Genomic DNA, 113,767 nt, shown 5'->3' on the forward strand with positions numbered 1-113,767 from the left:
TCCCGGGTGAGGATCAGCTACAGCATCACCCCGCCAACACCCGACTTGACACCTGGCTCAACGACCTAACTTCACGGCATTGCTTTGCAAACCCCCCGAGTTGCACGTTCACGCAGGCCCGTTCGGGTGACATCCGGCGAGCTGGGCACGAACTGGCCACTCTGCGTGGATGTCGGGGTCGTGCCGTTCGGCAGGTAGGTCCTGTGCACGGCGAGCTCGCCGGACCGTGCGGCGGGTGTGGGCAGAAGCCATGCAAAGAAGGAGTTGCAAAGGTGCATTTGTAACTGTAGCTTTGTGCCATGCCGGAACCACGGAAGATCAAGGACCTGGAGGAGTTGAAAGCGCTGGCGCACCCACTGCGCCAGCGCATCCTCCAGCACCTCGGACAGCACGGCCCGGCAACGTCAACCGTGCTGGCCAAGGCGCTGGGGGAGAGCAGCGGCGCGACCAGTTACCACCTGCGCATGCTCGCCAGGCACGGCTTTGTCGAGGAGGTGCCGGAACGAGCTCAGGGGCGCGAACGGTGGTGGCGATCGCCGATCAAGGACCTGCGGTACCCGCTGCGCAGCGAACAGACTCCGGAAATGCGGGCGCTGGTGGACGAACTCAACCGGACGCGGCTGGCCGCTGATGTCGAGACGTTCACCCGGCTGCAACTGGACAGCGACAGCCTGGGCGACTGGTCGGACGCCCTGCCCATCTCCCGCGGCACCATTCGCGTGACCAGGGCGGAGTTGGCCGAGTTCGTCGAGGAGTACGTGCGCCTGCTGATGCGCTACGCACGAACACCGGACGAGGCTCCGGAGGGTGCCCGGGTGATGCGCACCAGGTTCTTCGCCTTTCCCGCGTCGGCCGATCCGCACCCGCGGTCCGATCCGGAGTCCGACCCCGAGTCCGATGTGGAGTTCGACGTGGAGTCCGATTCAGGGTCCGATGTGGGTTCCGAACTGGAGTCCGGCCAGGGATGAGGTCCGGAGTTCGGCCCCGACGCGGGTTCTTCTGATTGCGTTACGCCGCTAGTTCCGTATCGCGAGGCAGTGGCGTTGAGCAGAGCCGTGAGTCGGCGGCTACGCGGCTCACCAACCCCGACTGATGCCCTGACCAGCCACGATCAGGATCCACCGCACCTGGTCGCCGGCAGATCTGTTCGTTGTTGCCCGCCCGAGTCAAGCCCCCACCCTTCCCTGGGGGGCGACCCCGCGACCAGCCTACCCAGCCCCACCCGCGAAAACGAGTCGCGGGGGAAATCTGTGGACAACCCACGCGGCTGTGGATAACTGGCGCACTGATCGGGTGAATTTTCGCCACACCACTGCTGAATCTGCTAAAGGCGCTTCCGCCACGCCCAAGTCAGCGCCTGGGCCCCGAGCTGCCACTCGGAGGCCCAGGCAGGGGAAGCCGTACACCACGCCGATTCCGGCGTGTCCTCATGCGCACGCACCTCCACAGGAAGGAGAGCACCTCGTGCTCCCCGCAGGCAACCCGACACCCCCGACCAGCAGACGCAACCGCGCTCGCCGCGGCCTGGCCCTGGTCGCGTTCACCGCACTCGGCGTGCTCACCACGATCGGCGGGATCGTCCCCGCCGCGGCCACCCCCGCAAACGCCGTCACCACAACCACCACCGCGGCAACCGATACCGGTCCCGGCACCGCGGTCACCACCGAGGACGTAAGTTTCCGCAGTGGCGAGCTGACCCTGCACGGCACCGTGATCAGCCCGGCCGAACCAACCCCCGCCGCCGACAGGCCCGGCCTGGTCATGGTGCACGGGTCGGGACGCGGCTCCCGTGAGAGCTACCGGACCGAGGCGGAGGCGTTCGCCCGTGCCGGCATCGCCACGCTGATCTACGACAAGCGGCCCGGGTACTCCAAGCTGAACCGCGACTACTCGGCGCTGGCCGACGACGCGCTGGCCGCCGTTGCCGCGCTGCGCTCCCAGCACGGTGTCAACCCGGCGCGGGTTGGCCTGTGGGGGCTGAGCGAGGGAGGTTGGGTGGCACCGCTGGCCGCGTCCCGGTCCACCGATGTCGCCTTTGTCGTCACCGTCGGCGCCAACGGGGGCCCACCCGCTCAACAGCAGGCGTGGAACTACGACAACCGGCTGGCCGAGGCGGGGGTGCGCGGGTCACTGCCGAGCACCGTGCGCACCGGCGTGCGGGTGTCCGCCGGTGTCGGCCTGTTCCCCGAGGCGTACTACGACCCGGTGCCCGCGCTGGAGCGGGTGCGCCAACCCGTGCTCGGTCTGTGGGGCGCGCGGGACAAGCTGACGCCGGCCGCCGAGAGCATGCGGATCTTCCAGGACACCTTCGATCGGATCGGCAACACCCACTACACGCTGCGGGTGATCCCGGACGCCGAGCACACCATGCACCGCTCGCCCGACGGCTACACCAAGCTCGACGAGTTCGGCCCCGGATACCTGGACCTGGTCGGCTCCTGGGTCAACCAACTGGACGCCGGGCCACCGCATGCCAGCGTCGACCCCGCCCCGCACCAGGATCGGCTCACGGTTCCGATCACCGCGCTGCGCTGGTACGAGTCCGCGTGGCTGCAGGTGGCCGCGCTGGTCGGGTTGCTGATGGTGTTCCTCAGCTACCCGGTCACCGCACTGGTTCGCCGGCTTGCCGGCCGCCGCACGGTGCCGCTGGCCGCCCGACCGGCGCGTTGGCTGGCCGCGACCGGACTGGCCACCGTTCTCGGTTTCCTCGGCTACGTCGGCTACCTGGTCCTCGGTGGTGGCCAGGCGCTCGGCCCGGTGGTGCTGGGCCGGCCGATCCCGTGGCTGGTGCTGCAACTGTTGAGCGTGGGCGTGCTGGTCGCCACGGCGGCGACGGTGCTGGCCTGGCGGCGGCAGCACCACCACGTAGCCGGTCAGCGGCTCCGCCTCGGCCTGCTGACGGCTGGTGGGGTGGCGCTCCTGCCGTGGGCGCTGTACTGGGGCCTGCTGCTGCCCTAGCCGTGGCGCGAACGGGTGCTGCGCGCACCACGAGTCGCACCCCACCCACCCCCAGCGCGAGTCGACTTTGCAAACCCCGCGAGTTGCACGTTCACGCAGGCCCAAACGGGTGGCCAGGCCACCCAATCGGGTGATGTGTCGCCGGCGGTGACACCGAGTGCCCGGGTGACCCAACGTCACCCGGGCACACCGCCGCCGGCCATCACCTACCCAGCCGCCGCATGCGCGGCCAGCGCCGAGGCAAGCCCGCCCGGCACGGCTGCGGCCGCCGACCAGGGGGCGGCACCAGGGGCACCACGCCGGGCTGGCACCACGCCACGCGGGTCACCTGTCCGCGGTCAACCTGCCCGCCTTGCCCCAACTGTCGGTCGGCACCTCGTGGATCCACACCTGCACGGTGTCCGCGGAAACGCCGTAGCTGTTGACGAACGCGTCGGTGATTCGCCGCACCAGTTCGCGCTTTGCCGCGATGTCGCGGGGGCCCTGCTGAACCGTCACGATTGGCATGTCATCTCCCGTGTGCTGAGGGGTTTCGCTCCTCGCCAAGTCCACAGTGGAAACGCGCGTCGACCAAGGAGCAGTCACTGATCGCTGCGTTCAGCAATCGTGATCGCGACCGGTGCGACGGTGGCGCGGCGCACCTCTGCCACCGACGGCCAATACTGGTGCCGTGGAGCTTCGCCAGCTGAGGTACTTCGTGACCGTCGCCGAGGAACTGCACTTCGCCCGGGCCGCGCAGCGGCTGCACATCGTGCCGGCCGCGGTGAGCCAGCAGATCCGCCGGCTGGAGCGGGAACTCGGGGTCGACCTGTTCGACCGTTCCCCCAGGACAGTGCGACTCACCGAGGCGGGCCAGCTGTTCCTGCCCGAGGCGCGGGCCGTGCTGGCCGCGGCGGGCAGGGCCAGGGCCAAGATCGCCGCGCTGGTGAGCACGCGGTCCACGGTGTTGCGGCTCGGCACGAGCTACGGCCTCGGCGAACACTTGGATCGGGTGCTGGACAAGCTGACCAAGCTCGCGCCACGGGTCGGTGTGGAACTGGTGTCCGGGCCCACCCAGTCCAGACTGGACCAGGTGCGCGCACGCACGCTGGACGCGACCTTCGTTCGCGGTGTCACGGAAAGCGCCGAGCTGCGGCTGATCCCGTTGTGGCAGGACCGGATCACGGTCGCGCTGCCGGCCAGCCATCCACTGGCCGAGGCCGCCGAGGTCGAACTCGCCGACCTGGCGGGCATGTCGGTGCGACTGGTCGACCGGGCCCGCAACGCGCCGCTGCACGACCTGGTGGTGGGCGCCTGCCGGGCGGCCGGCTTCGACCCGGTGTTCGGACCGCCGTTCACCACGTTGCAGGACACCCTGGCCATGGTGGGAGCCAGCAAGGACACCTGGACCGTGCTGTACGAGTCGCAGGCCGGCCGCGTGCCAACACCCCGGGTGGCGTTCCGCGCGACCGCGACCCCGATCAGCATGACCACACTGCTCGCGGTCTCCGAGACCAACCCGCCGTGGTGCCTGGACGCGCTGCTGCGGGCGTGCGATCACGATTCGTGAACGCTGCGCGCGCGAACCGCTTCTTGTTCGGCGCGACGCTCCCGAGTGGACTGGAACCGTTCCGACACGCTCCACCAAGGGAGAACACATGCGTGCGATCACGATCCGCGAGCCCGGTGACCCCGAGGTCCTGGACTGGACCGAGGTGCCCGACCCGCGCCCGGCACCCGGCGAGGTGCTGATCAGGGTGGCGGCGAGCGCGGTGAACCGGGCGGACGTGCTGCAGCGCCAGGGGCTCTACCCGCCACCGCCGGGCGCGAGTGAGATCCTGGGGCTGGAGTGCTCCGGCACCATCGTCGAACTCGGCGCGGACGTCACCGGCTGGCAGGTCGGCGACGAGGTGTGCGCGCTGCTCGCCGGCGGCGGATACGCGGAACTGGTCGCGGTGCCCGCAGCGCAGCTTCTCCCCGTGCCGGACGGAGTCGGCCTGGTCGCCTCCGCCGCGCTGCCCGAAGTCGCCTGCACGGTGTGGGCGACGGTGGTGATGAACGCCGGTCTGCGCGCCGGCGAGGTGTTGCTGGTGCACGGCGGTGCCGGCGGCATCGGCACGCACGCGATCCAGGTGGGCAAGGCGCTCGGCGCGACGGTGGCGGTCACCGCGGGATCGGCGGAGCGGCTGGAGCAGTGCCGGCGGCTCGGCGCGGACATCCTCGTCAACTACCGCGAGCAGGACTTCGTCGCCGAACTCCGCGAGCGGACCGGCGGCGCGGACGTGGTGCTGGACAACATGGGAGCGTCCTATGTAGACCGGAATCTGGACGCACTGGCCACCGGTGGTCGCGTGGTGATCATCGGCTTCCAGGGTGGGCTCGTCGGTGAGCTGAACATCGGCAAGCTCATGGGCAAGCGGGCCAGCATCGCCTCGACCGCGCTGCGGCCCCAGCCCGTGTCGGACAAGGGGCGGATCGTGGCGGCCGTGCGGGAGAACCTGTGGCCGCTCGTCGAACGCGGCCTGGTTCGGCCGATCATCGGCCAGACGGTTCCCCTCCGCGACGCGGCCGAGGCACACCGGCTGGTGGAGCGCGGCGGCGCGTTCGGCAAGGTCGTGCTGACCGCGTAGGCACCTGGCGGGGGCGTGGCTGTCCCGAGTGGGACCGGGGCGGTAGCGGAGGCGCGCCCCTGCGTGCGCCGGGCCGGGTGCGACGGTTGCGGAACCGGTTTTTCACCCGTTCGGACCTGCCTGAGATGTCAACTCGCGGGGTTTGCAAAGTCGACTCGCGCGGGGCGGGGGAGTGTGCGGGTTACTCGTCGGGGAGGACGCCGGGGGTGGTGAGCGCGGCCAGGGCCATCCGGCTGAGCAGTTGGGCCATCTGCTCGCGGTCCAGGTGCGCGCTGTGCGGGGTCGAGTTGATCAGGCCGAACACGCCGTGCGCGGCCGCCCTGGCGGCCGGCTCCGCCACCTGCGGCATGGTCTTGCGGATCGTGTCCACCCACACCTCGACGTACCGGCGCTGCAACGCCCGGACCCGGCGCCGGTCGGGATCGGTGAGGTTGGCCAGGTCTCGCATGTGGACGGTGATCAGCGCGGGGGCGTCCAGCGCGAAGTCCACGTGCCAGCGGATCAGTTCCCGCAGTGCCACCTGCGGATCAGGCGCATTGTCCACTTTGGCCTGTCCGCCGGTTAACAGGTGCTCGCTGATGGCGACGAGCATCTCGCCGAGCATCGCGTCCTTGCTGCGGAAGTGCCGGTAGAGCGCCGGGCCGGAGATGCCAACGGCCGCGCCGATGTCGTCGATGCCCACGCCGTGGAAGCCGTGCCGGGCGAACAGTTCGGCTGCCGCGGTCAGGATCTGCTCCCGCCGCCCGCGCCCGTTGCGACCGGGGCCGCGGTCGAAGGTGCCAGCGGTGGACCCTGATGGTGGGTATGGCAACGCGTGCTGGGGCCTGTCAGGGGACGGCACGTAACGCATCCTAGACGCCGCCGTTAGTCGGCGCTAACATTTGCCTTGTCCAGACGGTTAACGAGCGCTAACGGTGCTCGCTGTGCGAACAGCGGCACCAGTGGGCGGCCTCGGGGAACAGCGACGACGACAACGACGACGGCGACAGGGACCACGCGGAGGGGACCCCATGGACGCTCCTGTGCTGCGCAGCGCGGCCGATCCGACCTCTGAACCGTTCCAGCGCTACACCAAGGAACACAGCGCCCTGGTCGACGAGCTGCGCGCCAAACTGGCCGAGGTGGCCAGGGGCGGCCCGGAGAACGCCCGCCGCCGCCACGTGGAACGCGGCAAACTGCTGCCCCGCGACCGGGTGAACACCCTGCTCGACCCGGGCTCGCCGTTCCTGGAGCTGTCCCCGCTGGCCGCCAACGGCATGTACGACGACCAGGCGCCGGCCGCCGGCATCATCACCGGGGTCGGCCGGATCAGCGGCCGCGAGTGCGTGGTGGTGGCCAACGACGCCACGGTCAAGGGCGGCACCTACTACCCGATGACCGTCAAGAAGCACCTGCGCGCGCAGGAGGTGGCGCTGCACAACCACCTGCCCTGCGTCTACCTGGTCGACTCCGGCGGCGCGTTCCTGCCCATGCAGGACGAGGTGTTCCCGGACCGCGAGCACTTCGGCCGGATCTTCTACAACCAGGCCACCATGTCCGCGCGCGGCATCCCGCAGATCGCCGCCGTGCTCGGCTCGTGCACGGCCGGCGGCGCCTACGTGCCGGCGATGAGCGACGAGACGGTCATCGTGCGTAACCAGGGCACCATCTTCCTGGGCGGGCCGCCCCTGGTGAAGGCCGCGACCGGCGAGGTGGTCAGCGCCGAGGAACTGGGCGGCGGCGACCTGCACGCCCGGACCTCCGGGGTGGTGGACCACCTCGCCGCCGACGACGCGCACGCGTTGCGCATCGTCCGTTCGATCGTCAGCACCCTCGGACCGCGCGTGCCCCGCCCGTGGCAGGTCGAGCCCACCGAGGAGCCGGCGGTCGACCCCGACCAGCTCTACGGCGTGGTGCCCACGGACAGCCGCACCCCCTACGACGTGCGCGAGATCATCGCCCGGATCACCGACGGCAGCCGGTTCGCGGAGTTCAAGAAGGACTACGGCGCCACCCTGGTCACCGGGTTCGCCCGCATCCACGGCCACCCGGTGGGCATCGTGGCCAACAACGGCGTGCTGTTCGGCGAGTCCGCGCTCAAGGGCGCGCACTTCATCGAACTGTGCGACCAGCGCGGCATTCCCCTGGTGTTCCTGCAGAACATCTCCGGCTTCATGGTGGGCAGGGAGTACGAGGCCGGCGGCATCGCCAAGCACGGCGCGAAGATGGTCACCGCCGTGGCGTGCGCGCGGGTGCCCAAGCTGACCGTGGTGGTGGGCGGCTCGTTCGGCGCGGGCAACTACTCGATGTGCGGCCGGGCCTACTCGCCCCGGTTCCTGTGGATGTGGCCCAACGCCCGGATCTCGGTGATGGGTGGCGAGCAGGCCGCCTCGGTGCTGGCCACGGTGCGCCGCGACCAGTTGGCGGCGCGCGGCGAACAGTGGTCCACAGTGGACGAGGAGGCGTTCCGCGAGCCCATCCGCCAGCAGTACGAGGAGCAGGGCAACCCGTACTACTCCACCGCCCGGCTGTGGGACGACGGCGTGATCGACCCGGCCGACACCAGGACCGTGCTCGGGCTGGCCCTGTCGGTCGCGGCCAACGCGCCGCTGGAACCGGTGCGCTACGGCGTCTTCCGGATGTAGCGGCGGACCGCGCAGCCGAAGCGAGGGGCGCGCCAGCAGTGACGTCCAGCAGCGGCTCCAGGTTGGGGCAGGCCAACGGCCACGAGTACCGCGAGAAGGGAAGGACCACCGACATGCCGGCGTCGACGAACCGCGACCACGCCCGTCCCGCCCTGTTCGACAGCGTCCTGGTGGCCAACCGGGGCGAGATCGCCGTGCGGATCACCCGCACCCTGCGGGCCATGGGCATCGGCGCGATCGCGGTGTACAGCGACGCCGACGCCGACGCCCGGCACGTGCGCGAGGCCGACCTGGCCGTGCGCCTCGGCCCGGCCCCGGCCAGGGAGAGCTACCTGCACATCGAACGGGTGGTGGAAGCGGCGCTGGCCACCGGCGCGCAGGCCGTCCACCCCGGCTACGGCTTCCTGGCCGAGAACGCCGCGTTCGCCACCGCCTGCCAGCAGGCCGGGCTGGTGTTCATCGGCCCGCCCGCCTCGGCCATCCAGACCATGGGCGACAAGATCGGCGCGAAACTGACCGTGCAGGCGGCCGGCGTGCCCGTGGTGCCCGGCCGCACCCAGCCCGGAATGTCCGATCAGGACATTCGCGAGGCTGCCGCCGAGATCGGTTTCCCCGTGCTGCTCAAGCCGTCGGCCGGGGGCGGCGGCAAGGGCATGCGCCTGGTGCGCGCGGCGGACGAACTGCCCGCCGCCATCGAGTCGGCGCGGCGCGAGGCGGCCGCCGCGTTCGGCGACGACACCCTGCTGGTGGAACGCTTCGTGCACCGGCCACGGCACATCGAGATCCAGGTGCTGGCCGACCAGCACGGCACCGCCGTGCACCTCGGCGAGCGCGAGTGCAGCCTGCAGCGCCGACACCAGAAGATCATCGAGGAGGCGCCGTCCCCCCTGCTGTCCGGCCGCGGCACCAGCGAGCTGACCAGGCAGCGGATGGGCCAGGCCGCCGTGGACGCGGCCAAGGCCGTGGGCTACGCGGGCGCCGGCACGGTCGAGTTCATCGTGTCCTCGGACGCGCCGGACGACTTCTACTTCATGGAGATGAACACCCGGCTGCAGGTCGAGCACCCGGTCACCGAGCTGATCACCGGCGTGGACCTGGTGGAGCAGCAGGTGCGCATCGCCGCCGGGGAGCGGCTCACCGTCGGCGGCAGCGAGCTGACCGCGCGCGGCCACGCCGTGGAGGCCCGCATCTACGCCGAGGACCCGGCCAGGGGCTTCCTGCCGACTGGCGGGCGGGTGCTGGCCCTGCGCGAGCCCGAGGACCTGGTGCGGGTCGACTCCGGGCTGACCGTGGGCACGGTGGTCAGCAGCGACTACGACCCCATGCTGGCCAAGTACGTGGCGGTCGGCCGCACCCGGGAAGAGGCGCTGCGCACGCTGCGCGCCGCCCTGGGCCGGGCCGTGGTGCTCGGTGTCACCACCAACATCCCGTTCCTGCGCGCGCTGCTGGCCGACCCCGACGTGGTGGCCGGCGACCTGGACACCGGCCTGGTGGAACGCAAACAGGACCAGCTGGTCGGCACCGACCTGCCCGAGGACGTGCTGGTCGCGGCCGGCGTGGAGAAGCTGCTGCTGGCCGAGCCAGCGGGTGGCGTGACCGACCCGTGGGAGCTGCCCGGCGGCTGGCGCCTCGGCGAGCCGGCCTGGTCGGTGCTGCGCGTCGAGGCGGCCGGCCACGACCCGGTGGAGATCCGGGTCCGCGGTCGCGCCGACCGCGCCGAGATCGCGGTGGGCGACGGCACTCCCACCGTCGCGGGTGGACACTGGGCCGACGGTGACCTGGTGGTCACCCAGGGCGGCCGGGTGCGGCGTTACGCCAGGGCCAGGGTGGGCAACGTGCTGTGGCTGGGCGTCGACGGCCGCGGCTGGGCCCTCACCGAGAGCGAACCGCTCGACGCCGCCGCGCACGAGCAGGCCGGGCTCGGCGGTCCGGTCACCAGTCCCATGCCGGGAACCGTGCTGGTGGTCCGGGCGAGCCAGGGCGACGAGGTCAGCGCTGGCCAGCCGCTCGTGGTGGTGGAGGCCATGAAGATGGAGCACACCGTGTCCGCGCCGGTGGACGGCGTGCTCAGCGAGATGTGCGTCCGGGTCGGCCAACAGGTCGCGCTGGACGAGGTACTGGCGGTCGTCGTCCCCCACGAGGAGCGGTGAGATGCGCGGTTTCCAGCTTGACGAGGAATACGAGGCCCTGCGCAAGACGGTGGAGGAGTTCGCTCACGCCGAGGTGGCCCCGGTGATCGGCGACTTCTACGAGCGCGAGGAGTTCCCGTACGACATCGTGGCCAAGATGGGTCGGATGGGCCTGTTCGGGCTGCCGGTGCCCGAGGAGTACGGCGGCATGGGCGGCGACTACTTCGCGCTGTGCCTGGCCCTGGAGGAACTGGCCAAGGTCGACTCGTCCGTGGCGATCACCCTGGAGGCGAGCGTGTCCCTGGCGGCCATGCCGCTCTACCGCTTCGGCACCGAGGAACAGCGGCGGCACTGGCTGCCCGCGCTGTGCCGGGGCGAGCTGTTGGGCGCGTTCGGCCTGACCGAACCCGGTGGCGGTTCGGACGCGGGCGCGCTGCGCACCACGGCCCGACTGGAGGACGGGCACTGGGTGATCAACGGCAGCAAGTCGTTCATCACCAACTCCGGCACCGACATCACCGGCTTCGTCACCGTGGCCGCGATCACCGGCGAACAGCCGGACGGCCGCAAGGAGATCTCCACCATCATCGTTCCCGCCGGCACACCGGGTTTCTCGGTGTCCAAGAAGTACTCCAAGGTCGGCTGGAACGCCTCGGACACCCACGAACTGTCGTTCGTGGACTGCCGGGTGCCCGAGGCGAACCTGCTCGGCGAGCGCGGCCGCGGCTACGCCCAGTTCCTGCAAACCCTGGACGAGGGCCGGATCGCCATCGCCGCCATCGGCGTCGGCCTGGCCCAGGGCTGCGTGGACGAGTGCGTGCGCTACGTCGGCGAACGCGAGGCGTTCGGCCACCGGATCGGCGAGTACCAGGCCATCCAGTTCAAGATCGCCGACATGGAGACCAGGGCGCACACCGCCCGGCTGGCCTACTACCACGCGGCGGCCGGCATGCTGCGCGGCGAGCCGTTCAAGAAGGAGGCGGCCATCGCCAAGCTGGTCTCCTCCGAGGCGGCCATGGACAACGCCAGGCAGGCCACCCAGATCTTCGGCGGCTACGGCTTCATGAACGAGTTCCCGGTGGGCCGCTTCTACCGCGACGCCAAGATCCTGGAGATCGGCGAGGGCACCAGCGAGGTCCAACGCATGCTGATCGCCCGCGAACTCGGCCTCTGACGCCTGCTCCGCCCGCTGACCACGCAGGGGCGGCCGATCCGGTCACCCCTGCCGGTCGAAGGTCCCGTTCCTGGCCCCTGTCAGGAAACCGACAAAGGCCGAGTACCCGATCACCAGGTGCCCGGCCCCCGGCGCCTTGCTGTCCCGGACACCCACCCTGGCCGCACCGAACGCCACCTCCACGCACGCGAGTTTGCCGTTGCTGTGGCTGCTCTTGTTCCAGCGGGCGTGGCTGAAGTCTGGCGCGGTCATGGCTGTGCTCCCTCTACTGCCAGGTGTCCCTGATCTCGGCGATCAGTTTGGCTGACTCCTGCGGGCTGAGCGCAAGGTCGGCCAGGCTCCTGAAGTTCAGGATATATTCGTCAACCTCCTCGGCTTCCTCGACGTAAGTGCCGTCCTTGAGCTGTTCGAGGTACACGGCTTCGGCTCCATCCTCACCAGGAGCGAAGACGACCAAGTGGTAGGCGATGCAAGACCGGGAAACGCGCCCAGCGACGCGGGGAGCACCTGGAGCGTGATGTTCGACAGTTCTGCCCGTGCCAGTAGGTAGTCCAGCTGTTCACGCATCACCTTCGGGCCGCCGATGGGCATCCGAAGCGCTGGCTCGTACGCAGTCAAAAGGAAAGGCGGCAAGCAGCAGGCGATAGCCCAGAGCGGGTTGAGTGAGGAGGAGTACCAGGAGGCCAAGCGGATCGCGGCGTCGAACAAGACGTGGTGGGATGTCATCAAGGAAAACGCTGGTGACATCATCGGTGATCTGATCGGCTACAACGATGTTCGTGACTGCTTCACGAAGCTCGACCTGTGGGCGTGTGCGGGTCTGATCCCGTGGGGTCGGTTGTTCAAGCTGGCGAAGAGTGCGTACAAGATTTTTGAGGCGGTGCGGGCGGCTGATCGGTGGATCGAGACGCTGAACGCCGTGCGTGGTCTGCAGTCCCAGAGAACTGCCCACGGGACTTCTATTAATCCATGACATAATGCATGTATGCCCTCTTGGATGAATTGAAAATCAATTGACGGTAGAGGTCTTAAAGGATCACGTGCGAATTCTGTCGGTGCTACATCGAAGGTGTTGTAGGGGTCTATGGATTCCGAGTTTCTTCCGTCGTGGCTGCCTGACTGGGATGGAATAGAAGTGATTGTCAGGGGTGCTGATCCCGACAGGCTAAAGAGGGTGGTCCGGGAGCTGGTGGGCTCCATACTGACCGAGAGTACGATAGTCCTTGATTCCTTGGAGCCGGACCTGGAAGCTGCCCTGGTTCCCCCGTTAAATACTCTTGCAAGAGTTTACGATGACCAGGCCTCTCTGGAGGAGTTGGTGGTCGCCTCACGTCTTGTTAGAAGGTCAGCGTTGCCGTATCTGGCAGATGCCCCGAACGAAATAAGGTTGCTTATCGAATCGCTTCCCGAGTAGGCTTTCCTGTGCTCTGGATAACTGAGAATTGACACGGTGGCTCTGCTGGATAGTGCTGGGGGACGGTCGCGTGTGCGGTGCGGCACAGTTTCGTGCCGGGCACGCTGAACGTGTGGGAGAGCGGTGATGCTCAGGTCACGTGGGTTGATTACTCGGTGGGTTCTGATCCGATCGAAAAACACCTGATGATGCGGTCCGAATGGGAAGTCGACGACGTGTCGGACGGGCTGGTGGAATGGCTTTTGGGTAAGAGGGAAACCAGTGAGTGGAGGGTTGGATCGAATGATGGTTGAGGATTTCCCGGCGAAGGAAGAGAGCATCATCCGGGAGGTGCTGCTCGAAGGCCTGGATGACTGGGTTCCGGTCGACAGGGTGATCGGGATGGCGCGCGAACTGGCGGAAGAGGATGGCGAGGAGTTCAGGGGGCTCGCCACCAGCGTCCTGGAGTTGGTGCTGCGGCGGGAACTCATGACGGTTGGCGAAATCGGGGAGTCCGGGTTTGAGTCGTGGCTGGCCCCCGCTGACGCGGTCGTTGCGAGCGTTGTGGCGCGGCTCGACGGGGTTGACTGGTTGCCGTTAGGGGGAGCGTGTTGGCTCGCCAACACGTCGGCTGGGGACAGGCTGGCCACTGAATGGCTTGCCGGCTGAGCGTGGTGTTGGTTCGCGCTGATCAAGCACGATGGCTCTGGTGACCAGGGTCAGTACTCGGGGAGAGACCAGAGGGTGTTCGCGATTGAGGTGGCCGCGGGGCGGTGACGGGCGATCCCGGGTAGGGCCTTGGCCGGATCACCGTGGGTGGGTTCAGCGAGTTTTTCCGGATGCGCCTGGGGTACTGGGACGCCGCTGCCTACCGTCGCAGTTGGTGTCGGGCCGTCACGGTGCTCGACAGTGACCCGGGCGCGACCTCGTGCCTGGTGACCTCGATGTACGACCCGGCCAGCGCCAACTTCGTCCTGTGTTGGCCGCTCTACCGGAGCGGCGATGCCGTGTACGACGGGACTCGGCCCTGAATCCTGGATCAGTTGTCGACGCCGTTCGATCCGGCCCAGCAGTGGGAAGCGGTGCGTCCACGTGCCACGGTCAGCGAGGACGGGGACCGGATCTCGGAGTGGGCCGCCACCATGGACGACGTGCGGACGCGGTTCTCCGGGCACTGCCCGGGCGGGGCCTGAGGGCTCACCCGATCTTGGGGCGGGCGCGGTCGATGATGGTGGCGGTGTCCACACCGGACGGCAGGGTGCCGAAGGCGTGGCCCCAGTCGCCGGACAGGCGGGACGCGCAGAACGCGTCGGCCACGGCGGGGTGGCCGTAGCGGACCAGCAGGGCGCCCTGCAACACCAGGGCCATGCGCTCGGCCAGCCGCCGCGCCCTGGTCTCGATATCGTCCAGATTGGACAGTTCCAGGCGCAGGTCGGCGGCGGCCTGGTCGAGGCGGCGGTCGGCGCCGGCGGACTCGGCCACCTCGTCGAAGAACGCCTGGAGGGTGTTGGGGTCGCGGCCCATGGCGCGCAGTGCGTCCAGTGCGGCCACGTTGCCCGAACCCTCCCAGATGGACAGCAGCGGCGCCTCGCGGTAGAGGCGGGGCATGCCGGAGTCCTCGATGTAGCCGTTGCCGCCCAGGCACTCCAGCGCCTCGGCCGCGTGGGTGGCGCCGCGCTTGCACACCCAGTACTTGGTCACCGCCAGCGCCAGCCGGCGGAACGCCGCCTCGGCCGAGTCGCCCCTGGCCATCCGGTCGCTGGCGCCGGCAAGGCGGATGCCCACCATGATCGCCGCCTCGGCCTCGACGGCCAGGTCCGCCAGGACGTTGCGCATCAGCGGCTGCTCGGCCAGGTAGGCGCCGAACGCCTTGCGGTGGGTGGCGTGGTGGGTGGCCTGGGTGACGCCGAGGCGCATGCCCGCGGCCGAGCCAAGCACGCAGTCCAGCCGGGTGCAGTTGACCATCTCGATGATGGTGGGCACACCTCGGCCCTCCTCGCCGACCAGCCAGCCCACCGCGCCGTCGTACTCGATCTCGGCGGAGGCGTTGGCGTGGTTGCCGAGCTTGTCCTTGAGCCGCTGCAGCAGCAGGGCGTTGCGGGTGCCGTCGGGCAGCACCCGGGGCACGGCGAAGCAGGACAGCCCGCCCGGGGCGTTGGCCAGGGTGAGGAACAGGTCGGACATGGGCGCCGAGGTGAACCACTTGTGCCCGGTGAGCAGGTAGCCGCCGTCGCCGGTGGGCTGGGCGGTGGTGGTGTTGGCGCGCACGTCCGAGCCGCCCTGCTTCTCGGTCATGGACATGCCGGCGATCAGCCCGCGCTTGCCCTGGGGTGGCCGCAGCCCGAAGTCGTACTCGGGGGCGGCCAGCAGCGGCTCGAAGGTCGCGGCCAGGTCGGGGGAGCGGCGTAGCGCCGGGACGGACGCGTAGGTCATCGACACCGGGCAGCCGTGGCCGGGCTCCAGCTGGCTCCACACGTAGAACTTCGCGGCCCTGGCCACGTGCGCGCCCGGCTGGGACTCCCGCCACGGCGCCGCGTGCAGGCCGTGACGCACGGCCGTGGTCATCAGCTCGTGCCAGGCCGGGTCGAACTCCACCTCGTCGATCCGGTGGCCGTAGCGGTCGTGGGTGTGCAGCACCGGCTTGTGCGCGTTGGCCCGCCTGGCCAGCTCGGCCGCGTGCTCGGTGCCGGCCAGCTGGCCGAGTTGCCGCACGTCGTCAACGGCCCACCCGGCGCCCTCCTGGGCCATGGCCGCCAGCAGCGCCGGGTCGTCGGCCACGTCGTGGCCGACCAGCGGGGGGACCTGGTTGAAGACCTCGTGGGTCGGGCGCAACGCAACCTCCATTGGCGCGTGGGTGGACATCGAGTCAACCGGAGATAAGCTCCAGATGCAAGACTGCGTGGTACCGCAAAACAGGGCCCGTCCGACTGCCCCACCCAAAAGGGGTGCACTGGACAGATCGGGCGACATGGTGGTCGCGTCGGGTGACCCGGGTGATCTCTGGGTCACTTCCGGGGTGCCGACCTGGCCGGTGAGGAATAGCGTCGGTGGACATGGGCGGTGAACCTCAGGTGAGCAGTGGCGAGAACGTGCGGCCGGGCCAGGCGGACCAGGCCCACGACCAGGCCGTGACCAGGCTGCGCGCCCAGTACGCGGCGCTGCCGCCCCGGGCCCCGGTGCGGCTGGCCAAGCCGACATCCAACCTGTTCCGGTTCCGCGCGCCCAGCGACGCGCCCGGGCTGGACGTGTCCCGGTTCAACCGGGTGCTGCGCGTGGACCCCAAGGCCCGCACCGCGGACGTGCAGGGCATGGTCACCTACGAGCAGCTGGTCGACGCCACCCTGCGGCACGGGTTGATGCCGCTGGTCGTGCCGCAGCTCAAGACCATCACCCTGGGCGGTGCCGTGGCCGGGCTGGGCATCGAGTCCAGCTCCTTCCGCAACGGGCTACCCCACGAGTCGGTCCGCGAGATGGAGATCCTCACCGGTGACGGCCGGGTGGTGCTGGCCGGGCCGGACACCGAGCACCACGAGCTGTTCCGCGGCTTCCCCAACTCCTACGGCACCCTGGGCTACGCGCTGCGGCTGCGCATCGACCTGCAACCGGTGCGCCCCTACGTGCGGCTGCGCCACGTGCCGTTCCACACCGCCCAGGACTGCGCCACGGCCATCGCCGAGATCAGCGAGTCGCGCCAGTACCAGGGCCAGCCCGTGGACTTCATCGACGGCACGGTGTTCGGCCGCAACAGCCTGTACCTGACGCTCGGGGACTTCGTGGACATCGCGCCCACGGTGAGCGACTACACCGGCAACCACATCTACTACCGGTCCATTCCGGACAAGAGCACCGACTACCTGCGGGTGCGCGACTATCTGTGGCGCTGGGACACCGACTGGTTCTGGTGCTCGCGCGCGCTGGGCGTGCAGCACCCGGTGGTGCGCCGGCTGTGGCCGAGGCAGTACCTGCGCTCGGACGTCTACCGCCGGCTGGTCGCGATGGACCGGCGCTACCGCCTCAGCGACCGGGTGCGCCGGCTGCGCGGCCTGCCCCCGGCCGAGCCGGTCATCCAGGATGTGGAGATCCCGGTCGAGCGGCTGCCCGAGTTCCTCGACTTCTTCCACCGCGACATCGGCATCAGCCCGATCTGGCTGTGCCCGCTGCGACTGCGCGACGACGGGGGGTGGCCGCTGTACCCGCTGGAGCCGGACACCACCTACGTCAACGTCGGGTTCTGGGCGAACGTGCCGCTGCGCCGGGGCGAGCCCGTGGGCAGCCGCAACCGGGCGATCGAACGCAAGGTGGCCGAGCTGGGCGGGCACAAGTCGCTGTACTCCGACTCCTACTACACCGCCGAGGACTTCTGGCGGCACTACAACGGCGAGGCGTACCGCTCGCTGAAGCAGCACTACGACCCACGGGGACGACTGCCGGACCTGTACGCCAAGTGCGTCCGAGCCCAGTAGCGGGGAGAGCCCACAGCAACGCGGTTTTCTGAAGGGAGAGCAGGGAATGCGGTTGGCAGAGGCGTTCGAGCGGGTGGTGGGGCCTGAGGTCCCGGTCGGCTTCCGCGCCTACGACGGGAGCACAGCCGGCCCGCCGGACGCCGAGGTCACCCTGCACCTGCGCACCCCGGTCGCGGTGTCCCACCTGGTGTCGGCGCCCAACTCGCTGGGCCTGGCACGCGCCTACGTCACCGGCCACCTGGAGGTGGAGGGCGACCTGCACACCGCGCTGTCCCGGCTGTTCGACGTCCGCATCGGACACATCACCGTGGCCGAGCGGCTGGAGATGCTGCGCTCCTTCCTCGGCGCCAAGCTGCTCTACCGGGCGGCGCCACCGCCGCAGGAGGCCCGCCAGCGCGGGCTGCGCCACTCCAGGCGGCGCGACCAGCAGGCCATCTCGCACCACTACGACGTGTCCAACCGGTTCTACGAACTGCTGCTCGGCCCGTCCATGGCCTACACCTGCGCGGTGTACCCCACGGCGGAGTCCACTTTGGAGCAGGCGCAGTTCACCAAGTTCGACCTGGTGGCGCGCAAGCTCGGGCTGCGCGAGGGCATGCGGCTGCTGGACGTGGGCTGCGGCTGGGGCGGCATGGTGATGCACGCCGCCCGCGAGTACGGGGTGCGCGCGCTGGGCGTGACCCTGTCCAGGGCCCAGGCCGAGTGGGCGCAGAAGGCCATCGCCGACGCCGGGCTGGGCGACCTGGCCGAGGTGCGCCACCTGGACTACCGGGACGCGCCGGCGGAGGAGTTCGACGCGATCAGCTCGATCGGCCTGACCGAGCACATCGGCGAGCACAACCTGCCCAGCTACTTCCGGTCGCTCTACGAGCGGCTGCGGCCGGGCGGGCGGCTGCTCAACCACTGCATCACCCGGCCGGACAACCGGATCCCGGCCAAGGCCGGGGCGTTCATCAGCCGGTACGTGTTCCCGGACGGCGAGCTGGTCGGCGTTGGCCGGCTGGTGTCGCTGATGCACGACACCGGGTTCGAGGTGCGGCACGAGGAGAACCTGCGCGAGCACTACGCCATGACGCTGGCCGGGTGGTGCGCCAACCTGGAGGAGAACTGGGAGCAGGCCGTGCGCGAGGTGGGCCTGGCCACCGCCCGGGTGTGGCGGCTGTACCTGGCCGCCTCCCGGGTCGGCTTCGAGCGCAACGTCGTGCAGCTGCACCAGGTGCTCGGGGTGAAGCTGGCCGGCCACGACTCGGGCATGCCGTTGCGCCCCGACTGGGAGCCGGCCCGCCAGCCCACCAGCTGACGTGGTACAGAGGAACTGATGAACAACACCGCCGCGCACCCCTGGAACTGCATCTCCTTCACCACCGACTACGGCCTGGAGGACGGGTTCGTGGCGGCCTGCGCCGGGGTGATCGCCACGATCGCCCCGGCGGCCAGGGTCATCGACATCACCCACGCCGTGCCCGCGCAGGACATCCGGCGCGGCGCGGTCGTGCTGGAGCAGACCGCGCCGTACCTGCCGCCGGCCGTGCACCTGGCCGTCGTCGACCCGGGCGTGGGCACCCAGCGCCGGGGTGTGCTGCTGGTGGCCGGTGACGCGACGGCGGTGCGGGGCCTGCTGGTCGGCCCGGACAACGGTCTGCTGCTGCCCGCGGCCGAGGCCCTCGGCGGGCTGCGTGCCGCCTACGAGCTGGCCGAGCCGCGCTACTGGCTGCCCGAGGTGTCCATGACCTTCCACGGTCGGGACGTGTTCGCCCCGGTCGCCGCGCACCTGGCCACCGGGGTGCCGCCGGAGTCGTTCGGCCCGTCCGTGCCACTGGCCGAGCTGGTGCGGCTGCCCGAGCCGGTCAACCGGGTGGAGCGGGGCGCGGCCGGGCCGGCACTGGTGACCGAGGTGATCGCGGTGGACCGGTTCGGCAACGTGCAGCTGGCCGCGCACCGGGCCGACCTGGCGCGGCTGGACCTCCCGCCGGGCCAGCCGGTGGGCCTGCACAGCGCCGACGCCAGTGCCCCCGGCGAGGCCCGCACGGTGCTGGTCGGCCGCACCTTCGCCGACGTGGCCCCGGGTGAACTGGTGCTCATCGTGGACTCCAGCGACCGCCTGGCCGTGGCCGTCAACGGCGGAGCCGCCGCCGTCCTGCTCGGCGTGCAACCGGGCAGCCTGGTCCGCCTGGACCGGTAGCCAGCGCGGACCGGTCAGGAATCGAGAAGCACAGGTCAGGGCGCCGCTCCTAACCTCATCGGCATGACGTTCACCGAGAGCTTCGGCCGCGGGTACCCGCTGGCGCGGTACGGACGCCGGGCGCTGGCCGAGGACGCCGGCGCCGCTCCCGACGGCACCGGCTCGCCCCGGATCGCGATCGGCGGCGACGCCGGGGGGCGCACGGACCCGGACGGGTTCGCGGGGGAGCCCGCACCGCGGTGAGCCGCGGTGGCGCGCACACATCCGCGTCACGAGCGCGCCACGACCACGTCACAACCCAGGCACGAACCGTCCACAGCGGACTGCCGGTCGACCACACAGGACGAATTTCGCGACCGTCCACACTGGTCAGCGCTGTTCCGGTGCCGGTCAACCGGGTTAGAGTCCGTCCAAGAGATCACCCAGCACGACAACGAGGAAGAAACCTGTCATGGGCAGCACCACGAGCAGCAAGCACGAGGGATTCACGGCCGAGGAGCGGGCCGCGATGAAGGAACACGCCCAGGAGCTGAAGAAGTCAGCGCGCCGCGCCTCGGCCGAGGAGAAGGCGGCGGAGGCGGTGCGGGACGTGCTCGCGAAGATCGCCGCCATGCAGGACTCGGACCGGGTCATGGCCGAGCGGGTCCACGAGATCATCACCACCAACGTCCCGACCCTCGCGCCGAGGCTCTGGTACGGGATGCCCGCCTACGCCCGGGACGGCAAGCTCATCTGCTTCTTCCAGCCCGCGGAGAAGTTCAAGGCGCGCTACGCCACGCTCGGGTTCAGCGACGAGGCGAAGCTGGACGAGGGCTCGATGTGGCCGGCCAGTTACGCGCTGACCGAGGTGACGGACGAGGTGGCGGCGCGCATCGTCGAGCTGGTGAAGCGGGCGCTGGGCTGAGGCCGCGTCCCGAGGCGCGGGCCGTCCCGGCGGCAGCGGGCTGCCCCGGCATCCGACCCGCGTGTTCGCGGACATCGAGGAAAGGGAGTTCCCATGTGCCAACCGGCGATGGCGCGCGCACTCACCGAGGCGCAGCGCCTGAAGGACCTCGCGCGGCTGCGCCGCGTCCGGGACCGGATCGACCGGGACTACGCCCAGCCGCTGGACGTCGAGGCGCTGGCCCGCAGCGTGCACATGTCGGCAGGGCACCTCAGCCGCCAGTTCCGGCTCGCCTACGGTGAATCGCCGTACAGCTACCTGATGACCCGGCGCATCGAGCGCGCCATGGCGCTGCTGCGCCGCGGCGACCTCAGCGTCACCGAGGTCTGCTTCGCGGTCGGCTGCTCGTCGCTGGGCACCTTCAGCACCCGCTTCACCGAACTGGTCGGCATGCCGCCGAGCGCCTACCGGCGGCAGGCGAGCGGGGAAGCGGCGGGAATCCCGTCGTGCGTGGCCAAACAGGTCACCAGGCCGGTGCGGACGCGGCCGGCGCGGGCCGGGCAACCGCAGCCGGCGTGACGGCCACCGGCCGCTGCGCACCCGAGGGCCGCGCCGCGCACCCGGCACGCCGCGCCGGCCCGCGCGGTCAGCGCGGGCCGGTGAAGTGGCGCTCGACGAGTTCGGGTGGACCGGGGTCGGCGAACAGCGGGCCGCTGGCGGTGGTCACGCCCAACTCGGCCAGCAGCGCGGCCTGCTCCTCGGTGCGCACGTCCTCGACGTGCACCTCGAAGCCCAGGGTGCGGCCGATGTCCACGAAGTGCCGGAACGAGCCCAGCACGCAGGCGTTCGCCCCGGAGTCGGTGACCAGGTCCACCGGCAGCGGTCCGGCCATGACCAGGGTGCTGACCGGCAGGCCGGCCAACAGCCGAGGGGTGACCACACCGGGACCGGTCATGGTGAACGACACCCGCACGCCGAGGTCGACCAGGGTGTGCAGGTCCTCAAGGCGCTCCTCGTCCATGGCGTGCAGGCCGCGGTCGCTGAACTCCAGGTGCAGCTGCTCGGCGGGAAGATCGTTGTCCCGCAACACCGCCAGCACCTTGCTGACCAGTTCGGGCTCGCGGCACAGCCGTCTGGTCAGCGCGACCCGTAGCGGGCGGGCGGCCCGGTCGTGGTCGCGGTGCCAGGCACTGGCCTGGGTGACGGCCTCGGTGAGCATCCAGTGGCCCAGCGGCACGATCAGGCCGGTCTCCTCGGCCAGGTCGGCGAAGTCGGCCGGGCCGAGCACGCCCTGCTCGGGGTGGTCCCAGCGCACCACGGTCCCGACCTCGACCACCGTCCGGTCGCGCAGCCGGACGACCGGCTGGTAGGCGAGCCGGAACTGGCCGGTCTCCAGCGCGCCGGGGATGGTGGTGGCCAGCACGAACCGGTCGCGGTCGCGCCGGTCCCGATCCCGGTCGTAGAGCGCCCACTGCGCCTTGCCGGCGGCCTTGGCCCAGCTGACCGTGGTGTCCGCCGCCCGCAACAGGTCGATCGGGTCGGCCCCGCGGCTGATCCGGTCGACGATGCCCACGCTGGTCGACACGGCGACGCCGTGCTCGCCCACGTAGATCGGCTCCGCGAACAGTTCGATCACCTGCTCGACCCTGGCCACCACGGACTGGGTGTCGACCGGGTCGTGGATCAGCACGGCGAACTCGTCCCCGCCGATCCGGGCGACCAGGTCGAGTTCGTCGCCGAACACCGTGCGCAGGTGGCTGGCGACCGCCATCAGCACCCGGTTGCCCACCTCGTGGCCGAAGCCGTCGTTGACGATGCGGAAGCCGTCGATGTCGAACTGGCACAGGGCCAGCCGGTCCGGTCCCTTGGCGCCCAACAGGGATTCGAGCTGGCTGAGGAACTTGGTGCGGTTGGGCAGGCCGGTCAGCACGTCGTGCAGGCTCTGGTGCAGCATCTGGTCCTGCAGCAGCCGGATCTCGTCGAGGTTCTCCACCATGGCGACGAAGTAGTCCGGCTGGCCGCTCTGGTCCCGCACCAGCGAGGTGGCGACCAGGGTGGTGACGGCCTCGCCGTCCTTGCGCACCAACCGCTTCTCGGCCCGGAAGTGGTCCCGGCCGCTGCTCAGCAGGTCGTTGCCGAGCTGGGCCAGCGCGGGCAGGTCGGCCGGGTGCGCCACGTCGCGCACGTGCAGTTGCGCCAACTCCTCGGCGGTGTAGCCGAGCAGGGTGCACATGGCCTCGTTGAAGTCGAAGATCCGCTGGTCCATGGACACCAGCACGATGCTGACCGCCGAGGAGGTGAACACCGCGCGGAACCGGGTCTCGCTGGCGCGCAACGCCCGCTCGGCCTCCCGGGTGGCCATCAGCGCCGCGCTCTTGCTGATCTCCTGCTCGTCCAGGGTGCGCTCGCGCAGCGCCTCGGTGAAGCTGGCGGCCAGGGCGGCGACCGACTGGATGACCCGTCTCGGTAACCGCCAGTCCGGGGCCAGGTTGAGGTGGTCGAGCAGGTGGTTGCCGATCAGCTCGATGGTGCGTTCCAACGTGGCCGCGGACGCCAGGTTGCGGGTGGTCATGTCGGCGCCGACGCGGTGCGCGGGCGCGGTGGAGAACGGCTCGGCGAGCAGGGCGTCGGCCAGTTGGTCGGTGTAGCCGAGCAGCACGTCCTCCAGGTCACCCGGGGGCAGCGCGACCACGGTGGTGGCGTTGACCGCGATGGCCCACTTGCGGGCGAAGGCGAGCCGTCCGGCGGACAGGCTCGCCGCGGGAACAACGCCGGACGGGAGGTCGTCCGGGCGCAGTTCCGCGGCGGCCGAGAGGTAGCTGGTGCGAACGTCGACGTCCTCGTTGCCGTGGGCGGGCGCGGCGTGGTCAGTCATGGCCGGAGCGCTCCACCGGTCGGTCCTGCGCCCGAACCCGGCCGACCGCCACGAACAGCGCGGAGTCCGCCGGGGCGATCGCCCGGTCGCCCGCCTCGGGATGCCACTCCGGCACGTGCACCAGGCCGGGCTCCACCAGGTCCAGGCCGTCCAGCAGCGCGGCCACCTCGGCGCGGGTGCGCGGGTGCACGGGACTGGTGCTGTTCTCGTACATGGCCAGCACCGGTTTGATCGCGCTCGGCGAGCCCTCGGTGGTCACGTGGGACAGGGCCAGGTAGCTGCCGGGCGCCAGGGCGTCGCGGTAGCGGGTGAGCAGCCGGCGCGGCTGCTGGTCCTCGGCCACGAAGTGCAGCAGCGCCACCATGAGCACGGCCACCGGCTCGGTGAGGTCCAGCAGACCGGTGGCGACGGCGTCCGCGATCAGGGTCTCGGGGTCGGTGGCGTCCGCCTGCACGATCGCGGCCCGGTCGTTGTTGGCCAGCATGAGTTCGCCGTGCGCCACGGCCACCGGCTCGTAGTCCGCGTACACCACGCGGTAGTCGGCGCCGGCCTGCTCGGCCACCTCGTGCACGGCGCCGACACTGGGAATGCCCGAACCGATGTCGAGGAACTGCCGGATCCCCGCGTCCAGGCAGTGCAGCACGGCCTTCTTCTGGAAGGTCCGGTTCAGCACGGCGAGTTCCCGCGCGGTGGGCAGTTTGTCGAGCACCTCCCTGGCGAAGGACCGGTCCACCGCGAAGTTGCACCCGCCGCCGAGGAGGTAGTCGTAGACCCGGGCGGCGCTCGGTCTGGACAGGTCCACCTCCTTGAGGGTCCTGCCGGTCGGACGGTTCATGGCGTACCTCGTTTCGGCTGGGGAAACCAACGCTGGGGAAACCAACACCGTGCGGGACGGGGCGCCGGGCTCAGCGGGCCGCGCGGAACGACGACGTGGAGTGGATGACGGGGGACGCGAGCGGCCCGGCGCCGGGCCGGTGGGTGCCGAGGGGCGCGCCAGCCGGCCACTGCGCTGTCCTGGTCACGGTGTGTGTCACGACGAACCTTCCTGGGCTCGGTCGGATTCCACAGGGGTTTGTCCCGGAAACCGCGACCTCCGCTGGTCCTCGGCTGCCGCGGCTGGACGGTGCCGGGGGACGGGCCGGTGCCAGCGCTGGTGTGGACAGCTCGCGCGGGGTTACCCACTGCACGCCCCGAGGGTGATAGTAGCGCTGTGGTTGCGGTGAGTGTACTGCCCATTCTGCATATTCGGGATAGCGGTGTTGCCGGAAACGGCCGACCGCGCTGGTCAACGACGAACGGGTGAACCCATTGGTGCAACCGACCCAGCAGGCTGTTTTGCCTTGTTAACGGAATGGCCGAACAGCTGTCAATCGGCCGGTGAACAGTTGGCCCGAATGGGCGCAGGGGCGGAAGGCCGAGCCGGCCGGGCAAGTACTCTGCGTAACAGTTTTTCGCCCGGCCAGCCGGCCCGCGCGCCGGCGGCGCGGCCCGGTCCGCTCGGGTGGACCGGGCCGTCCGGGCTCAGCGCGCCAGGTCCGCGCGCACCTGCCCGGCCGCCGCCACCAGGTTCCGCAGCGCTGGCTCGACCTGGTCGTAGGACCGGGTCTTCAGCCCGCAGTCCGGGTTGACCCACAGCCGCTCGCCGGGCACCGCGCGCACCGCGGCCCGCAGCAGCTCGGCGATCTCGGCGACGTCCGGCACCCGGGGCGAGTGGATGTCGTACACCCCGGGCCCGACCTGCCTGGCGAACCCGGCCGAGGCCAGGTCGGCCAGCACGGCCATGCCGGAGCGGGCCGCCTCGACGCTGGTCACGTCCGCGTCGATGCCGTCGATCGCGTCCAGCACGTCACCGAACTCGGAGTAGCACATGTGGGTGTGGATCTGCGTGCTGTCCGCGACACCCGAGGTGGCCAGGCGGAACGCCGTCACCGCCCAGTCCAGGTAGTCGCGCCGGTGCCGCTTTCGCGGTGGCAGCAGCTCGCGCAGCGCCGGCTCGTCCACCTGCACGACGCGGATGCCCGCCGCCTCCAGGTCCCGCACCTCGTCGCGGATGGCCAGCGCCACCTGCCGGGCGGTGGTCGCCAGCGGCTGGTCGTCCCGGACGAACGACCAGGCCAGGATGGTCACCGGTCCGGTCAGCATGCCCTTGACCGGCCGAGGTGTCAGCGACTGCGCGAACCCGGCCCAGGACACCGTCATCGGCGCCGGCCGGGACACGTCGCCGAACAGGATCGGCGGGCGCACGCACCGCGACCCGTAGGACTGCACCCAGCCCAGCTCGGTGGTGGCGAACCCGGCCAGCCGCTCGGCGAAGTACTGGACCATGTCGTTGCGCTCCGGCTCGCCGTGCACCAGCACGTCCAGGCCGATCTCCTCCTGCAGCCGCACCACCCGGGTGATCTCGGCCCGCATCCGCTCCCGGTACCCGGCCGGGTCGAGCTGGCCGGCCCGCAGCGCCGCCCTGGCCCGCCGCACCGCGTCGGTCTGCGGGAACGAGCCGATCGTGGTGGTGGGCAGCGCGGGCAGCCGCAGCGCGGCCCGCTGGGCGGCGGCCCGCCGGGGGTAGGGGCCGCGGCGCGCGTCCTCCGGCCGCAGCGCGGCCAGCCTGGCCCGCACCCGGTCATCGCGCAGTCCCGGCGCGCCGGCCCGGTCCTGGCGCGTGGCCCTGACCTCGGCCAGCTCGCCGGCGACCCGGTCCGGGCCGTGCCGCAGCGCCCGGCCGAGCAGCACCACCTCATCCACCTTCTGCCTGGCGAAGGCCAGCCACGACCGCAGCCGGGCGTCCATAGTGGACTCGACGGTCACGTCGTACGGCACGTGCAGCAGCGGGCACGAGGTGCTCACCGCGACCGCGCCGGCCGTGCCGAACAGCGTCGCGCAGGTGGCCAGCGCGGCGTCCAGGTCGGTGCGCCACACGTTGCGGCCGTCCACCACCCCGGCCACCAGCGTCTTGTCCCGCAGCGCCGGCGTGGCCACCAGCCGGTTCAGCCCGGCCCGGCCGGCCACCAGGTCAACGCCCAGCGCCTCGATCCCGGTGCGCGCCAGCGGGTCCAGCGCCTCGCCGAGTTCACCGTAGTAGCCGGCCACCAGCAGCGCCGGCCGCTCGGTGCGGCCGCTCAGCCACGCGTACGCGGTGCGCACCGCGGCGATCTCGGCCGGGGACCGGTCCGCGACCAGCGCCGGTTCGTCCAGCTGCACCCAGGACGCGCCGGCCGCGCGCAGCCGGGCCAGCAGCTCGCCGTAGCAGGCCAGCAGCGGCTCCAGCAGGTCCAGCGGGGTGAACCCGGGGCGGGCGGCGGGCGAGGGCTTGGCCAGCAGCAGGAAGCTCACCGGGCCCAGCAGCACCGGCCGGGTGCGCACCCCGAGCGCGGCGGCCTGCCGGTACTCGGCCACCGGCTTGTCCCCGACCAGCGCGAACCTGGTGTGCTCGGCGAGTTCCGGGACCAGGTGGTGGTAGTTGGTGTCGAACCACTTGGTCAGCTCCAGCGGCGGCACCCCGGCCACGCCCCTGGCCATCGCGAAGTAGGTGTCCAGTTCGGACAGACCGGCCGCGCGGAACCGCTCGGGCACGGCGTCGAACAGCACGGCCGTGTCCAACACCTGGTCGTAGTACGAGAACGTGTTGCCAGGCACCGAGTCCAGGCCCGCGTCGCGCAGCTCCAGCCAGGTCCGCTCGCGCAGCCGGCGCCCGGTGGCGTGCAGCTCGTCCTCGGTGCTCCGGCCGGCCCAGTAGCGCTCCAGCGCGCGCTTGAGTTCGCGGCGCGGACCGATGCGCGGATAGCCCAGCACGGTCGCGCCGATCGGTGGGTGACCGGCTGGGCTGGCGTCGAACGGGTTCTCGTTGTGTGACATCGTTTTCCTTTCCACTCGCCGGCGCTCCCGGGGAACGCCGCCGACCCTGGAAAGGACCAACGCGGATGGCGCGGCACACCGCGAACGCGGTGCCGCGAACCGTCGCGCAGGCCCTCCCGCGAGGCCTCGGACACCGCGCGCCCTCGGGTACCGGTCCGGCCGACTGACGCCTCGGCACGGCACCCGGCACAGCACCCGGCTGGCGCGCGCACCGGTGGCAGGTCTTCGGACTCGCGGGCACCCGTTGGTCGGGCAGACCAACGGACCTACTGGCCGTCGCTTCCCGGACTGGTGCCCAGTCCAGTGCTCAACCACCCGGAAGGGTGGTGACGGCGGTCGTTCCCGCTCACCGCTGCGGGGCAGTCCCGGAGTCGCACCGGGTTCCCTCTTGCCTCACCCGCCGTCCCGGCCTGCGCCGATCCGGTGGGTGAACCACCAGCGGGTGCAGGCTACCCGCCCGCCTCGGCAGTGCCCAGCCGCGCGGCACAGCGCCCACCAGGTGGACGCGATTCCCCGCTGCCACACGGGTTTTCCCGCCCGAGCGCAGCGAGCTGCCCACGCGCCCGGGCGGCCGCGCGGCCGGCGCCGCCCGGCGACGTCACCCCGCGCACCCGCATAGTCCCCGTTTCGGGGTTGGTCCATACCCCGAATGGCCCTTCACGTTGGTGCGGAAACTCAGGCACGCTAAGGGCATCCGGCGTACTCGCAAGTGCCCGCAGCCACACCGGATCTCCGATCACCACGCCACGTCCCCCGTGATCACGAGGTGCTGAACTGATGAGCAGGGGTCTCGACTACTCCACCGGCCCACCCTCGGCCGCCGCGGTGCGGGCGGCGGGCTACGAGTTCGTGGTCCGGTACGTGTCCAGGCCGGGCAACCCCAAGAACATCACGGCACCCGAGTTCGCGGACCTGACCGGCAACGGCGTGGCGGTGGCCCTGGTCTTCGAGACCACGGCCGAGCGGGCACTGTCGGGTTACGCCGGTGGTGCCGCGGATGCCCGGACCGCCGCCGACCAGGCGTCCGGCGTGGGCATGCCCGGCGACCGGCCGATCTACTTCGCGGTTGACTTCGACGCCCAGCCGAACCAGCTCGGTGTCATCGACGACTACCTGCGCGGGGCCGCCTCGGTGATCGGGTCAAGGCGGGTCGGCGTGTACGGCAGCCAGCTGGTGACCAGGCACTGCCTGGACGTGGGATCGACCCACTTCGCCTGGCAGAGCGCGGCCTGGCGGGGCGGGGACGGATCGGCCGGTCCGCCTGACCGACGCGTTCACCTGTTCCAACGGCGCGACACCGTGCAGGTGGACGGGGTCAGCTGTGTGGTCAACGACTCGAACGCCACCGACTTCGGGCAGTGGCCGAAGGGAGCGGGCAGCGTGAGCAAGGACAACGACGCGACGGTCACCGTCGCGGGCAGCGGACCGTCCGGAAAGGACAGACCGGGCGAGGGTGTCGAGGCGACGGCGGTGAGCGGGACAGCGCCACCGGCTCCGGTCGCGGCGGCAGAGCCGGTCCTGGTCGAACTGGCCTCGGCCAACCAGGCGCCGGCCAATCAGCCGCCGGCCACCCAGGCGCCGGCCGAGCCGGCCGCGCGGCACGGCGTGCTCACCGACTACGCGGTGAGCTTCCTGCGCACGGCGGTGCCCTCGCTGTGGGGCGCGGCCGTGGCCTACCTGGTGTCGCTGGGCGTGCTGCCCAGCGGCTGGTCCGAGCAGGTCGAGACGATCAGCACCACCGTGCTGGTGCCGGTGTGCATCTCGGCGGTGTACGCGGTGGCCAGGTGGCTGGAGAACCGGGCCTGGTTCCCCAACTGGGCCAGCCGCATCCTGTTGGGCTCCAAGCGCAAGCCGAACTACTCATCCTGACCAGGGCAGGCGTCAGCGCCTGAGCGGTGCGCCGATCTGGCACGGCACACCACGGTGACGGCGCGACAGCACAGACGTGGAGGCGGGATCGGCGGACCCGGCCTCAACCGCCACCATGGTTCCTGGGTCCATGGTGGACGGCGGTGACGCGCCACGGGAACCGGTGGCCCGTGGCGCGTCACCCGGGGGACCCCCACCCCACTCCGCGCGAGTCGACTTTGCAAACCCCGCGAGTTGCACGTTCACGCAGGGCCATCCGGGTGAACAGGGCCGCCACGGGCGGCACGGCCGCGCCCGGCGGACGCGCGTCACGCGCACCGCGCGCGACAGCCGGCGCCGGCCCGGTGCCGGAGCCGCGCCCGGTGCCGGAGCCGCGCTCGGTGTCGGGCAGGACCGGCAGGGTGGCTGGGCCAAACGGGCACAGTTCACCGCGCGCGAGCGCCCGGACCGCCTGGTGAGCACGCTCGGCGACGCGCCGGGGCGGGCACATGGCCCGGTCAGCGGATCGTGCGCCCACCCGGGAAGGGCCATGCTGGTCCCGGCGGTGATCACCGTTGCCCCGCCGTGTCTGCTCGCCCTGTTCCCGACCAGGGAAAGGACCTCCCCCTGTGGCCCTGCCCTCATCCACCCGCTCGGCGCCGAGCAAGCCGACCGCGGCGCGCCGGAACGAGACCGGGGTGGTGGTCGCCATCGCCGCCACGGTGCTGGCCTACGCGCTGACCCAGACCATGCCGGTGCCCACCGTGAACGTGCTGCGGCAGGCGTTCGACACCAGTGCGGCGGCCACCACCTGGGCGGTGGTCAGCGCGCCCCTGCTGGCGGGCGCGGTGCTCACCCCGGTGATCGGCCGGCTCGGCGACCAGTTCGGCAAGCGCCGGGCGCTGTTGACCGTGCTGGCGGTGTTCCTCGCCGGATCGGTGACGGCACTGGTCTCCTGGGACATCGGCGTGCTGATCGCGGCGCGCGCGGTGCAGGGGGTCAGCCTGGCCGTGATGGCACTGGGGTACGGCATCCTCCGCGAGTCGCTGCCGGCCGACCGGGTTCCGTTCGCCCTCGGCCTGACCGCCGGTGTGCTGGGCGGCGGGGCCGGCGGCGCGCTGGTGGTCGGCGGACTGATCGTGGACCACCTGCCGTGGCGGGCCATGTTCCTGGCCGGCTGCCTGCTGGTGGGCACCGCCCTGGTGCTGGTCGCCCGCTACGTGCCGGAGAGCCGGGTGCGCGCGTCCGGCCGGCCCGACCTGCTCGGCGCCGGTGTGCTCGGCCTGGGCCTGGCGGCCCTGCTGCTGGCGCTCACCCAGGCGCCGGCCTGGGGCTGGACCTCACCGGGCGTGATCGCCCTCGCCGCGGCCGGGACCGTCCTGTTCGGACTGTTCATTGTGGTCGAACGCCGGGTGGCGCAACCACTGGTGGACCCGGAGCTGTTCACCCACCGGCCGATCCTGATGGCCAACCTGGGTGCCCTGCTGCTGGGGATCAGCCAGTACGTGTTCTACCTGCTCGTGCCCACGCTCGCCCAGCTGCCGGCGGCCCCGGACGCCGCCACCGCCACCGGCTTCGCCCTGTCGGTGACCGGCGCCGGCCTGGTGATGCTGCCCGGGTCGGTGGCGACGCTGCCGGCCGGTTCGGTGGCCGGCTGGATGGGCGGCCGGCTCGGGCCGCGCGCCGTGCTGGGCCTCGGCCTGGCCGTGGCCGTGCTCGGCGCCGCGGCCATGGCCCTCGGCCACGACACCGCCTGGCAGGTCGCCGGGTTGTGGGTGGTGTTCAGCATCGGGTCCGGGCTGGCCATGGCCGCGCTGCCCGCCCTGGTCAGCAGTGCGGCACCGGCCGACCGGGTCGCCTCGGCCAACGGGATCAACGTGGTGGCCAGGACCGTGGGCGGCAGCGTCGGCAGCCAGTTGGGCATCGCCGTGCTGGCCTCGCAGACCCTGCCGGGGACCGGCACGGCGGCGGCGTCCGCGTTCGGCCTGAGTTTCTGGATCGCGGCGGGTGCGGCCGCGCTCGGCGTGCTCGCCGCGGGACTGGCCACCTCGCCCGCTGCGGGCTAGCGCTCGGCCGCCAACCGGCGGATGGCCAGCTCGGCGAGCAGGGCCGCGCCCTCGGGCAGCACCGACTCGTCGAAGTCGACGACGGGCGAGTGGTTGTTCGGCGCGGTGGCCGGGTCGAGTCCGGGCGGGCACGCGCCGAGGAAGACGAACGCGCCCGGCACCTCGTTGAGCACCAGCGAGAAGTCCTCGGACGCCTGCCACGGCTGGTCGAGCGGCTGGTAGTGCTGCTCGCCGAAGACCTCCCGCACCGTGCTGGCCGCGAACTCGGCCTCGACGTCGTCGTTGATGGTCATCGGGAACTCGCGGCGGTACTCCACGTCCACCTCGACGCCGTGCGCGGCGGCCACGCCACGGCACACCTCGACCGCGACCTCCTCGATGCGGGCCTGCGCCTGAGGGGAGAACGACCGCACGGTGGCCTCGAACCGGGCGGTGTCCGGGATGATGTTGCGCTGGGTGCCGGCGTGGAAGTTGCCGACGGTGAGCACCACCGGGTCGAACACGTTGATCGCGCGGGTCAGCGCGCTCTCCAGGGCGAGGACCATCTCGCAGGCCACCGGCACCGGGTCCTTGGCCAGGTGCGGCTGCGAGCCGTGCCCACCCCGGCCCCGCACCACCACGTGCAGGCCGTCCGCGGCCGACAGCATGGTGCCGGCGCGGGCCGAGAACACCCCGGAGGCCAGCCCGGCCGAGCGCACGTGCAGCGCGTACGCGGCGACCGGCTTGCTGCCCGAGGCCTCGAACAGGCCCTCGTCGATCATGTGCTGGGCGCCGTTCCAGCCCTCCTCACCCGGCTGGAACATGAACACCACGTCACCGGCCAGCTCGGCGCGCCTGGCCGCGAGCAGCCGGGCCGCGCCGACCAGCATGGCGGTGTGCAGGTCGTGCCCGCAGGCGTGCATGGTGTCGCCGGTGCGGGAGGCGAACGGCAGCCCGGTGTTCTCGCGCATGGGCAGGGCGTCCATGTCCCCGCGCAGCAGCACGGTCGGCCCGGGGCGGCCGCCGCGCAGCACCCCGGTCACCGAGGTCACCGCCGAGCCGGTGCGCACCTCCAGGCCGAGCCCGTCCACGGCCGCCAGCACCCGGTCCCGGGTGCGCGGCAGGTGCAGCCCGACCTCGGGATCGGCGTGCAGCGCGCGGCGCAGCGCAACCAGTTCGTCCCGCAGCGCAGCCGCGTCCTCGCGCACCGTCACGATCGACCCCTCTTCCCGGCGACAGCCCTCGTCCTGCCCGCTGTCCTATCACGCCGACGGGCCGAGGGACCAGGTCAGGCCTGGTCCGGCGCTGGTGCGGGGGGCAGGCCGTAACTGAGCACGTGGTCGCGGACGATCTCGCCGGTGCGCGGGTCCTGGCGGCGGAAGGCGGCCACGATCGGCTCGTGGTCCTCGGCGTTCTCGTGCAGTTCCGCCCGGTACACCCGCAGGGACAGGGTCGTCCACACCTCCACGCCCAGCGACTCCCACACGGCCAGCAGCAGGCGGTTGTCCGAGGCCGCCACGATCGCGCGGTGGAACGCCACGGCGTGCCTGATCTGGGCGGTCACATCGCCGGCCGCCGCGGCCTGGTGCAGCCGCCTGGTGTGTTCCTCCAGCACGCGCACGTCACCGGCGAACACGGGCACGGCCAGGTCGGCGGCGAGTCCTTCGAGCACGGCCCGCACCTGGTAGCTCTCCCGCAGGTCGCGGACGTCGAAGTCGCGGACCCGGGCGCCCTTGTTCGGGGCGGACTCCACCAGCCGCAGCGCCTCCAGCTCGCGCAGCGCCTCGCGCACCGGCGCCTGGCTGACATCGAGTTCGGCGGCCACCCGCCGTTCCACGATGCGTTCCCCCGGCTGCCAGCGCCCGGCGACCAGTCCGTCGAGCAGCACCCGGCGGATCTGCTCGCGCAGCGGGCCCCTGGACAGTGGCGGCAACGGCTCCGGCTCGGTCACCGCGTCATGGTAACCGGCGGCTCCGCATTTGAGTAATGATCGATCATTGCGTAAGTTGGTCGCACGTCAGGAGGAAGGCACCACCATGACCAGGACCACCAGCCGGCCCCGGCGTCGGCGAGAGCAGGACCCCACCCCGTCCGGCACCGAGGACCCCGAGGTGCTGCTCGGCCACTACCGGCGGATGCTGCTGGTGCGGCGGTTCGAGGAGCGGGCCGGCCAGGAGTACACGCGCGCGCGGATCGGCGGCTACTGCCACCTCAACCTCGGTGAGGAGGCCACGGTCGTCGGCCTGATGGCGGCGCTGGAGCCGACGGACTACGTGTTCACCAGCTACCGGGACCACGGCTACGCCCTGGCCAGGGGCGTCGACCCCGGCCGGGTGATGGCCGAGCTGTTCGGCCGCGCCACCGGCGTGTCCAAGGGCTGGGGCGGGTCGATGCACCTGTTCGACGTGGACACCCGGCTGCTCGGCGGCTACGGCATCGTGGGCGGGCAGATCCCGCTGGCCACCGGGGCGGCGCTGGCCGTCGCCTACCGGCAGGGCACCGAGGTGGTGCTGTGCCACATGGGCGACGGCGCCACCAACATCGGCGCGTTCCACGAGTCGCTGAACCTGGCCAGCCTGTGGCGGCTGCCCGTGGTGTACGTGGTGGTGAACAACGAACTCGGCATGGGCACGCCCGTGGAGCGGTCCTCGGCCGAACCCGAACTGCACCGCAGGGCCGCCGCCTACCGGATGACCGGTGAACGCGTCGACGGCAACGACGTGCTCGCCGTGCGCGACGCGGCCCGGCGCGCGGTCGAGCGCGCCCGCCGCGGCGAGCCGACCCTGCTGGAGACGATGAGCGGCCGGCTGCGCGGGCACTCCGTGGTGGACCCGGCGCGCTACCGCACGCCCGCCGAGCGGGACCGGCTGGCGCAGGCCGATCCGGTGGCGCGGCTGCGCGGCCAGCTGCTGGCGGCCGGGGTGCTGACCGAGCAGGCCGCCGAGGCGCTCGACGCCGAGGTCGGGCAGGTGGTCGAGGCGGCAACCGAGTTCGCCGAGCACAGCCCGCACCCCGAGGTCGACACGCTGTTCGACCACACCCACGCCACCCCCGTGCCCGGCGAGACCCGCCGTCTCCCGGCCGACCCGCTGTTCCCCGAAGACCAGTAGGACGAGGACGACCCGTGCCTGTCATCACCTATCGCCAAGCGCTGCGCGACACCCTGCGCGCCGAACTGGCCCGTGACCCGTCGGTGTTCCTCATGGGCGAGGAGATCGGCGTGTTCGAGGGCTCCTACAAGATCACCGCTGGACTGCTCGACGAGTTCGGCGAGCGCCGGGTCCGCGACACCCCCATCGCCGAGGAGGGGTTCGTGGGCGCCGCGGTGGGCGCGGCCATGCTGGGCCTGCGGCCGGTCGTCGAGATCATGACGATCAACTTCTCGCTGCTCGCGCTGGACCAGATCGTCAACCACGCCGCCAAGATCCACGGCATGTTCGGCGGCCAGTGCCGGGTGCCGATGGTCATCCGCACGCCGGGCGGCGGCGGCCAGCAACTGGCCGCGACCCACTCGCAGAACGTGGAGCTGTACTACGCGTTCGTGCCCGGCCTGAAGGTGGTCGCGCCGAGCACGCCCGCCGACGCCAGAGCCCTGCTGCTGGCCGCCATCCGGGACGACGATCCCGTGCTGTTCCTGGAGAACCTCGCCCTGTACAACGTGAAGGGCGAGGTCGACGAGTCCGCCGGGCCGGCGGAGATCGGCCGGGCCGCGGTGGTGCGGCCGGGCACCGACATCACCCTGATCGGATACTCCCGGATGGCCGCGGTGGCGGTCGAGGTCGCCGAGCGGCTGGCCGCCGAGGACGGCGTCGACGCCGAGGTGATCGACCTGCGCAGCCTGCGCCCGCTGGACCGGCGGACCATTGTCGAGTCGGTGCGCCGGACCAACTGCGCGGTCATCGCCGAGGACGACTGGCTGACCTACGGCATCGGCGCGGAGATCGCGGCCACCCTCCAGGAGGGCGCGTTCGACTGGCTGGACGCGCCGGTGCGCCGGGTCGCCGCGGCCGAGGTCCCGTTGCCCTACGCCAAGCCGTTGGAACTGGCCGCGCTGCCCTCGGCGGAGTCACTCGCCACCGCGGTCCGGCAGACTCTCGACGCGGTCGCCCGGCGTCGTTAGGAGGAACAGCGTGACCGAGATCGCCATGCCCAGACTGTCCGACACCATGGAAGAAGGTGTCATCGTCGCGTGGCACAAGCGGGTCGGCGACCACGTCGACCGGGGCGAGGTCCTGGTCGAGATCGAGACCGACAAGGCCGTCATGGAGTTCGAGTCCTACGAGTCGGGGGTGCTGCGGCAGGTCCTCGCCGAGGAGGGCGCGACCGTTGCCATCGGCGCGCCGATCGCGGTGCTCGGCAACGGCTCGCCGGACAGCGGCTCGCCCGACCCGGCCGGCGGGCCCGCGCGGCCAGCTGCGGCCACACCGGAAGCAGAGCCGGTCACTGTGGACAGTGCACAGCGGACCGCGACCGCCCCGGCACCGGTCCCGCCGGCCCAGGCCGCCGACCGGTTCCGGGCCTCGCCCCTGGCCCGCCGGGTGGCCAGGGACCTGGGGGTGGATCTGGCCACCGTGCCCGGCAGCGGTCCGGGCGGCCGGGTCACCAGGGCTGACGTGGTGGCCGCGGCGAGCCGAGCCACCCCGGCCGCCGAACCGACCGGCCCTGCCGAACCCACTGGGCTGGCCGAATCCACTGGGCTGGCCGAACCGGTTGCACCGGAGCGGACCGAGGCACCGGTCGCGCCGCGCGGGGAGCGCGCCGGGGTGGGAGTTCCGGCGCGCCCCGGGCGACAGTGGGACCACCGCCGGCCGGCCGGGGTGCCGGACGAGCCCGAACCGCCCCGGGAGATCCCGCTGACCAGGGTCCGGCGCGTCACCGCGCGCCGGCTGACCGAGAGCATGCGCGAGGCACCGCACTTCTACGTGACGCGCACGGTGGACGTGGGCGAGCTGCTCGCCTTCCGCGCCCAGCTCAACGCCAGGACGGCCGCGGCCGGGGGCACCGGCAAGGTGAGCGTCAACGACCTGGTGCTCAAGGCGTGCGCCACCGCGTTGCGGGCGCATCCCGAGGTGAACGTGTCCTTCGCCGGGGACAAAATCCTTGCCCACCAACGGATTCACCTCGGCATGGCGGTGGCGGCGGAGAACGGGTTGGTGGTCGCGGTGATCCGGGACGCCGACCGCAAGAGCATCACCGAGATCGCGGCGGAATCCCGGGAACTGGCCGGCCGCGCGCGCGAGGGCCGACTCCACGCGGCGGAGATGAGCGGCAGCACGTTCACGGTGAGCAACCTCGGTCCGTTCGGAGTGGACTCGTTCACCGCGGTGATCAACCCACCCGAGGCGGCGATCCTGGCCGTGGGCGCGGTGCGGGAGGTGCCGGTGGTGCGGGACGGCGCACTGGTGGTGGGGCAGACCATGACCGCCACCCTGTCGGTCGATCACCGCGCACTGGACGGCGCCGTGGCCGCCGCGTTCGTCCGGACGCTGGCGGTGCTGCTCGCCGATCCACTCCGGATTGTCGCCTGAGAACGGATGGTCAGCTGAGAACGGATGGTCAGCTGAGAACGGATTGTCGGCTGAGAATAAGGGAAAAGCCGATCGGGAAAGGAAGAAACGGGCGCTCGACCGTCGATAGTGGACAGTAGGGCCGCGCGGTCGGTCCGGGGTCCGCCGGGTTGTGGCCCGCCAGGGTGGCGGCGGGCCACAACCCACTCCGTGGTGCGCGGTCGGATCAGGCCCGGATCTGGCCAACCCGGGCGGCACTCAGGAATCGGTCGATCTCGGTGCAGCCGAAGAGCAGTGCTGGTCCGGCTGGGTTCTTCGAGTCACGCACGGCGGTTCGGCCGGGCAGGTGTGCCAGCTCAACGCAGTTGTTGTTCGGTGCGCTGTGGCTGCTCTTACGCCACCGAGCAATGCTCAGGTCGATCAACGCCTGGTACCCCTTCTTGTTCATTCGGCGTCGAGATCGGCGGCGATCCTCCTGATGAGATCCGCGGACTCGGGCGCGCCCAGTGCTGCGTCGCGCAGGTCCTCGAACGTCCGGGTGTACTGGTGGACTTCCGCCTGATCCTCGACCCACGATCCGCCCCCGAGGTGTTCTCGGTAGACCGTGGTCGGATCCTCTGGATCCGTGAACGACAAGATAGTGAACGCCCCGTGCATTGTGGCGTAGGCCCCTGCGCCGAATGGCAGAATCTGAATTACGATGTTCGAGCGTTTGCCCAGGTCAAGAAGCTTGTATAGCTGTTCGCGCATAACCTCGCGGCCACCGACCACTCGGCGTAACGCAGATTCATCCACGATCGTGTGTAGCTGAACCGGGTTGTCATTCGTGAGGCGCTGCTGTCTGACCTTTCGAGCTTCGACTGCCCGGTTCGCGCTGATTGACGTTGGGAAGTGTTTGGCCGCCGCGTGCAGCGCCCGCGTGTACCGCTCGGTCTGGAGCAGACCCGGCACGAGCAGGATGTCGACCGCCTGGATCAGTCGGGCGTCCGCCTCCAGTTCGACGAAGCTGCGGAACTTCTCGGTCAGCGCGTCGGCGTAGCGCGACCACAGACTCTTCTGCCTGGACTCCTCCCAGGCGCGCAGGATCTGGTGTCGCTGCTGGTCGGTGGCCTGGTAGTAGCCGAGAAGCGCCTCCAGCTCGGCGAGCTTCATGCCCACCTCGCCGTTCTCCATTCGGCTGATCTTGGGCTGTGAACACTTCAGTCGGGCGGCGGCCTCTTCCGAAGTCTTCCCTGCGGCGCTTCGTAGGTCCCGGACCATCTTGCCGACCCGCCGCAACCGGGTGCGCGTGCCTCTCCGCGGTGGCATCGCCATCCTCCTGGTGATCGGGACGGGCGCACTCTACTGGAGTCGCCGCCCCGGACATGTCACACGATAGTGGAATTGAACCAAATGAATATGCAGGTTTAATCTGAACGTGCGCGGTGGGGCAGGGTAGTTCCCCTCCTTGTCTCGCGGTTCTGTCCCACCGTGCGCCAAGCAGCGACGGACCGGAATTCAGCCTGTCCTCCCTTCCGAATCCGGTCCGTCGCTCCAGCTCACCGGCTGGGTGGGGGTGACCGGCCCGCTGAAAGGGCGCTGAATCACAAAGGGAGATGCCGACACTTGGCGTACTTGGCCGAGTGGGGGTGATGCCTTAAGTTTATAGATATTCCGGAAAGAAAGGGTTGGTGCAATGTCCGGAACATTTCGCTGGTGGCCCGTGGACGGGGGCAGACACGCTGTTCCCGGTGAACTTGGGCCCGGCAACGAGGGTGAGACGCTGTGCCGGCACCCGGTGGTCATGGTGGACCGCGAGCCGACCAAGCGGGAGTGGCTGTGGCCCACGTGCCTGGTCTGCTACGAGGCGGCCAGGGCGCGCCGGCACGTGGCACTGGAACCGTCGAACGTCGGGTTGACCCGAGGCAGCGGCTGACGTCATGTACCGACTCTGCCGACCTGGACGAGGCCCGGACGCAGCGGTTGGCTACCGCCGTTCGGGTGCGGTTTGCCGGTCGGCGCCGATCCGGTGCGGGGACTGGCCGTGCCTGATCCTTGTTGCTGCACCAAGCGATTGAACCACCGATGCCGATCTGGATCACGCTTCCGCCGAACGGGGTAGGAACCCGGTTCACCCCGTGTCGCACGCCGCGCCGCCAGCACGGTCCCGCCCGGTACCCGCACCCCGCCTGACCGCGCGCCCGCCCGATCACCCCCCCGCCCGACCGCGACCCCGCCCGACCGCACCGAGGTGGCCCGATGAGCACGGCCGAGGCAATGCCGAACCGACACCGGGTGGCCCGGGCGCTCCGGCTCAGCACGCAGCGCTTCCGCGCGGTGTTCTCCTGCTCGACCATTGGCATCGCCGTGACCGACCTGGACGGTCGCTGGGTGGCGGCCAACACCGCGCTCGACGAGATCCTCGGCCACGACCTCGCCCCCGACCGCGTGCTGGTCGATCTGCTCCACCCCGATGACGCCGACCTGCTCGCCGCCGCCTACCAGCGGGTGGCCAGCGGCCAGGTGAGCCGCTCGCGCGAGCGGTACCGGCTGGTGCGCGCCACCGGTGAACTGGTCTGGGTGGTGCTGACCGTGTCACTGCTGCCCAGCACCGGACACGGGCCGGCCTACCACGTGACCCTGGTCGAGCCCAGGGCGGAACTGGTGCCGCTGCCCGGTGGCCGGTCCGGGGCGCGCTGAGGGTGGTGCACTGAAGGGGGCGCGCTGAGGGTGGCGCGCTGAGGGTTACGCCCCGGTCGCGTCGCCGTCCGGTGCCTCGCCGGCGGTCGGCCGGTGGTCCAGCAGCGGCAACAGCATGGGCCGCTGCTCCGGCGGTAAGTGCCGCGCGTAGTGCTCGTGCAGGCCGCGCCGGGCCAGCCGGGCCGCGGTGTCACCGTCGCCGGCGCGGATCGCCTCGAACACCGCGGTGTGGTGGTGCAGTGCGGCGCGCGCCAGCGCGCGCTGGTCGTCGGCCCCGGCCGGGCTGTCGGCGAGCAGGGTGGCCACCACGTCCCGCACCACCGCCGCGCACACCCGCAGCAGCGCGTTGCCGCTCGCCCTGGTCACCGCGTCGCGGAAGGCCGCCTCGGCGCGGCTGAACCCGGTGGGGCCGCACTCCGGGGTGCCGCGCTCGGCACTCGCGCGCATCGCCGCCAGCGCGGCGGCCAGCTCGGTCAGGTGCTCGTCCGTGCGCAGCCGCGCGGCCAGCAGGTTCGCCGTGCTCTCCAGCACCATCCGGAACTGCACCAGCTCGCCGAGGCTGAGCGCGTCGGTCCGGGCCAGGCGGGTCATGCTCTGCAGCAGCGGTTCGGTGGACGGCGCGAGCACCTCGGGGCCGCGCGGGTCACCGGGGCGGGACCGCACCATGCCGTTGCTCTGCAGCACGCGCAGCGCCTCCCGCACCGACGAGCGGCCCACCCCGAACTGGATCATCAGGTCGCGTTCGCTGGGCAGGTGCTGGCCGGGCCGCAGCTGCCCGGTGAAGATGGCCTCCTCGACCTGTTCGACGATCCGTTCATAGGCCCGGACCGGACTGACCCGCTCGAACCGAACCTCGCGCTGGTCACCGCGAACCTCGTCCGGCAACTCACTACTCCGCTCTTGTTGGCGCCCCTCAGGTAGCGATTCACCCATCTGGCCGGATGCGAACGTACAACCCGTGCCGCCGGAAAGTACAACTCGTGCGTTCGCTCGGGCAAACGGACGTTCTGGGCGGTATGGGCGTGAACAGGGGGTTCGCCGGTACCGCTGCTTGACCACCGGTGGTGGGAGTGCCAGGCTCGGCCACCACGTCCGTCCGGCCTACTGGTCAGACCAGTTCGTCGGACGGAACACCTGCCGGTGGTGGCCAGCGGCACGGGCTGGCACCACCCAGGTCGAGGCGGTAGACAACGGTGGAGGCGACAGCGGAGCGGCGGAACAGCTGAGCGGCAGTGCGGGAGGGTGGGCGCGCGGTGACAGCGAGGGTGCGGCGCGGCGAGCGCCAGCGAACGCGAACCGGCTGGCCGGGCCTGGTGGGGGCCGGGACAACGGCGACCAGGGCAGCGGCGCCGAGGGCAGCGGCGACCAAGGCAGGGGCAGCCAGGGCAGGGGCAGCCGGGTCGGCGGGAACCGGGGCACGCGCGCGATCGGGCGGCCCGCCCCGGCGACGCCGTGTCGCACTGGCCGCGCTGCTGGCCGGCGCGCTGGCCGTGGCGGGCTCGGGGTGTTCGGCCGGGTCGACCGCGACCGCCAGCCGCGGCCCGGACGCGATCAGCATCGGCTTCACCGCTGAACCGGCCAACCTGGACTTCACCCACACCGACGGCGCGGCCATCCCGCAGGCCCTGCTCTACAACGTCTACCAGGGCCTGGTGCGACTGGACCAGCACGGCAAGATCCAGCCGCTGCTGGCCGAGTCGTGGACGCTGAGCCAGGACCGCACCGTGTACGACTTCCACCTGCGGGCCGGCGTGCGGTTCAGCAACGGCGCGCCGTTCACCGCCGAGGACGTCCGGTTCAGCGTCGAGCGGGTGCGCACCGACTGGACCATCTCGCTGAAGTCCGCGATGGACGTGGTGGACCACGTCGAGGTGGTCTCGCCGACCCGCGCCAGGGTGGTGCTGAGCCGGCCGAGCAACAACTGGCTGTTCGCCATGGCCGGCCGCCTCGGCGCGATGTTCAGCCCCACCGGCGTGGCCGACCTGGCCAACACCCCGGTGGGCACCGGCCCCTACCAGGTGGTTCAGCACACCCGGGGCGACTCCATCGTGCTGGCCGCCAACCCCGGCTACTGGGGGCCGCCCCCCACCTACACCACGGTGGTGCTCAAGTACTTCAAGGACGCCACCGCGCTGACCAACGCCCTGCTCAGCAACGGCATCGACGTGATCAGCGCGGTGACAACGCCCGAGCAGGTGCCCCGGCTGGAACACGACACCCGGTTCCAGGTCATCCAGGGCACCACCACCGGCGAGGTGGTGCTGGCGTTCAACAACGCCCGGCCGCCACTGCACGACGTGCGGGTGCGCCAGGCGCTGACCTACGCCATCGACCGCAGGGCGCTGCTGGACGTGGTGTGGGCGGGGCGGGGCACGCTGATCGGCAGCATGGTGCCGCCGACCGACCCCTGGTACGAGGACCTGTCCGGGGCCTACCCGCACGACCCGGACCGGGCCCGCGCGCTGTTGGCCGAGGCCGGCCAGACCGGGCTGACCCTGCGGCTGCGCGTGCCCAACCTGCCGTACGCGGTCTCGGCCGCGCAGGTGGTCAAGTCCGACCTGGGCCGGGTCGGGGTGGGCGTGGACATCGAGCCGCTGGACTTCCCGGCGGTGTGGCTCAAGCAGGTCTTCACCGACCACGACTACGACCTGTCGATCATCCAGCACGTGGAGAACCGGGACATCACCACCTTCGGCAACCCCCGGTACTACTGGGGCTACGACAACCCGGAGGTCGCCAGGCTGCTGGCCGAGGCGGACCAGGGCAGCGAGGCCGAGCAGGTCGAGGACATGCGCCGGGTGGCCCGCACGCTCAGCGACGACGCCGCGGCCGACTGGCTGTTCCTGCTGCCCAACGTGGTCGCCGCCAAGAAGCGGGTCACCGGGCTGGCGGTGAACCAGGTGGGCGACTCGTTCGACCTGACCGCGCTGGGCCGGGCCGCCGGGTAGCCGGAGGGGGATGAGACGTGCTATTCCAGCTGACCAGACGCCTGCTGATCCTGCTGGCCAGCCTGGCCGTGGCGTCGGTGCTGGTGTTCGGGTTCATGGCGGTGCTGCCCGGTGATCCGGCCCAGGTGGCGCTGGGCGTGAACGCCACGCCCGAACTGCTGGCCAGGACCCGCCACGAGTTCGGCCTGGACCGGCCGCTGGTCGTGCGCTACCTCGACTGGATCGGCGGCCTGCTCACCGGCGACTTCGGCCGCTCCTACGTCACCGGTGAGCGCATTGGACCGTCCCTTGTGGACCGTTACGGGGTGACGCTGTGGCTGGTGGGCGCGGGCATGCTGGTGGCCGTGCTGATCGCGGTGCCGGCCGGTGTGCTGGCCGCGGTCCGGCACCGCCGGATCAGCGGCGCGGTGATCTCCGGCCTCAGCCAGCTCGGCGTGGCCGTGCCCGGGTTCTTGGCCGGCATCGTGCTGGTGCAGGTGTTCGCGGTGAGCCTGGGCCTGGTGCCCTCCGGCGGGTGGACGCCACCGGTGGTGGACCCGGTGGAGTTCCTGCTCGGCCTGATCCTGCCCGCGCTGTCGCTGGGCCTGGTGCAGGGCGCGGTGCTGACCCGCTACGTCCGCTCGGCCGTGCTGGACGTGCTGCGCGAGGACTACATCCGCACCGCGCGAGCCAAGGGGCTCACCCCGTTCCGGGCGCTGCTGCGGCACGGGCTGCGCAACGCGGCCGTGCCCGTGGTGACCGTGCTTGGCCTGCAGCTGACCACCCTGCTGGTGGGCGCGGTGGTGGTGGAGCGGGTGTTCGTCATCCCCGGCCTGGGCAGCCTGCTGCTGGACGCGGTCGGCAACCGCGACCTGCTGGTGGTGCAGGACGTGGTGATGGTGCTGGTGCTCACCGTGCTGCTGGTCAACTTCCTGGTCGACGTGCTCTACGCGGTGCTCAACCCCAGACTGAGGCAGGTCGGATGAGCGGTGTCGAGGACATCCCGAGTGGACCGGTGCCCGGGGCGGGCACCCGGGCCGGGCGGCGCGGGGCCAACGCCAGCCTGCTGGTCGGCGGCGCGCTGGTGGCCGCGGTGGTGCTGCTCGCCCTGGTGTCGTTCCTGTGGACGCCGCACGACCCCACCCTGGTGGACGCGCCCAACCGGCTGCGCGGGCCCAGCGCGGCCCACTGGCTGGGCACCGACAGGTTCGGCCGGGACGTGGCCAGCCAGGTCATGGTGGGCGCGCGCACCACGCTGTTCGTCGGCGTGGTCGCGGTGGGGGTGGCCGCGCTGGTCGGCACGCCGCTGGGCGTGCTGGCGGCGATGTCCTCGCGCCGGCTGGGCGAGCTGGTGATGCGCGGCAACGACCTGGTGCTGGCGTTTCCCGCGCTGCTGCTGGCGATCATGTTCGGCGCGGTGTTCGGGGCGGACACGCTGACCGCCATGCTGGCCATCGGCATCGCCACGGCGCCGTCGTTCGCGCGGCTGGCGCGCGGCGGCGCGGTGGAGGTGCTGGGCACCGAGTACGTGCTGGCCGCGCGGGTGGCCGGGCGGCGCCGGCTGGCCATCGCGGTGCGGCACGTGCTGCCCAACATCGCCGGGCTGGTCATCGTGCAGACGTCGGTGTCCTTCGGCATCGCCGTGCTCGCCGAGGCGGCCCTGTCCTTCCTGGGCCTGGGCACCCGGCCGCCCACCCCGTCGTGGGGCCGGATGCTGCAGGAGTCCCAGGAACTGCTCACCGTGTCACCGCGGCTGGCCCTGGTGCCCGGGCTGGCCATCGCCCTGGCCGTGCTCGGGTTCAACCTGCTCGGCGACGGCCTGCGGGACCGGCTGGACCCGCGACTGGAGGCACGCGGATGAGCCGGTCCGAGCCGCGCTCCCCGGTGCTCACCGTCACCGGGCTGACCGTGTCCACTGTGGACACCGAACTGGTGCGCGACGTCAGCCTGCGGGTGGACCGGGGCGAGCGGGTCGGGCTGATCGGCGAGTCCGGCTCGGGCAAGTCGCTGACCGCGTCGGCCGTGCTGGGCCTGCTGCCCGAGGGGGTGCGCGCCACCGGGTCGGTGCGGCTGGCCGGTGTCGACCACGACCTGCTCGGCGCGTCCGAGCGGGCGCTGGCCGCGCTGCGCGGCCGCCGGATGACCCTGGTGTTCCAGGAGCCGATGACCGCGCTCAACCCGGCCATGCGGGTGGTGGACCAGGTCGCCGAGGTGATGCTGGTGCACCGCACCCGGCCGGACCGCCGGTCGGCCAGGGCGGCGGCCGTGGAGCTGCTGGACCGGGTGCGCCTGCCCGACCCGGCCGACACGGCCCGCGCCTACCCGCACCAGCTGTCCGGCGGCCAGCGCCAGCGGGTCGTGCTGGCCATCGCCCTGGCCAACGACCCGGACCTGCTGATCTGCGACGAGCCCACCACCGCGCTGGACGTGACCGTGCAGGCGCGGATGCTGGAGCTGATCCGCGCCGCCACCGCGCGCTCCACCGGACTGCTGTTCATCACCCACGACCTGGCCGTGGTCGCGTCCCTGTGCGATCGGGTGCTGGTGATGTACGGCGGGCGGCTGGTCGAGTCCGGGCCGGTGCACCAGGTGTTCACCGCGCCGCGCCACCCCTACACCCGGGGCCTGCTGGCCGCCTCCGACCTGACCGCCACCGACGAGCGCGGCCGGCTGCGCACCATCCCGGGCAGCGTGCCCGGCGCCGGCCAGTTCCCGGCCGGCTGCGTGTTCCGCACCCGGTGCGACCGGGCCGACCAGGCCTGCGGCCAGCTGCCCGACTGGCGCGGCACACCCGAGCACGGCCACGCCTGCTGGCACCCGACACATCCCGGGGGAGGCGCGCCATGACCGGCGACCAGCCGCTGATCGAGGTCACCGACGTGCACCGGACCTACCGCCGGCCCCGGGTGTCGCTGACCCGGCCCGGCCGGGCGGTGGCCGCGCTGCGCGGAGTGTCCTTCTCGGTCACCGCCGGCCAGCGCTTCGGCATCGTGGGCGAGTCCGGCTCGGGGAAGTCCACCCTGATCAGACTGCTGGCCGGGCTGGACCAGCCCACCGAGGGCACGGTGCGCTTCCGCGGCCAGCGGGTCAGCGGCCGGCCCGAACGCCAGCTGGGTTTCCTGCGCCGCGAACTCCAGGTGGTGTTCCAGGACCCGATGGGCTCGCTGGACCCGCGCATGCGGGTGCGCGACATCATCGCCGAACCCCTTGTCGCGCAAGGACATCCGGACACCGCCGGGCGGGTGGCCGAGCTGCTGGAGGCGGTGGGGCTGCCGCAAGAGGCCGCCGGCCGGTTCCCGCACCAGTTCTCCGGCGGCCAGCGGCAGCGCGTCTCCATCGCCCGCGCGCTGGCGCCCCGGCCCAGCGTGCTGGTGGCCGACGAACCGGTCAGCGCGCTGGACGTGTCGGTGCGCGCGCAGATCCTCAACCTGCTGGCCGACCTGGTCGAGCGGTACGCGCTGACCCTGGTGTTCGTCTCGCACGACCTGTCCGTGGTGCGGCACGTGTGCGACACCGTGGCCGTGCTGCGCGCGGGTGAACTGGTCGAACTCGGCCCGGTCGACCGGGTCTACCGGGCGCCGGAGCACCCCTACACCCGGGAGCTGCTGGCCGCCGTGCCCACCCTGCGCGGCGCGCTGGCCAGGTTCACCACCCGCACCGCCGAGGAGGAGCAGCCTTGACCGCACCGGCCTTCGACCCGCCCCACCCACCCGGCCTGCCGATCGGCGCGGACTGGGTGCCGGTCGAGCACACCGCGACCGTGCGGTTCCCGTTCGACGGCAGTGCCATCGCGGCCGCACCCGTGGGCACGCCGGCGCAGGCCGGGCAGGCGGTGACCGAGGCCGTGGCGGTGGCCAGGGCGGTGGCCGCGCTGCCGTCGCGGGTGCGGCGGGCCGTGCTGACCGGCGTGCACGACGCGCTGGCCGAGCACCGCGCCGAGTTCGAGCGGCTGCTGGTGCTGGAGACCGGCAAACCCCTGGTGGACTGCCAGGTCGAGGTGGCCCGCACCCTGGTGACCTGGTCGGCCGCGGCCGAGGAGGTGGCCAGGCTGCACGGCGAGACCGTGCCGCTGGACCTGCTGCCGTCCGGTGACGGCCTGGTCGGGTTCTGGACCCGCCGGCCGATCGGTGTGGTGGTGGGCATCGCCGGGTTCAACTACCCGCTGCTGCTGGCCTCGCACAAGATCGCCCCGGCCATCGCGGCCGGCTGCCCGGTGGTGTGCAAGCCGGCGCCGCAGACTCCGCTGGCCACGCTGTGGCTGGTGCACCTGGTGCGCGAGGCGGCGCGGGCGGCGGGCGCGCCGGTGGCGCTGGCCCAGCTGGTCACCGGGGACGCCGAGGTGGGCTCGGCCCTGGTCACCGACCGGCGGATCGGCGCGGTGTCGTTCACCGGGTCGGCCGCGGTCGGCCACCGCATCGCCAGGGCCGCCGCGCCCACCAAGACCCTGCTGGAACTCGGCTCCAACGCCGCGCTGGTGGTCGCCGAGGACGCCGACCTGGACGCCGCCGCCGACGCCGTGCTGCGCGGCGGGTTCTACGCCTCCGGGCAGGCGTGCATCTCGGTGCAGCGGGTGCTGGTGGTCGAGGCGGTGCGCGAGGAGTTCGTCAAGCGGGTGCTGGACCGGCTGGACGAGGTGGTCGTCGGCGATCCGCGCGATCCGGCCACCCGGGTGGCCGCGCTCATCGACGAGCGCGCCACCGCGCGGGTGCTGGACTGGGTGGACCAGGCGGTCGCGGCCGGCGCGCGGGTGCTCGCCGGGGGTGGCCAGGTGGGTGGCGCGGTGCGGCCCACCGTGCTGGCGGACGTGCCCGACGCGTCGCCGTGCTGGTCGGAGGAGGTGTTCGGCCCGGTGGTGTGCGTGCGCGGAGTGTCCACTGTGGAGGAGGCGGTCGAGCAGGTGAACGCCTCCCGGTACGGGCTGCACGCCAGCGTCTACACCCGCTCGCTGGCCACCGCCTTCCGCGCGGTGGACGAGTTGGACGTGGGCGGCGTGGTGGTCAACGAGGTACCCGGGTTCCGCTCGGACACCATGCCCTACGGCGGGGTGAAGGACTCCGGCACCGGCCGGGAGGGGCCGCGCTTCGCGGTCGAGGAGCTGACCGTGACCAGGATGGCCGTGATCCGGCCCTAGTGGAGGTGCCTCGATGTCCACTGTGGATTACTCGCGACTGTTCCGGTTGGACGGACGACGGGCGGTGGTGCTCGGCGCCGGCAGCGGGATCGGCCGGGAGTCGGCGCTGGCGCTGGCCGCGCACGGTGCCAGCGTGGTGTGCGGTGACGTGAACGCGGTGGCGGCCGAGGAAACCGCCGCCCTGATCGGCGGAACGGCCACCGCCTACCCGGTCGACGTGCTGGACGCCGACGCCGTGGCCGCGGCCGCGGCCGAGCTGGGCGCGGTGGACGTGCTGGTGCTCACCGCCGCCACCAACGTGCGCAAGCGGCTGCTGGACTACACGCGCGCGGAGTACGAGCGGGTGGTGGCGCTCAACCTCACCGCCAGCTTCGAGGTGGTGCGCGCGTTCGGCGCCGGCATGGTGGCCCGGGGCCGCGGCAGCATCATCGGGTTCTCGTCGATCCGGGGCAGCGTGGTGGAGCCGGGGCAGGGCGTGTACGCGGCCACCAAGGCCGGCCTGGTGCAGCTGCTGCGCACGGCCGCCGCCGAGTTCGGCCCGGCCGGCGTGCGGGTCAACGCGATCGCGCCCGGCGTGGTGGAGACCCCGCTGACCGCGCAGATCAAGGCCAACCCCGAGTGGTACCAGGCCTACGCCGGCAAGGGCGCGCTCGGCCGGTGGGCCCGACCCGACGAGTTGGCCGGCGCCGTGGTGTACCTGGCCTCGGACGCGTCCAGCTTCGTCACCGGTGCGGTGCTGGCCGTGGACGGCGGCTGGACCGCGGTGGACGGCCGCTTCGAGCCGCCGGCCGGCTGAGTCGTGGAGTGCGCAGAGAGGAGCCCGGCGTGACCGAACTGGCCGATCTGACCGCGGTGGAGCTGGTCGCCGAGTACCGCGCCGGCACCCTGTCCCCGGTCGAGGTGACCGAGGCGGTGCTGACCCGGATCGAGGCGGCCGAGCCGGTGCTGCGCGCCACCTACGCGCTGGACCCGGACGCGGCGCTGGCGGCGGCCCGCGCGGCCGAGCGGCGCTGGTCCCGGGGTGCGCCGGCCGGCCCGGTGGACGGCGTGCCGGTCACGGTGAAGGAGAACATCGCCACCCGGGGCACGCCGGTGCCGCTGGGCAGCGCCGCCACCGAGCTGGTGCCGGCCGCCGAGGACGCGCCCGCCGCGGCCCGGCTGCGCGAGTCCGGCGCGGTGCTGCTGGCCAAGACGACCATGCCGGACTACGGCATGCTCTCCTCGGGGCTGTCCAGCTTCCACCCGTTGAGCCGGAACCCGTGGGACACCGGCAGAACACCGGGCGGCTCCAGCTCGGGTGCGGCCGCGGCGGCCGCCGCCGGGTACGGGCCGCTGCACGTGGGCACCGACATCGGCGGCTCGATCCGGCTGCCCGCCGGCTGGTGCGGGCTGGTCGGCCTCAAACCGAGCTTCGGCCGGGTGCCGGTGGACCCGCCCTACCCGGGGCGGGTCGTCGGGCCGATCACCCGAACCGTGGCGGACACCGCCCTGCTCATGGCCGTGCTGTCCACACCGGACGATCGCGACCACCTGAGCCTGCCGCCGGCCGACATCGCCTGGCAGGAGCTGGACATCGACCTGACCGGCCTGCGCGTCGGCCACCTGCCCTCGGCCGGCGTCGGGCTGGACCCCGAACCCGAGGTGGCCGCCGCGGTGGCCGCGGCCGCGCGCGCGTTCGCCTCGGCCGGCGCGGTGGTCGAGCCGGTCGAGCCGTTCCTCACCCGGGAGATGCTGGACGGGCTGGACCGGTTCTGGCGCGTCCGGTTCTGGACGGACCTGGCGCGGATGCCCGACGGGCGGCGGGACCGCGTGCTGCCCTACATCCGCGAGTGGGCCGAGGGTGGCGCGGGGTTGAGCGGCACCGAGGTGTACCAGGGGTTCGCGCAGATGGACGCGATGAGCGTGGCCGCGTTGCGCGCCTGCCAGCCGTTCGACGTCGTGCTCTCACCCGTGTCGCCGGTGCCGGCGTTCCCGGCGGAGGCGGCCTCGCCCACCAACGATCCGGCCCGCCCGTTCGAGCACATCGGGTTCACCGTGGCGCTGAACATGTCCGGCCAGCCCGCGGTGTCGGTCAACTGCGGGTACACGGTGGACGGTCTGCCGATCGGCCTGCAGATCACCGGTCGGCGTTTCGACGACCTGGGCGTGCTGCGCGTGGCCAGCGCCTACGAGCAGCTCCGGCCGCCGCAGCGCCCCTGGCCCAGCCCGTGAACCCCGGGTCGCGGTGGCCTGATCACCCACATGGCCCTGCCTGAACTGTCAACTCGCAGGGTTTGCACAGTCAACTCGCGGGGGAGGGGTGGGGATCAGGCGCCGAAGAGGGTGGCGGCCTCGCGGCCCTTGGCCTGGTTCTCGGTGACCAGGGGGCGCAGGTCGCGCTCGTAGGCCGCGAACGCGGCGCGGTGGTCGCCAGGGTGCGCGGCCAGGTGGGTGGCGAGCAGGTGCGCGCCGATCAGGGCCTGTGAGGTGCCCATGCCGGAGGTGGGGGCGGCGCAGTAGCCGGCGTCGCCCACCAGCGCGACGCGGCCGGACGACCACTGGTCCATCTCGACCTGGCACGACGAGGCGCAGTAGAAGTCCTCGGCGGTGGTCATGGCGTCCAGCAGCCGGGGGATCTCCCAGCCCTGGCCGGCGAACCGGTCGCGGACGATCTCCTGCTGTGCGGCGCGGTCCAACCGGTCCAGCTCCGGTGAGTCGGTGGCGAACGACAGGCTGACCGTCATCCGCTCGACGTCGGCGGCGCTGAACAGGTAGACGGCCCGGCCGGGCGCGGTGCTCAACAGTCCACTGTGGTCCAGTCCGAGGTGGTTGGCCGCGGTGAAGCCGACGCCGGACATGCCCAGGTGCCGCTGGAAGCGCGCGTGCGGCCCGAACACCAGCCGCCGCACCAGCGAGTGCACCCCGTCCGCGCCGATGACCAGGTCGAACTCGCGTGGCCGCGCGTGGTCGAAGCTGACGAGCACACCCGTGTCGTGCTGGTCGATCGCGGCGATCGAGTCGCCGAACACGTACTCGACGTCGTCGCGGGTGATCCGGTGCAGGATGCGGGTCAGGTCGGACTTGGGCACCTCCAGTTCGCCGGCGAACGCCTCGGCGGGCAGCCGCGCGACCTGCTGGCCGTCCGCGTCCAGCACGGTGGTGCCGCGCATCCGCGTCTGGTGCGCGCGCACCTCGGCCAGGATGCCCATCCGCTCCAGCACGTCGAGCGCGTCGCCGCGGAAGTCCACCGCGTACCCGCTCTCGCGCACCACCGCGCTCCGCTCCACCACGGTCACCGCGCACCCCTGGCGGCGCAGCCAGTACGCCAACGCGGGTCCGGCGACGCTCGCACCCGAGATCAGCACCTTCGTGTTCGTCATGGCGCAGACCGTACGCAGCTCTTGTCCAAACGGTCAAGACGATCGCGCAAACCAATCGCGCAAGACGTTCGCCTCAACCAATTGGTCAATCCCTCGGTATGCTGCTCGGCATGGGAAACCGGGAGGACCTGCTGGCCGGCGCGACGCGGTGCCTGATCGAGCGGGGCTGGGCGCGCACCACGGTGCGCGACATCGCGGCGGCGGCCGGCGTCAGCCACGCGGCCATCGGCTACCACTTCGGCTCGCGCGAGGCGCTGCTGACCCAGGCGCTGGTGCTGGCCATGGAGGAACTGAGCGCGGAACTCGACCGGGTCGGCCGGTCCGCGGACCCCGAGCGGCGGTGGGCGGCGCTGATCAGCACGTTCACCTCGCACCGCGCGCTGTGGGTGGCCAACCTGGAGGCCCTGGTGCAGGCCGAGCGCTCACCCGAACTGCGCGAGCACCTCGTCGCCGGGCAACGCCAGGCCCGCGCGGGCAGCGGCGGATCCGTGCCGCTGGCCCTGCTCACCGGGCTGATGATGCAGTGGCTGCTCGACCCGGACCACGCGCCGTCCGCCGCCGACGTGGTGACCGAGTTGCGCGAACTGGCCGAGCGCACCGCGGCAGAACGGCCGATGTGAACGGTTAACCGGTTTGGTTGCCGAGGAAAAGGGGCATTGCAGGCCGCATGCACGAGGCACGGGTGGTCAACCTGCTGGGCGCAACGGCCCTCGCCGTCACCGATCTCCTGGTGGCCGGCGCCAAGACCGCGTCGGGAACCAGCAGCAGCGGCGCTGCCGCACTGGTGCTGCTGCACGAGGAGAACCGGCTCAACGTCACCGAACTGGGCCGGCGGGTGGGCCTGACCCAGTCCGCCGCGGCCCGCATGGTCGACGGACTCGAACAGCGCGGCCTGGTCACCCGCAGGCCCACCGGCAGCCGGTGGGTGTCGGTGCACCTGACCGCGGCCGGCCGCCGGGTCGCCAGGCAGCTGCTCGACTCGCGCAACACCGAGATCGCCGCGCTGGTGGCCCGGCTGTCCCTGGCCGACCAGCGCACCCTGGCCACCATCCTGGAGAAGCTGCTCACCGGCATCCACCACGGCGTGGGCAACTCCGACCGGATCTGCCGGCTGTGCGACCGGGGCAGCTGCCTGCGCGCCGGCGCGTCCTGCCCGGTCGGCCAGTCGCGGCGGCGCCAGGCCGCCCAGGTCGGCGCGCACCACGACGCGCGTGCGGGAGAAGCCGTTGGGTAACGTCCTGGCACTGGCCTCCGCGCTGTGCTTCGGCAGCACCCACTTCCTCAGCGCGCTGCTGTCCCGCCGGATGAACAGCACCGCGGTCGCCCTGCTCGGTCAGCTCGGGGGGACCGCGGCGATCCTCCCGGTCACCCTGGCCGTGCCGGCCGCCTCGGTCGACGTGACCGCGCTCGGCTGGGGCGCGCTGTCCGGGGTCGGCACCGGGATCGGGATCACCTTCCTCTACCGCGGGGTCAGCACCGGCAAGCTCAGCGTGGTGGTGCCGGTCAGCGACGTCGGCGCGGTGGCGCTGCCCGTCCTGGTCGGCGTCGTCCTGCTGGACGAACGGCCCCCGGTGCTGAGCTGGCTGGGCATCGCCGCCGCCGCACCCGCGCTCTGGCTGGTCTCCCGGGCGTCCGGTGAGCCGGGACACCGCGCCGAGCCGGGCCGCTCCGGCGGCACCGCCACCGGCAGCCTGGCCGGGCTGGTCGCCGGGGTGGGCTTCGCCGTGCAGTTCATCGCCCTGGCCAGGGCGGACGAGGCCGCCGGACTCTGGCCGCTGCTGGTCAGCCGGGTGGCGTCGGTGCTGGCCATCGCGCCGGCCGCGCTGGCCACGCGTGCCGCGCTCCGGCCGCGGCCCCGGCTCCTGCTCGGCACGCTGGCCACCGGAACCCTCGGCACGCTGGGGACCCTGCTCTACACGCTGGCCACGCGCGAGCAACTGCTCACCCTGGCCGTGGTGCTCACCGCGCTCTACCCGGCGATCCCGGTCGTCCTCGGGATCACCGCACTGCGCGAGCGGGTCAGCGCGCGCCAGCTCGTCGGACTCGGCCTGGCCGCCGTGGCGATCGCGCTGATCGCCCTGTCCGGCGCCTGAACCCCCGGGGCACGGGCGCCGGGCGTCGGGCGATGCCTGCGCGGCCGTGGGGCGCCAGCCGCCGCGGGGGTGCGGGAACGAGGTCGAGATCACGTCGGGCCGCCGTGCCGTGACCCGGCCCGGGCTTGCGTCGCGACATCGTGGATACGTAATGTCCATGATTGTCGCCCGGCGGTGCGCCGGGACGTGATCCGCTGAGGAGGAACCCGCGGTGCCGCACGACATCATCAACCCCGACACGCTGCACGACCCGGTCGGCTTCGGCTACAGCCACGTGGCCACCACGTCCGGTGAACTCGTCTTCATCGCCGGCCAGTACGCCTCCGACGACACCGGCCAGGTGGTGCCCGGTGACTTCCGGGCGCAGATGACCAGGGCGCTGGAGAACCTGGGCAAGGCGCTCGCCGCGGTGGGGTTGGACTACCAGCACGTGGTCCGCGTCGGCAGCTACGTGGTCGACCACGACGCCGACAAGCTCGCGGTCATCGGCGAACTCATCGGCGGGATCTGGGGTGCCAGGCCGCCGACGCAGACCCTGGTCGGGGTGGCCGCGCTCGCCCTGCCCGGAATGCTCTACGAGATCGACGCCGTGGCTGTGCGGCCCTGATCCTGATCCGGTGCCTTGTGCCGACCACCCCGGGACCCGGAGGTCCACAGTGGACCTTCGGTCCCGGCGGCGGGCGGTGTGGTCACCGGATGTCGAAGGCGTCCCGGTTGCTGGCCAGGAACTCGTCGAAGGTGCGGGGTTCGCGGCCGATCAGGTCGCGAACGCCCGTGGTGGTGATGGCCATGACGCCCGTGGTCGCCTCGGCCATCAGGGCGGTGACCTCGCGGGCCACCTCGGCGGGGAAGCCGTTGCGGGTGAGCGTGTCCGCCATCTCGGCCGGGGGCACGCCGACGTAGCGCACGGTGCGGCCCAGCGCGGCCGAGAGCTTGGCCGCGATCTCGGCCTGGGTGAGCGCCTCCGGCCCGGTCAGGTCGTAGCTCTGGCCGACGCCTCGGTCGCTGGTCAGCACCTCGGCCGCGCACGCGGCGATGTCCACGCAGTCGACGTAGGCGAGCCGGCCGTCGCCGTAGCAGTTCACGATGGTGCCGTCGACGATGGCGCCGCCCGCCGCGCCGGTGATGAAGTTCTGCATGAAGGCGTTGGGGCGCAACACGGTCCACGGCACGCCCGACGCCTTGAGGTGCTGCTCGATCCGCCAGTGCGCGTTCTCACCGAGCTTGCCCTCCGCCCGGGCGCGCCAGACGGACACCTTCACGATCCTGCGCACCCCGGCCGCGCTGGCCGCGTCGATGAGGGTGTTCTGCCACCGGATCATGGGCAGTTCGCCGTTCACCGGCAGGGCGAAGGGCGTGTTGAGCAGCAGCCGGTCCACGCCGTGCAGCGCCGGGGTGATCGAGTCGGGGTCGTCGAAGTCGCCGACCACGAAGTCGCAGCCGAGCGCCCTGCCCTTGGCCTCGTCGCGGACCAGTGCGCGGAACGGCACGCCGTCCCGCTTGAGCTGGGCGACCAGGTGCTGGCCGATGGCGCCGGTGGCGCCGGTAACCAGGATCATCGCTGTCCCTGTCTGTCTGTGTGTGGGGTGGGCGCGAGCGGCGGTGCGCTCGCGCTGGTGCGCTGCCGGCAGTTAAGGTGAGGGGCCCTCAACCAAGATAGGTGAGGGTGCCTCAACTTAGCAAGGGGGTGCGCATGGACTCGGCGACACCGCGGCGGCGCCGGCCGAGGGCGGACGCGCGGCGCAACTACGAGCGCCTGCTCGCCGAGGCCGACGCCGTGTTCCGGGAGCACGGCGTCGACGCCTCACTGGAGCGCATCGCCCGGCAGGCGGGCGTGGCCATCGGCACGCTCTACAAGCACTTCCCCACCCGGCTCGCGCTGATCGCCGCACTGCTGCGGGAGCGCCACGACGCCCTGTTCGCGCGCGGCGACGCGCTGCTGGCCGATGCCAGCCCGGGCGCGGCGCTGGCCACCTGGATCCGGCTGGTGGTCGCGCACGCCGCCACCTACCAGGGGCTGGCCGCGCTGTTCATCGTCGGCCCCGGCCTGAAGGCCGCCGAACTGGCCGAGGACTGCGCGCGGCTGGCCAGCGTCACCGAACAACTCGTCGGCACCGCCCGCGCGGCCGGCGCCTTGCGGCCGGAGGTGACCAGCGCGGACGTGTCCGCCCTGATGAACGCGGCGGCCTGGGTGCACGAGGAGATCTCGGCCGACCAGGCCAACCGGCTGCTGGACCTCGCCGTGGCCGGGATGACGCCCACCGGCACGGCGTTGGGGAGCTGACGCCGGCCGGACCGGACCGGCCGGAAAACCGGTTGCCCGCGCGGGTGGCCGGCCGATAGGCATCCGGGCGTGATGACTGCCGCCACGGTGTTGCGGGTGCTGGAGTTGCTGCGCGCGGCCGACGTGGCCGTCTGGATCGCCGGTGGGTGGGGCATCGACGCCCTGGTCGGCCGGCAGACCAGGACCCACGAGGACCTCGACCTGCTGCACAACGTCGAGCACGAGGACCGGGCGGTGCAGGTGTTGGCGGACAACGGTTTCCGGCTGACCCTGGACCTGCGGCCGGTGCGGTTCGTGCTGACCGGCCCCGGGGCGGCCCAGTTGGACCTGCACCCGCTGGCGTTCGCGCCGGACGGCTCGGCGGTGCAGGCGGCCGACGACGCCGGCGGCACGTTCGACTACCCCGCCGAGTGCTTCGTCACCGGCCGCATCGGCCGGACCGAGGTGCCCTGCGTGTCAACCGCCCAGCAGATCCACTTCCACCAGGGCTACCAGCCCCGGGCGCGGGACCTGCACGACATGGCGCAGCTGCGCGCCGCCTTCGGGGTCAGCACGCACTTCTAGGTGTACTGACCGCGGACACTGATCGATGATGCGCTTGCCTTTGAGTGCGCTCACACCTCTACCGTCCTGGTCATGGAACCGGACGACGCGTTGCGCGAGGCGCTTCGCCTGGCGGTGGATCCGCCAGGCGGGGTCTCGATCGAGGCGTTGCGTGAACTCGCTCGCGATGACGATTCGACCGAGTGGGACATCGCGACGACGGCCGCTCACCTCGGGGTGAATCCCCACACGCTGCGCTACTACGAGCGCATCGGCCTGGTCTGCGTGCCTCGCGATGGTGCGGGGCATCGTCGCTATGACGCGGCCGCGGTTCGCCGCCTCGTGTTCCTGACACGGATGCGGACCTCAGGTATGCCGATCAGCGACCTGCGCCACTACATCGACCTCGTCGACGCGGATCGGGACACGGTCTCTGAACGCATGGACATGATGCTGGAGCACCGCGACACCCTGCGCTCCCAGATCGCCCAGCTCCAACTCGCTCTTGCTGCCACCGAGTACAAGATCGCCACCTATCAGAAAGCCCCTCGACCATGACGAACACCTCCGCTCCCCAACACGACATCGACAGCCCCGAGCAGCTCGCTCGTCGCCGTCACGGACAGTCAGTGCTGTCGCGAATCGACGGACACGCCGGCGAGGCAGTGATCGACTCACTCGCCGACATCAACCCAGCACTCGGGCACCACGTCGCGGCGTTCGGATTCGGCGACATCTATGACCGTCCGGGCTTGGATCCCCGAAGCCGCCAACTCGTCACCCTCGGCTCCTTGATCGCGCTCGGCGGCTGCGAACCACAGCTCAAGGTCCACATCGGTGCAGCACTGAACGTAGGCATCAGCCGGGAAGAGATCACCGAGGTCATCCTGCACGCCGCCTGCTACTGCGGATTCCCACGCGCGGTGAACGCCACCTTCGTGGCGCGCGAGGTCTTCACCGAGCGCGACACCGCTCCCGCCAACTGAACCCAATCCCTCAACCGGGCCAGCAGCCGCACCGGCTGCTGGCCCTTCTCATGCCCGGGGTACAACGCTCATGACACACCCCGACGCCGCTCTGACGCCCAAGCACAGGCTTACCGTCGCTCACCTCGTTGTTGACGACGGCTGGCCCATCAGTGAGGTGGCCACGCGCTTCCACCGGACCGTGGCCGACGGCTGGGCCTACGCCCGTTGCCACCAGTCCGAAGCCGAGCGACGCGCCGCACTCGAAGCATGGCTACACCGCTACAACCAGCACCGGCCTCACACTGCCTGCGAGAACCGGCCACCGATCACGCGATTGACCAACCTCTCCGGCCAGTCCATCTCAGGCGTCCCCAGTTCCTCCACTGTGGACGGATATCGCGGCTGGTTCGGCACTGGCCCCGGGGCATCCCGGGCCCGAGATCTACCGCCCCTGCCGCTGTGACCAGTTGCCGATCACGGTGATCGGTCGCCCCGAACCCGTCCTGGTCACCCACATGGCCCTGCCTGAAGTGTCAACTCGCGGGGTTTGCAAAGTCGACTCGCGGTGGGGTGGGGTGGGGGGTGGGCGCGCAACGGGCCCGGAATCCACAGTGGACGGTCAGGTCGCACCGCGGCCGCCGGGCCCGTTGGTGTTCGGCTCTGGTCGGCTACTTCAGGTAGTCCTTGCCTCGGGTGACCGCGCCGTAGGCGTCCACGATGCCGCTGCCGTAGAAGCCGTTGAACTTCTCGGTGCCCTCACAGGTCGCGTCGAACTCGGCCGGACGACCCACGTTGGCGTAGGACACGGTCGGCGGCACCGGGCAGGCCCGCTTGGTGGCCGTGCCGCGCAGCACCTTCTCCACCTTGTCCGGAGCCATGGTCAGCGTGCCAGGGCGGTCCTTGTCCGCCGTGCCGTACTGGCTGACGATCAGCGCGGCCACCCCGGTGGCGTGCGGCGCGGCCATCGACGTGCCCTGCAGGAACTGGTAGTACCCGCACACGCCGCTGGTGCAGTCCTTCTGCACGCCCAGGGACTGGCCGGCCGGGGTGATGTTGCCGTCCGCGTCGATGGCGCCGTCCTCCAGCGCGATGTTGCGCGGGTAGGTCGACAGGATCAGGTTCTCGTTGGCCAGGTACCAGTCCGTGCCGACGCCGTCGCGGTAGTAGCCGCCCGGCGCGGACACCGTGGCCTGCTCCACCCCGTAGTTGGAGTAGTCGGCCTTGGTGCCCGACGGGCCGAGCGCGGCCACGCTGATCACGTGCTCGCCCTCGGTGGGCAGGTCGAGGCAGTCGGCGTTGTCGATCGGCCGGGCGTAGGTCGCGCCGGCCGGGTAGTCCGGGCTGCTGTAGTCGGTGCGCGGCTTGCCCAGGTCCTCGTGGTTGTTGCCGAGCGCGCCGACCAGGGTGACACCCTTGCGGTGCGCGTAGTTCAGCGCCCGCTGCACCGCGGCGATGGTGGTGCGCTGCTCCAGCTGCGCCTCGGGCGAGTCGGCCGGGTTGGCCGTGCAGTTGTACAGCCACGGGTCGACGTAGAACGACATGTTGATCACGTCGAGCCCGATGTCGGCGCCGTAGGTCAGCGCGTCCACCACCGGCTGGAGGAAGAAGTAGCCGCTGTCCTGGCCGCCCCGGATGTTCACCAGGGTCACGTTCGGCGCCACACCGGAGATGCCGAACCCGTTGGCCGCCGCCGCGATCGTGCCGGCCACGTGCGTGCCGTGGCCGCCGCCGTCGTGGTTGGCCGGGTCGACGCAGCCGCGGAACTCGCACGGGCCGTCCACCACGGCACCGGTCGAGTCGTAGGGGATGTCCACGGTGAAGTTGCGGGACAGCGCCGCGTCGAAGTTCGGCGCGATGTCCGGGTGGGTGCCGTCCACCCCGGTGTCCAGCACGCCCACGGTGACCCGGCGGTCACCGGCCTGCTTGTCCCTGGCCAGGGTGGAGCGCACCATGTTCAGGCCCCACAGCTGGTCGTCCAGCGGGTCCAGGCCGGCGGTGGCCTGCTGGCCGCGCGGGTCCGGCGCCGCCTTCCTGGCGCTGGCCCTGGGCCCGAACTGGTTCTCCTTCTCCACCAGGTCGCGCTGGCGGACCGCCTCCGGGGTGACCCCGGGCTGCTGCGGCGCGGTGCCGATGCTGCGCGCGTGCGTGGCGCCGACGATCGCTTCGGACGCGGCGACCCGCTGCACGAACCCACTGGCCGGCGCGGTCACGGTGAGCGCGCCGATCGCGGTGTTCTCCTTGGTCACGGTGCCGCCGGCGGCCCGGACGGCGGACAGCGCCGCGTCCCGGTTCGCGCCGTCCTCCAACAGCACGGTGTACTCACTGGTCTGGCCGGTCTGCGCGGCCGGGGCGGCGCCAGCACCCGGGGCCACGCCCAGGGTCACCAGCGACGCGGCCAGCGGCAGGGATAACGCCGCGGCCAACGTGCGTCGTGTTCGCATTCTTCGTCTGCCTCCTCGAAGGCCCCTCGCGGACGGTGCTCTCGAACCCGCAGGGAACACTCTGGTTCGAGAACGACCCTGATCATCACGGCCATTTGGCGGCTTTTGGGTTGCCCGCCGGTTTCGTTGGAATCTCGTGACCGTCGGGGTAACGGCGGCCGTCGCGACGACGATGAACACGGGCGCACGGCCCGCATGGCGCGAGAACCCGTGCTGCGGGGCGGTTTCTGGCCCCGGCCGGTCACCCGGCCCGCTGCCCGGCCGCGACCACGTCGTCCGGCCCCCGCGCGGGACCTGCCGAGGAAACCCGAGGCCACCGGCTCTCCGGTGCGATGGGCGGCAGTTGTATTCATTCTACCGAGAGCCGGTGATCGTTGCCGCCGTGCTCGTCCGACTGATCGCCCCTAGGATGGGCGGACTGACCAACCGACGGGCCGAGGAACTGGCGGAAGGGCAGGGTTTGCCGGTGTCCACTTTCGACGCGATCGTGATCGGGCTCGGCGGGATGGGGTCGGCCGCCGCGTACCAGCTGGCCAGGCGGGGACAGCGGGTGCTGGGCCTGGAGCGGTTCGGGCCGCTGCACGACCGGGGGTCCAGTCACGGAGGTTCCCGGATCATCCGGCAGGCGTACTTCGAGGACCCCGCCTACGTGCCGCTGCTGCTGCGGGCCTACGAGCTGTGGGACGAGGTGGAGCGCCGCGCCGACCGCCGCCTGGTCTACCGGACCGGCGGGCTGATGATCGGCGCGCCGGACAGCCGCACCGTCGCCGGCAGCCGCCGCAGCGCCCACCAGTGGGGCCTGGACCACGAACTGCTCGACGCGGCCGAGATCCGCCGCCGGTTTCCCACGCTGCGGCCGGCCGCCACCGAGGTCGCGCTCTACGAGCGGGCGGCGGGCCTGGTGGTGCCCGAGTCCGGGGTGGCCGCCCACCTGCGGCTGGCCAGTCGGGCCGGTGCGGAGCTGCACTACCAGGAGCGGGTGCGCGAGTGGACGGCCGACCCGGCCGGCTCGGGCGTGCGGGTGGTGACCGAGCAGGGGGTGTACCACGCCGGGCAGCTGGTGGTCTGCCCCGGTGCGTGGGCCCCGCGCCTGCTGGCCGATTTGGGGGTGCCGCTGCGCGTGGAGCGGCAGGTGCAGTTCTGGTTCGCCCCGGCCGGTCCGGCCGACGCGTTCGACGCCGAGCGCCACCCCGTCTACGTCTGGGAGACGCCCGACGGCCGGCAGGGCTACGGCGTGCCCCGCCACCCGGAGTCGCCGGACGCGTGCAAGGTGGCCTTCTTCCGCGGTGGCGCGGACTGCGATCCGGACACTGTGGACCGAACCGTGCGGCCCGAGGAGACCGCCGCCATCGCCGACTTCTTCGCCACCCGCGTCCCCGACCTGACCGGGTCCTTTGTGGACGCTCGAACCTGTTTGTACACCAGCACTCCGGACGAGCACTTCGTCATCGACCGCCACCCGGAGCACCCGCAGGTGGTGGTGGCGTGCGGGTTCTCCGGGCACGGCTTCAAGTTCGTGCCGGTGGTCGGCGAGATCCTGGCCGAACTGGTGGTGGACGGCGCCACCCGCCACCCGGTCGGCCTGTTCGCCAGCACCAGGTTCGGCTGATCAGGCCTCGCGCAGGAGCTTCGTGGCGACCTCCAGGGCCACGGCGTTGCGCTGCTCATCGGTGACGTCGAGGTCGAACAGGGCCGGCACGCTGCCGATGACCACCGCGAGCACCGCCAACCGCGCCTCGAACTGCCGCACCAGGGTGTCCTCGGGACCGCTGAGCACCGAGACCATGGTCAGCATGCGGTTGCGCAGCTGGTCGCCGATCGGGTGGGTGTCCAGGAACCGCTGGTTGGTCTGGGAGAACTTGATGAGCGGCCGCCAGCGGGTGCTGAGCAGGTCGGTGATCCGCCGCAGCACCGCCATGCGCGCGTCCTGCGTGCGGGGCTGGGCGCGGGCCCAGTCGAGGAGTTCGTCGATCGAGCGGATCAGGTCCTCGACCACGCCGACCAGGATGTCCTCCTTGGTCTTGTAGTGGTAGTACAGCGCGGGACGGGTGATGCCCAGCCGGTCGGCCACCTCCCGCAGTGAGGTGTTCTCGTAGCCCTGTTCGGCGAACAGTTCCAGTGCGATCTGCTGGATCCGGTCCCTGGTGTCGCTGCGCCGGCCACTCATCGTCGGTTCGTCACTCCTGTTCCGCCCAGCACTTGACCGCGGCCGGCCCGTTCACTTACTTTCGTGTAAGTAAGTCACGTCAGCCGGTCGCCTCTCCGAAGGAGCACAGTATGACCACGGCCAAACACACTTCGCCCAGCTCGCACGGGGTGCCCGAGGTCGGGAACCCGCCCGCCTTCCCGATGACCCGGCGCTGTCCGTTCAGCCCGCCCGAGGAGTACCGGGCGCTGCGCGAGCAGGGGCCGCTGGTCAGGGTGCGGCTGCCCAGCGGACAGCACAGCTGGGTGGTGACCCGGTACGCCGAGGCCAAGCAGGTGCTCACCGACCCGAGGATCAGCACCGACCCCACCCAGCCTGGTTTCCCCACGACCAATCCCGAGTCCTGCGAGGCCGGCCAGCGCCCCGAGGGGCAGTTCATCGACATGGACCCGCCCGAGCACACCGCCTACCGGCGCATGCTGATCTCCGAGTTCAGCGTGCGCCGGATCAACCAGCTGCGCCCGGCCATCCAGCGGGTGGTCGACCAGCGCGTCGACGCCATGCTGGCCGAGGGCGGCCCGCTCGACCTGGTCGAGTGGTTCGGCCTGCCGGTGCCGTCCATCGTGATCTGCGAGCTGCTCGGCGTGCCCTACGCCGACCACGAGTACTTCGAGTCGCGCACCCGCACGTTCGCCCGGCTGACCACCGATCCCGCCGAGGCGAACGCGGCCGTCCGGGAGCTGCGCGGCTACCTCGCCGAGCTGGTCGCCCGAGTGGAGCGCGAACCGAACGACGGGCTGGTCAGCCGGCTGTTCACCGAGCGGGTGGCCACCGGTGAGCTGACCCGCGAGGCCCTGGCCGGCATGGCGTTCCTGCTGCTGCTCGCCGGACACGAGACCACGGCCAACATGATCCCGCTGAGCGTGCTCAGCCTGCTGGAGAACCCGGCGGCGCTGGCCGAGATCCGGGCCGATCCGGGTCTGCTGCCCGGGGCGGTGGAAGAACTGCTGCGTTTCCACTCCGCTGTGGACTGGGTGGCGTTCGACCGGATGGCCGTCGAGGACGTGGAGATCGGCGGGCAGCTGGTGCGCGCGGGTGAGGGCATCTACGTGCTGGGCGCCTCGGCCAACCGCGACGAGCGGGCGTTCGACCGCCCCGACGAGTTCGACATCCACCGCGGCGCCCGGAACCACCTGGCGTTCGGCAACGGCGTGCACCAGTGCCTCGGCCAGAACCTGGCGCGCGCCGAACTGGAGATCGCGCTGCGCACCCTGTTCGAGCGCATGCCCACGCTGCGGCTGGCCCGGCCGGTGGCCGAACTGCCGCTCAAGTCCGACTCGGCCATCTTCGGCCTGGCCGAGCTACCCGTGACCTGGTGACCCGCTCGACAGCGCTGACCAGCGTTTGTGGCGAAGATTCACTCGATCGCGCTACGTTCGGGAAAAGAGCAACATTGCCGAGCGGAGGAGGCGTAATCCGTGCGCACGAGGAGAAGACCCAGCCCGGGCAGAGTCGCCGGCCTGACCCTGGTGTTCGCCGCGAGTGTGGCGGCGGTGGGCGTGACCGCTGTTCCCGCGGCCCTGGCCGCGCCCGCGGCGGCCGTCAGCGTCCCCGCGCCGGCCGGCGCCGAGGACGTCTGTCCGGAGAGCGTGCGGATCACCAGCGGGGCCGTGGACGCCGCCGTCGGCCACCGGGGCGTGGTGATCAGCCTGGAGAACTGTGGTGACCAGCCCTACGCGGTGAACGGCTACCCCGAACTGGCCGTGCTGGACGACCAGCGGGCGCCGATGAACGTCGCCGTCGAGCACGGTTCCGGCTACTACGCCATCGACCCCGGCCCCAGTCCGGTGACCCTGGCGCCGGGCGAGCGCGCGTACGCCATGGTGATGTGGTCCAACATCGTGACCGAGTGGGAGGTCCCCCCGCCCGGCTCCTACCTGGTGGCCGCGCCAGTGCCGGGAGGGCCCGCCACCACCCTGCCCATGCGGATCGACAACGGCACCACCGGCAAGGTGACCGTGACCGCCTGGTCGCTGGACATGCCGTAGTGATCGGGTAACCCCGGTTCTCGTGGATCAGACCGGGGGGACCAGGCCGACCAGGAAGCCGTCCTGGTCGCACGCGGGGCAGGGCCGGCCGTTGTCGATGGTGCGCGGCACGTCACCGATGACCGCCTGCACCGGGTTGGCGATGAAACCCGCACCGCCGCACAGGTGGCAGATGGTGTGCGCCTCCTCGGACACCTCGAACTCGGCGCCCTCGTCCTCGTCGTCCGACTCGCTCATCACGCCCAGCCTACCCGTCGGCACCCGGGTGCGACGCCGGTGCGAGCCGCGTCGCGGTGCGCTTGACGGGTGGTCGGCGCGCGGGTTGGCTGGCCGGACCGGGTAGGCGGGCGGGAGGGGAAGACGGGTGTCCGACGAGCTGATCGTGGAGCGGGACGGGGCCGTGCTCCGGGTGCTGTTCAACCGGCCGGACCAGCGCAACGCCATGACCTTCGCGATGTACGAGGGGCTCACCCGGGCGTGCGAGCTGGCCAACGCGGACGAGGGCATCCGGGTGATGGTGCTGCGCGGTGCCGGTGACGAGGCGTTCGTCGCCGGCACCGACATCGGCCAGTTCCGCGACTTCGCCGACGCCGCCGACGGCATCGCCTACGAGCGCCGGATCACCGCCGTGACGACCACCCTGGAGCGGGTGCGGGTGCCCACGGTGGCGGCGGTGTCCGGGTACTGCGTCGGCGGCGGCATGGTGCTGGCCGCCTGCTGCGACATCCGGATCGCCACCACCACCGCGCGGTTCGGCGTGCCCACCGCCCGCACCCTGGGCAACTGCCTGTCGATGAACACCTACTCGCTGCTGGTGCACCACCTCGGCCCGGCCCGCACCCTGGACCTGCTGCTGCGGGCGCGGCTGCTCACCGCCGAGGACGCGGCCGGCGCCGGGTTCGTGGCCGAGGTGTGCGCGCCCGACGAACTCACCGCCCGGGTCGACGCGCTGGTCGAGCAGCTGAGCCGGCACGCGCCGCTGACCATGTGGGCGGCCAAGGAGGCGGCGTACCGGCTGCGCACCGCCGCGCTGCCGGACGGCGAGGACATCGTGGCGACGGTGATGGGCAGCGCCGACTTCCGCGAGGGAGTGGCCAGCTTCCTGGCCAAGCGCCGTCCACAGTGGACGGGTCGGTAGGTCGGCGCCGCCGCGCGCCCAGCGCGGGCGCGCCAGGCGGGGACTAGACACCCTCGCGGACGCGCGGTGAGGGCGCGGGTGCGGGCCGGCGCTGGACCAGCCAGAGCCACAGGGTGCAGGCGAGGCCGATGACCGAGGCGCCGGTCAGCCACCAGAACGCGGTGTGGAAGGCGGTCTCGGTGCCCGAGGGCAGGTGCTGGGCCAGGACCACCGCGAACAGGGCGCCGCCCACCGCGCCGCCCACCCGGATGGCGATGTTCACCTGGGTGGCGGCGTCGGGGAGCTGGTCGGGGCGCACCGAGGCGTAGGCGGCGGTGGTGATCGGGGTCGCCGCCAGGGCCAGTGCCATGCCGCGCGCCAGGAGCAGCGCCTGCACCACGAGCGCGTCGGTGTCGGTGGGCAGCAGCGCGAACGGCACGGTGGTGGCGATGGTCAGCACGCCGCCCCAGAAGGCCACCACCCCGCCGCCGAAGCGGTCGGTGAGCTGGCCGCCCAGCGGCAGCACGACCGCCGTGCCCAGGCCGAGGGAGATCAGCGACAGGCCGGTGCTGATCACGTCCATGCCCTGGGACAGCTGGAAGTACAGCGGGAACAGCAGCATGGCGCCGAACTGCCCGGCGCCGTTGAACACGGTGGCACCACTGGCCGCCAGGTACACGCGGTTGCGGAACAGGCCGAGGTCCAGCAGCGGGTGCGGGTGGCGCCGGGAGCGCAGGCCGAACGCCAGCAGTCCCGCCACGCCGAGCACCAGGGGCAGCAGCACCGCCGGTGTGGCGATGCTCCCGTGCTCGCCCCAGCTGGTCAGCGCGGACACGGTCAGCGGCAGGCCGAGTCCGATGAGGACGAACCCGGGCCAGTCCAGCGGCGCGGCCGCGCCCAGTTCGCCCCGGGGCACCAGGCGCAGGCCCAGCAGCAGGCCGACGGCGCCGATGGGCAGGTTGACCAGGAACAGCCACTGCCACGGCAGGTTGTGCAGGATCAGCCCGCCGGCGGTGGGGCCGAGGGCCGGGCCGCTGCTCACCGCGATCCCCAGGATGCTCATCACCCGGCCGAGCCGCTGCGGCCCCACGGCCTGACCGAGGATGGTCTGGCCGGCGGGCACCAGCAGGCCGGCGGCCAGCCCCTGGAGCACGCGCAGGCCGATCAGCCAGGTCACGTCCGGCGCCAGCGCGCACAGTCCGGACGCGACGGTGAACGCGGCCAGCGAGCCCAGCCACAGCCGGCCCACGCCCACCCGCCGGCCCAGCCACCCGCAGAGCGGCAGGGACACGGCCAGGGCGATGAGGTAGCCGGTGGCCACCCACTGCGCCAGGTCCAGGGGCGCGCCCAGGTCGGTGCCGATGGTGTCCAGCCCGACGTTGACCAGGGACGCGTCCAGCATGCTGAGGAACGCGCCGATGACGATGACCAGGGCGAGTCGCCACACCCGCCAGGGGATGCGTTCCAGTGGAGCTGACGTCATGACCGTGCCCTTCCCGTGGTGTGCGGCGTGCTCGCCGGGTGGACCGCGGCGAACCGGGCGCTGCCGCGCGATGTCCTGTTCGGACGGTAGAACCTCCAGGAAGGTGGAGGTCAAGAACGTTCGTCGCACTAACGGTGTGATCCAGCTCAACCGCGCTTGACCTCCAGTGGACTGGAGCTTTGACACTGGTCGCGGCGACGCCGGCGGGCGTCGGGTGCGGGCTGAGGTGAGGGGATCGGGATGCGGGCGGTGTGGGTGACCAGGTTCGGCGGCCCCGAGGTACTGGTGCCGGGGGAGGCACCGGAGCCGGTGGCCGGGCCGGGGCAGGTCGTGGTCGGGGTGGCGGTCGCGGGGATCGACTTCGTGCAGACCCAGTTGCGTCGCGGGTTCACCCCGGGGCCGGCGCTGCCGGAGCCGCCCTACCTGCCGGGCGGCGGGGTGGCCGGCGAGGTGCTGGCGATCGGCGCGGGAGTGGCTTCCGGCTGGCTCGGCCGGCGAGTGGCCGCCGGCACCGTGCACGACGTGGGCGCGTACGCCGAGCGGGCGCTGGCGCCGGTGGAGTCGCTGGTGGCGGTGCCGGACGGGCTGGGCCTGCCGGAGGCGGCGGCACTGCGCTACGACGGCAGCACCGCGCTCGGCCTGTTCGACAAGGCCGCCATCCGCGCGGGCGAGTGGGTGCTGGTCGAGGCGGCCGCCGGCGGGGTGGGCAGCCTGCTGGTGCAGTTGGCGCACCAGGCCGGCGCGCGGGTGGTGGGCGCGGCGCGCGGGGTCGAGAAGCTGGCGCTGGCCCGGGAACTGGGCGCCGAGGTGGTGGTCGACTACGCCGAGCCGGACTGGACCGACCAGGTGCTCGCGGCGACCGGCGGGACCGGGCCGGACGTGGTGTTCGACGGTGTCGGCGGCCGGATCGGGCAGGCCGCGCTCGGGATCACCGCGCCGGGCGGCCGGTTCTCCCAGCACGGCGCGGCCAGCGGCACGCCGACCGCGATCGACGCGGAACTGGTGCGGCGGCGCGGGGTGCGGGTGCTGGGCTTCGAGCAGTTGGCCGAGGTGGGGGCGAACCAGAAGCGGCTGGCCGAACGGGTCTTCGCCGCCGCGGCGGCCGGGCGGATCAGGCCGGTGATCGGGCGGACCTTCCCGGTGGAGCGGGCCGCGGACGCGCACGCCGCGATCGAGGCCCGCGCCGTGCTCGGCAAGACCCTGCTGCTGGTGTGAGCCCCGGGGGTGCGTGCGCCCGCACCCCCGGGTTCGTCAGGCCGCCACGGCCCGGGTGCGGTCAGGCCGTCACAGGGTGGCCAGGTGGCGCTTGACGGCCGCGATCGTGGCGGTCACGTCCGGCGTGGCGGTGCTCGGGTCGGGCAGCCACAGCTTCACCTGGTAGGTGTACAGGCCGTCGTGGGTGGCGAAGACCACCGCGTCACCCACGTAGTAGCCCCAGGTGTAGTAGGCCACCTGGAAGACGTCCACACCGTCCACAGTGGTCAGCTTGGTGTAGTGCACCGGGTCGAGGCCGCCCTGGCCGATCCGGCTTTGGGCGTCGGCCAGCAGGCGCGCGGTGTCGCTGTAGTAGGCGGCCTCGGCCTCGTTGCGGTACTTGCCCACCGTCGAGCCGGCTGTGTAGGCCCCGTCGGCGGTCTCGGCCGAGGCCATCAGCTGCTGGTTGGTGTCGTAGGTGATCTCCTGGCTGCTCCACGGGGAGCCGACGTCGGGCAGTTCGGCGGAGGTGAGCAGGACGGAGTGCGGGATGGCGGTGCTCGCGCTGGCGGCCGGGGCGGCCGGGCTGGTGGCGGCGGGCGAGGCGGACGCCCCGGCCGCGCCGCCCAGCAGCAGACCGGTGATCACGGCCGCGCCGGTGGCCGCCAGGGCCAGGCGTCTGGGGGCGGACATGCGCATGGGAACTCCTTCCACTCGGGCAGGACCGTCTAGTCCTTTAAAGTTCAACTGGTTAGATATTTACCTTCTGGAAGCTGTACTTAGCAACTATTCACTGAGAGTGGGTCAGCTCGACACCGCCACCTGGCGGCACGGCCGATGGCCCGACCGGCGATCAGGCCGGCACCACCGGTGGCGAGGCCGGGCCGTGGTGCCGATACCGGTCCGCGCGGGACGGAGGCGAAACCACCCGTTCGAGCGGGCGCGCGGCTTCGAGCGGGCGCGCGGTCAGCCGACCCCGGTGCCCACCTGACCGATGACGCTGTCGCCGTACGCGGCCAGGGTGGCCTCGCGGTCGTCGTGCATCAGGTAGAGGGCGAACTGGTCAACGCCCAGCTCGGCCAGCTCGGCCAGCCGGTCCCGGTGCGCCGAGACCGGCCCGAGCAGGCAGAACCGGTCCACGATGGGGTCCGGCACGAAGTCGGCGGACGGGTTGCCGGCCCGGCCGTGGTGGGCGTAGTCGTAGCCCCGCCGGCCGGCGATGTAGTCGGTCAGCGCGCGCGGCACCGGCCCGTCCTGGCCGTAGCGGGCCACCAGGTCGGCCACGTGGTTGCCGACCATGCCGCCGAACCAGCGCAACTGGTCGCGCTGGTGGGCCAGGTCGGTGCCCACGTAGGCGGGCGCGGCCACGCACACCCGCACCGCCGCCGGGTCCCGTCCGGCGTCCCGGGCCGCCGCCCGCACCGAGGCGATGGTCCACCGGGCGATGTCCGGGTCGGCGGTCTGCAGGATGAACCCGTCGGCCCGCTCGCCGACCAGGCGCAGCGCCCGGGGCCCGTAGGCGGCCATCCACACCTCCAGCCGGCCGTCGCGCACCCACGGGAGGCGCACCGGCGTGCCGTGGTGCACCACCTCCCGGCCCTCGGCCAGCTCCCTGATCACGTGCATGGCCGAGGCCAGGGTGGCCAGGGACGCCGGCGGCCGGCCGATCACCCGGCGCGCCGAGTCGCCCCGGCCGATCCCGCACACCGTGCGGTTGCCGAACATGTCGTTGAGGGTGGCGAACAGCGACGCGGTCACCGACCAGTCGCGGGTGCTCGGGTTGGTCACCATCGGCCCGACCACCATCCGGCTGGTGGCCGCCAGCACCTGCGAGTAGATGACGAACGGCTCCTGCCACAGCACGCACGAGTCGAACGTCCACCCGTGCGAGAAACCCAGTTCCTCGGCCCGGCGCAGGGTCCGGACCACCGCCGAGGCGGGCGGATCGGTCTGCAGCACGACACCGAAGTCCATTGTGGCCTCCCAACCCGGTCGGTCCGTCCGAAGTGGAGTCAGTGCAGGTACTGGCACAGGTCGCGACGCAGGAACCGGCCGTGGCCCGCCGCACCCGTGAACGTGTCATCGGCCAGGACCACCCGGCCCCTGGAGAGCACCGTGTCCACCTTCCCGGTGATCTCCATGCCCTCGTAGGCGGAGTAGTCCACGTTCATGTGGTGGGTGGCGGCCGACAGCGTCTGCGTGGCGGTCGGGTCGTACACCACGATGTCCGCGTCCGAGCCCGGCGCGATGACACCCTTGCGCGGGTACAGGCCGAACATCCGGGCCGGCGTGGTCGAGGCCACCTCCACCCACCGCGCCAGGCTCAGCTCACCGGCGAGCACTCCCTGGTGCAGCAGGTCCATCCGGTGCTCCACGCCCGGCATGCCGTTGGGAATCCGGGAGAAGTCGCCCCGACCCAGTTCCTTCTGCTCGGCGAAGCAGAACGGGCAGTGGTCGGTGGACACCACGGACAGGTCGTTGGTGCGCAGGCCCCGCCACAGCGGCGCCTGGTGCTCCACCGGGCGCAGCGGCGGCGAGCACACGAACTTCGCGCCCTCGAAGCCGGGCCTGGCCAGGTCCTCGATGGACAGGAACAGGTACTGCGGGCAGGTCTCGGCGAACACGTTCTGGCCGGCGTCGCGGGCCTGGCTCACCGCGGCCAGCGCGGGCGCCGAGGACAGGTGCACGATGTAGAGCGGGGCGCCGGTCACCCCGGCCAGCTGGATCGCCCGACCGGTGGCCTCGGCCTCCAGCTCCGGCGGCCGGGTCAGGCCGTGCTCGACCGGTGCGGTGCGGCCCTCGGCCAGTGCCCTGGCCACCAGCTGGTCGATGGCGATGCCGTTCTCCGCGTGCATCATGATCAGCGCGCCGTTGCCGGTGGCCTGGCGCATCGCCCGCAGGATGTCGCCGTCGGTGGCGTACAGCACGCCGGGGTAGGCCATGAACAGCTTGAAGCTGCTCACCCCGGCCGCCACGCAGGCGTCCATCTCCTTGAGGCTGTTGTCGTTGACGTCGGACACGATCATGTGGAAGCCGTAGTCCACCGCGCACTGGCCGTCCGCCTTCGCGTGCCACTCGTCCAGTGTGGACAGCACGCTGGTGCCCTTGGCCTGCACGGCGAAGTCCACGATCGTGGTGGTGCCGCCCCACGCCGCGGCCACCGTGCCGGTGGCGAAGGTGTCCGAGGACGTGGTGCCGCCGAAGGGCATCTCCATGTGCGTGTGCGCGTCCACGCCACCGGGCAGCACGTACCGGCCGGTGGCGTCCACCACCCGGTCGGCCGCGGCCGCCCAGCCGTCGGTCAGGCCGGCGTCCGGCGCGGCCAGGGCGGCGATCCGCTCGCCCTCGACCAGCACGTCGGCCGGTGCCGCCCCGGTGGCGTTGACCACCAGCCCGCCGCGAACCACAGTGCGCATCGCCGCCCGCCTTTCCCACACGCGCGTCCCGACTCGGCCACATTCACTCGATCGTGGTGCCAGTTGTCCACAGGGCCCCGAGTTGTCCACAGCCCCGCTCGCCGCCCTGTCCCGCCCGGGGTGGGGTGGGTAGGCTGGACCTGGGGTCGCCCCCCTGGGAGGGCGGGGGTGTGGGCCAGAGCCGGCGCACCGTCACGGCTGACCGTCACGGCTGACCGTCACGGCTGGAGGAGCTGCCTGTAGCTGTCCGGCCGGCGGTCCCGGTAGAACGCCCACAGGTCGCGCACCTCGGCGAGCACGCCCATGTCCAGCTCGCGCACCACCACCTCGTCGGCGGTGTCCGAGGCGGCCTCGCCGACCAGCTGCCCGCGCGGGTCCACGAAGTAGGACTGGCCGTAGAACTCGTTGTCGCCCAAGGGTTCCACGCCCACCCGGTTGATCGTGCCGACGAAGTACTCGTTGGCCACGGCCGCGGCCGGCTGCTCCAGCCGCCACAGGTACTCCGACAGCCCCCGGCTGGTCGCCGACGGGTTGAACACGATGCGCGCGCCGCCCAACCCCAGCGCCCGCCACCCCTCGGGGAAGTGCCGCTCGTAGCAGATGTACACGCCGATCCGGCCCACCGCCGTGTCGAACACCGGGTAGCCCAGGTTGCCCGGCCGGAAGTAGAACTTCTCCCAGAACCCGCTCACCTGGGGCAGGTGGTTCTTGCGGTGCTTGCCCAGGTACCGGCCGTCCGCGTCGATCACCGCCGCGGTGTTGTAGTAGACGCCCGGCTGTTCCTCCTCGTACACCGGCACGATGAGCACCACACCGTGCCGCTCGGCCACCTCGCGCATCAGCGCCGTGGTGGGACCGTCCGGCACGGCCTCGGTGTAGGAGTAGTAGTCGGTGTCCTGCACCTGGCAGAAGTACGGGCCGTAGAACAGCTCCTGCAGGCACACCACCTGGGCGCCGCGCGAGGCGGCCACGCCGATGGCGTCCACCGCCGCCGCGATCATGGAGTCCTTGTCACCGGTCCAGCGCTGCTGGACGAGTCCGGCCTTGACGATGTCGGCCACGCTTTCTCCCTTCCCCCGAGGACGCGCCGCCACGGGACAGGACGAGGTAGACCAGCAGGGCGCCGAGCAGGCCGGCCACCCACGAGTAGTCGTAGAGCGGTTTCAGCGCGGGAATCAGGCCCTCCGGCGGGAACGGGCCGGCGCCGGGGGCGGAGTGGGCGCCGCCCACGGCGAGGACCGCACCCACGCAGGTGGCCACGACAGCCCGCCAGTTCCAGCCCCCGCGGAACCAGTATCGCCCCGTCTCCGCGTACAGGCTGGGCAGATCCAGCCGGGTGCGGTGGACCAGCCAGTAGCCGCCGATCAGCACCCCGGCCACGGCCGCCAGCACCCCGCCGTAGAAGCCCAGCCAGGCGAAGATGTAGACGCGTGGGTCGGCGATCAGCCGCCACGGCTGGATCAGCACGCCCAGCACCCCGGTGATCAGCCCGCCGACCCGGAAGCTGACCAGTTTCGGCACCGCGTTGGAGAAGTCGTAGGACGGGCTGACCACGTTGGCCGCCAGGTTGGCCGACACCGTGGCCAGCACCACCGCGACCAGCGCGGCGATCACCGCGACCGGGCTGCTGAACCGGCTGGCCAGCCGCACCGGGTCCCAGATGGCCTCGCCGTAGAGCACCACCGTGCCCGAGGTGGTCACGATCGACACGATCGCGATGAACGACATGGTGGTGGGCAGGCCGAGCACCTGGCCGAGCACCTGTTGGCGCTGGCTGCCGCCGAACCTGGTGAAGTCGGGCATGTTCAGCGACAGCGTCGCCCAGAACGCGATCATGCCCATCAGCGACGGCGCGAACACCCGCCAGAACTCCGCGCCCCAGCCCAGCGCGGACGGTTCGGCCAGGATCGGCCCGAACCCGCCGGCCCGCACCACCACCCACACCACCAGCACCAGGAACGCCGCGGTGACCAGGGGCGCGCTCCAGTTCTCGAACCGGCGCACCGCCTCCATGCCGCGCCAGATGATCAGCATCTGGACCAGCCAGAACACCGCGAAGCCCAGCCACAGCGTCCACGGCTGGCCCAGCACGCGGGGCGCGTTCACCCAGCCGGTGCCGGCCAGCTGGCCCACGATCACGTAGATCGCCTGGCCACCCACCCAGGTCTGGATGCCGAACCAGCCGCAGGCGATGAACGCGCGCAGCAGCGCGGCCAGGTTGGCGCCGCGCACCCCGTAGCAGGCGCGGGCGAACACCGGGAAGGGGATGCCGTACTTGGTGCCGGCGTGGCTGTTGAGCAGCATCGGCACCAGCACGATCAGGTTGCCCAGGGTGATGGTCAGCAACGCCTGCAGCCAGTTCATCCCGATCGCCACCAGCCCGGAGGCCAGCAGGTAGCTGGGGATGTTGTGGGCCATGCCCATCCACAGGGCGAAGTAGGTGTAGGTCGACCAGGTGCGGGCCCGCACCGGAACCGGGGCCAGCTCCGGGTTGACGTACCGGCTGCCCACGATCGCGGTGTAGTCGGTCAGCTCCACCCGGCCGTCGGCGTGGGTCAGCTGGCGCGGTGCGGTGCCGGGCCCCATCGCCTCACACCCCGGGCGCGGGCGGGCGATCGCGGTGTGGCAGCATCCCGGCGACCGGCTGCTGGCCCTGGCGCGTGGATTCCATCTCGGCATCCTGGGTCGCGCCCGGTGCCGCGGGGCAGCGTCACACTGTCCACGATTGCCGGATTTCCCGCACACTCCGCCACTTGCGCGAGCACGGGTGCCGGTCTCCGCGCCCGTGGGGTCGCCGCCGCCGGGCCGGCTTGCCCGCGCGTCCACTGCCACGACAGCCACCCGTGACCGGGGGAACCGGACCTGCCGTGGCTGTCCTGAGTGGACATCGGGTCTGTCCTGAGTGGACCCTGTCGCCGATCAGGTGGTGGTGATGTCCAACGCCAGCAGTGCCACGTACAGCGACAGCACCGACTCCGGGTCGTTCAGCGACACGCCGAGCACCCCCTCGATCCGGGCCAGCTGCTGGTAGTAGGCGGTGCGGGACAGGTGCGCCGCCTCGGCAGCCGAGGTCTTGTTCCCGCCGTGCTCGCAGTAGCCGCGCAGCAGCTCCACCAGCCGGGTGCCCTGCCGGGCGTCCCTGGCCAGCAGCGGCCCCAGCTCGCGCTGCACGAACGCGGCCAGCCGGTCGTCGTCGCGCAGCAGGTGCAGCAGGCCGGGCAGGCGCACGTCGGCCAGCCGGTGGAAGGGTGGGTCCGACTGGCCCGACTGGCCCGACTGGCTCGGCTGGCCCGGTCGGTCGGCGCGCCGACCGGTGCGGGCCCGGGCCGCCGCCCCGGCCACGTGGTCGGCCTCGACCAGGCTGCGCCGGGCGTCGGTGACCGCGTCCACCGTGCTGCCCACCCCGACCACCACCGGCACCGACCGGCCACTGCCACCCGACCCGCCGTACCGGACCTGCTCGGCGAGCCGGCGCAGCACCGGGTCCACCTCGCCGGTGGCCGGCAGCGCCAGCAGTGCCCGCACGCTGGTGTCGTCCACCACCCCGACCAGCGCGGGCAGGCTCAGCCGCCGGGCGGCCAGCGCGGTGGCCTCGGCCAGGTCGCGCAGCAGCTCCTGGGTGGCCAGGGCGGGCGCCGGATCCCGGCTGGCCGTGGTGCGCGGCCGCACGGCCACCCCGACCAGTCGGCGCCCGCGCAGTGGCACGCCCAGGGCGGCGGCCCTGGCCACCAGGTCGGCCGGCCCGGCCGGGGCGGCCAGCAGCTCGGTGAGCAGGGTGCGGTGGCTGTGCCGTTCCAGGCTCTCCCGGTCCCGGGTGACCAGCCGGTGCACGGCCAGCGCGGACGCGGCCCGCTCGGCGACCACCACCTGCCGGTGTGCCGGCGGGGTGGGGGAGACCAGCACCAGCCGGCCCCACTCCGCACCGCGCGCGCCCACCGAGGTGACCAGCCAGCCGGCGTCCTCGTGGTAGCCGGTCCGCTCGGGCAGGGCGACCGAGGCGGAGCGGTCCGCCCAGTCGGCCAGCAGCTCGGTGGCGTCGGTGCCGGCCGAGTCGTAGGCGAGCACGTCGTGCCCGAGGGTCTCCAGCACCACGGGCAGGCCGGCGGTGCGGGCCACCTCGCGCAGCACCTGGGCGGGCTCGGCGCAGGCCACGGTGAGCGCGGTGAACGTCTCGTGCACCTGCTCGGCCGCGCGCAGCTCGGCCAGCTGGGCGTTCACGATCAGCGCGGCCACCGCCTCGGTCACCGCCACGAACCGGGTCTCCCTGGGCAGCGCGATCAGCGGCAGCCCGGCCTGCTCGGCGGCGCTGACCAACGGCTCGGGCAGCCCACCCGGCCAGCGCCTGAGCAGCTCGATGACCAGGCCGCTGGCCCCCACCCTGGCCAGCTCGGCCACGTAGCGGGTGAGCCCGGCCGCGTCCTCGGGCAGGGCGATGCCGGTGGTGAGCACCAGTTCGTTGCCGCGCAGCAGGTGCGCGATGTCCGCGATCTCGGCCACGTGCACCCACCGGACCCGGTGGTCCAGTCCGGCCCGGCCGGCCACCACCACCGGCCGGCCCCGCCGCACGGCCGGAAGGACGAGCACGTCAGCGACGGTCGGGTACACCGGTCCTCCTCGGACGACGCGACACGGGGCTGGCCGGAGGGCCGGTACACAACGTAAGCATCCGGGACGAACCGAACACAAGGTGTACAGGTGGCTGACGCCGGTGCGCGCGCTGCCGCCGACTGCGGCTGGTCCGACCGTCTGCCGGGGTGGCGCGCAGGATTGGGCCGTCTGGCGGTAAGTGATCACGTCTCGGGGCCCGATCCTGCCTAGGGCCATTCGTGTGGCCGGACAGACGACACCGACGGAGGGGAACCCCCGAAAGTGCACACGAGCAGAGCGAAGCAGTCGGCGGCGGTAGTGGCTGCCCTGGCGGCGGTCGTGGTCACGACCGGCTGTGCCGCGGTTGGCGGCGGCACGGCCGCAGACGGTGGCGCCGCGGCCCCCGTGACCACCGAGGAGGGCTCGTCCGCCCCGGTCCTGGAGGCTTCGGTGACCGAGGCCGGGTCGGCCACCACCACCTCGACCGTCAACCCCACGGCCGTTCGCAACTCGCTGAGCCGCTGGCCGAGCGTGCAGGACGTGACCACGGACGGCACCGCGCTGGTGGTCAAGACCAGCCTCAGCATCACCGGCACGGCCGAGGCGCTGGCCATCTGTTCCATCGCCAACGCGGCCACGTTCTCGACCGAGGTCAAGTCCGTGTCCGTGCGGGCGAGCACCGGCGAGGTCATCGCCCAGCGGACGCAGAACGACACCGACTGCCGCAACTGACCGCCGCGCGCTCGGCCGAGCCGGGGCCGCCCGGCTGACCTGCCGCACCGCGTCGGCCGGGCCGCCTGGCACACGGCGTCCTGGCACACGGCGTCGGCCGGGCCGACGGACACACCGTCAGCGACGCGAGCGAACCCGACACAACGTGTCCATAGTGGTGGCTGTCCCCAACTCAGCACACTCGACAACCGAGGACAGCCCGTCACGGGCCGCCCGGCCGCGGCCCCGCGACCAGCCACGCCCCAGGAGGACACCATGGCACCCGGAGACCAGCCGGACCAGCACGACCAGCGCGCCACCGACCGCACCCTGCTGGACCGGCACCGGGCCGTGCTGCCCACCTGGCTGGCCCTGTACTACCAGGAGCCGATCGAGGTGGTCAGCGCCTCCGGCCGCCGGGTCACCGACGCCAACGGCACGGTGTACCTGGACTTCTTCGCCGGCATCCTGACCAACGCGATCGGCTACGACATCCCCGAGATCAGCGACGCGATCCGCCGCCAGGTGGACACCGGCGTGCTGCACACCTCCACGCTGTACCTGATCCGCTCCCAGGTGGAGCTGGCCGAGCGGATCGCGGAGCTGTCCGGCATCCCCGACGCCAAGGTGTTCTTCACCAACTCGGGCACCGAGGCCAACGAGACCGCGCTGATGCTGGCCACCCAGTACCGGCGCAGCAACCAGGTGCTGACCCTGCGCAACTCCTACCACGGGCGGGCCTTCGCCACCATCGGCGTCACCGGCAACCGCGGCTGGGCGGCCAGCTCGCTCAGCCCGGTCCGGGTCAGCCACGTGCACGGCGGCTACCGCTACCGCAGCCCGTTCCGCGACCTCTCCGACGCCGACTACATCGCCGCGTGCGTCGCCGACCTGCGCGACGTGCTGGCCACCAGCACGGCCGGGGACGTGGCCTGCCTGATCGCGGAGCCGATCCAGGGCGTCGGCGGGTTCATCGTGCCGCCGGACGGCCTGTTCGGCGCGATGAAGGAGGTGCTCGACGAGCACGGCATCCTGCTGGTCTCCGACGAGGTGCAGACCGGCTGGGGCCGCACCGGTGAGCACTTCTGGGGCATCCAGGCGCACGGCGTGACGCCCGACGCCATGACCTTCGCCAAGGGCCTGGGCAACGGCATGGCCATCGGCGGGGTGGTGGCCAGGGCCGAGGTGATGGACGCGATCACCGCCAACTCCATCTCCACCTTCGGTGGCAACCCGGTGGCCACCACCGCCGCCCGCGCCACCCTGGACTACCTGCTCGACCACGACCTGCAGGCCAACGCCGACCGGCTGGGCCGCCGGCTGCTGGACGGGCTGCGCGCGCTGGTCGACCGGCACCCGGTGGTGGGCGAGGTGCGCGGCAAGGGTCTGATGATCGGCATCGAGCTGGTCGAGCCCGGCACCACCACGCCCAGCCAGGCGGCCGCGGCCAGCCTGCTGGAGCACACCAGGACGCGTGGGCTGCTGGTGGGCAAGGGCGGGATGCGCAACAACGTGATCCGGCTGGCCCCGCCGATGACGCTGACCCAGGAGGAGGCCGACGAGGGCCTGGCCATCCTCACCGAGGCGATCGCCGCGACCGACAAGGAGCTGAGCGCATGAGCGGGCCGGCGCGCATCACCCACCGGATCGGCGGCAAACCGTGGGACGGGCCGGCCGAGCGCGCCGGTGACGTGTTCGACCCGGCCACCGGGGCGCTGACCGGGCGGGTCGACTTCGCCGCACCCGCCGAGGTGGACCTGGCCGTGGCCGCGGCGCGGCGGGCGTTCCCCGCCTGGCGGGACGCGTCGCTGGCCAGGCGGTCGGCCGTGCTGTTCGCGTTCCGCGAGCTGCTGGCCGCGCGCGCCGACGAACTGGCCGCGCTGGTCACCGCCGAGCACGGCAAGGTGCTCGCGGACGCGGCCGGCGAGGTGCGGCGCGGGCTGGACTGCGTGGAGTTCGCCTGCGGTGTGCCGCACCTGCTCAAGGGCGGCTTCAGCGAGAACGCCGCCACCCTGGTCGACGTGTACTCGCTGCGCCAGCCACTGGGCGTGGTCGCGGTGATCTCGCCGTTCAACTTCCCGGCCATGGTGCCGCTGTGGTTCGTGCCGCTCGCGATCGCCTGCGGCAACACCGTGGTGCTCAAGCCCAGCGAGAAGGACCCGTCCGCGGCCAACGCCCTGGCCGAGCTGTTCGCCGAGGCCGGTCTGCCCGACGGGGTGTTCAACGTGGTGCACGGCGACAAGGTCGCGGTTGACGCGATCCTGGACCACGCCGACGTGCGGGCGGTGTCCTTCGTGGGGTCCACGCCGATCGCGCGGTACGTGTACCAGCGGGCCACCGCGGCCGGCAAGCGCGTGCAGGCGCTGGGCGGCGCCAAGAACCACATGGTGGTGCTGCCCGACGCCGACCTGGAGCTGGCCGCGGACGCGGCCGTGTCCGCGGGCTTCGGCTCGGCCGGTGAGCGCTGCATGGCGGTCTCCGCGGTGGTCGCGGTCGACCCGGTCGGCGACGAGCTGGTGGCCAGGATCAAGGAGCGGATGGCCCGGCTGCGCGTTGGCGACGGCCGGCGGCCCGGCTGCGACATGGGGCCGCTGGTGACCGCCGCGCACCGGGACCGCGTGGCGTCCTATGTGGACGCTGGGGTGGCCGAGGGTGCCGAGCTGGTGGTGGACGGTCGGGGCCAGGTCGTGGACGGCGCGGCCGGCGGGTTCTGGTTGGGCCCCACCCTGTTCGACCGGGTCGGCCCGGAGATGTCGGTCTACACCGACGAGATCTTCGGCCCGGTGCTCAGCGTGCTGCGCGCGGCCAGCTACACCGAGGCGGTGGAACTGGTCAACGCCAACCCGTACGGCAACGGCACGGCCGTGTTCACCAACGACGGTGGCGCGGCCCGCCGGTTCCAGCACGAGATCGAGGTCGGCATGGTCGGGATCAACGTGCCGATCCCGGTGCCGGTGGCGCACTACTCGTTCGGCGGCTGGAAGGACTCGCTGTTCGGTGACACCCACGCCTACGGCCCGGACGGCGTGCACTTCTTCACCCGGGCCAAGGTGGTGACCAGCCGGTGGCCCGACCCGGCCCACCGGGGGGTGAACCTGGGCTTCCCGCACGCCACCTGATCGGCGGGTGGGCCCGGCGTGTTCGGTCGCGCAACGCGCCGGGCCATCACCCTTTCGAATACCATCGACCGGGTGAGCGTGACACAGGACTTCCCGGCCGTCCGCACCAAGGCGGTCGCCAACCTGTTCCAGTTGCTGGCCAGGTTCACCCCGTGGGTGGAGCCGGAACTGCTCGGCCTGCGCGCGGTGGTGCGGCCCGGGGACGTCTGCCTGGACGTGGGTGCCGCGCTCGGCTACTACACCGCGGTGCTGGCCGACCTGGTCGGACCGCAGGGCACCGTGCACAGCGTGGAACCACTGCTGTTCGCTCACCCCGCGCTCAGCGCCGTGCTCCGGCCGCGCAGCGGACCCAACATCGTCCGGCACAGCATGGCGTTCGGCCAGGAGCCGGGCAGGACCGTCATGCGGGTGCCGGTGCGCAACGGCGTGCTGGTGACCGGCAGGTCCTTTGTGGACGAGGGCGCGCGGGGGCTGGGCTCCAACGCCGAGTTCGAGGACCACGTCGAGGTCAACGTGCGGGTCGAGACCATCGACCAGTTCGCCGTCCACCGCGGTCTGCACCGGCTCGACTTCGTCAAGGGCGACGTGGAGGGCGCCGAGCTGTCCCTGCTGCACGGCGCGCGCAAGACGATCGAGCGGTTCCGGCCGTCGCTGCTGCTGGAGATCGAGGCGCGGCACACCGAGCGCTACGGCCACTCCGCGGCGGACGTGGCCGACTGGCTGCGCGAGCGCGGGTACCAGATGTCGACCTGGTCGGGCACTGCGTGGCGGCCGGTCGACCGGATCACCACCCGGGCGCGCAACTACCTGTTCACCCATCCCGACCGGCGGCCCTGACCGCCCCGGCCGGGCCCAGCCGTCGAGCGTCGGGCACCGGGACCTGGTGACGGGCTGGAGCTAGGCGACCTTCGCGGCCGGTGGCAGCCGCTCGTCCCCGGCCACCGGCCAGGCCAGCGGGTCATCGCCCAGCTCGGCCAGTTCGGCGACCTGCCACCCGCTCCACGGGGAGATCTGGCCCGGGTCGGCCGCGGCCTCGGCCACGAACCGCCGCCACGGGTACCAGTAGGCGCGGTCCACCTCGGTCGGGTTGGGGTGCGCGACCGTGCCGGTGGCCACCACCGCCCGGTACACCGGGCACACCTCGTGCTCGACCACGCCGTTGGCCATGGTGGCCCGGTAGGTGAAGTCGGGCAGGATCAGCTCGATCCGGTCGGTGGTCAGCCCCAGTTCGTGGCGCAGCCGCCGGGCCACGGCCGCCACCATGGGCTCGTCCGGCGCGGGGTGGCCGCAGCAGGAGTTGGTGCGCACGCCAGGCCAGGTGGTCTTGCTGGCCGCCCGGTGGGTGACCAGCAGCTGGCCGTCCTGGTCGAACACGTAACAGGAGAACGCCAGGTGCAGCGGGGTGGCGCCGGTGTGCACCTCGGCCTTGGGCGCGGTGCCGATGCGCTCGTGCCGGGGGCCGCACAGCACCACCTGCTCGCCGTTCGCTTCCACCAGCTCACCCGCCATGACCACACCCTCTGCGCTCGTCGCCTCGCCGCGAGCCTAACCACCACCACGGCCCGATCGGGCCACCACGGCCCGAACAACCCATCAGGGTGACCTCTTCCAACCCCTGATCGAGCCTCCCCACCCCCGCGAGTCGACTTTGCAAACCTCCCGAGTTGACATCTCACGCAGGCCCGAACGGGTGAATCAGGTACGTGCAAACCTCGGCTGATCACGCACAACCCCAGGTGGCGCCGGTGCCAAGGGCGCGGGACCGGGCAGCCGGGTGGGGTGGCTCCCGCGCGGTGTCGGGAGCCACCCGATCAGGTGGCCGGTGCTTCACTCCAATGGGTGATCACAGCAGGCGGAGTTGCTGGCTGCGGCCACCGCCGCGCGGGCGGGCCGGGTCACTGCCCCGGTCCAGCAGCTCCGGGCCGAGCGCGGCCAGGAACGGCGACGGCCGCACGTCCTGGCGCTGGCCGTTGCGGCTGCGCCGGGCCGGGTGGCTCAGGTACAGGTGGGTCTGCGCCCGGCTCACGCCCACGAAGAACAGCCGCCGCTCCTCGGCCTCGGCCTCGGCGGCCGCCTCGTCGGACGCACCGGGCCAGCGCAGCGGCAGGGTGCCGTCGGCGCAGCCGACCAGGAACACCACCGGGAACTCCAGGCCCTTGGCGGCGTGCAGGGTGAGCAGCGAGATCCGGTCGGCGCGCGGGTCCCAGGTGTCCACCTCGGCCCCGAGCCGCAGCTCGGACAGGAACCCGAGGAACGCCCGCAGCCGCTCGTGCTCGCCGGCCGCGCGGTGCGCGTCGGCCAGCGGGGCGAGCAGGTCGGCGGCCTCCCGCACGGCCGCGACCAGGCCGCGCCCGGCCTCGTCCGGCGTGTCGTCCACAGTGGTCAGTCCAGTGCCTCGGGCGACGGCCTCGCCGGCCTGCTGGGCGGCCCGGTCGACCAGCACGCGCAACGGCGTGTGCTCCACCTCGGACGCGGTCGGCGCCGGCAGGTGGCGCAGCACCTCCCGCACGCCCGGGTGCTCGGCCAGCCGGTCGTGCGACCGCTTCTGGAACGGCAGGCCCTCGCGGGCCAGCGCCGCGGCGATCGGCCTGGCCTGCGCGTCGGTCCGGTACAGCACGGCGATGTCGCTGAAGGACACGCCGTGTGCGAAGCCGTCGGAGTCGACCCGCCCGGAGTCACGCGAGTGGAACGAGGAGCCGCCCAACAGCGTGTCGATCTCGCGCACCACGAACTGCGCCTCGGCCTCTTCGTCCACACAGGACCGGACGTGGATGCGGTCGGCCGAGGGCTGCACGCGCATGGCGTGCAGTTCGCGGCCGGGCACCAGGCTGCTCGGGGCGATGGCGGCCAGCGCGCCAGCCACGATCACCTTGCTGGAGCGGTAGTTCCGGGTCAGGTGCACCAGCCGGGCCGTGGGGAAGTCCTCCTGGAAGCGCAGGAAGAAACCCACGTCGGCGCCGCGGAAGGCGTAGATGGCCTGGTCGGGATCGCCGATGGCGCAGAGGTTCCCGTCCGCCGGGGTGAGCAGGCGCAGCAGCAGGTACTGGAGTTCGTCGACGTCCTGGTACTCGTCAACGCAGATCCAGCGGAACCGGTCGCGGTAGTGCGCCACCAGGTCGGGGTCGGCGGAGAGCAGGGTGACCGGCAACGCGATCAGGTCGTCGAAGTCGACCAGGTCCCGCGCGCGCAGCGCCTGGTCGTAGCGGGCCACCAGGTCGGCGAGGTCGGGGTCGACCGGGCTGGGCGTGCTGGCCGACGACGCCGTGCGCCCCGCCAGCGTGCGCTTGGCCGAGGACACGTCGGCGAGCAGCCGGCGGGCCTGGCGCTCGGTGCCGTCCCCGATCAGCTCACCCAACACGGCCAGCCGCTGCGCGTCGTCGGCCACGCCGAACCGGGCGGAGCGGCCGACCCGGTCGTGCTGCTCGCGCAGGACGCCCAGGCCCAGCGCGTGGAAGGTGGCCACGGTGATGCGCCCCGCGTGCTCGCCAGCCAGCGCGGCCAGCCGCTCGCGCAGCTCCGCGCAGGCGCGGCGGGTGAAGGTGATGGCCAGGCAGTGCTCGGCGGGCACGTCGCGTTCCAGGACCAGGTGCGCCAGCCGGTGGGTCAGGGTGCGGGTCTTGCCGGTGCCGGGACCGGCGACGATGAGCACCTGCCCGGCGGTGAGTTCCGCGGCGGCGCGCTGGTCGGGATCGAGCCCGTCCAGCAGCGAGCCGGTGGGCCGCGCGGTGACCGGCCCGTCCCCGCCGCCGGTGGCGGGTTCCGCACCGTCCCCACTGTCCACAGTGGTCTTCTCCGGGGCGGGTGCGCGAGTGGGCCGCGGGGTGGACTCCCGGGCCGGGCGGGGCGCGGGCACCTCGGCCGGGATGTCGAACAGGCCGGGCGCCTGTGCGCTGGGCGCGCCGATCTCACCGGGCTCGAACAGCGAGATCACCCCGTACTCGCCGTCGTAGCCGGCCTCGCGGCGCACCTCGCCCCGGCGCAGCCGGGAGATCGCCTCGACCAGCAGCGGCGAGCCCGCCCGCTCGATCTCGTCGAGGGGTTTCTCCAGCAGCACGGCCATTTCCGGCCCGACCGCGTTGACCACCTCGTCCACGGCCTGGCGCACGGCCTTGCTCTTCGGTCCCACCCGCAGGATCTCGCCCATGATCTCGGGCAGCGGCACGATGCTGAGGAACTCACCGGCGCTGGCCGGCCGGTCTGTCGCGTTCGGACCGGACACCGCGGTCGGGTCGCGGTCGGCCAGCTCCTCGACGCGGTAGAGCACGCCCACGGTCAACGGCTTGCCGCACTCCGGGCAGCGGCCCTGGAGCTTCCTGGTCTCTTCCGGGCTCAGCCGCACCCCGCACTTGCGGTGCCCGTCGTGGTGGTACTTGCCCTCTTCCGGGAACATGTCCACGGTGCCGACATACCCGGTGCCGCTCGCCAGCGCGTCGCGCACGGCGAAGTAGTCCAGGTCGGTGTCCAGCACGGTGGCGTTGCGGCCCAGCATGGGCGGGGAGTGCGCGTCGGAGTTGCTGACCAGGTGGAACTTGTCCAACTTGGACACCCGCCAGTTCATGGCCGGGTCCGAGGACAGCCCGGTCTCCACGGCGAAGATGTGGTCGGCCAGGTCGGCGTAGCAGTCCTCGACGGCGTCGAAACCGGACTTGGAACCGAGCACGGCGAACCACGGCGTCCACACGTGCGCGGGGATCAGGTAGCCGCCCTCGCCCGAGGACAGGGTGATCTCCAGCAGGTCGCGCGAGTCCAGGCCGAGGATGGGCCGGCCGTCGGAGTGCAGGTTGCCGATCTTCTCCAGCCGGCGGGTGAACTCGGCGGCGGCGTCCAGGTCGGGCACGTAGCACAGGTGGTGCACCTTGCGGGTGCGGTCGCCGCGCTTGTAGATCGTGGATATCTCCACTTCGAGCAGGAAGCGGACCGGTGTGTGGCAGGACGGTGGCAGCGTGCGCAGCACCTCCCTGTCCAGGTCCTCACGCAGCTTGAACAGGCCGGGCTCGGCCGGCACGAGTTTGGTGCGCAGCTCCTCGGCCCACGCGGGGTGGGTGAAGTCGCCGGTGCCGAGCAGGGTGATCCCCTTGCGGCGCGCCCACCAGGACAGGTGTTCCAGGTCGCAGTCGCGGCTGCAGGCCCTGCTGTACTTGGAATGGATGTGGAGGTCCGCGTAGTACCGCACGGCGGCCGATCTTCCCACGCACCACCGACAGTTCCGCCCCTGGTCCGATCACCCGACACCGTCTTTCTTGACTGGTCAGTCTGGATTCGGCTAGTCTTCTTCACGTGGCAAGGACCAAGGAGTTCGACCCGGACGCGGCACTGGACGCGGCCATGGAGTTGTTCTGGGCGCGGGGCTACGAGTCCACCTCAACCGCTGACCTGGTCGAACACCTCGGCATCGCCAGGGCCAGCCTGTACGCCACCTTCGGCAGCAAGCACGAGCTGTACCTGCGGGCCTTCGACAGGTATCTCCAGGCCACCGACAGCAACGTGGTGGGGATGCTGTCCCGGCCGGGGCCGGCGCTGCCCGCGGTGCGCGAGCTGGTGGAGCGCTACGCCCACGAGGCGCTGCGCGACCCGGACCGACGCGGCTGTCTGGTGGTGAACGCGGCGGTGGAGCGGATGGCCACCGATCCGGACACGGCCAGGAAGGTCGAGGCGTCCTGGCGCACGCTGGAGGTGGCGCTCACCTCGGCACTGCTCCGGGCGAGGGCACAGGGTGAACTGCCCGAGGGTGCCGAGCCCGCCGCGCTGGCCCGGTTCCTGCTGGTGTTCCTGCAGGGCATCCGGGTGATGTCCCGGGGCGCCCCGGACGAGGTCCGGCTGCGCGACGCGGTCCGGCAGGCCCTGCGCGTCCTGGACTGATCGACTCCCGCCACGCGCTTCCCCGGTCCCGGTGGGTCCGGGGGCGTCCCCCTGTGCTGCCCTGATAACAGATCGATCGATCTCGAATGGTGGTGATGTGTCGTGCGAGCGCGCCCCGACCAGGCCGTGCCCAGCGTCGCCGGGCCGGCCCCGGCCGCATCGCCCGTGGCGTTCGCGCTGCTGGCCACCGTGCAGATCGTGCTGATCGCCGCCATCACCGTGGTCTCGGTCGCGCTGCCCGCCCTGCGCACCGACCTGGGGCTGACCGACAGCGACACCACCGCGGTCAGCCTGGCCTACGGGCTGTCCTTCGCCGGCCTGCTGCTGCTCGGCGGCCGGCTGGTCGACCTGATCGGCCACCGCACCGCCTTCCTGCTCGGGGTGCTCGGCTTCGCGGTCACCGGTCTGGCCACCGCGCTCGCGCCGGGGCTGGTCACCCTGCTGCTGGCCAGGTTCGCCCAGGGCGCGGCGGCGGCGCTGGCCGCACCCGCGGCCATGGCGCTGCTCACCGCCGTGTTCCCGGACCCGGTTCGGCGGCGCCGGGCCACGGCCGTGTGGGGCGGGCTGGCCAGCGTCGGCGCCACCACCGGCAACGTCGGCTCCGGTCTGCTGCTCACCTGGCTGTCCTGGCGCTGGGCGTTCGTCCTCCCGGCGCTGGCCATGCTCGTGGTCGCCGCGGCCACCCCCCGGTTCGTGCCGGCCGGCCGACCCGCCGCGCCCGCGCGGCTGGACGTGCCCGGCGCGCTGGCGGCCACCGCGGGCCTGACCCTGCTCAGCTACGGCCTGCTGCGCACCGCCGATGAGCCGCTCACCGCGCCGGGCACGGCCCTGCCGGTCCTGGCCGGTCTGGCCGCGCTGACCGGGTTCACGCTCGTCGAACTGCGGTCGATGACCCCGCTGGTGCCGCCCGCGTTCTTCCGGCCGGCGCGGCGCACCGTGGCACTGGTCGCGATCCTGGCCACCGCGGGCGCGATGGCCACCACGTTCCTCGTGCTCTCGCTGCACCTGCAACAGGTGCGCGCACTCAGTCCACTGTGGACGTCGATGGTCTTCCTGCCCTTCGGGGTGGCGCAGATCGGCACCGGGATGGTCACCGCCCGCCTGGTGCACCGGTGCGGCACCGCACCCGTGACGGCGGTCGGCCTGTTCGCCGCCACCGCGGGCACCCTGCTGCTCGGCCTGGCCCTCGGCGCGGGCGGTCCGGTGTGGACCGTGGTGCTCGGGCTGCTGCCGCTGGGCTTCGGGGTGGCCACCGCCTTCGCCGGCGCCGTGGTGGGCGTGGTCGACGGGGTGCCGGACCACCAGGCCGGGCTGGCCGCGGGAGTGGCCAACACCATGATGGAGGCCGGGCCCACCCTGGGCACGGCCGCGTTCCTGGCGCTCGGCGCCGCGGTGCACGCCCAGGCAGCGCCCGAACGGGGAGAACCAGCCGCGACCGTGGCCGGACACGCGGCCAGCTTCACCGCCATGGCCGGCACCCTCCTGGCCGCCGGCCTGCTCACCACCCTGCTCGCCCTCCGCACAGTCGTCCGGCGCCGTGCCACGACGCCGGCCCAACCGTAAGCCCAGCAGTCCCACCCCGCGTTCCAGCACGGGTGACACGAACAGGAGCAACAGCATGTCCGCTCGATTCACCGACCAGGTCGTCCTGATCACCGGTGCTGGTTCTGGCATCGGCCGCGCCACCGCGCTGGCCTTCGCCAGGGAGGGCGCCACCGTGGTGGTGGTCGGTCGGCGCAGGGACGCCCTGGCCGAGACCGTGGACCTGATCAGCCGGGCCGGCGGCACGGCCAGCCTGGTCACCGCCGACGTGACCAGTGCCGAGGACATGGCCGGCGCGGTCGCGGAAACCGTGGCGCGGCACGGCGGTTTGCACATCGCCGTGAACAACGCCGGCACGCTGGCCACCGGCCTGGTGTCCGAAATGGACGAACGGGACTGGAACCTGGTGCTGGCCACCAACCTGACCGGCACCTGGCTGTCCATGAAGTACGAGATCGAGCACATGCGCGCGCACGGCGGCGGCGTCATCGTCAACATCGCGTCGAACGTCGGCGCGCACCACCGGATCCCGGGCACCGGCGCCTACGCCGCGGCCAAGGCCGGGGTGGCCGCGCTGACCAGGACCGCCGCGCTGGAGTACAGCCGCGCGGGAATCCGGATCAACGCGGTCAGCCCCGGGGCGTCCGACACGGAGATGTCCCGGCGCCCCGGGGAATCCGACGCCGACCGCGCGGCACGGCTCGGCGAGACCCTCCCGCTCGGCCGGATCGGCGCGCTGGACGAGGTCGCCGGCACCGTGCTGTGGCTGGCCTCGCCGGACGCCGGGTTCGCCGTGGGCACCGACGTCGTGATCGACGGCGGCGCCTCGGCGTGAGCCCGGCCGGCCTTGGCGGTCAGCGGTGGACCGGGGTCAACCAGTCGCGGTAGCGGTCGTCCCGGCCGTGCACGGCCGCGGTGAAGGCGTCGCGGATCTTCTCGGTGATCGGCCCCGGTCCGCCGATCTCCCGGTCGTCCACCGAGCGCACCGGCACGATCTCGGCCGCGGTGCCGGACATGAAGACCTCGTCGGCGGTGTAGAGGTCGGAGCGCAACAGGTTCGTGGTGTGCACGGGCAGCCCCAGGTCGTCGGCCAGGCGGCGGACGGTGTCCTGGGTGATGCCCTCCAGCGCGCCGGCGCTGGACGGGGGAGTGAACAGCTGCCCGTCGCGCACCAGGAAGATGTTCTCGCCGGTGCACTCGCTGAGGTAGCCGGTGGCCGACAGCAGCACGGCCTCGTCGTAGCCGGCGCGCAGCGCCTCGGCCTTGGCCAGCACCGAGTTCAGGTACGGCCCGGTGGCCTTGGCCGCGGTGGGCACCACGTTGGGATCGTTGCGCCGCCACGAACTGGTCATCAGCCGCGCGCCCTGGCTGGCGTCGCCGAGGTAGGCGCCCCACTCCCAGGTCGCGATGCTCACCTGCACGGGCGTGGTACCGGGGTTGATGCCCATCGAGCCGTAGCCCAGGAACACCAGGTGCCGGATGTAGCAGGAGCTGTGGCCGTTGGCCGCCACCAGGTCCAGGGTGGCGGCGCGCAGCTGCTCGACCGAGTGGGGCAGCGGCAACCCGATGATGTGGGCGCTGCGGGCCAGCCGGGCCAGGTGGTCGTCGAGCCGGAACACGGCCGGGCCGGCGTCGGTGGCGTAGGCCCTGGTGCCCTCCAGCACGCCGGTGCCGTAGTGCAGGGCGTGGGTGAGCACGTGCACGCGCGCCTCGTGCCACGGGACCACGGCACCGTCCATCCAGATCGACTCGGCTTCGGGTAGTGCCATCGGTCCTCCGTTCCCACGATGTGGTGGCCAAAAATCGAACTCAGTTCTGGCCACTTCGACTCAAGTGGCACGGTAGCAAGCGCAGTGGCCGGTCCAATAGTCAGTTCCCGGCCAGTGGGAGGCAGAATGGCCCAATGCAAACCGGCGAGGTGGACCAGTTCGCGGTGCTGATCCGGGACCGGCTGCGAGCCTGGGGCGGGCGCGGCCCGTCCAGCCGCCGGCTGGCCGACGCACTGGACAGCCTGGCCAGAGCGGGCACGCTGGCGCCGGGCTCGCGCCTGCCCTCCGAACGCGACCTGGCCCGCGCGCTCGGGCTGAGCCGGGGAACCGTGGCGGTGGCCTTCAACCTGTTGTGCGAGCAGGGCCTGTTCGAGCGCAGGCACGGCAGCGGCACCTACCTGGCGGCCGGCGCCGAGGACGCCGGCTCACCGGTGGCACGCCTGCTGCGGCCGGGCACGGTCCTGGCCGATCTGTCCACTTCGGTCGTTCCCGACGCGGCCCACCTGCGGCTGCCCGCACTCGACCTGACCGAGCTGCTGCGCGGCGGCCACGGCTACGACGTGATGGGCGATGTCCGGCTGCGCGGGCAGCTGCGCGAACGCCTCGGCGTCGACCCGTTGATCACCAACGGCGCCCAGCAGGGCATCGACCTCATCGCGCGCGCCCTGGTCCGCCGCGGGGACGTGGTGCTGGTCGAGGATCCCACCTATCCCGGGGCGCTGGCCGCGTTCCACCGCGCCGGCGCGCAGCTCGTGCCGGTGACCACCGACGCCGACGGCCTGGACCCGGCCGCGTTCCGTCGCGCCGTCGAGCAGCACCGCCCGGTGCTGGCCTACCTGATGGGCGTGCACAACCCCACCGGCGACGTCATCTCGCCGGACCGGGCCGCCGCGCTCGGCGCGATCGCCAAGGCCGAGGACCTGGTCCTGGTCGAGGACCGCACCCTGGCCGAACTGGTCCACAGTGGAGACACCCCGCCGCCGCTGGCCGATGTCCATCCACATGGGACAGTCACGGTGGGCTCGCTGTCCAAGGTGCTGTGGGGTGGCCTGCGCGTCGGCTGGGTGAGCGCGGCCGAGCCGCTGCTGGCCAGGATCACCGAGGTGAAGCAGGACGCCGACCTGGCGACCAGCACGGTCAGCCAGCGCCTCGCCGCCGCCCTGCTCGACCAGGCCGTGATCGCCGACTGGCGCACCGAACTCGTCCGCCGCCGCGACCAGCTGACCGCGGCGCTGCACCGGCAGCTGCCGGAGTGGACCTGGCGCGCTCCCCGGGGTGGCCTGTCCGTGTGGGTGCGGCTGCCCGGCACCGACACCGACCGGTTCGCCGAGCTGGCCAGGGACCACGGCGTGGCCATCGCCCCCGGCTCCCTGTTCGCCCCCACCGGCCGCCACCGCGACCACGCCCGCCTCAGCTTCGCCCTGTCCCCGGAACTGCTCGACCAGGCCGTCACCAACCTCGCCCACGCCTGGCACGCCCACCACGCCGACCCCGTGCGCACCCACCCCCGCCACCCGACCACCCCGATCTGAGCGGCGTGGAGCGGGGAAGGACCGCGATCTGGGTAGCGCGCCGCGCTCACGGGGACACAATTCACTCTTTCGTGTCGCGTGCTACTCATTCAATCCATTGAGCCTCACTGCTTAATCCATTCGAGTGGTTATCGCTACGGCCCGTGCGGGCAGTGCGGTTGTTGTCAGGGTCCGTCCCTAAAGTCTGCGATGCCCGTCGGGGGAGGGGTGATAGCGACTAGTAGGGGGCTTCAATGTGGGCGCACAGCCCGAGTGAGAAGAACAGCACGTGGCACGCGCTTGTCGACCATCTCTGGTCGACCGCCGCGCTGGCCAGGCAATTCGCCGATCCGTTCGACGCGGGGGACCTCGCCGCGACGCTCGGTCTGTTCCACGACGCCGGTAAAGCGTCATGTGAATGGCAGGAAAAGCTGAAGCGGGTCGCGGGAACCGGCGGCAAGGTCGGCCTCGACCACAAGAAACTGGGTACACAACTTGTGTACGGGCGGGCCAGACTCGCCGCGCTGGCGGTGCTCGGCCACCACGGTGGCCTGAAAAACCGGGCCGAGTTGAAACGCTGTCTGTCCGAGGCGCCCAACCAGGACGCGCTGCGCCGGTTCTTCTCGGTGGTGCCCGAGGCGAGTGCACTGGCCGAGGGCCCGTCCCTGGTGCCGCCGTCCTGGTCAACCGACCCGCTGCTGGCGGAACTCGGTATCCGGATGGTCTTCTCCGCGCTGGTGGACGCCGACCACCTGGACACCGGCGCCCACCGGGCGGGCCTGCCCGGACCGCGTGTCGCCGCGCCGGCCGACATGGCCGACCTGCTGCGCCGGTTCGAGCACAACCGGGTCGCCATGCTGGCGGCACGGGCCAGCGCACCAACAGCCGCACCGGTCGACAAGATCCGCGCCGACCTGTACGACTCGGTGATCCGCCAGGCCGCGGGCAAACCGGGCGTGTTCCGGCTGCCCGCGCCGACCGGCAGCGGCAAGACCATCACCTCGGCCGGGTTCGCCCTGCGCCACGCCGCCGAGCACGGCAAGGCGCGGGTGATCGTCGCGGTCCCGTTCACCACCATCACCGAGCAGAACGCCGGCGTCTACCGGCGCCTGCTCGGCGCGGACGTGGTGCTGGAACACCACTCCAACACGGAACTCGACGCGCGCGGGCTGCGGCTGGCCGCGGAGAACTGGGACGCGCCGTTCGTCGTCACCACCACGGTCCAGCTGTTCGACTCGCTGTTCGGCAACATGCCGGCGCGATCGCGCAAACTGCACCGGCTGGCCAACTCCGTGCTCGTGCTGGACGAGGTGCAGGCGCTGCCCCTGCCGCTGCTGGTGCCCGTCCTCAGTGGACTCCGGCTGCTGGCCGAGCACTTCCACACCACCGTGCTGCTCGCCTCGGCCACCCAGCCCCCGTTCGAGCACCTGGACGTGTGGCGCTCGCTCAGGGTCACGGAGCTGGTGCGGGACCGGGTCGAGCTGTTCAGCCAGCTGCGGCGGGTGCGCTACGAGTGGTGGTTGGACCCCCGGCCCACGCTCGCCGAGGTCGCCGCCGAGATCGCGCGGCAGCCCCAGGCGCTGGCCGTGGTCAACACCGTGGTGCAGGCACGCACGCTGTTCCGGCTGGTCGCCGAACTGCGCCCGGACATCCCCGTGCACCACCTGTCCACCCGGATGTACCCGCTGCACCGCCAGCACGTGCTCACCGAGGTCCGAACCAGGCTCGCCGCGGGTGAACCGGTGCTGCTGGTGTCCACCCAGTTGATCGAGGCGGGCGTGGACGTCGACTTCCCGGTGGTGTTCCGCGCGCTCGCGCCGGCCCAGTCGCTGCAGCAGACCGCCGGCCGGGCCAACCGGGAGGGCAAGCGCCCGGAACCCGGCCGCGTGGTGGTGTTCCACGCCGCCGACACAGCCGTCCCGAGCTTCTACCGCGCCGAGGTCGACAAGACCACCGGCCACTTCGGACCCGGCCGCGACCCGGACGACCCCGACCTGCTCACCGACTACTACCGCAGCCTGTACACCGGCCTGAACCTGGACCAGGCGCAACGGGGCACGGTGATCCAACACAACCGGGCGAGCCAGGACTTCGAGTCGGTGGCCAGGGGCCCGCTGATCGACGCCGGTGCATCCGAGCGGCGCGATCCCCGGCTGGCGTTCCGCATGATCGACGAGGACCCGGTGCCGGTGGTGGTGACCGACCACGTCGACGGCGCGCGCGTCAGGCAACTGCTGGACCAGGTACGCGCAGCCCAGGGACCGCTGGGTGAGGTCTTTCGCGAGCTGCGCCGGTACACCGTGTCCATTCCCCGTGCGGTGGCGGCCGACCCGGCGGTGCGGGCCCTGTGCCGACCGGTCCTCGCCGGTCACCAGGACCTCTGGGAATGGATCGACGACTACGACGAACACGTGGGCATTGACGAAGGCAACCTCGGCAAGGAGACCGTGTGGTGAGTCTGGACCTACCGCGTTCCCCGCAGGGAGCGCCGCCGCTGGCCGTGCAGGTGTGGGGCCACGGCGCGCTGTTCACCCGACCCGAACTCAAGGTCGAGCGGGTGTCCTATCCGGTGATGACCCCGTCCGCCGCGGTCGGGGTGCTGGAGGCCATCTACTGGAAGCCGGAGTTCTCCTGGCAGGTGGTGGCCATCGAAGTGCTGAACGAGATCAGGCAGTTCACCCTGCGCCGCAACGAGACCACCGACCTCGCCCCGCTGGCCGACGCGGCGTCGGGACGTCGACGCATCGACACGGTGGCGAACCGCGTGCAGCGCAACGCCATCTGTCTGCGTGACGTCGCCTACCGCATCCACGCCCACGTCGTGCCCAGAAAGCACGCGTCGAAACCCGAGGCCGCCTACCGGGACCAGTTCCGCCGCCGGGTCACCAGGGGAAGCTGCTTCACCCAGCCGTACCTGGGCACCCGCGAGTTCACCGCCCACTTCGGCGACCCGGACGACCGTCCTCGGTGGAACCACTCCGAGGACCTGGGCATCATGCTGCACTCGGTGAACCACGAGACCTCGCCGCCGTCGTTCACCTGGTTCTTCGCCCAGCTCACAGACGGGGTTCTGTACGTGCGGCCGGAGGACGTCATCACCAGGGGAGTTGCCTGATGCTGGTCAAGCGGCTCGTCGACCACGCGGCCAGCGACCCCACCGCGAAGCCGTTCCACCGCAGCCGCCAGTTCCACTGGCAACTGCGGATCACGCCGGGACAGGTGCCGAGTCTGGAAACCCTGGTCCGCCCCGACGCCAAGGGACGGCCCAGGGGCGCGGACCACGTGGTGCCGGCCGCCGTGCGCACCGTGGGCGTGGCGCCCAACCTCGCCGCCGACGACGTGCAGTACGTGCTGGGCTGGGCGGACGAGACCAGCAAGCCGGAACGGGTGGCCCAGTGCCACGCCGCGTTCGTCGAGCTGGTCGAGCGGTGGGCGGCCAGCCCCGAGGGACAGCACGACCCGATCGCCAGGGAACTGGCCGGCTGCTACCGGTCCGGGCTGCTCAAGCACGTGCCCCAACCCGACGGGTGGACGTCCAAGCAGGGCGTGCTGATCACCGTCGACGAGGTGCCGGCCTACCAGGCGGAATCCGTGGTCCCGTTCTGGACCGCCGAAGTGACCAGGCGCAAGGGTGGTGGAGTCACCGGCCTGTGCCTGGTCTGCGGGAAGACCGGGCCGCTGCTGGACACCGTGCCCGGCAAGGTGCCGTCCCGGCTCGTCCCCGGCGCCACCAACGACGCGGCGCTGATCAGCGTCAACGAGCGGGTTTTCGGCTACGACCTGACCACCCAGCTCGGCTGCTCGCCGATCTGCGTGAGCTGTGGCGAGGCGGTGTCGGCGGGGCTGGTGCGGGTGCTGGACTCACCGCACACCGCCTCCTACGGCGGCCAGGACAGCAGGCTGGCGTGGTGGTTCACCGGGCCGGTCGACAGTGACCCGATGGAGCTGGTGTTCACCGCAGACCCGGACGACGTCAACGCCCTGCTCCGTTCGGTCCACAGTGGAAAGACGGTCGAGGTCGACACCACACCGTTCTGCAGCCTCACGGTTGGCGGCAACGTCGCCCGGGTGATGGTGCGGGGCTGGCTGGAGATGCCACTGGGCACGCTGAAGAAGAACATCGCGGCCTGGTTCGCCGACCACGAGGTCAGCACCCTGCACCCGGAGGAGAACCCCCGCCAGTCGCACGAGAAGCTGGTCCGGGTGACCGGCCGGTGGCTGCGCGCGGAACGGCGGTACGCGTTCATCGGCGCCAAGGGCGCGGACCGGCCCGACCGGATACAACGCGACCTGCTTCAGGCAGCCATCCGCGGCCGGCCACTACCCACGTCCGTGCTGCCGCACCTGCTGCACCGGGTGCGCACCGACGGTCGACTGGACACCGCACGGGCGGCGCTGATTCGGCTTGCGCTCGTGCGATCCCCTCTCACCACGGAGAAACCCATGCCGGAACTCGACCGCGACAACCGGGACGCGGCCTACCTCGCGGGGCGGATCTTCGCCACGCTCGAAGCCATCCAGTACGACGTCTCGGACGGCAAGCTCAACACCACCTACGGCGACCGCTACTTCGCCGGCGCCATCACCAACCCCCGTGCCGCGCTGGTCAACGGCCGCAAGGACGCCAACGCCTGGTTGCGCAAGCTGCGACGCACCAAGAAGGGCGCCTCGATCAACCACGAGAAGCAGCTCGACGAGCTGTTCGGCCTGCTCACCGCGGACAACCCGATCCCGAGTCGGACCAGCATCACCCAACAGTCGATGTTCCTGCTCGGGTACCACCACCAGCGGGCTGACCGCTTCGCCGCGATCCGCGCCAACAAGACCAAGTCCGACCCCAGTGAGGAGAACCCCGAGTGACGCGCCCGCACCTCGACCCGAGCGTCCGGCACGACATCGTCTACCTGTTCGACGTGGTCGACGGAAACCCCAACGGTGACCCGGACACCGGCAACCGGCCGAGGACCGACGACGAGACCAACCAGGGGCTGGTCACCGACGTGGCCCTCAAGCGCAAGATCCGCGACACCCTCGCGCTGGCCGCCGGCGACGACCCCCGGTACGGCATCTTCGTGCAGGCCGGCCACGCGTTGAACCCACGACTGGAAGCCTCCTACCAGGCGACAGGGTTGACCGTGGGCGGCAAGGGCACCATCACCAAGGAGCAGGCCGCGGCCGCCCGCGCCTGGCTCTGCGACCACTACGTGGACATCCGGCTGTTCGGCGCGGTGCTGTCCGTGGGCAAGACCCAGGCGCTCGGGCAGATCCGCGGGCCGATGCAGCTCACCATGGCCCGCAGCATCGACCCGGTGCTCCCGGTCGACCACGCCATCACCCGGGTCACCCAGACCAAGCAGGAGGACATCGACAAGGGCGAGACCACCGAGATGGGCGGCAAGTGGACCGTCCCCTACGGCCTCTACCGGGCCGAGCTGTACTACTCGGCCAGTCGTGGCCGCCAGACCGGTGTGGACGCCAGGGACTTCGAACTGCTCTACCGGAGCCTGGAGATGATGTTCGACCACGACCGGTCCGCCACCCGGGGCAGGCTCGCGCCGCGCGGTCTGTACGTGTTCAGCCACTCCGACGCCTTTGGTGCGGCACCGGCCCACCGGCTCACCGAGCGGGTGCGCGTCACCCGCAGGGAACCGGACCCCGAGCTGTCACCGCGGTCCTTCGCCGACTACGTGGTGTCGGTCGAGGACGACGGGCTGCCGGCGGGTGTCACCCTGACCAAGCTCATCAGCTGAGGAGAACCGTGGACCCCGCCGACGACGACCTCGACCGTCCACGCAGCATCCCGCTGTCCGCGCTCGAACACCACGCGTACTGCGCCCGCCAGGCAGCGCTGATCCACGTCGAGTCGTACTTCGAGTCCAACGTGGACACCGTGCGCGGCGACCTCGCCCACGCCGCCGTCGACCGGGGCGGCGCCGGCGAGGACCGGCGCGGGCAGCGGGTGTGGCACTCCCTGCCGGTGTGGAGCCACGCGCTGGGCCTGCACGGGATCTGTGACGTGGTGCGGTTCGACGCGGACGGCCCGACACCCGTGGAGCACAAGTCGGGGGCCTACCGCCCGGGTGGCCCGGCCGATCTGCAGGTGGCGGGCCAGGTGCTGTGTCTGCGGGAGATGTTCGACGCGCCCGTGCCGGTGGGTGTGGTGTTCTCCAACGGGGATCGCCGCAGGCACGAGGTCGTCGTGGACACGGCGTTGGAACAGCGGGTCGTCAACACCGCCAACGCCCTGCGCGAGCTGCTGGACTCGACTGACCTGCCCGCGCCAGTGCACGACGCCCGGTGCACCCGCTGCTCGCTCCGCCCCGGATGTCTCCCCGAAGTCCCCGCCCAGGTCCTGGGCGGGTTGTTCGCTCCCCGACCACTCGGCGACTGGAATGACTGAACTGCTTCGCACTCTCTACGCGACCACACCCGGCACCAGCCTCCACCTGGACGGCGACGCCATGCGCGTGGTGCACCCCGAGCGGCCTGGCCGACACCTGGTGCCGCTGGTCCGGATCGACCACATCGTGGCGTGGAACGGCGTGGCGCTCTCGGAAGACCTGCGGCACCGGTGCGCGGCGGACGGCCGCTCGGTCACCTGGCTCACCCGCAACGGCCGTTTCCTGTCCCGCTCCAGCGGACCGCAGAACGGCAACCCGTTCGTGCGGCTGGCGCAGTTCCGGGCCTACGAGAACCCGGATCGGCGGCTGGACCTCGCCCGCGCCTTCGTCGCCGGCAAACTGCACAACTACCGGCAGTTGGTCCTGCGCGCCGCCCGCGACTGCTCGGGTGCCCGACAGGCGCGGCTGCGCGAACTGGCCGACCGGCACGCCGACGCGCTCGGGGAGCTGGCACGAACAGCGGATCTGGCCCAGGTGATGGGGGTCGAGGGCCGCGCCGCCCGCAATTTCTTCCAAGGCCTGGACGTGATCGCGCCGGGCGCGGTCGCCGGCCGCACCCGACGGCCACCCACCGATCCGCTGAACTGCCTGCTGTCCTTCGGGTACGGCATGCTGCGGGTGGCCGTGCACGGCGCGTTGGAACACGTCGGCCTGGACCCGTTCCTGGGTTACCTGCACGGCATCCGCCCGGGCAAGCCGGCACTCGCCCTCGACCTGATGGAGGAACTGCGCCCCCTGCTGGTGGACCGGCTCGTGCTGACCCTGTTCAACCGCAAGCAGTTCACCGCCAAGCACACCGAGGAGCTTCCCGGCGGCGCGGTCCAACTCACCGAGGACGGCAGGAAGTTCTTCCTGGAGGAGTGGACAAAAGCCAGGGAACGCCCCTGGCCGCACGCCGGCCTCGGCCGCGACGTGCCAGCGGCCCTGCTGCCGCTGGTGCAGGCTCGGCTGCTGGCCCGGCATCTGCGCGGCGACAGCGACACCTACCTGCCCTGGACGGTCACCTGATGGATCTGCTGATCACCTACGACGTCAACACCACGACGCCCGAGGGACAGCGTCGGCTGCGCCAGGTGGCCAAGACCTGCGAGGGGATCGGCCACCGCGTGCAGAAGTCGGTCTTCGAGGTCGTCTGCGACCAGGTGCAACGCCTTCGCCTGGAAGCACGCCTGCTGGAGATCATCGACGCCGACAACGACTCCGTGCGCATCTACCAGATGAACCACGGCGCGTTCGAACTCGCCAGACACCTGGGCGCCGCCACCGACCCGGACCACCGAGGCCCTCTGATCGTCTAGCGCTTCGGAACCCCAAGCGTGGTACGACACGCCGGGAGGTCCCGAACCCACAGGCGGCGCGTCGTCCCAGTACTTGGGAACAGCCACTCGTGTCGAGGAAGGAGAACACCAGTTTCCCCTGACCAGTCAGGGCAGCGCCGGGCCGCCAGGCCCGGCGAGGATCGCAACCCCGACCACTCCGCCCGTGCCGTGCTCCCGCCCGGGCAGCGCCGGGCCGCCAGGCCCGGCGAGGATCGCAACCACCGGGCGCTGTGGCGGGCCGCGCACCGCGCGTTGGGGCAGCGCCGGGCCGCCAGGCCCGGCGAGGATCGCAACCCCGACCACTCCGCCCGTGCCGTGCTCCCGCCCGGGCAGCGCCGGGCCGCCAGGCCCGGCGAGGATCGCAACTCGGGCCCGACGACGACGAAGACGCGCCCTGGTCGGTGGCAGCGCCGGGCCGCCAGGCCCGGCGAGGATCGCAACCTGCTGGCGACCGTCCAAAGTGCTCCAGAGGACTGGCGGCGCCGGGCCGCCAGGCCCGGCGAGGATCGCAACCTCGACTACGCCCACTCGTCCGGCTTCTTGGAAAAGGCAGCGCCGGGCCGTCGGGCCCGGCGAGGATCGCAAGGTCGTTCACCACGGCAAGGGTGCCAACGGCAAGACGTGGCGCCGGGCCGTCAGGTCCGGTGAGGATGGCAACAACTGGGCCTATGTGCTGGCTGGTGGCTGCCGGCCCAGGGGCGCAACACCTGGGCCGGCAGTGCTGGCAGGGGCGCATGCCGTGGTCGGCGGCGAGGGGCCGAGCACGGTCGGACGTGCCCCGACGTGACCAGGGTGTCCAGCGCGGTCAGCCTTCGGAGCCGGGCGGGTCAGCCTCGGCCGGGGTGGGCTGGCCGTTGGTGAGGGCGGGCGGGCCGTCGGCGAGGTCGGGGGCGCCGAAGTGGTCGCGGACCAGGGCGGCCATGTCCTCGCGGCCGGCGGACTCCAGGAGTCGGGCGAGGTGGTGGCCGAAGAGGGGCTGGGTGGTGGGGTCCGCGCCGGGGAACACCTCCGCGGCGACCGCGGCCAGGTGGTCTTCCCAGGTCTGCTCGGTCTGGTCCAGTTGGTACACCGGGCGGCCGGTGGCGTCCACGCCGGCGGGAACCAGGTGCTGGAACATGGGCTCGACCTCGGTGCCGTTCGCCGCCGCCGACAATTGGGCGAACACGCCGATCAGGCGTGCGGTCTGCTCGACCTGGTCGGGGTGGCGGGACAGCCACCACACCATGGTGCTGGCCGTGCTCGTGAGCACGTCCTGGGTCAGGTAGGCCCGCTGGCTGCGCTCCCACGCCCGCTGGTCCTCCCGGTCCGCCCACTTCCGCCGCAGGTCAAGGTGGTGCTTGACGATCTGGAGTTCCGACGGTGACACGTACAGGCGGACGTTCTCGGCCATTGCCCGCACCTGGTTGGTCGGGTCGGACCAGACCACGCTGAGTTCTGCTTGCAGGCGGGAGCACACGAACTCGTGGTCGGTGAGCAGTGACTGGCTGGTGATGGCCTCGGCGCGCTGCTTGATCAGGTGTTCGGCGACCGCGGCCGGATTGGTGGGTCCGGTGCGGGCGTGGCCCACGCCCACGGCTGTGGCCGACTGCCAGAGCACGTCACAGGAGAACCGGAAGAAACATCCCTCGGTGCTGCTGCGCATCGGCGTGCCGGAGATCGCGAGCCGGTGGATGTCCAGCACGGGTGCGGGTGGCGGCGCGGTGGCCGCTACCGCGACTGTCTGGCCGAAGAACCAACGCCTGACCTGTGGTATCGCCGGCAGCGCCAGCATCGGGACGATCAGGACTGGCTGGGTCACCACCAACAGCACGAGCACGAGCAGGTAACCGGTGATGGCGAGCACCCGGGTGGCGTCGCCCTGCAGCTTCACGACTGGCTGGTTCACCTGACCCCCGCTCCCTGACCGAAGTCGGTGCGCTGACCGGCGGTGCTGGCGGCCCCGGCGAGCGCGTGGGGGATTCCCAGCGCGCGTTCCACCTTGGCCTGCACCTGGGCGGCGACCCGCTCGTAGGCGGTGGTCGCGTCCACGACTCGTCCACTGCGGACGAGTTCGGCCGCCACGGCGTACAGGCGGCTGAGGAACCGGGTCTGGTTGTCGCAGGACTCGACGAGGATGTCGAGCAGCTCGTCCGTCGCGTGTGGACTGTCGGCGGCGCGCAGCCAGTTGCCCAGGTGCTGGGCCGGGTTGAAGCCGTCGGGTTCACCCGCCCACGCGTGCCGCCAGGCCGTGACCAGCAGCGGCCGGGTGTGCCGCTGCCACTGCTGCGGCCGCTGCTCGCGTTCGGCGAGCGCCTGTTCCGGGCCCATCAGCCGGAGGAAGATCTCCACGTCGCGCGGCTGGACCTCAACCGTCTCGTCGGTGAGCGCGGCGGCGAGCCGGGTGAGTTCCCGGTGGCGGAGCCGGTCGTCCTCGGCCAGGTCGACCAGGGCCTGGGCGGCCAACTCCGCGATCCGCGCGTCCCGGTTGCCGGCGAGGTGGTGCAGCCGGGCCAGCGCCTGCTCCGGGTAGGCCGCGCTGAGCACGCCGGCGCAGACCGCGATCACCGGCTCGGCCAGTTCCGGGGAGAGGGTGGGCCGGCGCGACCAGGTGTAGACCAGTTCGCGGAAGCGCCGGCCGGCCGTGGGGTGGGTGACGCCCTTCTCCAGGGCCCGGACCGCCATGTCGGGCAGCCGGTTGTCCCTGGCCTTCGCCCAGTACTCCGCGACTCGCGCCAGGTCGTACACGCAGTCGTGGCGCAGGCACACCGCCGCGTACCGCTCGGCGATCCGCAGCCGGTCCTCCCTGGTCAGCCGGACGCGGGGCAGCCGGGGGACCTGTTCGACCCACCGCCGGGTGAGCACGCGCAGGCCGGGGTAGTCGCGCCAGAAGTGCTGGAGCACCGCGTCGCCGTACTCCAGCCTGGTGAACGAGACCCGGCCGGCCTCGGTCACCGTGGCGCCGACCTCGGCCAGCCGGTCGGCCAGGCCCCGCTGCGCGAGCGGGTGGCCCGGTTCGTCCGCGTCGGACGTGATGACCTGGCGCAGTGCCTCGTCGGCCACGTGCACGGCATCGGCGGACGCGCCCTCCAGCATGGCCGCGGCCACGATCAGGCTGCGCCAGCGTGCGTCCTGGTGCCTGCCGAACAGCTCGGCCAGTTCCGCGCCCCGGTTGGCGTGCACCTCCAGGGCGGTTCGCAGGCAGGCGGCGAGATCACGGTCACCCGTGTGCCGCGCCGTGGCCCAGGCCTCACCCACCAGTTGGGCCAGGCGCTCCACGTCGCCGACCCGCTCGGACCGGCACACCCGCCGCACCTCGGGGGCGTCGAGTTCGGCGTCGTTGACCGGAACGCCGGCCGCCCGCAGGTGCGCGAGCAGCACCTGGGTGCCGTCCGGCCGGCCGATGCGCACCCGGAGCCGGTGGAGGTCGTGGTCGAGCCACTGTTCGCCGCGCTCGGGCAGCACCACGACCAGCTTGCTCCTGGTCGCGGTGACCTGCGCGTGGAATGTCTCCAACTCCCGCTGTACCAGGCGGAACGTGTGCTCGTCCTGTGTGGACAGATCGAGCAGCAGTCGTTCGCCCGGCTGGATCTCGTGCGGGTCGAGCAGCAGCGTGCCGTCCGGGTCCTGCTCGGCGGTCAGCTCGCGCAGGCGCGTGCCGGTGAGGCCGGTGTCGACCAGCAGCATGGTGGCGCTGGTCCGGCGGCCGGCTCCGGCCGGGCCGGCGAGCAGCACCAGGCCGCGCGTGGTGAGCGCGGTGGACGCGGCGTCGTAGTTCTCGGGTCGGACGAACCGCGGGCGGAGCCAGTCGATGCGTTCCGCGGACACCAGCCGCAGGCTGGCGGTGCGCCGGGCCTCCTTGGCGTACTGCAGGAAGACCTGGTACTTGTCCCGGCCCACCTTGTCGCCACTGAACTCGTCGACGGCCCACGACTCGTCGATCTCGGTGTTGATCTGCTGTCCGCTGCCGGTCTGGACGTTACCCTGGCTGCCGGTGTTGACCGGGCCGTGGACCTCGCCGATCTCGCCGATGCCGTGGCTGGTGGGGGAGTCGGCGCTGTCGTCGTCGGGCTGGTCGGACCGGAGGACGGCCTGGGCACCCGCGAGCGGCTCGGTCACTTGTTCCGCCCCCGCTTCGCGCTCGCCCGACCCGGCCGGCCGATGCCGCCGCGCACGTCGGAGCCGGTCACGTTGTTTCCGGAGAAGTCGCCGTTGAACTGCTGCCCGCTGCCGGTCTGGACGTTGCCCTGGGTGCCGGTGTTGACCGGGCCGAGCACCTGGCCGATGTCACCGATGCCGCCCGTGCGGTGGTGGGTGACGTCCCGGGCCTGGCTGGCCAGTCCGGTGACGCCGCTGATCCCCGCGTGGGCCGGGGCCGGGGCGGTGTCGGTCGCCTCGGCGTGCGCGGGGGTCGCGGCTGCCGGTGCGGCGCTGTCCAGGGTGAAGCCCTCGGTGAGCAGGCCGCCGGACGGGCGGGGGACGTGCAGGTACGCGGTGCCCTGGTAGGTCTTCACCTGGACCGGGGCGGGCACGAACTGGCTCTCCGCCAAACCGGTGTAGCCGGCCGCGACGACGTCCTCGTAGGCGCGGGCGGAGAGGATCGCGGCGACCAGCGTGACGTCCGGGTTCGACCGGTCCAGCAGGTCGCGGACGGGCTGGGCGTCGAGCAGGCGGTGCGTCTCGATCCGGGCGTGCCCCTTGCCGTCGCCCACCCGGTTCTGCCCGGAGTCGGTCAGCGGGCCCACGCTGATGCTCACCCGCATGCGCAGCCGCTCGTCGTGCCCGGCGCGGGGCGCCAGCCGGTGGTGGTACTCCAGTTCGCTCTGCAACCCGGCCAGGAACGGGTCGACCAGCAGTGGGAGGTACTCGGCCGGCAGGCCGACGGCGTACCCGTCACCGGTGCTGTCCGGAAAGGTGATCTGCTGCCAGACAAAGCCGCAACCCACCCGCTGGAACGCGTTTTCCAGGATCAGCGGCACGGACTCGCTGAGGCGTTCGTGGTGCACGCCCTTGTTTCCGCTGAAGTCCTTGATGTCCACCACGAGCACCGCCCGGTAGGGCGGCAGCGTGGTGAACGCCGGGGTCGAAGGGGATGGCAGGTCGCCCACGACTGGGTTCCTCCTCGCAAGTACGCGCCGGAAGTCGGCTCGTCGGGATGTGTGGACGCCAGCGTGGCCGCGATCGCGCGGGGAGACTGTCCGCGATCGGACAGGGCGGAAGTGGTCTGGGTCACTCCCGGCGGTGGGTGGTGTCAGGGCACGAGCCCGGCGTGCCGGCGCAGCGCGCTGGGGTCGGCCACCACCAGCCGGGGCCCGGGCGCCAGCACCCCCTCGGCGCGCAGCAGTGAGATGGCCTCGCTGACGGTGCTGCGGGCCAGGCCCAGCGACAGGGCCAGCGTCTCCTGGGTGAACGGGATGCGCCAGGGGTTGGCCAGTTCCGGCCCGGCCAGCGCGACCAGTTCGGCCATCAGCCTTGCCATCCGGTGCAGCGGCTTGAACTGCACCAGTTGGACCCGGTAGGGCACGGTCTCGAAGAGCTTGTACTTGACGTAGTCGGTGAAGGCCGACTGGAGTTCGTTGACCACCAGGAATCTCCGGAACGCGTGCCCGAACAGGAAAACCGCGGTGCACCGGTCGATCGCCTGCACGGTCGCACTGCGGAACTCCGACTCCCTGGACGCCATCTCGCCGATCAGCTCACCGGGGCCGCGCAGTGCCAGCAGCAGTTGCGAGCCGTCGTCCTGCCGGCCGATCACCATGGTCCGGCCGCTGGTGAGCGCGAGCACGAACCCGCCGGCGGCGCCCTGGCGGACCAGCTCCTCGCCGGGGCGGTAAACCCGGGGCACTCCGCTGTCCAACAGCGCCTGCCACGCCGACTCCGGCACCAGCCGGCGAAAACCGCGACGAGCTGACTGCGCTCCCTGGCCGGACACACCCTCCTCATTACCGGATCCGGCCACCGCGGACGAGCCACCACCGCGCTGGTTCGCACGATGGGAGCAGTGGACACCGAATCAGCGGCCGCGGCGCACAGGGCAGCTGCGGCACCATCACCCAACGTCGCCTGGTGCACAGCAACAGGTCGCGGGCTGCCCGGGGTACCGGGCGGCAGTCGCGGGTCCACCTGCCACACCAACCGCATCCCGGATCTTCGACGCGGTGCGCACCCGCTCCAGCCGGTGGTTCATGGTGTCCACCAAGTCCGTGGCGGCCCGGATGTGCTTGGCCCTGCCTATTCTTACCGTGCGTAGCAAATCATCCACGAATGGCGTACCAGGGAGAGGAATCCCATGGTTTTCTCACGGCTGCTGCGGGCGTTCGGAGTCGGCGGCCCGTCAGTCGAGACAGTGCTGGCCGACGCGCACTGCCGGCCGGGTGGCGTGCTCACCGGTGAGGTGCGGCTGGCGGGCGGCGACGCCGACGCCGACATCACGCACATCGCGCTGAGCCTGGTCACCCGGGTGGAGCGGGACGAGCACGGCGGCGAGGGCAGCTCGGGGGTGGAGTTCTTCCGCGCGGTGGTGGCCGGGGCGTTCCGGCTGGCCGCCGGCGAGCACCGCAGCATCCCCTTCCAGTTGGCCGTGCCCTGGGAAACCCCGCTGACCTCGGTGTTCGGCCACCACCTGCACGGCATGAACCTGGGCCTGCGCACCGAGGTGTCCGTGGCCGGCGCGGTCGACCCTGGCGACCTCGACGCGGTCTCGGTCGAGCCGCTGCCCGCGCAGGAGCGCGTGCTGGAGGCGTTCGGCCAGCTCGGTTTCCGGTTCAAGGGCGCCGACCTGGAGCCCGGCCACCTGCACGGCGTGCACCAGGAGCTGCCGTTCTTCCAGGAGATCGAGTTCTTCGCGCCGGGTGAGTACTCCGGCCGGATCAACGAGGTGGAGCTGACCTTCGTGGCCAGCCCGCACGAACTGGTGGTGGTCCTGGAGGCGGACAAGCGCGGCGGCCTGTTCCAGTCCGGCGGCGACGCCATCGGCCGGTTCCACCTCGGCATGGACGAGGCCGGGCACACCGACTGGACCAGGCACGTGCGCGAGTGGCTGGACCGCGTGGTCGGCCTCCGGTTCAGCGGTCACCACGAGCACGGCTACCACGAGCACGGCCACCACGGCTACGACGACCACCACGGCGGCGGCCCTGGCATCGGTGGCGTGGTGGCCGGCGCGGCGCTCGGCCTCGCCGGCGGCTTCGTCGCCGCCGAGGTGATCGACGAGATCGGTGACGCGTTCGAGGGCGACGACGAGGACTACGAGTACGACGAGTGAGTCGCTGACCGCCTGACGCCGAGGGGTGAGCACGGGGACGACCGGTGCTCGCCCCTCCTGCTGAACCGGCCTGACCACGCGGTTCCGCGCTGCTGGCGGGGCGAGGGCAGCCGCTCGCGGGCGCCGGCTGGCCATGCCCGTGGGCTGAGGTGTTCAACCTGCTGTAGCAGCTCAGTCACACTTTGGGGTTCACATCGTCACTCGATCGAGTGACGATCACGGGGATGTTCCCTGCACTCGGGAGGACCCCGTGTTCCACACCCCTGCCCGTTCCCGCCGCCGCTGGGCAAGCCTGCTGGGCGGTGGCCTGGCCGCGGTCGCGCTGTCGCTGAGCCTGACCACGACAGCGCAGGCCACACCGCCGAACATCCCCAGCACCGCGACAGCCCAGTCCGAGCTGAACGCCCTGACCGTGGCCAGCGAGGGCTCGATGACCGGCTACTCGCGCGACCTGTTCCCGCACTGGATCACCATCTCGGGCAGCTGCAACACCCGGGAGACCGTGCTCAAGCGGGACGGCTCCGGCGTGACCACCGACTCGTCCTGCTACCCGACCTCGGGTTCCTGGTACAGCCCCTACGACGGGGAAACCTGGACCTCACCGTCCGATGTGGACATCGACCACATCGTGCCGCTGGCCGAGGCGTGGCGCTCCGGCGCGAGTTCCTGGACCACCAGCAAGCGCCAGTCCTTCGCCAACGACCTGACCCGCCCGCAGCTGATCGCGGTGACCGACAACGTCAACCAGTCCAAGGGCGACCAGGACCCGTCCACCTGGAAGCCGTCCCGCACCGCCTACCACTGCACCTACGCCAAGATGTGGATCCACACCAAGTACTACTGGGACCTGACCCTGCAGTCCGCCGAGAAGTCCGCCCTGCAGACCATGCTCAACACCTGCTGACCACCTGAGGCGGCAGCTGCCCCGGGCCCGGCTGGACCACACCCTGCCCAGCCGGGCCCGTCAGCCGGCCATGGCACGCAGGTAGTCCTGGGTCTCCGGATCCACCGAGTGGACGACCACCCCGCGCATGCCCCGGGTGAGCAGCACCTTGTAGGTGTTGCGGATCAGCGCGTCGAAGTGCACCGGGTCCGCCTTGCGGACGTACGGGTCCTTGGAGTGCTCCCGCCGGGCCACCCACTCGCCATCCCGGCGGACGAAGTCGTTGCCGAAGATCACCCCGGCCCAGTCGTACTCGAAGCCCTGTGCCGTGTAGACGCACCCGACCTGGCCGAAGCCGCGTTCGTCACTGGCCCAGTACAGCGATTCCGGCGCGTCCGGCACCCGTTTGCCCGGCTTGGCGTTCCACGGCCGCGTCCAGTCGCCGATGCGCACGTCGTCCACCAGGGTCTTGACGCCGTCGCGGGTTTCCGGGTCGCTCCACGGCCAGCAGTAGCCGGCCGCGATCCTGGCCGTGCTGCCCTCGTGTGCCCGCTGCTGGGCCAACAACCAGGCCTCCAGCTCAGCCGGGGACTCGGCGCTGCGCACCACGAACTCGTCGTCCTGCCTGGTCACCAGGGTGGACCAGGGCAGCGCCCGCTGTCGGCTGATGCCGAGCAGCCGGGCCACCCAGGCGTCGTAGAACTCGGAGCCGCCACACCGGAACTGCCCGCCCAGGTGCACCACCTCGACCCGGCAGCCGGCCGCCTCCGCCGCCGCCCTGATCTCGGCCAGCGACCCCATCTCGCCCGGTCGCACGATCTGGTTCTCGTCCAGCAGGAACACCGGGACGCGGGCGGCGTCGATCAGCTCCTCGACCTGGCGGCGTGCCCGGGCGCGAGCGGCACCGGAGGTGAACCGGTTGACGCTGGTCTCCCTGATCCGGTGTGCCTCGTCGCAGATGAGCACGTCGAGCCCGAGCGGCTCGGCGTCCATGAAGTTGTTGAAGTACTTGAACATCGCCTGCACGCGTCGGTCCCGCCGGCCGGCGTGCTTGCGCATGGTGCTGGTGAACGCGCTCGACCCGGTGGCGTGGTAGGCGGTGCGGCCCTGCCTGGCCAACTCGCCCAGCAGGCTCAGCGCGATGACGCTCTTGCCCGACCCCGGTCCGCCGAGCACGACGACCGCGGTCTGCACCCGGGACGCGCGCGCCCGTTCCACCGCCCGCATCACCAGGCGGTACGCCACCTGCTGCTCGTCCAGCAGCACGAACTGCTCGCGGTGCTGGATCTCCTTGGCCGCAGCGTTCAGCAGGGGCTTGGACGGCGCGTGGCGCAGGCTGAGGAAGCTGTCCGCCGCGCCGCGGGCGGCGTCCCGGGTGGCCGCGTCGGTGTTGAGCAGTGCCCGTAATCGGCTGATCAGCTCGGCCCTGTTGTCCATTGTGTACAACTGGCCGAACTCGTCCATCCGGTACTGCTGGATGCGCCAGACGCCGTCGCGGTTCGCGTTGTGCAGGTAGGCGAGGCCGTGCACGGATCCGGGGTTGTCGGCCAGTGCCGGCGTGGCGTCCACCAGGTACTCGCAGTACCGCCGCACCTGCTCGACCGGGTGCAGCACCGGCTCTGCGTAGTGAGGGACCTGAACCAGTTCTTCCTCACCGTCGTGCGGCTCGGCCTTGGACCACTGCTTGAGTTCGACCAGCACGTAACTGGGTTCACCGCGGCGCGGATCAACGCCGCACAGCACCACGTCCACGCGCTTCGGGCTGTGCGGGAGCTTGTGTTCGAGCAGCACCTCGACGTGCCCCAGTCCGGCCTCGCACACATCGGTGAGCAGGGCGGGCAGGCTGTGCTGCCACGACCGCACCTCACCCTGGCTGACCCGGGCCTCGTAGCTGATCCGCGCTTGCTCCGCGAGCACGGTGTGTAGCCTGCCAGCCTGGGCCTCGGAGAGCAGATGGGCGGCGCTCTGCCGGACAAGAGGCACTTCTTCCCCCACTTGGGCACGTGGAACACACGTGCGGGTGGGGGCAGCGACGAGGTGTCGGTTGACGTCACGCTCGGTGCCCGTCGGGCCGCAAGGGAAGAGAATAGCGGGCGATCACGGCGCGGTTGGCGGAATATCCGGATTCGGCTGAGCGCGGCGGGGCGGACCCGGCCGGTGGTGGCCGGCTCGGGTCCGCCGGTGTGTGCTGCTGGTGCGGATCAGCTGGTGGTGTCGATGTTGGTCAGGCCCTTGCCGGCGCCGGTGACCGTGTTGTCGTCGTACACCACGTTGGGCTCGTCGTCGCACTTGGACTGGTTGGTCACGTTGATCGCGTAACCGTCGGCGCCGCCCAGGTCGGAGTCGTTGGCGCGGAAGGTGTTGCCGCAGCCGTAGCCGTCCAGCGGGCTGTGCGTCTGGTAGCCGTCGAGCAGGGCGCCGTCACCGCTGAACGTGCCGGTGTTGCCCTCGATCAGGTAGTCGTTGCCCTTGGCGTCGATCCAGGAGTCCGCGGAGTTCTCGCCGGCGATGCCGTCCCCGTCGAAGGTGTTGCCCCTGACGACACCGTCCACGGTGCCTTCCTTGATGTCCACCGCCTCGGCGGCGACACCCGGGCCGATCCTGTTGTTCAGCACCTGGTTGCGGTCGCTGCGGTCGGGGCCGCCGTCCTCACCGTAGGAGTCCCAGTTGCTCTTTGCCGAACCCAGGTAGACGCCCTCGCCGTACTCCGGCTTGACCAGTCCGGTGTTGGTGATGCGGGAGTTCCGGATGATGTTGTCCGAACTGGCGCGCCGGAAGTGCACGCCCTCCTCGTCGATCTCGGACACGGTCACCTTGTCGATGACCACGTGGTTGGAGTTGTCGAGCACGATGCCCTTCTTGGCCTGGCGCACGGTGAACCCGGTGAGCTTCCAGTGCGCCGCGCCGTCGAGGTGCAGGCCGTAGCTGGTGTTGGTCAGCACGGCGTCCGCGCTTCCGGTCAGGGTGATCGGTGCCTTGGCCGTCCCCTTGGCGGTGGCCACGAACTTGCCCTCGTACTCGCCGGACGCCAGCTTGATGGTGTCGCCGGGCTCGGCGTCGGCCAGTGCCTCGACGAGTTCGTCGGCCGTGCTGACCGAGATGACGGCCGCGGTGCCGGGCGCTGCGGCCGCCACCCCGGTGGCGCCGGCGACCACGGCCAGCGCGATGCCGGTCGTGGCCAGGACGGTGGGACGTGACGCACGGATCACAGGTGCCCTCCTCACGAAGTTGGGAGGTACATGGTGACAGATTTTCAAGCCGGCCCACCGGGTTTGGGACCGACGTAACCGCGGCGGGACGAGTCGTCGATGCCCACCAGGTAGCGGATCCGCGGGCCCATGACGTTGTCGTCGCCGACGTGCGCACCGGTCGAGCCGATGGCCAGGCCGATCGCCTTGACCGGGTCGCCGGCGAACTCGTTGCCCTCGATGACGCAGTCCTGCACGTCCTCGAACATGAGGTTCTGCGCCGCCACCAGGGTTTCGCAGAAGTTGTTCCTGATGGTGAAGTCCGACGTGTGGCCGCGGCCGTCGCCCTCGCCGTCGTTGGGCCCCTCGGCCATCAGGCACATGTTGTCGATCCGCTCGCAGCGGTTGCCCTCGATCAGCACGTGCTGACTGGGCGGCGTGTCACTGGCGAAGGTCTGCATGCAGTCGGCGTGGCCGTGCCGGTTGCTGGTGCCGCTGATGGTGTTGTGCAGGATCTTGAGGTGGGTGCCGAAGAACCGCAGCCCGTCGCCGTCACCACCGCGCGGGTCGCTGACCCTGTTGTTGCGCACGGTGATGTTGTCGCCGGTCATGCTGATGCCGGGGGCGGCCGGCCGGTCCACGACGTAGCCGTCCACGATCACGTTGTCCGCCGCGATGGTGATGCCCCCGACGGCTGATCCGTTGCCGGCGTAGGTGATGGGCTGGTCCGGGGTGCCGCCCCTGGTGATGGTCAGGCGCCGGTCGGCGCGCAGGTCGGCGACGCACACCACGTCGCCCGGCTGGGCCGCCTCGGCCAGCTGCTGGGTGGCCGAGTGCCTGGTGCACGTCAGCCCACCGCCGGTCGTTCCCGCTGCCGTGGCCGCGGCTGGTGCGGCGCCGGACAGGGCCGTGCCCGCGGCGGCGACCAGCGCTGCCCCGATCACGACGTGCCGTTGGATTCCCATGGTGCTCCTTGGTGTTGGCGGTTTCTGGTGACTGGGTTGGGAACCGTAGGGGCGCGGCGGCAGGACCGGTCCCCGCAGCGGTGCCACGGGCGCGGGCAATGACCGTGAAACCCCCGTTTTTGTCGGTGGGGACTGCGAAGATGGGACGCGGATCGGCGGTGGGGGAGCCGGCGTACCCGGCTGTTGCCGCGGTTGCCGTCGATCGCTGGGGGCGATTCGGGAGGTGCTGGACCCGTGCGACGTACCGACAACAGCGTTCTCGTCAGCAGGGTGGTGACGCGGCTGCTGACTCCTGCCGTGGTGGTGCTCGGCGTGGCCGGGTGTGCCAGCACCGGTTCCGCGCTCGAACCCACCGGCGCCAGCGCGACAACGGTGACCAGTGCGGCCCCCGTGCTCAGCCACGACGAGTACCAGGCCCGGCTGACCGCGCTGGCGCAGGCGGTGCGGCCGGCGGTGGACCAGGTGCTCGGCGCGGGTTCCGAGCCCGACCTGGTCACCGCGCGGGCCACGCTCGCCGACCTGCTTGCCGACCAGTACGAGGAGCTGTCCGCGGTCCGGCCGCCCGCCGAGGCCGCGGACGCCCACCGCGACCTGCTGTGGGCACTGGACTTCGGCCAGGAACTGAAGCAGGAGGGCAGCGCGCTCGGGGCGGCGGAACCGAACTCCTGCGGGCTGCCGCCGCCGCTGGAGAGCCAGCTCTACGACGTCAAGCACGCGATCTACCTGGCGCTGAACTCCGGGTCGCTGGACAACGCGCGGCAGGGGCTGGCGGCGCTGGGCCTGACCCTCGACGGGGTGCTGCCCCCGGAACCGGCCGCGCCGGCCCTGCCCAGCCGCCGGGCGGACAACGGGCAGATCATCCAGCGGACCGGCAAGGGCGGGAACGGCGAGCTGGAGATCGACAACAACACCGGCGCCGACCACACCATCTCCGTGGTGACCGGGGGGAACCCGTCCGAACCCCAGGTCATGGTCTACGTGCGGGCCAACTCCACAGCCCGGGTGAACCGGATCGCCGGCACCTACCAGGTGTACCTGAAGTCCGGTACCGACTGGGACGCCGAGCGGCGCGGGTTCACCAGGGACTGCGCGTTCGAGAAGTTCGACGAGCCCTTTGACCAGTCATCGGACTGGGAGATCAGCCTGGCCGAGACAACATCCGGCAACGCCGAGAGCAGCGTGGTGCCACCGTTCTGAGGTGGCCGGCGCTGCCCGGAGCACGGGCTGGGCCGGCGCGCCGGGAGCCGGTGCCGTGTCGACGCGGTCGGCTCAGTCCTCGGCCCGGTCGGCCCAGTCCTCGGCCCGGTCGGTTCAGCCCCGGCGCGGTCGGTTCAGTCCTCGGCGTGGTCGAGCAGGCACAGGTCGGCCGGGGTGAGCGTGCTGCTCTGCAGCAGTTCCTGGATCAGGTTGTGGTTCAGCATGTTGCCGATCGGCTCACCGATCTCCTCCCGGGTGAGGCCGGCGACGCCCTGCGCGCTCAGCCTGGCGCGCACCTGCGCGACCAGCCGTTCGACCTTCTTGTCGTCCCAGCCGGTCTCGGGTTGCAGCCTGGCCAGCTGCTTGGCGGTGCCGGCCCAGGTCAACGGCTGGGCGTAGCGCTCGTGCCGCAGGTAGCGCTCGGCAAGGGCGGTCAGGGCGAGCCGTTCCGCGACGTCCAGCCGCCAGACCCTGCGCGGCCAGGTGGGCTCGCCCGGCCGCACGGCGGTCCGGGGTTCGGGGCCGGCGACGAACAGTTCGAGCAGGTGTTCCCGCCTGCCGGAACCGCGCACGAACAACTGCGTGTACCCCTCGGCGAGCGGAACGGGGTCGTCGTCCACGTACAGCAGCCGGGAATCGGGCAGCCGCAACGGCTTGCGGCCCCACGTGCTCACCCACCACTGCCGGCGGTAGTGGATCAGCTGACCGTGCTGGCGGCTGACCTCCCGGTCGTTCTCGCCGAGGCAGAGGTGCACTTCGGGCCGGTTGCGGCCGAACAGGATGGCCTGGCCCTCGCGGGGCCCGGTGGTGACGCCGCCGGCGACGCTGAGCGCGTAGATCGTGCCCGGCGCGGTCGACGCCGGCACACCGTGCGCGAGGCTGGGGTGGCCGGGCCACAGCCGTTGGCCGCCGGGCAGTGGCAGGTTCTCGCACATGTGACCTCCTCGCGGCAAGGCCGGTTTCGCTGGTCAGGCAGCCTGCCAGGGTGGGACGGGACCGGTCCCGGCGCGTGGCGGGCGTCAGCGCGGCGGCAGGTTGGCCGCTGCCGGCTCGGCCAGGCTGGTGGCGAGCTGGCAGAGCTGGTCGGCTGGCTGCGGCCCGGACACCACGACCAGCAGCAGTTCCGCCCTGTCCGAGATCTCCCCGACGTACTCCCGGTGCGGCACGCTGACCTGGCAGGTGTCCGGGCCGTAGCCGTCAGGTTCGACGAACGCGCGGTGCCCGGCCAGTTCGACCGGGCGGCCGTCGGCGGCGGTCAGCGGCGGGTGCCGGTCGAACCGGACGAGCAGGTCGGCCGCGCTGGTGGTGCTGTGCCAGCGGCAGGACCAGTTGGCGAACCCCGGGTCGGGGTCGGTGGCGTCAACACCGGGAAACCGGGACAACCCCTCGTTGTCCAGCAGCGCGCACGCGTCGGCGTTGATCAGCGACGCCGCGGGCATGCCGGGCCGCGGTGGGATCGACTGGCCCTGGGCGAGCTTGGCGACCGCGCTGTCGGTGGCGCTGTCCGCCATGGCGCACAGGTCGGCCGGGCCTTCGCCGAGCTGTCGCGCGAGGACCTGGACGTGGTTGCCGTCGGCGAGCAGCAGGGTCCGCTCGCACGACTCGCCGTTGAGCGGATCGCGCACGACACCGACCCGGCCCACGGTCTGCACCGGACCGGGCGCGGTCTCGTCGCTGTCCGGCGTGCGCAGTTCCACCCTGACGTCGACCTCGCTGTCGCCGGACTGGACGAGGACGTCGCACCGGTCGAAGTTGCCGTACTCGGGGTCCCGCTGCGCGGCACCGAACCGGCTGAGCGCCGCGGCGTCGGTCAGGGCACAGGGGTCGGCCGTGCGGGGGTCACCGACGACGGACAGGTGCTCCGATCGGTCGGTGCCGCTCGCCCAGCCGAACGGGTCGAACCGCCACAGCGCGATGGCCAGCAGGCCGACGGTCACGAGCGCGCCCGCGGTCAGGACCGGCCGGCGGGCCCGCCGCCAGGAGCGGGGTGTGGAGTGCCCGGTGGCGGGTGCGGCGGCGTTGCCGGTGGTGGGAGTGGTGCTGGTGGCGGCGCGGGTGCCGGTGGCCACGGCGTCGAGCAGTTCACGCGCCCGCGCCGCGGTGGGCCGCAGCTCGGGCGGGACGCGCAGCAGCTCGGTGAGCACCGGCGCGAGCGGCGTGTCCCCGGTCGGTTCGGCGACGCGGCCGGTGAGGGTGTTGCGCCAGACCAGCCCCTGGTCGTCAGCGGGACCGAACGGGGTCACGCCCTCCAGCACCCGGAACAGCGTGGCCCCCAGCGAGAAGACGTCAGCGGCCGGATCGGGTGCCGCCCCGTTGGCCACCTCGGGAGCCATGTACCCGGGAGTGCCGACCAGGAAGGCGCCGTTGGTCACCGCGGTCACGTCGCCGTGGATGCGGCGGGAGATGCCGAAGTCGGTCAGCTTGGCGCGGTCGTCAGCGGTGATCACCACGTTGGCGGGCTTGATGTCGCGGTGCACGATGTTCTTGGCGTGCACCGCGGCCAGCCCGCTGGCCAGCTGCGCGCCGTAGCGCGCGATCGCCTCGACGGACAGTTCGCGCTCGGCGGTCAGGTCCGACCCGGGCGCGTATTCCATGACCAACCACCACACGCCGGCCTCGAACACGGTGTCGAACACGGTGATCACGTTGGGGTGGTTGATCGTCGCCAGGTGCGTGGACTCGTGGCGCAGCACGTTGCCCTGTTCGGCGATGTCGTCCTGGTCCGCCGGGGTCAGGACGTGTTTGAGCGCGACGTCACGCCCCAACCGCTCGTCGAACGCGTGCCAGACCACGCCGCTGCCGCCGGAACCGACCTTCTCGATGAGCCGGTAGCGGTCCTTGACCAACTCGCCGGGACGCACGTCGTCCCCTCCTCGGATCCCCACCCGGCCGGGGACGTCGCCCCGGCGATCGTCGTGGGTCGACCCTAGAGCATTCGGCTCAGCCGGTGGGGCCCGTTGCCCGGGTGTGCGTGCGCCTGGCGCTGGCCGGGTGCTGCTCGCTGTGGCACTGCACGCAGGGAACCGGTGGTCGCGTGGTGAGGGCGCGGGTGATCCAGTCCGCGTCCGGCAGCTGTGCCCGGGGGTGTTCCAGGTGCCGGTGGTT

Annotated in this window: 101 protein-coding genes, 4 pseudogenes, 1 CRISPR repeat array and 1 riboswitch (1 of these 107 cut by a window edge); of the genes and pseudogenes, 66 read left to right on the plus strand and 39 right to left on the minus strand. The window is 71.9% G+C overall.

What is annotated here, in order from left to right:
- Positions 1 to 299 precede the first annotated feature (299 nt).
- Positions 300 to 968: an ArsR/SmtB family transcription factor gene (locus tag LX83_RS17970; protein ID WP_253772833.1), complete on the plus strand. Its 669-nt coding sequence runs from the start codon at positions 300 to 302 to the stop codon at positions 966 to 968.
- A gap of 496 nt (positions 969 to 1,464) precedes the next feature.
- A complete protein-coding gene (locus tag LX83_RS17975) occupies positions 1,465 to 2,958 on the plus strand; it encodes an alpha/beta hydrolase family protein (RefSeq protein WP_253772840.1) in 1,494 nt (497 codons plus the stop codon).
- Between the two features lie 324 nt (positions 2,959 to 3,282).
- On the opposite strand, the gene LX83_RS17980 is transcribed toward LX83_RS17975, so the two are convergent.
- Positions 3,283 to 3,465, minus strand: a complete 183-nt coding sequence (locus LX83_RS17980; protein WP_253772843.1) for a tautomerase family protein — start codon at positions 3,463 to 3,465, stop codon at positions 3,283 to 3,285.
- A gap of 163 nt (positions 3,466 to 3,628) precedes the next feature.
- Between LX83_RS17980 and LX83_RS17985 the strand changes: the two genes are divergently transcribed.
- A complete protein-coding gene (locus LX83_RS17985; protein WP_253772844.1) occupies positions 3,629 to 4,507 on the plus strand; it encodes a LysR family transcriptional regulator in 879 nt (292 codons plus the stop codon).
- An 88-nt stretch (positions 4,508 to 4,595) separates the two neighbouring features.
- Positions 4,596 to 5,567 (plus strand): NAD(P)H-quinone oxidoreductase, encoded by a 972-nt coding sequence (locus LX83_RS17990; protein WP_253772845.1) that lies wholly within the window; start codon positions 4,596 to 4,598, stop codon positions 5,565 to 5,567.
- A gap of 181 nt (positions 5,568 to 5,748) precedes the next feature.
- Here the strand turns inward: LX83_RS17990 and LX83_RS17995 are convergent, their stop codons facing one another.
- Positions 5,749 to 6,297, minus strand: a complete 549-nt coding sequence (locus LX83_RS17995; protein WP_253773516.1) for an SACE_7040 family transcriptional regulator — start codon at positions 6,295 to 6,297, stop codon at positions 5,749 to 5,751.
- 280 nt (positions 6,298 to 6,577) lie between these two features.
- Here LX83_RS17995 and LX83_RS18000 point away from each other — a divergent pair, with 280 nt between their 5' ends.
- The 3 genes from LX83_RS18000 to LX83_RS18010 all read left to right on the plus strand — a co-directional run bounded on the left by LX83_RS18000 (position 6,578) and on the right by LX83_RS18010 (position 11,494).
- Positions 6,578 to 8,191 carry a carboxyl transferase domain-containing protein gene (locus LX83_RS18000; RefSeq protein ID WP_253772846.1) on the plus strand — a complete coding sequence of 538 codons (1,614 nt, stop codon included), beginning with the start codon at positions 6,578 to 6,580 and terminating at the stop codon, positions 8,189 to 8,191.
- Positions 8,192 to 8,304: 113 nt separating this feature from the next.
- On the plus strand, positions 8,305 to 10,341 hold the full coding sequence (locus LX83_RS18005; protein WP_253773518.1) for an acetyl/propionyl/methylcrotonyl-CoA carboxylase subunit alpha: 2,037 nt from the start codon (positions 8,305 to 8,307) through the stop codon (positions 10,339 to 10,341).
- Between the two features lies 1 nt (position 10,342).
- The gene (locus LX83_RS18010) at positions 10,343 to 11,494 is read left to right on the plus strand and encodes an acyl-CoA dehydrogenase family protein (protein WP_253772847.1); all 1,152 of its coding nucleotides are present in this window, start codon (positions 10,343 to 10,345) and stop codon (positions 11,492 to 11,494) included.
- Between the two features lie 42 nt (positions 11,495 to 11,536).
- Here the strand turns inward: LX83_RS18010 and LX83_RS18015 are convergent, their stop codons facing one another.
- Together LX83_RS18015 and LX83_RS38705 are read right to left on the minus strand one after the other, a co-directional pair.
- Entirely contained in the window at positions 11,537 to 11,746 is a 210-nt protein-coding gene (locus tag LX83_RS18015; RefSeq protein ID WP_253772848.1) for a DUF397 domain-containing protein, read from the minus strand.
- A 13-nt stretch (positions 11,747 to 11,759) separates the two neighbouring features.
- Positions 11,760 to 12,085, minus strand: a pseudogene (locus LX83_RS38705) (DUF5753 domain-containing protein).
- On the opposite strand from LX83_RS38705, the gene LX83_RS18025 reads away from it, so the two are divergent.
- The 5 genes and pseudogenes from LX83_RS18025 to LX83_RS18045 all read left to right on the plus strand — a co-directional run bounded on the left by LX83_RS18025 (position 12,078) and on the right by LX83_RS18045 (position 14,080).
- A complete protein-coding gene (locus tag LX83_RS18025; protein ID WP_253772850.1) occupies positions 12,078 to 12,467 on the plus strand; it encodes a hypothetical protein in 390 nt (129 codons plus the stop codon). The pseudogene LX83_RS38705 and the gene LX83_RS18025 sit on opposite strands and share 8 nt — an antisense overlap.
- Before the next feature lie 111 nt (positions 12,468 to 12,578).
- Positions 12,579 to 12,908 carry a hypothetical protein gene (locus LX83_RS18030; RefSeq protein WP_253772851.1) on the plus strand — a complete coding sequence of 110 codons (330 nt, stop codon included), beginning with the start codon at positions 12,579 to 12,581 and terminating at the stop codon, positions 12,906 to 12,908.
- A gap of 77 nt (positions 12,909 to 12,985) precedes the next feature.
- A complete protein-coding gene (locus tag LX83_RS18035; protein ID WP_253772852.1) occupies positions 12,986 to 13,201 on the plus strand; it encodes a hypothetical protein in 216 nt (71 codons plus the stop codon).
- The gene (locus LX83_RS18040) at positions 13,194 to 13,556 is read left to right on the plus strand and encodes a hypothetical protein (RefSeq protein ID WP_253772853.1); all 363 of its coding nucleotides are present in this window, start codon (positions 13,194 to 13,196) and stop codon (positions 13,554 to 13,556) included. Before LX83_RS18035 ends, LX83_RS18040 begins: the two co-directional genes overlap by 8 nt.
- A gap of 170 nt (positions 13,557 to 13,726) precedes the next feature.
- Positions 13,727 to 14,080 (plus strand): annotated as a pseudogene (locus LX83_RS18045) (hypothetical protein).
- 4 nt (positions 14,081 to 14,084) lie between these two features.
- Here the strand turns inward: LX83_RS18045 and LX83_RS18050 are convergent.
- Positions 14,085 to 15,719, minus strand: coding sequence for an acyl-CoA dehydrogenase family protein (locus LX83_RS18050; protein WP_253772855.1), 1,635 nt, complete (start codon positions 15,717 to 15,719; stop codon positions 14,085 to 14,087).
- 221 nt (positions 15,720 to 15,940) lie between these two features.
- Here LX83_RS18050 and LX83_RS18055 point away from each other — a divergent pair, with 221 nt between their 5' ends.
- The 6 genes from LX83_RS18055 to LX83_RS18080 all read left to right on the plus strand — a co-directional run bounded on the left by LX83_RS18055 (position 15,941) and on the right by LX83_RS18080 (position 20,994).
- The gene (locus LX83_RS18055; protein ID WP_253772856.1) at positions 15,941 to 17,350 is read left to right on the plus strand and encodes an FAD-binding oxidoreductase; all 1,410 of its coding nucleotides are present in this window, start codon (positions 15,941 to 15,943) and stop codon (positions 17,348 to 17,350) included.
- 46 nt (positions 17,351 to 17,396) lie between these two features.
- Positions 17,397 to 18,650, plus strand: coding sequence for an SAM-dependent methyltransferase (locus LX83_RS18060; protein ID WP_253772858.1), 1,254 nt, complete (start codon positions 17,397 to 17,399; stop codon positions 18,648 to 18,650).
- Positions 18,651 to 18,668: 18 nt separating this feature from the next.
- A complete protein-coding gene (locus LX83_RS18065) occupies positions 18,669 to 19,532 on the plus strand; it encodes an SAM hydrolase/SAM-dependent halogenase family protein (RefSeq protein WP_253772860.1) in 864 nt (287 codons plus the stop codon).
- Between the two features lie 63 nt (positions 19,533 to 19,595).
- Positions 19,596 to 19,775 (plus strand): hypothetical protein, encoded by a 180-nt coding sequence (locus tag LX83_RS18070; protein ID WP_407649608.1) that lies wholly within the window; start codon positions 19,596 to 19,598, stop codon positions 19,773 to 19,775.
- A 208-nt stretch (positions 19,776 to 19,983) separates the two neighbouring features.
- A complete protein-coding gene (locus tag LX83_RS18075; protein ID WP_253772861.1) occupies positions 19,984 to 20,436 on the plus strand; it encodes an iron chaperone in 453 nt (150 codons plus the stop codon).
- A gap of 93 nt (positions 20,437 to 20,529) precedes the next feature.
- Positions 20,530 to 20,994 carry a helix-turn-helix transcriptional regulator gene (locus LX83_RS18080; RefSeq protein WP_253772863.1) on the plus strand — a complete coding sequence of 155 codons (465 nt, stop codon included), beginning with the start codon at positions 20,530 to 20,532 and terminating at the stop codon, positions 20,992 to 20,994.
- A gap of 67 nt (positions 20,995 to 21,061) precedes the next feature.
- Here LX83_RS18080 and LX83_RS18085 read toward each other — a convergent pair whose 3' ends face one another.
- From LX83_RS18085 to metE, 4 genes are all read right to left on the minus strand, one after another.
- Positions 21,062 to 23,290 carry a putative bifunctional diguanylate cyclase/phosphodiesterase gene (locus LX83_RS18085; RefSeq protein ID WP_253772865.1) on the minus strand — a complete coding sequence of 743 codons (2,229 nt, stop codon included), beginning with the start codon at positions 23,288 to 23,290 and terminating at the stop codon, positions 21,062 to 21,064.
- Entirely contained in the window at positions 23,283 to 24,125 is an 843-nt protein-coding gene (locus tag LX83_RS18090) for an SAM-dependent methyltransferase (RefSeq protein ID WP_253772867.1), read from the minus strand. The genes LX83_RS18085 and LX83_RS18090 overlap by 8 nt, the downstream gene beginning before the upstream one ends.
- Positions 24,126 to 24,195: 70 nt before the next feature.
- A complete protein-coding gene (locus tag LX83_RS37855; protein ID WP_301328472.1) occupies positions 24,196 to 24,324 on the minus strand; it encodes a hypothetical protein in 129 nt (42 codons plus the stop codon).
- Positions 24,325 to 24,811: 487 nt separating this feature from the next.
- On the minus strand, positions 24,812 to 27,142 hold the full coding sequence (metE, locus tag LX83_RS18095; protein WP_253772869.1) for a 5-methyltetrahydropteroyltriglutamate--homocysteine S-methyltransferase: 2,331 nt from the start codon (positions 27,140 to 27,142) through the stop codon (positions 24,812 to 24,814).
- Positions 27,143 to 27,341: 199 nt separating this feature from the next.
- Positions 27,342 to 27,594: riboswitch (cobalamin riboswitch) on the minus strand.
- 325 nt (positions 27,595 to 27,919) lie between these two features.
- On the opposite strand from metE, the gene LX83_RS18100 reads away from it, so the two are divergent.
- A complete protein-coding gene (locus LX83_RS18100; RefSeq protein WP_253772871.1) occupies positions 27,920 to 29,011 on the plus strand; it encodes a DUF1906 domain-containing protein in 1,092 nt (363 codons plus the stop codon).
- A 608-nt stretch (positions 29,012 to 29,619) separates the two neighbouring features.
- Complete coding sequence (locus LX83_RS18105; protein ID WP_253772873.1) at positions 29,620 to 31,056, plus strand: MFS transporter; 1,437 nt, start codon at positions 29,620 to 29,622, stop codon at positions 31,054 to 31,056.
- Here LX83_RS18105 and LX83_RS18110 read toward each other — a convergent pair.
- Together LX83_RS18110 and LX83_RS18115 are read right to left on the minus strand one after the other, a co-directional pair.
- The gene (locus LX83_RS18110; RefSeq protein WP_253772875.1) at positions 31,053 to 32,249 is read right to left on the minus strand and encodes a M20 metallopeptidase family protein; all 1,197 of its coding nucleotides are present in this window, start codon (positions 32,247 to 32,249) and stop codon (positions 31,053 to 31,055) included. The two genes, LX83_RS18105 and LX83_RS18110, sit on opposite strands and share 4 nt — an antisense overlap.
- A gap of 74 nt (positions 32,250 to 32,323) precedes the next feature.
- Complete coding sequence (locus LX83_RS18115) at positions 32,324 to 32,986, minus strand: GntR family transcriptional regulator (RefSeq protein WP_253772877.1); 663 nt, start codon at positions 32,984 to 32,986, stop codon at positions 32,324 to 32,326.
- An 85-nt stretch (positions 32,987 to 33,071) separates the two neighbouring features.
- Between LX83_RS18115 and pdhA the strand changes: the two genes are divergently transcribed.
- The 3 genes from pdhA to LX83_RS18130 are packed head-to-tail and all read left to right on the plus strand — an operon-like array spanning position 33,072 to position 36,563.
- Positions 33,072 to 34,145: a pyruvate dehydrogenase (acetyl-transferring) E1 component subunit alpha gene (gene pdhA / locus LX83_RS18120; RefSeq protein WP_253772879.1), complete on the plus strand. Its 1,074-nt coding sequence runs from the start codon at positions 33,072 to 33,074 to the stop codon at positions 34,143 to 34,145.
- Positions 34,146 to 34,159: 14 nt separating this feature from the next.
- Complete coding sequence (locus LX83_RS18125) at positions 34,160 to 35,155, plus strand: alpha-ketoacid dehydrogenase subunit beta (protein WP_253772881.1); 996 nt, start codon at positions 34,160 to 34,162, stop codon at positions 35,153 to 35,155.
- A 10-nt stretch (positions 35,156 to 35,165) separates the two neighbouring features.
- Entirely contained in the window at positions 35,166 to 36,563 is a 1,398-nt protein-coding gene (locus LX83_RS18130; protein ID WP_253772883.1) for a dihydrolipoamide acetyltransferase family protein, read from the plus strand.
- 205 nt (positions 36,564 to 36,768) lie between these two features.
- On the opposite strand, the gene LX83_RS18135 is transcribed toward LX83_RS18130, so the two are convergent.
- Both LX83_RS18135 and LX83_RS18140 read right to left on the minus strand, forming a co-directional pair.
- Positions 36,769 to 36,990, minus strand: a complete 222-nt coding sequence (locus LX83_RS18135) for a DUF397 domain-containing protein (RefSeq protein WP_253772885.1) — start codon at positions 36,988 to 36,990, stop codon at positions 36,769 to 36,771.
- Positions 36,987 to 37,856 (minus strand): helix-turn-helix domain-containing protein, encoded by an 870-nt coding sequence (locus LX83_RS18140; protein ID WP_308204001.1) that lies wholly within the window; start codon positions 37,854 to 37,856, stop codon positions 36,987 to 36,989. The genes LX83_RS18135 and LX83_RS18140 overlap by 4 nt, the downstream gene beginning before the upstream one ends.
- A gap of 361 nt (positions 37,857 to 38,217) precedes the next feature.
- On the opposite strand from LX83_RS18140, the gene LX83_RS18145 reads away from it, so the two are divergent.
- The gene (locus LX83_RS18145) at positions 38,218 to 38,457 is read left to right on the plus strand and encodes a zinc finger protein (protein ID WP_253772889.1); all 240 of its coding nucleotides are present in this window, start codon (positions 38,218 to 38,220) and stop codon (positions 38,455 to 38,457) included.
- A 323-nt stretch (positions 38,458 to 38,780) separates the two neighbouring features.
- Positions 38,781 to 39,221, plus strand: coding sequence for a PAS domain S-box protein (locus LX83_RS18150; RefSeq protein ID WP_253772891.1), 441 nt, complete (start codon positions 38,781 to 38,783; stop codon positions 39,219 to 39,221).
- A 45-nt stretch (positions 39,222 to 39,266) separates the two neighbouring features.
- Here LX83_RS18150 and LX83_RS18155 read toward each other — a convergent pair whose 3' ends face one another.
- Positions 39,267 to 40,106 (minus strand): FadR/GntR family transcriptional regulator, encoded by an 840-nt coding sequence (locus LX83_RS18155; protein ID WP_253772894.1) that lies wholly within the window; start codon positions 40,104 to 40,106, stop codon positions 39,267 to 39,269.
- A 584-nt stretch (positions 40,107 to 40,690) separates the two neighbouring features.
- Between LX83_RS18155 and LX83_RS18160 the strand changes: the two genes are divergently transcribed.
- The 8 genes from LX83_RS18160 to LX83_RS18195 are packed head-to-tail and all read left to right on the plus strand — an operon-like array spanning position 40,691 to position 49,490.
- A complete protein-coding gene (locus tag LX83_RS18160) occupies positions 40,691 to 42,169 on the plus strand; it encodes an ABC transporter substrate-binding protein (RefSeq protein WP_407649622.1) in 1,479 nt (492 codons plus the stop codon).
- 17 nt (positions 42,170 to 42,186) lie between these two features.
- Positions 42,187 to 43,134, plus strand: coding sequence for an ABC transporter permease (locus LX83_RS18165; RefSeq protein WP_253772896.1), 948 nt, complete (start codon positions 42,187 to 42,189; stop codon positions 43,132 to 43,134).
- The gene (locus tag LX83_RS18170) at positions 43,131 to 44,009 is read left to right on the plus strand and encodes an ABC transporter permease (protein WP_253772898.1); all 879 of its coding nucleotides are present in this window, start codon (positions 43,131 to 43,133) and stop codon (positions 44,007 to 44,009) included. The genes LX83_RS18165 and LX83_RS18170 overlap by 4 nt, the downstream gene beginning before the upstream one ends.
- Positions 44,006 to 44,995, plus strand: coding sequence for an ABC transporter ATP-binding protein (locus tag LX83_RS18175; protein ID WP_253772900.1), 990 nt, complete (start codon positions 44,006 to 44,008; stop codon positions 44,993 to 44,995). The genes LX83_RS18170 and LX83_RS18175 overlap by 4 nt, the downstream gene beginning before the upstream one ends.
- A complete protein-coding gene (locus tag LX83_RS18180; protein WP_407649610.1) occupies positions 44,992 to 45,828 on the plus strand; it encodes an ATP-binding cassette domain-containing protein in 837 nt (278 codons plus the stop codon). The genes LX83_RS18175 and LX83_RS18180 overlap by 4 nt, the downstream gene beginning before the upstream one ends.
- A complete protein-coding gene (locus LX83_RS18185; RefSeq protein ID WP_253772902.1) occupies positions 45,825 to 47,279 on the plus strand; it encodes an aldehyde dehydrogenase family protein in 1,455 nt (484 codons plus the stop codon). The genes LX83_RS18180 and LX83_RS18185 overlap by 4 nt, the downstream gene beginning before the upstream one ends.
- 22 nt (positions 47,280 to 47,301) lie before the next feature.
- Complete coding sequence (locus tag LX83_RS18190; protein ID WP_253773524.1) at positions 47,302 to 48,075, plus strand: SDR family NAD(P)-dependent oxidoreductase; 774 nt, start codon at positions 47,302 to 47,304, stop codon at positions 48,073 to 48,075.
- 29 nt (positions 48,076 to 48,104) lie between these two features.
- A complete protein-coding gene (locus LX83_RS18195) occupies positions 48,105 to 49,490 on the plus strand; it encodes an amidase (protein WP_253772904.1) in 1,386 nt (461 codons plus the stop codon).
- Positions 49,491 to 49,585: 95 nt separating this feature from the next.
- On the opposite strand, the gene LX83_RS18200 is transcribed toward LX83_RS18195, so the two are convergent.
- Positions 49,586 to 50,638: an FAD-dependent monooxygenase gene (locus tag LX83_RS18200; RefSeq protein ID WP_253772906.1), complete on the minus strand. Its 1,053-nt coding sequence runs from the start codon at positions 50,636 to 50,638 to the stop codon at positions 49,586 to 49,588.
- A 110-nt stretch (positions 50,639 to 50,748) separates the two neighbouring features.
- Here LX83_RS18200 and LX83_RS18205 point away from each other — a divergent pair, with 110 nt between their 5' ends.
- From LX83_RS18205 to LX83_RS18220, 4 genes are all read left to right on the plus strand, one after another.
- Complete coding sequence (locus LX83_RS18205) at positions 50,749 to 51,258, plus strand: TetR/AcrR family transcriptional regulator (protein ID WP_253772908.1); 510 nt, start codon at positions 50,749 to 50,751, stop codon at positions 51,256 to 51,258.
- Positions 51,259 to 51,305: 47 nt separating this feature from the next.
- Positions 51,306 to 51,872 carry a MarR family winged helix-turn-helix transcriptional regulator gene (locus LX83_RS18210; protein WP_253772910.1) on the plus strand — a complete coding sequence of 189 codons (567 nt, stop codon included), beginning with the start codon at positions 51,306 to 51,308 and terminating at the stop codon, positions 51,870 to 51,872.
- Positions 51,865 to 52,731 (plus strand): EamA family transporter, encoded by an 867-nt coding sequence (locus LX83_RS18215; RefSeq protein ID WP_253772912.1) that lies wholly within the window; start codon positions 51,865 to 51,867, stop codon positions 52,729 to 52,731. Before LX83_RS18210 ends, LX83_RS18215 begins: the two co-directional genes overlap by 8 nt.
- A gap of 211 nt (positions 52,732 to 52,942) precedes the next feature.
- Positions 52,943 to 53,338 (plus strand): RidA family protein, encoded by a 396-nt coding sequence (locus tag LX83_RS18220; RefSeq protein ID WP_253772913.1) that lies wholly within the window; start codon positions 52,943 to 52,945, stop codon positions 53,336 to 53,338.
- Between the two features lie 82 nt (positions 53,339 to 53,420).
- Here LX83_RS18220 and LX83_RS18225 read toward each other — a convergent pair whose 3' ends face one another.
- Positions 53,421 to 54,290 carry an SDR family oxidoreductase gene (locus LX83_RS18225; protein ID WP_253772915.1) on the minus strand — a complete coding sequence of 290 codons (870 nt, stop codon included), beginning with the start codon at positions 54,288 to 54,290 and terminating at the stop codon, positions 53,421 to 53,423.
- 134 nt (positions 54,291 to 54,424) lie between these two features.
- Here LX83_RS18225 and LX83_RS18230 point away from each other — a divergent pair, with 134 nt between their 5' ends.
- From LX83_RS18230 to LX83_RS38715, 6 genes and pseudogenes are all read left to right on the plus strand, one after another.
- On the plus strand, positions 54,425 to 55,015 hold the full coding sequence (locus LX83_RS18230; protein WP_253772917.1) for a TetR/AcrR family transcriptional regulator: 591 nt from the start codon (positions 54,425 to 54,427) through the stop codon (positions 55,013 to 55,015).
- Between the two features lie 72 nt (positions 55,016 to 55,087).
- Positions 55,088 to 55,579, plus strand: coding sequence for a nucleotidyltransferase domain-containing protein (locus LX83_RS18235; RefSeq protein ID WP_253772919.1), 492 nt, complete (start codon positions 55,088 to 55,090; stop codon positions 55,577 to 55,579).
- 72 nt (positions 55,580 to 55,651) lie between these two features.
- Positions 55,652 to 56,116, plus strand: coding sequence for a MerR family transcriptional regulator (locus LX83_RS18240; RefSeq protein WP_253772921.1), 465 nt, complete (start codon positions 55,652 to 55,654; stop codon positions 56,114 to 56,116).
- Positions 56,113 to 56,544 carry a carboxymuconolactone decarboxylase family protein gene (locus LX83_RS18245; protein WP_253772923.1) on the plus strand — a complete coding sequence of 144 codons (432 nt, stop codon included), beginning with the start codon at positions 56,113 to 56,115 and terminating at the stop codon, positions 56,542 to 56,544. The genes LX83_RS18240 and LX83_RS18245 overlap by 4 nt, the downstream gene beginning before the upstream one ends.
- A 70-nt stretch (positions 56,545 to 56,614) precedes the next feature.
- Positions 56,615 to 56,716 (plus strand): annotated as a pseudogene (locus tag LX83_RS38710) (IS481 family transposase); the annotation flags it as partial.
- Positions 56,711 to 56,887 (plus strand): annotated as a pseudogene (locus tag LX83_RS38715) (integrase core domain-containing protein); the annotation flags it as partial. The pseudogenes LX83_RS38710 and LX83_RS38715, both read left to right, overlap by 6 nt.
- Positions 56,888 to 57,194: 307 nt before the next feature.
- Here LX83_RS38715 and LX83_RS18255 read toward each other — a convergent pair.
- Complete coding sequence (locus tag LX83_RS18255) at positions 57,195 to 58,967, minus strand: S8 family serine peptidase (protein WP_253772925.1); 1,773 nt, start codon at positions 58,965 to 58,967, stop codon at positions 57,195 to 57,197.
- Between the two features lie 466 nt (positions 58,968 to 59,433).
- Here LX83_RS18255 and solA point away from each other — a divergent pair, with 466 nt between their 5' ends.
- Positions 59,434 to 60,576 (plus strand): N-methyl-L-tryptophan oxidase, encoded by a 1,143-nt coding sequence (solA, locus tag LX83_RS18260; RefSeq protein WP_253772927.1) that lies wholly within the window; start codon positions 59,434 to 59,436, stop codon positions 60,574 to 60,576.
- On the opposite strand, the gene LX83_RS18265 is transcribed toward solA, so the two are convergent.
- Positions 60,577 to 61,134, minus strand: coding sequence for a TetR/AcrR family transcriptional regulator (locus LX83_RS18265; RefSeq protein WP_253772929.1), 558 nt, complete (start codon positions 61,132 to 61,134; stop codon positions 60,577 to 60,579). It abuts the gene before it with no gap.
- Positions 61,135 to 61,244: 110 nt separating this feature from the next.
- Between LX83_RS18265 and LX83_RS18270 the strand changes: the two genes are divergently transcribed.
- Together LX83_RS18270 and LX83_RS18275 are read left to right on the plus strand one after the other, a co-directional pair.
- Positions 61,245 to 62,492, plus strand: coding sequence for a cytochrome P450 (locus LX83_RS18270; protein ID WP_308204002.1), 1,248 nt, complete (start codon positions 61,245 to 61,247; stop codon positions 62,490 to 62,492).
- A gap of 99 nt (positions 62,493 to 62,591) precedes the next feature.
- Positions 62,592 to 63,161, plus strand: a complete 570-nt coding sequence (locus LX83_RS18275; protein ID WP_253772931.1) for a DUF4232 domain-containing protein — start codon at positions 62,592 to 62,594, stop codon at positions 63,159 to 63,161.
- Positions 63,162 to 63,188: 27 nt separating this feature from the next.
- Here the strand turns inward: LX83_RS18275 and LX83_RS18280 are convergent, their stop codons facing one another.
- The gene (locus LX83_RS18280) at positions 63,189 to 63,398 is read right to left on the minus strand and encodes a hypothetical protein (protein WP_253772933.1); all 210 of its coding nucleotides are present in this window, start codon (positions 63,396 to 63,398) and stop codon (positions 63,189 to 63,191) included.
- Between the two features lie 127 nt (positions 63,399 to 63,525).
- On the opposite strand from LX83_RS18280, the gene LX83_RS18285 reads away from it, so the two are divergent.
- Positions 63,526 to 64,299: an enoyl-CoA hydratase/isomerase family protein gene (locus tag LX83_RS18285; protein ID WP_253772935.1), complete on the plus strand. Its 774-nt coding sequence runs from the start codon at positions 63,526 to 63,528 to the stop codon at positions 64,297 to 64,299.
- Positions 64,300 to 64,342: 43 nt separating this feature from the next.
- Here the strand turns inward: LX83_RS18285 and LX83_RS18290 are convergent, their stop codons facing one another.
- Positions 64,343 to 65,761: an MDR family MFS transporter gene (locus tag LX83_RS18290; RefSeq protein ID WP_253772937.1), complete on the minus strand. Its 1,419-nt coding sequence runs from the start codon at positions 65,759 to 65,761 to the stop codon at positions 64,343 to 64,345.
- 240 nt (positions 65,762 to 66,001) lie between these two features.
- On the opposite strand from LX83_RS18290, the gene LX83_RS18295 reads away from it, so the two are divergent.
- On the plus strand, positions 66,002 to 66,976 hold the full coding sequence (locus LX83_RS18295) for a zinc-binding dehydrogenase (protein WP_253772939.1): 975 nt from the start codon (positions 66,002 to 66,004) through the stop codon (positions 66,974 to 66,976).
- 69 nt (positions 66,977 to 67,045) lie between these two features.
- Here LX83_RS18295 and LX83_RS18300 read toward each other — a convergent pair whose 3' ends face one another.
- The 6 genes from LX83_RS18300 to LX83_RS18325 all read right to left on the minus strand — a co-directional run bounded on the left by LX83_RS18300 (position 67,046) and on the right by LX83_RS18325 (position 74,976).
- The gene (locus tag LX83_RS18300; protein ID WP_253772941.1) at positions 67,046 to 67,654 is read right to left on the minus strand and encodes a hypothetical protein; all 609 of its coding nucleotides are present in this window, start codon (positions 67,652 to 67,654) and stop codon (positions 67,046 to 67,048) included.
- Positions 67,655 to 67,921: 267 nt separating this feature from the next.
- Positions 67,922 to 68,929, minus strand: a complete 1,008-nt coding sequence (locus LX83_RS18305) for a TIGR03842 family LLM class F420-dependent oxidoreductase (RefSeq protein WP_253772943.1) — start codon at positions 68,927 to 68,929, stop codon at positions 67,922 to 67,924.
- A gap of 38 nt (positions 68,930 to 68,967) precedes the next feature.
- Positions 68,968 to 70,371, minus strand: coding sequence for a dihydropyrimidinase (gene hydA / locus LX83_RS18310; RefSeq protein ID WP_253772945.1), 1,404 nt, complete (start codon positions 70,369 to 70,371; stop codon positions 68,968 to 68,970).
- 218 nt (positions 70,372 to 70,589) lie between these two features.
- Positions 70,590 to 71,432, minus strand: coding sequence for a nitrilase-related carbon-nitrogen hydrolase (locus LX83_RS18315; protein ID WP_253772946.1), 843 nt, complete (start codon positions 71,430 to 71,432; stop codon positions 70,590 to 70,592).
- Positions 71,383 to 72,957 carry an NCS1 family nucleobase:cation symporter-1 gene (locus LX83_RS18320; RefSeq protein WP_253772947.1) on the minus strand — a complete coding sequence of 525 codons (1,575 nt, stop codon included), beginning with the start codon at positions 72,955 to 72,957 and terminating at the stop codon, positions 71,383 to 71,385. The genes LX83_RS18315 and LX83_RS18320 overlap by 50 nt, the downstream gene beginning before the upstream one ends.
- Positions 72,958 to 73,290: 333 nt before the next feature.
- Entirely contained in the window at positions 73,291 to 74,976 is a 1,686-nt protein-coding gene (locus LX83_RS18325; protein WP_253772948.1) for a PucR family transcriptional regulator, read from the minus strand.
- A gap of 387 nt (positions 74,977 to 75,363) precedes the next feature.
- Here LX83_RS18325 and LX83_RS18330 point away from each other — a divergent pair, with 387 nt between their 5' ends.
- The 4 genes from LX83_RS18330 (at position 75,364) to LX83_RS18345 (ending at position 79,625) form a co-directional block, all read left to right on the plus strand.
- Positions 75,364 to 75,690, plus strand: coding sequence for a hypothetical protein (locus LX83_RS18330; protein WP_253772949.1), 327 nt, complete (start codon positions 75,364 to 75,366; stop codon positions 75,688 to 75,690).
- 255 nt (positions 75,691 to 75,945) lie between these two features.
- Complete coding sequence (locus LX83_RS18335) at positions 75,946 to 77,289, plus strand: aspartate aminotransferase family protein (protein ID WP_253772950.1); 1,344 nt, start codon at positions 75,946 to 75,948, stop codon at positions 77,287 to 77,289.
- Complete coding sequence (locus tag LX83_RS18340; protein WP_253772951.1) at positions 77,286 to 78,788, plus strand: CoA-acylating methylmalonate-semialdehyde dehydrogenase; 1,503 nt, start codon at positions 77,286 to 77,288, stop codon at positions 78,786 to 78,788. Before LX83_RS18335 ends, LX83_RS18340 begins: the two co-directional genes overlap by 4 nt.
- Before the next feature lie 72 nt (positions 78,789 to 78,860).
- Positions 78,861 to 79,625, plus strand: a complete 765-nt coding sequence (locus LX83_RS18345) for an FkbM family methyltransferase (protein WP_253772952.1) — start codon at positions 78,861 to 78,863, stop codon at positions 79,623 to 79,625.
- A 60-nt stretch (positions 79,626 to 79,685) separates the two neighbouring features.
- Here the strand turns inward: LX83_RS18345 and idi are convergent, their stop codons facing one another.
- Positions 79,686 to 80,297: an isopentenyl-diphosphate Delta-isomerase gene (idi, locus tag LX83_RS18350; RefSeq protein ID WP_253772953.1), complete on the minus strand. Its 612-nt coding sequence runs from the start codon at positions 80,295 to 80,297 to the stop codon at positions 79,686 to 79,688.
- 334 nt (positions 80,298 to 80,631) lie between these two features.
- Positions 80,632 to 83,961, minus strand: coding sequence for a UvrD-helicase domain-containing protein (locus tag LX83_RS18355; protein WP_253772955.1), 3,330 nt, complete (start codon positions 83,959 to 83,961; stop codon positions 80,632 to 80,634).
- Between the two features lie 104 nt (positions 83,962 to 84,065).
- On the opposite strand from LX83_RS18355, the gene LX83_RS18360 reads away from it, so the two are divergent.
- The 3 genes from LX83_RS18360 (at position 84,066) to LX83_RS18370 (ending at position 87,024) form a co-directional block, all read left to right on the plus strand.
- Positions 84,066 to 84,647, plus strand: coding sequence for a TetR/AcrR family transcriptional regulator (locus tag LX83_RS18360; protein ID WP_253772957.1), 582 nt, complete (start codon positions 84,066 to 84,068; stop codon positions 84,645 to 84,647).
- 102 nt (positions 84,648 to 84,749) lie between these two features.
- Positions 84,750 to 86,210: an MFS transporter gene (locus LX83_RS18365; RefSeq protein ID WP_253772959.1), complete on the plus strand. Its 1,461-nt coding sequence runs from the start codon at positions 84,750 to 84,752 to the stop codon at positions 86,208 to 86,210.
- A gap of 55 nt (positions 86,211 to 86,265) precedes the next feature.
- Entirely contained in the window at positions 86,266 to 87,024 is a 759-nt protein-coding gene (locus LX83_RS18370) for an SDR family NAD(P)-dependent oxidoreductase (protein ID WP_253772961.1), read from the plus strand.
- Positions 87,025 to 87,043: 19 nt separating this feature from the next.
- On the opposite strand, the gene LX83_RS18375 is transcribed toward LX83_RS18370, so the two are convergent.
- Complete coding sequence (locus LX83_RS18375; RefSeq protein WP_253772963.1) at positions 87,044 to 87,958, minus strand: branched-chain amino acid transaminase; 915 nt, start codon at positions 87,956 to 87,958, stop codon at positions 87,044 to 87,046.
- A 134-nt stretch (positions 87,959 to 88,092) separates the two neighbouring features.
- Here LX83_RS18375 and LX83_RS18380 point away from each other — a divergent pair, with 134 nt between their 5' ends.
- The 8 genes from LX83_RS18380 to cas2 all read left to right on the plus strand — a co-directional run bounded on the left by LX83_RS18380 (position 88,093) and on the right by cas2 (position 97,168).
- Positions 88,093 to 89,490, plus strand: a complete 1,398-nt coding sequence (locus LX83_RS18380) for an aminotransferase-like domain-containing protein (protein WP_253772965.1) — start codon at positions 88,093 to 88,095, stop codon at positions 89,488 to 89,490.
- Positions 89,491 to 89,723: 233 nt separating this feature from the next.
- Positions 89,724 to 91,925 carry a CRISPR-associated helicase Cas3' gene (gene cas3 / locus LX83_RS18385; RefSeq protein WP_253772967.1) on the plus strand — a complete coding sequence of 734 codons (2,202 nt, stop codon included), beginning with the start codon at positions 89,724 to 89,726 and terminating at the stop codon, positions 91,923 to 91,925.
- Positions 91,922 to 92,584, plus strand: a complete 663-nt coding sequence (gene cas5c / locus LX83_RS18390) for a type I-C CRISPR-associated protein Cas5c (protein WP_253772969.1) — start codon at positions 91,922 to 91,924, stop codon at positions 92,582 to 92,584. The genes cas3 and cas5c overlap by 4 nt, the downstream gene beginning before the upstream one ends.
- Positions 92,584 to 94,329, plus strand: coding sequence for a type I-C CRISPR-associated protein Cas8c/Csd1 (gene cas8c / locus LX83_RS18395; RefSeq protein WP_253772971.1), 1,746 nt, complete (start codon positions 92,584 to 92,586; stop codon positions 94,327 to 94,329). Before cas5c ends, cas8c begins: the two co-directional genes overlap by 1 nt.
- Positions 94,326 to 95,219: a type I-C CRISPR-associated protein Cas7/Csd2 gene (gene cas7c, locus LX83_RS18400; protein ID WP_253772973.1), complete on the plus strand. Its 894-nt coding sequence runs from the start codon at positions 94,326 to 94,328 to the stop codon at positions 95,217 to 95,219. Before cas8c ends, cas7c begins: the two co-directional genes overlap by 4 nt.
- Positions 95,220 to 95,227: 8 nt before the next feature.
- Positions 95,228 to 95,869 carry a CRISPR-associated protein Cas4 gene (gene cas4, locus LX83_RS18405; RefSeq protein WP_253772975.1) on the plus strand — a complete coding sequence of 214 codons (642 nt, stop codon included), beginning with the start codon at positions 95,228 to 95,230 and terminating at the stop codon, positions 95,867 to 95,869.
- Positions 95,862 to 96,878, plus strand: a complete 1,017-nt coding sequence (gene cas1c, locus LX83_RS18410; protein WP_253772978.1) for a type I-C CRISPR-associated endonuclease Cas1c — start codon at positions 95,862 to 95,864, stop codon at positions 96,876 to 96,878. The genes cas4 and cas1c overlap by 8 nt, the downstream gene beginning before the upstream one ends.
- Positions 96,878 to 97,168, plus strand: a complete 291-nt coding sequence (gene cas2, locus LX83_RS18415; RefSeq protein ID WP_253772980.1) for a CRISPR-associated endonuclease Cas2 — start codon at positions 96,878 to 96,880, stop codon at positions 97,166 to 97,168. The genes cas1c and cas2 overlap by 1 nt, the downstream gene beginning before the upstream one ends.
- Positions 97,169 to 97,297: 129 nt before the next feature.
- Positions 97,298 to 97,776: direct repeats of the CRISPR family, unit length 40 nt; unit sequence GGGCAGCGCCGGGCCGCCAGGCCCGGCGAGGATCGCAACC.
- A gap of 218 nt (positions 97,777 to 97,994) precedes the next feature.
- Here the strand turns inward: cas2 and LX83_RS18420 are convergent.
- The 4 genes from LX83_RS18420 to LX83_RS18435 form a co-directional block, all read right to left on the minus strand.
- Positions 97,995 to 99,074 (minus strand): hypothetical protein, encoded by a 1,080-nt coding sequence (locus tag LX83_RS18420; RefSeq protein ID WP_253772982.1) that lies wholly within the window; start codon positions 99,072 to 99,074, stop codon positions 97,995 to 97,997.
- On the minus strand, positions 99,071 to 101,284 hold the full coding sequence (locus LX83_RS18425; RefSeq protein WP_253772984.1) for a hypothetical protein: 2,214 nt from the start codon (positions 101,282 to 101,284) through the stop codon (positions 99,071 to 99,073). Before LX83_RS18425 ends, LX83_RS18420 begins: the two co-directional genes overlap by 4 nt.
- The gene (locus LX83_RS18430; RefSeq protein WP_253772986.1) at positions 101,281 to 102,273 is read right to left on the minus strand and encodes a hypothetical protein; all 993 of its coding nucleotides are present in this window, start codon (positions 102,271 to 102,273) and stop codon (positions 101,281 to 101,283) included. The genes LX83_RS18425 and LX83_RS18430 overlap by 4 nt, the downstream gene beginning before the upstream one ends.
- Positions 102,274 to 102,416: 143 nt before the next feature.
- Positions 102,417 to 103,097, minus strand: coding sequence for a Crp/Fnr family transcriptional regulator (locus tag LX83_RS18435; protein ID WP_253772988.1), 681 nt, complete (start codon positions 103,095 to 103,097; stop codon positions 102,417 to 102,419).
- Between the two features lie 357 nt (positions 103,098 to 103,454).
- On the opposite strand from LX83_RS18435, the gene LX83_RS18440 reads away from it, so the two are divergent.
- A complete protein-coding gene (locus LX83_RS18440; RefSeq protein ID WP_253772990.1) occupies positions 103,455 to 104,429 on the plus strand; it encodes a sporulation protein in 975 nt (324 codons plus the stop codon).
- Positions 104,430 to 104,721: 292 nt separating this feature from the next.
- Positions 104,722 to 105,333, plus strand: coding sequence for an HNH endonuclease family protein (locus tag LX83_RS18445; protein ID WP_253773528.1), 612 nt, complete (start codon positions 104,722 to 104,724; stop codon positions 105,331 to 105,333).
- 60 nt (positions 105,334 to 105,393) lie between these two features.
- On the opposite strand, the gene LX83_RS18450 is transcribed toward LX83_RS18445, so the two are convergent.
- The 3 genes from LX83_RS18450 to LX83_RS18460 form a co-directional block, all read right to left on the minus strand.
- Positions 105,394 to 107,229 (minus strand): DNA/RNA helicase domain-containing protein, encoded by a 1,836-nt coding sequence (locus tag LX83_RS18450; protein WP_407649611.1) that lies wholly within the window; start codon positions 107,227 to 107,229, stop codon positions 105,394 to 105,396.
- A gap of 284 nt (positions 107,230 to 107,513) precedes the next feature.
- Entirely contained in the window at positions 107,514 to 108,521 is a 1,008-nt protein-coding gene (locus tag LX83_RS18455; RefSeq protein WP_253772994.1) for a right-handed parallel beta-helix repeat-containing protein, read from the minus strand.
- Positions 108,522 to 108,565: 44 nt separating this feature from the next.
- Positions 108,566 to 109,465, minus strand: coding sequence for a right-handed parallel beta-helix repeat-containing protein (locus tag LX83_RS18460; protein WP_253772996.1), 900 nt, complete (start codon positions 109,463 to 109,465; stop codon positions 108,566 to 108,568).
- A gap of 234 nt (positions 109,466 to 109,699) precedes the next feature.
- Between LX83_RS18460 and LX83_RS18465 the strand changes: the two genes are divergently transcribed.
- Positions 109,700 to 110,662, plus strand: coding sequence for a hypothetical protein (locus LX83_RS18465; RefSeq protein WP_253772998.1), 963 nt, complete (start codon positions 109,700 to 109,702; stop codon positions 110,660 to 110,662).
- Between the two features lie 134 nt (positions 110,663 to 110,796).
- Here LX83_RS18465 and LX83_RS18470 read toward each other — a convergent pair whose 3' ends face one another.
- From LX83_RS18470 to LX83_RS18480, 3 genes are all read right to left on the minus strand, one after another.
- The gene (locus LX83_RS18470) at positions 110,797 to 111,597 is read right to left on the minus strand and encodes an FHA domain-containing protein (RefSeq protein WP_253773000.1); all 801 of its coding nucleotides are present in this window, start codon (positions 111,595 to 111,597) and stop codon (positions 110,797 to 110,799) included.
- Positions 111,598 to 111,681: 84 nt separating this feature from the next.
- A complete protein-coding gene (locus tag LX83_RS18475; RefSeq protein ID WP_253773002.1) occupies positions 111,682 to 113,523 on the minus strand; it encodes a serine/threonine-protein kinase in 1,842 nt (613 codons plus the stop codon).
- A 79-nt stretch (positions 113,524 to 113,602) separates the two neighbouring features.
- On the minus strand, positions 113,603 to 113,767 hold the 3' portion of the coding sequence (locus LX83_RS18480; protein ID WP_253773004.1) for a hypothetical protein. Its footprint extends 48 nt past the window's final position; 165 of the gene's 213 nt are visible here — the last part of the coding sequence; its start codon lies beyond the right edge, outside the window; the stop codon is at positions 113,603 to 113,605.

The sequence above is a fragment of the Goodfellowiella coeruleoviolacea genome, from assembly GCF_024171785.1.
Lineage (GTDB): Bacteria > Actinomycetota > Actinomycetes > Mycobacteriales > Pseudonocardiaceae > Goodfellowiella > Goodfellowiella coeruleoviolacea.

Excerpts from the sequence above, each read along its gene's own strand:
- LX83_RS17970 (WP_253772833.1), top strand. The coding sequence starts at position 300 with ATGCCGGAACCACGGAAGATCAAGGACCTGGAGGAGTTGAAAGCGCTG.
- LX83_RS17980 (WP_253772843.1), bottom strand. The coding sequence starts at position 3,465 with ATGCCAATCGTGACGGTTCAGCAGGGCCCCCGCGACATCGCGGCAAAG.
- LX83_RS17990 (WP_253772845.1), top strand. The coding sequence starts at position 4,596 with ATGCGTGCGATCACGATCCGCGAGCCCGGTGACCCCGAGGTCCTGGAC.
- LX83_RS18000 (WP_253772846.1), top strand. The coding sequence starts at position 6,578 with ATGGACGCTCCTGTGCTGCGCAGCGCGGCCGATCCGACCTCTGAACCG.
- LX83_RS18005 (WP_253773518.1), top strand. The coding sequence starts at position 8,305 with ATGCCGGCGTCGACGAACCGCGACCACGCCCGTCCCGCCCTGTTCGAC.
- LX83_RS18010 (WP_253772847.1), top strand. The coding sequence starts at position 10,343 with ATGCGCGGTTTCCAGCTTGACGAGGAATACGAGGCCCTGCGCAAGACG.
- LX83_RS18015 (WP_253772848.1), bottom strand. The coding sequence starts at position 11,746 with ATGACCGCGCCAGACTTCAGCCACGCCCGCTGGAACAAGAGCAGCCAC.
- LX83_RS18025 (WP_253772850.1), top strand. The coding sequence starts at position 12,078 with ATGGGCATCCGAAGCGCTGGCTCGTACGCAGTCAAAAGGAAAGGCGGC.
- LX83_RS18030 (WP_253772851.1), top strand. The coding sequence starts at position 12,579 with ATGGATTCCGAGTTTCTTCCGTCGTGGCTGCCTGACTGGGATGGAATA.
- LX83_RS18040 (WP_253772853.1), top strand. The coding sequence starts at position 13,194 with ATGGTTGAGGATTTCCCGGCGAAGGAAGAGAGCATCATCCGGGAGGTG.
- LX83_RS18055 (WP_253772856.1), top strand. The coding sequence starts at position 15,941 with ATGGGCGGTGAACCTCAGGTGAGCAGTGGCGAGAACGTGCGGCCGGGC.
- LX83_RS18060 (WP_253772858.1), top strand. The coding sequence starts at position 17,397 with ATGCGGTTGGCAGAGGCGTTCGAGCGGGTGGTGGGGCCTGAGGTCCCG.
- LX83_RS18065 (WP_253772860.1), top strand. The coding sequence starts at position 18,669 with ATGAACAACACCGCCGCGCACCCCTGGAACTGCATCTCCTTCACCACC.
- LX83_RS18070 (WP_407649608.1), top strand. The coding sequence starts at position 19,596 with ATGACGTTCACCGAGAGCTTCGGCCGCGGGTACCCGCTGGCGCGGTAC.
- LX83_RS18075 (WP_253772861.1), top strand. The coding sequence starts at position 19,984 with ATGGGCAGCACCACGAGCAGCAAGCACGAGGGATTCACGGCCGAGGAG.
- LX83_RS18080 (WP_253772863.1), top strand. The coding sequence starts at position 20,530 with ATGTGCCAACCGGCGATGGCGCGCGCACTCACCGAGGCGCAGCGCCTG.
- LX83_RS18085 (WP_253772865.1), bottom strand. The coding sequence starts at position 23,290 with ATGACTGACCACGCCGCGCCCGCCCACGGCAACGAGGACGTCGACGTT.
- LX83_RS18090 (WP_253772867.1), bottom strand. The coding sequence starts at position 24,125 with ATGAACCGTCCGACCGGCAGGACCCTCAAGGAGGTGGACCTGTCCAGA.
- metE (WP_253772869.1), bottom strand. The coding sequence starts at position 27,142 with ATGTCACACAACGAGAACCCGTTCGACGCCAGCCCAGCCGGTCACCCA.
- LX83_RS18100 (WP_253772871.1), top strand. The coding sequence starts at position 27,920 with ATGAGCAGGGGTCTCGACTACTCCACCGGCCCACCCTCGGCCGCCGCG.
- pdhA (WP_253772879.1), top strand. The coding sequence starts at position 33,072 with ATGACCAGGACCACCAGCCGGCCCCGGCGTCGGCGAGAGCAGGACCCC.
- LX83_RS18135 (WP_253772885.1), bottom strand. The coding sequence starts at position 36,990 with ATGAACAAGAAGGGGTACCAGGCGTTGATCGACCTGAGCATTGCTCGG.
- LX83_RS18140 (WP_308204001.1), bottom strand. The coding sequence starts at position 37,856 with ATGGCGATGCCACCGCGGAGAGGCACGCGCACCCGGTTGCGGCGGGTC.
- LX83_RS18145 (WP_253772889.1), top strand. The coding sequence starts at position 38,218 with ATGTCCGGAACATTTCGCTGGTGGCCCGTGGACGGGGGCAGACACGCT.
- LX83_RS18150 (WP_253772891.1), top strand. The coding sequence starts at position 38,781 with ATGAGCACGGCCGAGGCAATGCCGAACCGACACCGGGTGGCCCGGGCG.
- LX83_RS18170 (WP_253772898.1), top strand. The coding sequence starts at position 43,131 with ATGAGCGGTGTCGAGGACATCCCGAGTGGACCGGTGCCCGGGGCGGGC.
- LX83_RS18175 (WP_253772900.1), top strand. The coding sequence starts at position 44,006 with ATGAGCCGGTCCGAGCCGCGCTCCCCGGTGCTCACCGTCACCGGGCTG.
- LX83_RS18180 (WP_407649610.1), top strand. The coding sequence starts at position 44,992 with ATGACCGGCGACCAGCCGCTGATCGAGGTCACCGACGTGCACCGGACC.
- LX83_RS18200 (WP_253772906.1), bottom strand. The coding sequence starts at position 50,638 with ATGACGAACACGAAGGTGCTGATCTCGGGTGCGAGCGTCGCCGGACCC.
- LX83_RS18205 (WP_253772908.1), top strand. The coding sequence starts at position 50,749 with ATGGGAAACCGGGAGGACCTGCTGGCCGGCGCGACGCGGTGCCTGATC.
- LX83_RS18210 (WP_253772910.1), top strand. The coding sequence starts at position 51,306 with ATGCACGAGGCACGGGTGGTCAACCTGCTGGGCGCAACGGCCCTCGCC.
- LX83_RS18225 (WP_253772915.1), bottom strand. The coding sequence starts at position 54,290 with ATGATCCTGGTTACCGGCGCCACCGGCGCCATCGGCCAGCACCTGGTC.
- LX83_RS18230 (WP_253772917.1), top strand. The coding sequence starts at position 54,425 with ATGGACTCGGCGACACCGCGGCGGCGCCGGCCGAGGGCGGACGCGCGG.
- LX83_RS18235 (WP_253772919.1), top strand. The coding sequence starts at position 55,088 with ATGACTGCCGCCACGGTGTTGCGGGTGCTGGAGTTGCTGCGCGCGGCC.
- LX83_RS18240 (WP_253772921.1), top strand. The coding sequence starts at position 55,652 with ATGGAACCGGACGACGCGTTGCGCGAGGCGCTTCGCCTGGCGGTGGAT.
- LX83_RS18245 (WP_253772923.1), top strand. The coding sequence starts at position 56,113 with ATGACGAACACCTCCGCTCCCCAACACGACATCGACAGCCCCGAGCAG.
- LX83_RS18255 (WP_253772925.1), bottom strand. The coding sequence starts at position 58,967 with ATGCGAACACGACGCACGTTGGCCGCGGCGTTATCCCTGCCGCTGGCC.
- LX83_RS18265 (WP_253772929.1), bottom strand. The coding sequence starts at position 61,134 with ATGAGTGGCCGGCGCAGCGACACCAGGGACCGGATCCAGCAGATCGCA.
- LX83_RS18270 (WP_308204002.1), top strand. The coding sequence starts at position 61,245 with ATGACCACGGCCAAACACACTTCGCCCAGCTCGCACGGGGTGCCCGAG.
- LX83_RS18280 (WP_253772933.1), bottom strand. The coding sequence starts at position 63,398 with ATGAGCGAGTCGGACGACGAGGACGAGGGCGCCGAGTTCGAGGTGTCC.
- LX83_RS18290 (WP_253772937.1), bottom strand. The coding sequence starts at position 65,761 with ATGACGTCAGCTCCACTGGAACGCATCCCCTGGCGGGTGTGGCGACTC.
- LX83_RS18295 (WP_253772939.1), top strand. The coding sequence starts at position 66,002 with ATGCGGGCGGTGTGGGTGACCAGGTTCGGCGGCCCCGAGGTACTGGTG.
- LX83_RS18300 (WP_253772941.1), bottom strand. The coding sequence starts at position 67,654 with ATGCGCATGTCCGCCCCCAGACGCCTGGCCCTGGCGGCCACCGGCGCG.
- LX83_RS18305 (WP_253772943.1), bottom strand. The coding sequence starts at position 68,929 with ATGGACTTCGGTGTCGTGCTGCAGACCGATCCGCCCGCCTCGGCGGTG.
- hydA (WP_253772945.1), bottom strand. The coding sequence starts at position 70,371 with ATGCGCACTGTGGTTCGCGGCGGGCTGGTGGTCAACGCCACCGGGGCG.
- LX83_RS18320 (WP_253772947.1), bottom strand. The coding sequence starts at position 72,957 with ATGGGGCCCGGCACCGCACCGCGCCAGCTGACCCACGCCGACGGCCGG.
- LX83_RS18335 (WP_253772950.1), top strand. The coding sequence starts at position 75,946 with ATGGCACCCGGAGACCAGCCGGACCAGCACGACCAGCGCGCCACCGAC.
- LX83_RS18340 (WP_253772951.1), top strand. The coding sequence starts at position 77,286 with ATGAGCGGGCCGGCGCGCATCACCCACCGGATCGGCGGCAAACCGTGG.
- idi (WP_253772953.1), bottom strand. The coding sequence starts at position 80,297 with ATGGCGGGTGAGCTGGTGGAAGCGAACGGCGAGCAGGTGGTGCTGTGC.
- LX83_RS18370 (WP_253772961.1), top strand. The coding sequence starts at position 86,266 with ATGTCCGCTCGATTCACCGACCAGGTCGTCCTGATCACCGGTGCTGGT.
- LX83_RS18375 (WP_253772963.1), bottom strand. The coding sequence starts at position 87,958 with ATGGCACTACCCGAAGCCGAGTCGATCTGGATGGACGGTGCCGTGGTC.
- LX83_RS18380 (WP_253772965.1), top strand. The coding sequence starts at position 88,093 with ATGCAAACCGGCGAGGTGGACCAGTTCGCGGTGCTGATCCGGGACCGG.
- cas3 (WP_253772967.1), top strand. The coding sequence starts at position 89,724 with ATGTGGGCGCACAGCCCGAGTGAGAAGAACAGCACGTGGCACGCGCTT.
- cas8c (WP_253772971.1), top strand. The coding sequence starts at position 92,584 with ATGCTGGTCAAGCGGCTCGTCGACCACGCGGCCAGCGACCCCACCGCG.
- cas1c (WP_253772978.1), top strand. The coding sequence starts at position 95,862 with ATGACTGAACTGCTTCGCACTCTCTACGCGACCACACCCGGCACCAGC.
- cas2 (WP_253772980.1), top strand. The coding sequence starts at position 96,878 with ATGGATCTGCTGATCACCTACGACGTCAACACCACGACGCCCGAGGGA.
- LX83_RS18440 (WP_253772990.1), top strand. The coding sequence starts at position 103,455 with ATGGTTTTCTCACGGCTGCTGCGGGCGTTCGGAGTCGGCGGCCCGTCA.
- LX83_RS18460 (WP_253772996.1), bottom strand. The coding sequence starts at position 109,465 with ATGGGAATCCAACGGCACGTCGTGATCGGGGCAGCGCTGGTCGCCGCC.
- LX83_RS18470 (WP_253773000.1), bottom strand. The coding sequence starts at position 111,597 with ATGTGCGAGAACCTGCCACTGCCCGGCGGCCAACGGCTGTGGCCCGGC.